General features: G+C 58.8%; 109 protein-coding genes and 1 riboswitch (2 of these 110 cut by a window edge). Of the genes, 83 read left to right on the top strand and 26 right to left on the bottom strand.

Annotation, left to right across the window (positions count from 1 at the left end):
* The 27 genes from rplC to rplQ all read left to right on the top strand — a co-directional run.
* Positions 1-471, top strand: partial view of a 50S ribosomal protein L3 gene (rplC, locus tag MD273_RS16950; protein WP_239038979.1) — the 3' portion only. Its footprint begins 168 nt before the window's first position; the window shows 471 of its 639 coding nt (coding positions 169-639); its start codon lies off the left edge, out of view; it ends in the stop codon at positions 469-471.
* Between the two features lie 11 nt (positions 472-482).
* Positions 483-1088: a 50S ribosomal protein L4 gene (rplD, locus tag MD273_RS16945; RefSeq protein WP_092005415.1), complete on the top strand. Its 606-nt coding sequence runs from the start codon at positions 483-485 to the stop codon at positions 1086-1088.
* Entirely contained in the window at positions 1085-1378 is a 294-nt protein-coding gene (gene rplW, locus MD273_RS16940) for a 50S ribosomal protein L23 (protein ID WP_008174862.1), read from the top strand. The genes rplD and rplW overlap by 4 nt, the downstream gene beginning before the upstream one ends.
* A 17-nt stretch (positions 1379-1395) precedes the next feature.
* Positions 1396-2223: a 50S ribosomal protein L2 gene (rplB, locus tag MD273_RS16935; protein WP_239038978.1), complete on the top strand. Its 828-nt coding sequence runs from the start codon at positions 1396-1398 to the stop codon at positions 2221-2223.
* A gap of 24 nt (positions 2224-2247) precedes the next feature.
* Positions 2248-2523 (top strand): 30S ribosomal protein S19, encoded by a 276-nt coding sequence (rpsS, locus tag MD273_RS16930; RefSeq protein ID WP_007154011.1) that lies wholly within the window; start codon positions 2248-2250, stop codon positions 2521-2523.
* Positions 2524-2539: 16 nt separating this feature from the next.
* Entirely contained in the window at positions 2540-2872 is a 333-nt protein-coding gene (rplV, locus tag MD273_RS16925; protein WP_008940674.1) for a 50S ribosomal protein L22, read from the top strand.
* An 11-nt stretch (positions 2873-2883) separates the two neighbouring features.
* Entirely contained in the window at positions 2884-3567 is a 684-nt protein-coding gene (gene rpsC / locus MD273_RS16920; RefSeq protein ID WP_008174872.1) for a 30S ribosomal protein S3, read from the top strand.
* 12 nt (positions 3568-3579) lie between these two features.
* Entirely contained in the window at positions 3580-3993 is a 414-nt protein-coding gene (gene rplP, locus MD273_RS16915; protein WP_008940676.1) for a 50S ribosomal protein L16, read from the top strand.
* The gene (gene rpmC, locus MD273_RS16910; protein ID WP_091706143.1) at positions 3993-4184 is read left to right on the top strand and encodes a 50S ribosomal protein L29; all 192 of its coding nucleotides are present in this window, start codon (positions 3993-3995) and stop codon (positions 4182-4184) included. The genes rplP and rpmC overlap by 1 nt, the downstream gene beginning before the upstream one ends.
* A 1-nt stretch (position 4185) precedes the next feature.
* Positions 4186-4452: a 30S ribosomal protein S17 gene (gene rpsQ / locus MD273_RS16905; protein ID WP_092005427.1), complete on the top strand. Its 267-nt coding sequence runs from the start codon at positions 4186-4188 to the stop codon at positions 4450-4452.
* Positions 4453-4470: 18 nt separating this feature from the next.
* Positions 4471-4839 carry a 50S ribosomal protein L14 gene (gene rplN, locus MD273_RS16900; protein WP_008940679.1) on the top strand — a complete coding sequence of 123 codons (369 nt, stop codon included), beginning with the start codon at positions 4471-4473 and terminating at the stop codon, positions 4837-4839.
* Between the two features lie 17 nt (positions 4840-4856).
* Positions 4857-5177 carry a 50S ribosomal protein L24 gene (rplX, locus tag MD273_RS16895; protein WP_239038977.1) on the top strand — a complete coding sequence of 107 codons (321 nt, stop codon included), beginning with the start codon at positions 4857-4859 and terminating at the stop codon, positions 5175-5177.
* A 15-nt stretch (positions 5178-5192) separates the two neighbouring features.
* Positions 5193-5732 (top strand): 50S ribosomal protein L5, encoded by a 540-nt coding sequence (rplE, locus tag MD273_RS16890; RefSeq protein WP_239038976.1) that lies wholly within the window; start codon positions 5193-5195, stop codon positions 5730-5732.
* 12 nt (positions 5733-5744) lie between these two features.
* On the top strand, positions 5745-6050 hold the full coding sequence (gene rpsN / locus MD273_RS16885) for a 30S ribosomal protein S14 (protein WP_092005436.1): 306 nt from the start codon (positions 5745-5747) through the stop codon (positions 6048-6050).
* Between the two features lie 88 nt (positions 6051-6138).
* Positions 6139-6531, top strand: coding sequence for a 30S ribosomal protein S8 (gene rpsH, locus MD273_RS16880; RefSeq protein ID WP_008940683.1), 393 nt, complete (start codon positions 6139-6141; stop codon positions 6529-6531).
* Between the two features lie 9 nt (positions 6532-6540).
* Positions 6541-7074, top strand: coding sequence for a 50S ribosomal protein L6 (gene rplF / locus MD273_RS16875; protein WP_239038975.1), 534 nt, complete (start codon positions 6541-6543; stop codon positions 7072-7074).
* Between the two features lie 9 nt (positions 7075-7083).
* The gene (gene rplR / locus MD273_RS16870) at positions 7084-7431 is read left to right on the top strand and encodes a 50S ribosomal protein L18 (protein ID WP_113864163.1); all 348 of its coding nucleotides are present in this window, start codon (positions 7084-7086) and stop codon (positions 7429-7431) included.
* A gap of 12 nt (positions 7432-7443) precedes the next feature.
* On the top strand, positions 7444-7944 hold the full coding sequence (gene rpsE, locus MD273_RS16865; protein ID WP_023010932.1) for a 30S ribosomal protein S5: 501 nt from the start codon (positions 7444-7446) through the stop codon (positions 7942-7944).
* Positions 7945-7948: 4 nt separating this feature from the next.
* Positions 7949-8137 carry a 50S ribosomal protein L30 gene (gene rpmD / locus MD273_RS16860; RefSeq protein WP_008940687.1) on the top strand — a complete coding sequence of 63 codons (189 nt, stop codon included), beginning with the start codon at positions 7949-7951 and terminating at the stop codon, positions 8135-8137.
* Position 8138: 1 nt separating this feature from the next.
* Positions 8139-8573, top strand: a complete 435-nt coding sequence (gene rplO / locus MD273_RS16855) for a 50S ribosomal protein L15 (RefSeq protein WP_239038974.1) — start codon at positions 8139-8141, stop codon at positions 8571-8573.
* A 17-nt stretch (positions 8574-8590) separates the two neighbouring features.
* Positions 8591-9913, top strand: coding sequence for a preprotein translocase subunit SecY (gene secY / locus MD273_RS16850; protein WP_239038973.1), 1323 nt, complete (start codon positions 8591-8593; stop codon positions 9911-9913).
* A gap of 30 nt (positions 9914-9943) precedes the next feature.
* Positions 9944-10057 carry a 50S ribosomal protein L36 gene (gene rpmJ, locus MD273_RS16845; protein ID WP_004580765.1) on the top strand — a complete coding sequence of 38 codons (114 nt, stop codon included), beginning with the start codon at positions 9944-9946 and terminating at the stop codon, positions 10055-10057.
* A 143-nt stretch (positions 10058-10200) separates the two neighbouring features.
* Positions 10201-10557, top strand: a complete 357-nt coding sequence (rpsM, locus tag MD273_RS16840) for a 30S ribosomal protein S13 (protein WP_239038972.1) — start codon at positions 10201-10203, stop codon at positions 10555-10557.
* Between the two features lie 13 nt (positions 10558-10570).
* On the top strand, positions 10571-10960 hold the full coding sequence (gene rpsK / locus MD273_RS16835) for a 30S ribosomal protein S11 (RefSeq protein ID WP_007153992.1): 390 nt from the start codon (positions 10571-10573) through the stop codon (positions 10958-10960).
* A gap of 18 nt (positions 10961-10978) precedes the next feature.
* Positions 10979-11599 carry a 30S ribosomal protein S4 gene (gene rpsD, locus MD273_RS16830; protein ID WP_239038971.1) on the top strand — a complete coding sequence of 207 codons (621 nt, stop codon included), beginning with the start codon at positions 10979-10981 and terminating at the stop codon, positions 11597-11599.
* 35 nt (positions 11600-11634) lie between these two features.
* On the top strand, positions 11635-12639 hold the full coding sequence (locus MD273_RS16825) for a DNA-directed RNA polymerase subunit alpha (protein WP_092005462.1): 1005 nt from the start codon (positions 11635-11637) through the stop codon (positions 12637-12639).
* A gap of 33 nt (positions 12640-12672) precedes the next feature.
* Positions 12673-13071, top strand: a complete 399-nt coding sequence (gene rplQ / locus MD273_RS16820; RefSeq protein WP_092005465.1) for a 50S ribosomal protein L17 — start codon at positions 12673-12675, stop codon at positions 13069-13071.
* A gap of 207 nt (positions 13072-13278) precedes the next feature.
* Here the strand turns inward: rplQ and uvrA are convergent, their stop codons facing one another.
* Positions 13279-16104, bottom strand: a complete 2826-nt coding sequence (gene uvrA / locus MD273_RS16815; protein ID WP_239038970.1) for an excinuclease ABC subunit UvrA — start codon at positions 16102-16104, stop codon at positions 13279-13281.
* A 187-nt stretch (positions 16105-16291) separates the two neighbouring features.
* Here uvrA and MD273_RS16810 point away from each other — a divergent pair, with 187 nt between their 5' ends.
* The 19 genes from MD273_RS16810 to MD273_RS16720 all read left to right on the top strand — a co-directional run bounded on the left by MD273_RS16810 (position 16292) and on the right by MD273_RS16720 (position 34580).
* On the top strand, positions 16292-17662 hold the full coding sequence (locus MD273_RS16810; RefSeq protein WP_239038969.1) for an MFS transporter: 1371 nt from the start codon (positions 16292-16294) through the stop codon (positions 17660-17662).
* A gap of 57 nt (positions 17663-17719) precedes the next feature.
* Positions 17720-18247 (top strand): single-stranded DNA-binding protein, encoded by a 528-nt coding sequence (gene ssb / locus MD273_RS16805; protein ID WP_239038968.1) that lies wholly within the window; start codon positions 17720-17722, stop codon positions 18245-18247.
* A 281-nt stretch (positions 18248-18528) separates the two neighbouring features.
* The gene (locus MD273_RS16800) at positions 18529-19401 is read left to right on the top strand and encodes a biogenesis protein MshI (RefSeq protein WP_239038967.1); all 873 of its coding nucleotides are present in this window, start codon (positions 18529-18531) and stop codon (positions 19399-19401) included.
* Positions 19398-20006, top strand: a complete 609-nt coding sequence (locus tag MD273_RS16795; protein ID WP_239038966.1) for a PilN domain-containing protein — start codon at positions 19398-19400, stop codon at positions 20004-20006. The genes MD273_RS16800 and MD273_RS16795 overlap by 4 nt, the downstream gene beginning before the upstream one ends.
* Complete coding sequence (locus tag MD273_RS16790) at positions 20003-20698, top strand: MSHA biogenesis protein MshJ (protein ID WP_239038965.1); 696 nt, start codon at positions 20003-20005, stop codon at positions 20696-20698. Before MD273_RS16795 ends, MD273_RS16790 begins: the two co-directional genes overlap by 4 nt.
* Position 20699: 1 nt before the next feature.
* Positions 20700-21023 carry a hypothetical protein gene (locus MD273_RS16785; protein ID WP_239038964.1) on the top strand — a complete coding sequence of 108 codons (324 nt, stop codon included), beginning with the start codon at positions 20700-20702 and terminating at the stop codon, positions 21021-21023.
* Positions 21020-22741, top strand: coding sequence for a pilus (MSHA type) biogenesis protein MshL (gene mshL, locus MD273_RS16780; RefSeq protein WP_239038963.1), 1722 nt, complete (start codon positions 21020-21022; stop codon positions 22739-22741). Before MD273_RS16785 ends, mshL begins: the two co-directional genes overlap by 4 nt.
* A gap of 1 nt (position 22742) precedes the next feature.
* A complete protein-coding gene (locus MD273_RS16775) occupies positions 22743-23582 on the top strand; it encodes an ExeA family protein (RefSeq protein ID WP_239038962.1) in 840 nt (279 codons plus the stop codon).
* Positions 23579-24709, top strand: a complete 1131-nt coding sequence (locus tag MD273_RS16770; protein ID WP_239038961.1) for a tetratricopeptide repeat protein — start codon at positions 23579-23581, stop codon at positions 24707-24709. The genes MD273_RS16775 and MD273_RS16770 overlap by 4 nt, the downstream gene beginning before the upstream one ends.
* A complete protein-coding gene (locus MD273_RS16765) occupies positions 24710-26479 on the top strand; it encodes a GspE/PulE family protein (protein WP_239038960.1) in 1770 nt (589 codons plus the stop codon).
* Positions 26479-27708 carry a type II secretion system F family protein gene (locus tag MD273_RS16760; RefSeq protein ID WP_239038959.1) on the top strand — a complete coding sequence of 410 codons (1230 nt, stop codon included), beginning with the start codon at positions 26479-26481 and terminating at the stop codon, positions 27706-27708. Before MD273_RS16765 ends, MD273_RS16760 begins: the two co-directional genes overlap by 1 nt.
* Position 27709: 1 nt before the next feature.
* Positions 27710-28207 (top strand): hypothetical protein, encoded by a 498-nt coding sequence (locus tag MD273_RS16755; RefSeq protein WP_239038958.1) that lies wholly within the window; start codon positions 27710-27712, stop codon positions 28205-28207.
* A gap of 71 nt (positions 28208-28278) precedes the next feature.
* A complete protein-coding gene (locus tag MD273_RS16750) occupies positions 28279-28824 on the top strand; it encodes a prepilin-type N-terminal cleavage/methylation domain-containing protein (protein WP_239038957.1) in 546 nt (181 codons plus the stop codon).
* A 46-nt stretch (positions 28825-28870) separates the two neighbouring features.
* Positions 28871-29353, top strand: a complete 483-nt coding sequence (locus MD273_RS16745) for a type II secretion system protein (RefSeq protein ID WP_239038956.1) — start codon at positions 28871-28873, stop codon at positions 29351-29353.
* A gap of 57 nt (positions 29354-29410) precedes the next feature.
* Complete coding sequence (locus MD273_RS16740) at positions 29411-29890, top strand: prepilin-type N-terminal cleavage/methylation domain-containing protein (protein WP_239038955.1); 480 nt, start codon at positions 29411-29413, stop codon at positions 29888-29890.
* Entirely contained in the window at positions 29887-30384 is a 498-nt protein-coding gene (locus MD273_RS16735) for a type IV pilus modification PilV family protein (RefSeq protein WP_239038954.1), read from the top strand. The genes MD273_RS16740 and MD273_RS16735 overlap by 4 nt, the downstream gene beginning before the upstream one ends.
* Positions 30384-31166, top strand: coding sequence for a PulJ/GspJ family protein (locus MD273_RS16730; RefSeq protein WP_239038953.1), 783 nt, complete (start codon positions 30384-30386; stop codon positions 31164-31166). Before MD273_RS16735 ends, MD273_RS16730 begins: the two co-directional genes overlap by 1 nt.
* Positions 31156-31587 carry a pilus assembly PilX family protein gene (locus MD273_RS16725; RefSeq protein WP_239038952.1) on the top strand — a complete coding sequence of 144 codons (432 nt, stop codon included), beginning with the start codon at positions 31156-31158 and terminating at the stop codon, positions 31585-31587. The genes MD273_RS16730 and MD273_RS16725 overlap by 11 nt, the downstream gene beginning before the upstream one ends.
* The gene (locus MD273_RS16720) at positions 31584-34580 is read left to right on the top strand and encodes a DUF6701 domain-containing protein (RefSeq protein WP_239038951.1); all 2997 of its coding nucleotides are present in this window, start codon (positions 31584-31586) and stop codon (positions 34578-34580) included. The genes MD273_RS16725 and MD273_RS16720 overlap by 4 nt, the downstream gene beginning before the upstream one ends.
* Before the next feature lie 157 nt (positions 34581-34737).
* Here MD273_RS16720 and glnG read toward each other — a convergent pair whose 3' ends face one another.
* From glnG to glnA, 4 genes are all read right to left on the bottom strand, one after another.
* Complete coding sequence (gene glnG / locus MD273_RS16715) at positions 34738-36171, bottom strand: nitrogen regulation protein NR(I) (protein WP_239038950.1); 1434 nt, start codon at positions 36169-36171, stop codon at positions 34738-34740.
* The gene (gene glnL / locus MD273_RS16710; protein WP_239038949.1) at positions 36168-37262 is read right to left on the bottom strand and encodes a nitrogen regulation protein NR(II); all 1095 of its coding nucleotides are present in this window, start codon (positions 37260-37262) and stop codon (positions 36168-36170) included. The genes glnG and glnL overlap by 4 nt, the downstream gene beginning before the upstream one ends.
* A 250-nt stretch (positions 37263-37512) precedes the next feature.
* Positions 37513-38037, bottom strand: coding sequence for a DUF4124 domain-containing protein (locus MD273_RS16705; RefSeq protein ID WP_239038948.1), 525 nt, complete (start codon positions 38035-38037; stop codon positions 37513-37515).
* Positions 38038-38209: 172 nt separating this feature from the next.
* Positions 38210-39613: a glutamate--ammonia ligase gene (glnA, locus tag MD273_RS16700; protein ID WP_239038947.1), complete on the bottom strand. Its 1404-nt coding sequence runs from the start codon at positions 39611-39613 to the stop codon at positions 38210-38212.
* 415 nt (positions 39614-40028) lie between these two features.
* Here glnA and typA point away from each other — a divergent pair, with 415 nt between their 5' ends.
* The 5 genes from typA to MD273_RS16675 all read left to right on the top strand — a co-directional run bounded on the left by typA (position 40029) and on the right by MD273_RS16675 (position 46016).
* Complete coding sequence (gene typA / locus MD273_RS16695; RefSeq protein WP_239038946.1) at positions 40029-41843, top strand: translational GTPase TypA; 1815 nt, start codon at positions 40029-40031, stop codon at positions 41841-41843.
* Positions 41844-42081: 238 nt separating this feature from the next.
* Complete coding sequence (pip, locus tag MD273_RS16690) at positions 42082-43044, top strand: prolyl aminopeptidase (RefSeq protein ID WP_239038945.1); 963 nt, start codon at positions 42082-42084, stop codon at positions 43042-43044.
* Positions 43045-43127: 83 nt separating this feature from the next.
* Positions 43128-43583, top strand: a complete 456-nt coding sequence (gene dtd, locus MD273_RS16685) for a D-aminoacyl-tRNA deacylase (protein ID WP_239038944.1) — start codon at positions 43128-43130, stop codon at positions 43581-43583.
* 502 nt (positions 43584-44085) lie between these two features.
* The gene (locus MD273_RS16680; RefSeq protein WP_239038943.1) at positions 44086-45066 is read left to right on the top strand and encodes a porin; all 981 of its coding nucleotides are present in this window, start codon (positions 44086-44088) and stop codon (positions 45064-45066) included.
* A 95-nt stretch (positions 45067-45161) separates the two neighbouring features.
* Positions 45162-46016 (top strand): CYTH domain-containing protein, encoded by an 855-nt coding sequence (locus MD273_RS16675; RefSeq protein WP_239038942.1) that lies wholly within the window; start codon positions 45162-45164, stop codon positions 46014-46016.
* 9 nt (positions 46017-46025) lie between these two features.
* On the opposite strand, the gene MD273_RS16670 is transcribed toward MD273_RS16675, so the two are convergent.
* Positions 46026-47186 (bottom strand): potassium channel family protein, encoded by a 1161-nt coding sequence (locus MD273_RS16670; RefSeq protein ID WP_239038941.1) that lies wholly within the window; start codon positions 47184-47186, stop codon positions 46026-46028.
* An 80-nt stretch (positions 47187-47266) separates the two neighbouring features.
* Between MD273_RS16670 and glnE the strand changes: the two genes are divergently transcribed.
* The 3 genes from glnE (at position 47267) to MD273_RS16655 (ending at position 51670) form a co-directional block, all read left to right on the top strand.
* Entirely contained in the window at positions 47267-50170 is a 2904-nt protein-coding gene (gene glnE / locus MD273_RS16665) for a bifunctional [glutamate--ammonia ligase]-adenylyl-L-tyrosine phosphorylase/[glutamate--ammonia-ligase] adenylyltransferase (RefSeq protein ID WP_239038940.1), read from the top strand.
* 79 nt (positions 50171-50249) lie between these two features.
* Positions 50250-51176, top strand: coding sequence for a branched-chain amino acid transaminase (locus MD273_RS16660; protein WP_239038939.1), 927 nt, complete (start codon positions 50250-50252; stop codon positions 51174-51176).
* A gap of 89 nt (positions 51177-51265) precedes the next feature.
* Entirely contained in the window at positions 51266-51670 is a 405-nt protein-coding gene (locus MD273_RS16655; protein ID WP_239038938.1) for a DUF6165 family protein, read from the top strand.
* A gap of 61 nt (positions 51671-51731) precedes the next feature.
* Here the strand turns inward: MD273_RS16655 and MD273_RS16650 are convergent, their stop codons facing one another.
* Entirely contained in the window at positions 51732-52811 is a 1080-nt protein-coding gene (locus tag MD273_RS16650) for a glycosyltransferase family 9 protein (RefSeq protein WP_239038937.1), read from the bottom strand.
* Between the two features lie 156 nt (positions 52812-52967).
* Between MD273_RS16650 and MD273_RS16645 the strand changes: the two genes are divergently transcribed.
* The 4 genes from MD273_RS16645 to MD273_RS16630 are packed head-to-tail and all read left to right on the top strand — an operon-like array spanning position 52968 to position 56862.
* Entirely contained in the window at positions 52968-53684 is a 717-nt protein-coding gene (locus tag MD273_RS16645) for a 3-deoxy-D-manno-octulosonic acid kinase (protein ID WP_239038936.1), read from the top strand.
* Positions 53681-54802: a glycosyltransferase family 4 protein gene (locus MD273_RS16640; protein WP_239038935.1), complete on the top strand. Its 1122-nt coding sequence runs from the start codon at positions 53681-53683 to the stop codon at positions 54800-54802. Before MD273_RS16645 ends, MD273_RS16640 begins: the two co-directional genes overlap by 4 nt.
* Entirely contained in the window at positions 54803-55876 is a 1074-nt protein-coding gene (locus MD273_RS16635) for a CDP-glycerol glycerophosphotransferase family protein (protein WP_239038934.1), read from the top strand.
* Entirely contained in the window at positions 55873-56862 is a 990-nt protein-coding gene (locus MD273_RS16630) for a polysialyltransferase family glycosyltransferase (RefSeq protein WP_239038933.1), read from the top strand. Before MD273_RS16635 ends, MD273_RS16630 begins: the two co-directional genes overlap by 4 nt.
* Before the next feature lie 27 nt (positions 56863-56889).
* On the opposite strand, the gene MD273_RS16625 is transcribed toward MD273_RS16630, so the two are convergent.
* From MD273_RS16625 to MD273_RS16615, 3 genes are all read right to left on the bottom strand, one after another.
* Positions 56890-58908, bottom strand: coding sequence for an O-antigen ligase family protein (locus MD273_RS16625; RefSeq protein ID WP_239038932.1), 2019 nt, complete (start codon positions 58906-58908; stop codon positions 56890-56892).
* Between the two features lie 109 nt (positions 58909-59017).
* Positions 59018-59923, bottom strand: coding sequence for a lysophospholipid acyltransferase family protein (locus MD273_RS16620; protein WP_239038931.1), 906 nt, complete (start codon positions 59921-59923; stop codon positions 59018-59020).
* Positions 59920-61341, bottom strand: coding sequence for a mannose-1-phosphate guanylyltransferase/mannose-6-phosphate isomerase (locus MD273_RS16615; protein ID WP_239038930.1), 1422 nt, complete (start codon positions 61339-61341; stop codon positions 59920-59922). The genes MD273_RS16620 and MD273_RS16615 overlap by 4 nt, the downstream gene beginning before the upstream one ends.
* Before the next feature lie 126 nt (positions 61342-61467).
* Here MD273_RS16615 and MD273_RS16610 point away from each other — a divergent pair, with 126 nt between their 5' ends.
* Positions 61468-62292: a glycosyltransferase family 2 protein gene (locus MD273_RS16610; RefSeq protein WP_239038929.1), complete on the top strand. Its 825-nt coding sequence runs from the start codon at positions 61468-61470 to the stop codon at positions 62290-62292.
* On the opposite strand, the gene MD273_RS16605 is transcribed toward MD273_RS16610, so the two are convergent.
* From MD273_RS16605 to lpxL, 4 genes are read right to left on the bottom strand one after another with little or no spacing between them, the layout of a single operon-like run.
* Entirely contained in the window at positions 62265-63299 is a 1035-nt protein-coding gene (locus MD273_RS16605) for a glycosyltransferase family 4 protein (RefSeq protein WP_239038928.1), read from the bottom strand. The genes MD273_RS16610 and MD273_RS16605 overlap by 28 nt on opposite strands.
* On the bottom strand, positions 63296-64408 hold the full coding sequence (locus MD273_RS16600; protein ID WP_239038927.1) for a glycosyltransferase family 4 protein: 1113 nt from the start codon (positions 64406-64408) through the stop codon (positions 63296-63298). Before MD273_RS16600 ends, MD273_RS16605 begins: the two co-directional genes overlap by 4 nt.
* Positions 64405-65382, bottom strand: coding sequence for a mitochondrial fission ELM1 family protein (locus MD273_RS16595; RefSeq protein WP_502846070.1), 978 nt, complete (start codon positions 65380-65382; stop codon positions 64405-64407). The genes MD273_RS16600 and MD273_RS16595 overlap by 4 nt, the downstream gene beginning before the upstream one ends.
* The gene (lpxL, locus tag MD273_RS16590) at positions 65383-66336 is read right to left on the bottom strand and encodes an LpxL/LpxP family Kdo(2)-lipid IV(A) lauroyl/palmitoleoyl acyltransferase (protein ID WP_239038925.1); all 954 of its coding nucleotides are present in this window, start codon (positions 66334-66336) and stop codon (positions 65383-65385) included.
* A 102-nt stretch (positions 66337-66438) separates the two neighbouring features.
* On the opposite strand from lpxL, the gene waaA reads away from it, so the two are divergent.
* Positions 66439-67692 carry a lipid IV(A) 3-deoxy-D-manno-octulosonic acid transferase gene (gene waaA, locus MD273_RS16585; protein ID WP_239038924.1) on the top strand — a complete coding sequence of 418 codons (1254 nt, stop codon included), beginning with the start codon at positions 66439-66441 and terminating at the stop codon, positions 67690-67692.
* Between the two features lie 47 nt (positions 67693-67739).
* Here the strand turns inward: waaA and MD273_RS16580 are convergent, their stop codons facing one another.
* Positions 67740-69098 (bottom strand): TolC family outer membrane protein, encoded by a 1359-nt coding sequence (locus MD273_RS16580; RefSeq protein ID WP_239038923.1) that lies wholly within the window; start codon positions 69096-69098, stop codon positions 67740-67742.
* Between the two features lie 184 nt (positions 69099-69282).
* Positions 69283-69398, top strand: a riboswitch (TPP riboswitch).
* 89 nt (positions 69399-69487) lie between these two features.
* Between MD273_RS16580 and thiC the strand changes: the two genes are divergently transcribed.
* The 4 genes from thiC to cpdA all read left to right on the top strand — a co-directional run bounded on the left by thiC (position 69488) and on the right by cpdA (position 73737).
* The gene (gene thiC, locus MD273_RS16575; protein ID WP_239038982.1) at positions 69488-71365 is read left to right on the top strand and encodes a phosphomethylpyrimidine synthase ThiC; all 1878 of its coding nucleotides are present in this window, start codon (positions 69488-69490) and stop codon (positions 71363-71365) included.
* 301 nt (positions 71366-71666) lie between these two features.
* A complete protein-coding gene (locus MD273_RS16570) occupies positions 71667-72284 on the top strand; it encodes an NUDIX domain-containing protein (protein WP_239038922.1) in 618 nt (205 codons plus the stop codon).
* Positions 72284-72769 (top strand): DUF1249 domain-containing protein, encoded by a 486-nt coding sequence (locus MD273_RS16565; RefSeq protein WP_239038921.1) that lies wholly within the window; start codon positions 72284-72286, stop codon positions 72767-72769. The genes MD273_RS16570 and MD273_RS16565 overlap by 1 nt, the downstream gene beginning before the upstream one ends.
* A 161-nt stretch (positions 72770-72930) precedes the next feature.
* Positions 72931-73737 carry a 3',5'-cyclic-AMP phosphodiesterase gene (gene cpdA, locus MD273_RS16560; RefSeq protein ID WP_239038920.1) on the top strand — a complete coding sequence of 269 codons (807 nt, stop codon included), beginning with the start codon at positions 72931-72933 and terminating at the stop codon, positions 73735-73737.
* Here the strand turns inward: cpdA and metE are convergent.
* Positions 73731-76043, bottom strand: a complete 2313-nt coding sequence (gene metE / locus MD273_RS16555) for a 5-methyltetrahydropteroyltriglutamate--homocysteine S-methyltransferase (protein ID WP_239038919.1) — start codon at positions 76041-76043, stop codon at positions 73731-73733. The two genes, cpdA and metE, sit on opposite strands and share 7 nt — an antisense overlap.
* 129 nt (positions 76044-76172) lie before the next feature.
* Here metE and MD273_RS16550 point away from each other — a divergent pair, with 129 nt between their 5' ends.
* The 3 genes from MD273_RS16550 to MD273_RS16540 all read left to right on the top strand — a co-directional run bounded on the left by MD273_RS16550 (position 76173) and on the right by MD273_RS16540 (position 79052).
* Positions 76173-77063, top strand: coding sequence for a LysR family transcriptional regulator (locus MD273_RS16550; RefSeq protein WP_239038918.1), 891 nt, complete (start codon positions 76173-76175; stop codon positions 77061-77063).
* A 45-nt stretch (positions 77064-77108) separates the two neighbouring features.
* Entirely contained in the window at positions 77109-77501 is a 393-nt protein-coding gene (gene gcvH, locus MD273_RS16545) for a glycine cleavage system protein GcvH (RefSeq protein ID WP_239038917.1), read from the top strand.
* Between the two features lie 354 nt (positions 77502-77855).
* On the top strand, positions 77856-79052 hold the full coding sequence (locus MD273_RS16540) for a class I SAM-dependent rRNA methyltransferase (RefSeq protein WP_239038916.1): 1197 nt from the start codon (positions 77856-77858) through the stop codon (positions 79050-79052).
* Between the two features lie 186 nt (positions 79053-79238).
* On the opposite strand, the gene MD273_RS16535 is transcribed toward MD273_RS16540, so the two are convergent.
* Complete coding sequence (locus tag MD273_RS16535; protein ID WP_239038915.1) at positions 79239-79895, bottom strand: histidinol-phosphatase; 657 nt, start codon at positions 79893-79895, stop codon at positions 79239-79241.
* Positions 79896-80066: 171 nt separating this feature from the next.
* Between MD273_RS16535 and MD273_RS16530 the strand changes: the two genes are divergently transcribed.
* The 3 genes from MD273_RS16530 (at position 80067) to MD273_RS16520 (ending at position 84264) form a co-directional block, all read left to right on the top strand.
* Positions 80067-80597 (top strand): RNA pyrophosphohydrolase, encoded by a 531-nt coding sequence (locus tag MD273_RS16530; protein WP_239038914.1) that lies wholly within the window; start codon positions 80067-80069, stop codon positions 80595-80597.
* A 15-nt stretch (positions 80598-80612) separates the two neighbouring features.
* Entirely contained in the window at positions 80613-82919 is a 2307-nt protein-coding gene (gene ptsP, locus MD273_RS16525) for a phosphoenolpyruvate--protein phosphotransferase (protein ID WP_239038913.1), read from the top strand.
* A gap of 103 nt (positions 82920-83022) precedes the next feature.
* Positions 83023-84264, top strand: a complete 1242-nt coding sequence (locus tag MD273_RS16520; protein ID WP_239038912.1) for a patatin-like phospholipase family protein — start codon at positions 83023-83025, stop codon at positions 84262-84264.
* 116 nt (positions 84265-84380) lie between these two features.
* On the opposite strand, the gene hslU is transcribed toward MD273_RS16520, so the two are convergent.
* The 6 genes from hslU to MD273_RS16490 form a co-directional block, all read right to left on the bottom strand.
* Entirely contained in the window at positions 84381-85712 is a 1332-nt protein-coding gene (hslU, locus tag MD273_RS16515; RefSeq protein ID WP_239038911.1) for an ATP-dependent protease ATPase subunit HslU, read from the bottom strand.
* Between the two features lie 12 nt (positions 85713-85724).
* Positions 85725-86255: an ATP-dependent protease subunit HslV gene (gene hslV / locus MD273_RS16510; protein ID WP_239038910.1), complete on the bottom strand. Its 531-nt coding sequence runs from the start codon at positions 86253-86255 to the stop codon at positions 85725-85727.
* A gap of 244 nt (positions 86256-86499) precedes the next feature.
* Complete coding sequence (locus MD273_RS16505; protein WP_239038909.1) at positions 86500-87129, bottom strand: SPOR domain-containing protein; 630 nt, start codon at positions 87127-87129, stop codon at positions 86500-86502.
* A 9-nt stretch (positions 87130-87138) separates the two neighbouring features.
* On the bottom strand, positions 87139-88824 hold the full coding sequence (gene argS, locus MD273_RS16500) for an arginine--tRNA ligase (RefSeq protein WP_239038908.1): 1686 nt from the start codon (positions 88822-88824) through the stop codon (positions 87139-87141).
* A 131-nt stretch (positions 88825-88955) separates the two neighbouring features.
* Positions 88956-90503 carry an Ig-like domain-containing protein gene (locus MD273_RS16495; protein ID WP_239038907.1) on the bottom strand — a complete coding sequence of 516 codons (1548 nt, stop codon included), beginning with the start codon at positions 90501-90503 and terminating at the stop codon, positions 88956-88958.
* Positions 90504-90701: 198 nt separating this feature from the next.
* Positions 90702-92882: a primosomal protein N' gene (locus tag MD273_RS16490; protein ID WP_251068338.1), complete on the bottom strand. Its 2181-nt coding sequence runs from the start codon at positions 92880-92882 to the stop codon at positions 90702-90704.
* A 245-nt stretch (positions 92883-93127) separates the two neighbouring features.
* Between MD273_RS16490 and rpmE the strand changes: the two genes are divergently transcribed.
* Together rpmE and MD273_RS16480 are read left to right on the top strand one after the other, a co-directional pair.
* A complete protein-coding gene (gene rpmE, locus MD273_RS16485) occupies positions 93128-93349 on the top strand; it encodes a 50S ribosomal protein L31 (RefSeq protein ID WP_239038905.1) in 222 nt (73 codons plus the stop codon).
* Between the two features lie 219 nt (positions 93350-93568).
* Positions 93569-94834, top strand: a complete 1266-nt coding sequence (locus tag MD273_RS16480; RefSeq protein ID WP_239038904.1) for a malic enzyme-like NAD(P)-binding protein — start codon at positions 93569-93571, stop codon at positions 94832-94834.
* A 91-nt stretch (positions 94835-94925) separates the two neighbouring features.
* On the opposite strand, the gene MD273_RS16475 is transcribed toward MD273_RS16480, so the two are convergent.
* Positions 94926-97451, bottom strand: a complete 2526-nt coding sequence (locus MD273_RS16475) for a penicillin-binding protein 1A (protein ID WP_239038903.1) — start codon at positions 97449-97451, stop codon at positions 94926-94928.
* 195 nt (positions 97452-97646) lie between these two features.
* On the opposite strand from MD273_RS16475, the gene MD273_RS16470 reads away from it, so the two are divergent.
* From MD273_RS16470 to MD273_RS16420, 11 genes are all read left to right on the top strand, one after another.
* On the top strand, positions 97647-98711 hold the full coding sequence (locus MD273_RS16470) for a pilus assembly protein PilM (RefSeq protein ID WP_239038902.1): 1065 nt from the start codon (positions 97647-97649) through the stop codon (positions 98709-98711).
* Entirely contained in the window at positions 98711-99274 is a 564-nt protein-coding gene (locus MD273_RS16465; RefSeq protein WP_239038901.1) for a PilN domain-containing protein, read from the top strand. The genes MD273_RS16470 and MD273_RS16465 overlap by 1 nt, the downstream gene beginning before the upstream one ends.
* The gene (locus tag MD273_RS16460; protein WP_239038900.1) at positions 99274-99885 is read left to right on the top strand and encodes a type IV pilus inner membrane component PilO; all 612 of its coding nucleotides are present in this window, start codon (positions 99274-99276) and stop codon (positions 99883-99885) included. The genes MD273_RS16465 and MD273_RS16460 overlap by 1 nt, the downstream gene beginning before the upstream one ends.
* A gap of 2 nt (positions 99886-99887) precedes the next feature.
* Positions 99888-100436 carry a pilus assembly protein PilP gene (locus MD273_RS16455; RefSeq protein ID WP_239038899.1) on the top strand — a complete coding sequence of 183 codons (549 nt, stop codon included), beginning with the start codon at positions 99888-99890 and terminating at the stop codon, positions 100434-100436.
* A gap of 65 nt (positions 100437-100501) precedes the next feature.
* Complete coding sequence (locus MD273_RS16450) at positions 100502-102562, top strand: type IV pilus secretin PilQ (RefSeq protein ID WP_239038898.1); 2061 nt, start codon at positions 100502-100504, stop codon at positions 102560-102562.
* 89 nt (positions 102563-102651) lie between these two features.
* A complete protein-coding gene (aroK, locus tag MD273_RS16445; RefSeq protein WP_239038897.1) occupies positions 102652-103218 on the top strand; it encodes a shikimate kinase AroK in 567 nt (188 codons plus the stop codon).
* Positions 103211-104299, top strand: coding sequence for a 3-dehydroquinate synthase (gene aroB, locus MD273_RS16440; RefSeq protein ID WP_239038896.1), 1089 nt, complete (start codon positions 103211-103213; stop codon positions 104297-104299). The genes aroK and aroB overlap by 8 nt, the downstream gene beginning before the upstream one ends.
* Before the next feature lie 229 nt (positions 104300-104528).
* The gene (gene gltB, locus MD273_RS16435; protein ID WP_239038895.1) at positions 104529-108977 is read left to right on the top strand and encodes a glutamate synthase large subunit; all 4449 of its coding nucleotides are present in this window, start codon (positions 104529-104531) and stop codon (positions 108975-108977) included.
* Positions 108978-109055: 78 nt separating this feature from the next.
* Entirely contained in the window at positions 109056-110474 is a 1419-nt protein-coding gene (locus MD273_RS16430) for a glutamate synthase small subunit GltD family protein (protein WP_239038981.1), read from the top strand.
* 228 nt (positions 110475-110702) lie between these two features.
* Entirely contained in the window at positions 110703-111767 is a 1065-nt protein-coding gene (gene hemE, locus MD273_RS16425; protein ID WP_239038894.1) for a uroporphyrinogen decarboxylase, read from the top strand.
* A 148-nt stretch (positions 111768-111915) separates the two neighbouring features.
* Positions 111916-112287 (top strand): PilZ domain-containing protein, encoded by a 372-nt coding sequence (locus MD273_RS16420; protein ID WP_239038893.1) that lies wholly within the window; start codon positions 111916-111918, stop codon positions 112285-112287.
* Between the two features lie 147 nt (positions 112288-112434).
* Here MD273_RS16420 and radA read toward each other — a convergent pair whose 3' ends face one another.
* Positions 112435-113811, bottom strand: coding sequence for a DNA repair protein RadA (gene radA, locus MD273_RS16415; RefSeq protein ID WP_239038892.1), 1377 nt, complete (start codon positions 113809-113811; stop codon positions 112435-112437).
* A 141-nt stretch (positions 113812-113952) separates the two neighbouring features.
* Positions 113953-115343, bottom strand: the 3' portion of a protein-coding gene (gene ettA / locus MD273_RS16410) for an energy-dependent translational throttle protein EttA (RefSeq protein ID WP_239038891.1). 271 nt of this gene lie beyond the right edge of the window; only the last 1391 of its 1662 coding nucleotides appear in the window; the start codon falls outside the window, past its right edge; the stop codon is at positions 113953-113955.

The raw sequence follows: 115343 nt of genomic DNA, 5'->3' as shown, positions 1-115343 counted from the left end.
CGTTCCTCTCGTGTAACCAAGGCGGAAGCAGGTCACTTTGCCAAGGCGGGTGTTGAAGCCGGTCGTGGCGTGTGGGAATTCCGTCTGGCGGATGGTGAAGGTGAAGATCTGGCTGCTGGCAGCGAGATCACTGCCTCTGTCTTTGAAGATGGCCAGATGGTTGATGCCACCGGTCAGTCCAAGGGTAAGGGCTTCCAGGGTGGTGTTAAGCGCTGGAACTTCTCCATGCAAGACGCGACTCACGGTAACTCCCTGTCCCACCGTGCACCGGGTTCCATCGGTCAGAACCAGACCCCGGGCAAGGTATTCAAGGGCAAGAAGATGGCGGGCCAGATGGGTAACGCACAGGTCACCGTGCAGAACCTGAAGATCGTCCGTGTCGACGCCGAGCGCAACCTGCTGCTGGTAAGTGGTGCCGTCCCCGGCGCAACTGGCGGCGACGTTGTCATCAAGCCTGCAGTCAAAGCCTGAGGAGCGGTGCGATGGAATTGACAATTACTGGTAGCGGCAAGGGGATCTCTGTTTCCGACGCTACGTTCGCCAAAGATTTCAACGAGTCCCTGGTTCACCAGGTGGTCACTGCCTACATGGCGGCTGGCCGTCAGGGTACCAAGGCTCAGAAGACACGTTCCGAAGTCAGTGGTGGTGGCAAGAAGCCCTGGCGTCAGAAGGGCACCGGTCGTGCCCGTGCGGGCACCATTCGTAGCCCGATCTGGCGTTCTGGTGGTGTGACTTTTGCTGCCAAGCCCCGCGACTTTGAGCAGAAGGTCAACCGTAAGATGTACCGTGCGGCCATGCGCTCCATTTTCTCGGAGCTGGTGCGCCAGGAGCGTCTGGTGGTGGTTGACGACATGAACGTCGAAAGCCCGAAGACCAAGGCCTTCAATGCCAAGCTGAAGGACATCGGTGTGTCCAACGCGCTGATTCTGTCAGACAACGTCGAGCAGAACCTGCACCTGGCTTCCCGCAATATCCCCCATGTGGATGTTCGTGATGTTGCAGGCCTGGATCCGGTCAGCCTGGTTGCCTTCGAGAAAGTCGTGGTGACTGTTCCCGCTCTGAAGAAGATCGAGGAGATGCTGGGATGAATCAGGAACGTATTTACAAGGTCCTGCTGGGACCTCACGTATCAGAGAAAGCGTCTCTGGCGGCAGAGCGTGGTCAGGTGGTTTTTCGTGTAGCGCCTGATGCAACCAAGCCGGAGATCAAGAAAGCCGTTGAGCAGCTGTTCAACGTCACCGTAGAAGGTGTTCAGGTTCTGAACCGCAAGGGTAAGCTCAAGCGCACTATCCGCGGATTCGGCAAGCGTAATGACATTCGTAAGGCTTACGTAAAGCTGGCAGAAGGTCAGGACATCGATTTTCTGGATGTGGAATAAGGTAAAGGGGTCGTAATATGCCGATCGTCAAAACCAAACCAACATCTGCCGGACGCCGCCACGTTGTAAAGCTTTACAACCCGGATCTGCACAAGGGGCGCCCCTACGAGCCGTTGGTAGAAACTCTGAGCAAATCGGGTGGTCGTAACCATTTCGGTCGCATCACCACCCGCCACATTGGTGGTGGCCACAAGAAGCACTACCGTGTAATCGATTTCAAGCGGACCAAAGATGGTATCCCGGCGGTCATTGAGCGCCTGGAATACGATCCGAACCGCTCTGCGCACATCGCACTGCTGAAGTACGCCGATGGCGAGCGTCGTTACATCATCGCTCCCAAGGGCATGCGGATTGGTGACCCGGTGCGCTCCGGTATCGACGCGCCGATCAAAGTGGGTTCCACTCTGCCGCTCCGGAACATTCCGGTCGGTTCCGTGATCCACTGCGTCGAACTCAAGCCTGGCAAAGGTGCCCAGCTGGCTCGCTCCGCGGGCGCATCCGTACAGCTGGTTGCTCGGGAAGGTGCGTATGCCACCATCCGCCTGCGCTCAGGTGAAATGCGAAAGGTGCTTGTAGACTGCCGTGCCACGCTGGGAGAAGTCTCCAACAGCGAGCACAGCCTCAAGCAACTTGGTAAAGCGGGTGCATCACGTTGGCGCGGCAAACGGCCAACAGTACGTGGTGTTGCTATGAACCCAGTTGACCACCCGCATGGTGGTGGTGAAGGGCGTACCTCTGGCGGACGTCACCCGGTTACTCCGTGGGGTGTTCCGACCAAAGGGCATAAGACTCGTAAGAACAAGCGTACTGACAAGATGATAGTACGTCGTCGTTCGGCCAAGTAAACGACTACATAGAGGTAATTTGCTGTGCCACGTTCTTTGAAGAAAGGTCCTTTTATAGACCTGCATCTGTTGAAGAAGGTCGAGGCAGCTCTGGAAGCTAACGACAAGCGGCCCATTAAAACCTGGTCCCGCCGGTCAACAGTCTTTCCGGAGATGGTAGGCCTGACCATTGCAGTCCACAACGGCAAGCAGCACGTGCCGGTTTATGTCACCGAAGATATGGTGGGTCATAAGCTGGGTGAGTTCGCGGCAACGCGTACTTATCGTGGTCATGCGGCCGACAAGAAAGCTAAACGCTGATTCTGAGGTAATAGAAATGGAAGTAGCAGCCAAGTACAAGGGCGCTCGCCTCTCAGCTCAAAAAGCGCGTCTTGTCGCTGACCAGGTACGCGGCAAGGCTGTTGAGGACGCCCTGAACATTCTGACTTTCAGCCCGAAGAAGGCAGCGGTCGTGATCAAGAAAGCTCTTGAGTCCGCCATTGCCAACGCTGAGCACAACGAAGGTCTGGACGTAGATGATCTGCGGGTTTCCACTGTGATGGTGGATGAGGGCCCGACGCTCAAGCGAATCAAAGCTCGAGCCAAGGGGCGCGCTGACCGTATTTTCAAGCGCACCTGTCATATCACCGTCAAGGTCGCCGACAAGTAGGAGATGCTCAGATGGGTCATAAAGTAAATCCGACCGGCATTCGCCTGGGTGTGATCAAAGAGCACAACTCAGTCTGGTATGCCGACAAGAAGGAATACTCCAAGAACCTCCTGAATGATATTCAGGTTCGCGAGTTCCTGGACAAGCGTCTGGTTAAGGCGTCTGTCAGCAAGATTGTGATCGAGCGCCCGGCTCAGAACGCCCGGATCACGATCCATACAGCCCGCCCCGGTATTGTTATCGGCAAGAAGGGCGAAGATGTTGACCGTCTGCGTCGCGAAGTGAGCGACATGATGGGTGTGCCGGTGCACATCAACATCGAGGAAGTCCGCAAGCCGGACCTGGATGCCCGCCTGGTAGCGCAGAACGTTGCCGGTCAGCTCGAGCGTCGTGTGATGTTCCGTCGCGCCATGAAGCGCGCCGTTCAGAACGCCATGCGTCAGGGCGCCAAGGGTATCAAGATCCAGGTTGGCGGTCGTCTTGGGGGTGCTGAAATCGCACGTTCCGAGTGGTATCGCGAAGGTCGTGTACCTCTGCACACACTGCGTGCAGACATTGATTACGCAACCTACGAAGCGCATACCACCTACGGCGTAATCGGCGTCAAGGTATGGATCTTCAAAGGTGAGATTCTTGGTGGTATGGAGCAGGTCCGTGCTGACAAGAAAGCCTCTGGGAAGAAAGGTTCTAAGTAAAGGGGCACTCTTATGCTGCAACCAAAACGCACCAAATTCCGCAAGGTAATGAAAGGCCGTAACACCGGTCTTGCTCACCGCGCCAACAAGGTGAGCTTCGGTGAATACGGATTGAAGGCGACCAGCCGTGGGCGTATAACTGCGCGCCAGATTGAGGCAGCGCGTCGTACCATGACTCGTCGTATCAAGCGGGGCGGTAAGATCTGGATCCGGGTATTCCCGGACAAGCCGATCTCAAGCAAGCCGCTTGAAGTTCGAATGGGTAAAGGTAAGGGTTCTGTCGAGTATTGGGTGGCTGAAATCCAGCCAGGCCGCATGCTCTACGAGATGGAAGGTGTTGCTGAAGACGTAGCACGCGAAGCCTTCACTCTCGCTGCGGCCAAACTGCCGGTACAGACCACCTTTGTAACGAGGACGGTGATGTGATGAAAGCAACAGAGCTGCGTGAAAAGTCAGTCGAGGAGCTGAACCAAGAGCTGATCGACCTCCTGAAGGAGCAGTTCAACCTGCGCATGCGTAAGGCGACAGGTCAGCTGAATCAGTCTCACCTTCTCGGCAAGGTGAAGCGCGACATCGCTCGCGTGAAAACAGTATTGAACGAAAAGGCAGGACAGTGACATGACCGAAGCTACCCAAACTGCCAGAACTCTGAGCGGGAAGGTCGTGAGCAACAAGATGGACAAGTCCATCGTGGTTCTGGTCGAGCGTCAGGTGAAGCACCCGCTGTACGGCAAGTACATGAAGCGCTCTACCAAGATCCACGCTCACGATGAGAGTAATCAGTGCAACATCGGTGACACTGTAACGATCCAGGAAACCCGTCCGGTCTCCAAGACCAAGAGCTGGGCTCTGGTGGAAGTTACCGAACGTGCATCCAAGGTGTAATTCGCCCGGAGAACAACCATGATTCAGACTCAAACAATGCTTGAAGTCGCGGACAACAGTGGTGCACGTCAGGTTCAGTGCATCAAGGTCCTGGGCGGTTCACATCGGCGTTATGCCAGCGTTGGGGATATCATCAAGGTGACCGTCAAGGAAGCCATTCCCCGCGGTAAGGTGAAAAAAGGCCAGGTCCTGAAAGCTGTGGTCGTGCGCACCCGCAAGGGTGTACGTCGTCCAGACGGATCCCTGATCCGCTTCGACGGTAACGCGGCGGTACTTCTGAACAATCAGGACGCACCGATTGGTACCCGTATCTTCGGACCGGTTACCCGTGAACTGCGTAATGAGAAGTTCATGAAAATTATCTCACTGGCACCCGAAGTACTTTAAAGGACCAGAGGCCGGTTATGAAAAAGATTAAACGAGATGACGAAGTAATCGTCACCACGGGCAAAGACAAAGGCAAACGTGGTAAAGTCCTGAAGGTTCAGGATGATGGCCGAGTGCTTGTTTCTGGCATCAACATGATCAAGAAGCACACTAAGCCGAACCCGATGCTGGGCACCCCGGGTGGCATCGTCGAGAAAGAAGCACCTATCCAGGTTTCAAACGTGGCTATCTTTAATCCGCAGACCGGCAAAGCCGATCGTGTCGGCTTTCAGGTGAAGGAAGACGGCAGCAAAGTGCGGATCTTCAAGTCCACGAACGAAGCTGTCGATAACCAGTAAGCGGTGGTGGTTACGATGCTAAACAGTAAAGAGCAATACAGTCAGGAAGTGGTACCCGCCCTGCAGAAAGAGTTCGGCTACAAGAACGTGATGCAGGTCCCGCGTATCGAAAAGATCACCCTGAACATGGGTGTCGGTGAAGCGGTTGGTGACAAGAAGCTGATTGAGAATGCCGTGGCGGATCTTGAGCGCCTGGCAGGTCAGAAGCCGGTTGTCACCAAGGCGCGTAAGTCCGTTGCGGGTTTCAAAATCCGTGAAGGCTGGCCTATCGGCTGCAAGGTTACCCTGCGCGGCGAGCGTATGTGGGACTTCTTTGATCGTCTGGTTCACATTGCGGTTCCCCGCATTCGTGACTTCCGCGGTCTGAACCCCAAGTCCTTCGACGGGCGCGGTAACTACAGCATGGGTGTGCGTGAGCAGATCATTTTCCCTGAGATCGAGTACGACAAGGTCGACAAGATCCGCGGTCTGGATATCACCATCACCACCACTGCCGGTACCGATGATGAAGGTCGCGAACTGCTGAAAGCCTTCGGCTTTCCGTTCAAGAAATAAGGAACGAGAGACATGGCTAAGGTTTCCATGAAACAGCGTGAGCTCAAGCGCGAAAAGACGGTTGCCAAATACGCAGCCAAGCGTGCCGAGCTCAAGGCGATTATCAAGAACCCGAATACCAGCGACGACGAGCGTTGGGATGCGCAGATGAAGCTGCAACAGCTTCCTCGCGATGCGTCTCCTTCGCGTCTTCGTAATCGTTGCCAGGTGACTGGTCGTCCCCACGGCGTTCTGCGCAAGTTCGAGCTTTCACGGATCAAACTCCGTGAATACGGCATGCGCGGTGACGTTCCGGGCCTGACCAAGGCAAGCTGGTAAGATAGGCAGCCTGACTTCGGTCAGGTGCCTGTTGGTAAGCGGTGCGGCAAGCCGCTGCACAACTAAAAAGATCAGGAGCCTCATACCAATGAGTATGCAAGACACGCTTGCGGATATGTTTACCCGTATCCGTAATGCCCAGATGGCATCCAAAGCAGACGTTACGATGCCGTCTTCAAAAATGAAGGTCTCCGTGGCCCAGGTCCTGAAGGACGAAGGCTACGTTGAGGATTTCTCTGTTTCAGCTGACGCGAAGCCCGAGCTGACCATCACTCTGAAGTATTTCGGCGGCAAGCCGGTTATCGAAGAGATCAAGCGGGTCAGCCGTCCGAGTCTGCGCCAGTACAAAGGCGCTGGGGAACTGCCGAAAGTATCCGGTGGTCTGGGAGTCGCGATTGTCTCAACGTCCAAGGGCGTTATGACAGACCGCGCCGCACGTGCTGCAGGCGTGGGTGGCGAAGTCATCTGCACCGTATTCTAGGAGATACACATGTCCAGGGTTGCCAATAATCCTGTCGTGCTGCCTTCCGGTGTTGAGGTTAAGCTGAACGGACAGGAAATTAACGTGAAGGGCTCCAAGGGAGCGCTTCAAATCACCATTCACCAGGCGGTTGAAGTAAAGCAGGAAGAAAACGTTCTTCGCTTTGAAGCCCGCAATGGTGCCAAACAGTCCCGTGCTCTTGCTGGTACGACCCGTGCTCTGGTTAACAACATGGTCACCGGCGTTTCTACAGGTTGGGAGCGCAGGCTTATGCTGACGGGCGTAGGTTACCGTGCCCAGGCGCAAGGTAAGAAGCTCAACCTGACACTGGGTTTTTCTCACCCGGTCGAGTACGAGCTGCCCGAGGGTGTTACCGCCGAGACTCCGTCCAACACGGAAGTCGTGATTCGCGGTATCGACAAGCAACAGGTTGGCCAGGTCGCTGCGGAAATCCGCGCGTTCCGTCCGCCCGAGCCTTATAAGGGCAAGGGTGTTCGTTATGCGGATGAGCAGGTCAGACGCAAAGAAGCCAAGAAGAAATAAGGCGGGACTATGAGCGCGAATAACGAAAGATTGCGTCGCGCACGCAAAGTGCGCATGAAGATCCGTGAACTGGGTACCGATCGTCTGTGCGTTCACCGCACTCCGCGTCATATGTACGCCCAGGTCACTACCGCAGACGGCAGCAAAGTGCTGGCCTCTGCCTCCACGTTGGATAAGGAACTGCGCCAGGGCGCTACCGGTAACGTGGATGCTGCCAAGAAGGTTGGTCAGCTGATCGCTGAGCGTGCCAAGGCAGCTGGCGTTGAGAAGGTAGCGTTTGACCGTTCCGGTTACCGTTATCACGGTCGCGTCCAGGCTCTGGCCGACGCAGCCCGTGAAGCTGGCTTGCAATTCTAAGAGGTGGAGAAGATGAGCGTTAACGAACAGAAGGCGCCTGAGCTCCAGGAGAAGCTGGTTCAGGTCAACCGTGTCGCCAAGGTTGTAAAGGGCGGCCGTATTTTCGCCTTCACCGCACTGACCGTAGTGGGTGATGGTAAAGGTCGCGTTGGCTTCGGCCGTGGTAAGGCCCGGGAAGTTCCGGTAGCCATCCAGAAGGCCATGGAAGCTGCACGTAAAAACATGGTGGATGTGGCGCTTGACGGCACCACTCTTCAGTACCCGGTCCGGGCGCAGCATGGTGGCTCCAAGGTCTACATGCAGCCTGCCTCCGAAGGTACCGGAATCATCGCCGGTGGTGCGATGCGTGCGGTCCTGGAAGTCGCGGGTGTGCAGAACGTACTGTCCAAGTGTTACGGGTCTACCAACCCGGTGAACGTGGTACGTTCCACTATCAAGGGTCTCCAGGCCATGAAGGCGCCTGAGGACGTTGCAGCCAAGCGCGGTAAATCCGTGGAAGATATTCTGGGTTGAAGTCATGGCGAACGCGAAAACAATCAAAGTTACACTGACCCGCAGCCCTATCAGCTGCCAGCCCAAGCACAAGCTGTGCGTGAAGGGCCTGGGTCTTCGTAAAATCGGTCAGACCGTGGAACTGGAGGACACTCCTTCCATCCGCGGCATGATCAACCGGGTGAATTACCTGGTACGGGTTGAGGAGAACTAAGATGCGTCTGAACGAACTTGCTCCAGAACCCGGTTCACGTCCCGACGGCAAACGCGTTGGTCGTGGTATCGGTAGCGGTCTCGGCAAAACCGGCGGCCGTGGTCACAAGGGTCTGAAGTCCCGTTCCGGTGGTTCCGTAGCTCCCGGTTTCGAGGGCGGTCAGCAGCCTCTGGCCCGTCGTCTGCCGAAGTTTGGTTTCACTTCCCGTCAGCAGCGTTATGTTGCCGAAATTCGTCTGAATGAACTGGCGAAGGTTGAAGGCGACGTGGTTGATCTGGAAGCCCTGAAAAAGGCTGATGTGATCCGTGAAGAGATCCGTGAAGCCAAGGTTATCCTGTCTGGCGAGCTGAGCCGGGCGGTAACTGTGAAGGGCCTGCGGGTCACCAAAGGCGCACGCGAGGCAATTGCTGCAGCGGGCGGTAAAGTCGAGGACTAAGGCGAGTCGAGGACTAAATGGCCAAGACAGCATCATTGCCTACGGGCGCGGGTAAAGGACTTGCAGAGCTGCGTTCGCGGCTCTGGTTCGTCTTCCTGGCATTGCTGGTGTACCGGATCGGTGCCCATATTCCGGTGCCGGGTATCAACCCCGACCGTCTGGCGGCACTGTTCGAGCAGAATCAGGGCACGATCCTGAGTATGTTCAACATGTTTTCCGGTGGTGCGCTTGAGCGCATGAGTATCTTCGCACTCGGCATCATGCCGTACATCTCGGCCTCCATTATCATGCAGCTCATGACTGCGGTCAGTCCGCAGCTTGAGCAGCTGAAGAAGGAAGGCGAAGCGGGTCGTCGCAAGATCAGTCAGTACACAAGGTACGGGACTGTGATCCTGGCCCTGGTGCAGGGCGCTGGTATTTCTGTGGGGCTGGCATCCCAGGGTGTCACCTTTAACGATAGCTTCAGCTTCCACTTTGTGGCGGTGGTCTCGTTCGTGAGCGGTGCCGTGTTCATGATGTGGCTGGGTGAGCAGATCACCGAGCGCGGCGTCGGCAACGGCATATCGCTGTTGATCTTTGCCGGTATCGTGGCTGGATTGCCGGGTGCAATCGGTCAGACACTTGAGCAGGCACGTAACGGCGAGATGAGCCTTCTGGTGGTTCTCGGGATCGGCATCCTGGCTGTAGCGGTTATCGGCTTTGTGGTGTTCATGGAGCGTGGCCAGCGTCGTCTGACCATCAACTATGCCAAGCGGCAGCAGGGGCGTCGGGTGTTTGCCCAGCAGTCCAGCCATTTGCCGCTGAAGGTGAATATGGCGGGTGTGATTCCGCCCATCTTTGCCTCTTCCATCCTGCTGTTCCCGGCATCGATCGGGCAGTGGTTTGGCCAGGGTGAAGGCATGGAGTGGTTGAGCGACGTTTCGCAGGCTCTGGCACCGAGTCAGCCTCTGTACATTATCCTGTTCGCAGCAGCAGTGGTATTCTTCTGCTTCTTCTACACAGCGCTGATGTACAACCCGAAAGAAGTCGCGGATAACCTCAAGCGCTCAGGAGCGTTTATTCCGGGCATCCGTCCGGGCGAGCAGACCGCCAAGTATATTGACGGTGTGCTGACCCGTTTGACGCTGTTCGGCGCAATGTACATTGCGGCAGTGTCCCTGTTCCCTCAGTTCCTGATGGTGGCAGGGAATGTACCCTTCTATCTGGGCGGTACGTCACTGCTGATTGTGGTAGTCGTGGTGATGGATTTCATGGCGCAGGTACAGTCGCACCTGATGTCCCATCAGTATGAATCACTGATGAAGAAGTCCAATCTCAAGGGCTATGGACGGAACGGGTAATACCGTTCCCCTTGAAAACTGGAGTCGACAATGAAAGTACGCGCTTCGGTAAAGAAAATTTGCCGTAACTGCAAAGTAATTCGTCGCAATGGCTCGGTCCGAGTCATTTGCACGGAGCCTCGTCACAAGCAGCGCCAGGGCTGATTCCCAAGGGAACCACTCCTGACATTGCAAAAGGGGTTCGGAATGATGGCGCTTGACTCGGAAGCGGGTCAGGCGCTATTATTTCGCGCCCTTTTTGTGGCGGAAAATTCACACAGCAAAGCTTTGAACGCGGAGTAATTTGGATGGCACGTATAGCCGGTGTCAATATACCCGATAACAAACATGCTGTTATCTCGCTGACCTACATCTTCGGTGTTGGCAAGACAACAGCCCAGAAGCTTTGCGACGCAACCGGTGTCAAGCCGGACCTTAAGGTCAAGGACCTGAGCGACGAGCAGCTTGAAGCACTTCGTACTGAAGTGGGCAAGTTCACCGTCGAAGGCGACCTGCGTCGTGAAGTACAGATGAACATCAAGCGTTTGAAGGATCTCGGTTGCTTCCGTGGTCTGCGTCACCGTCATGGCCTTCCGGTCCGTGGCCAGCGCACCAAGACCAACGCCCGCACCCGTAAAGGTCCTCGCAAACCTATTCGCAAGTAACAGGTAGGCAAACATGGCAAAGCCAGGTACACGTACCCGTAAAAAGGTGAAAAAGACGGTTGTTGATGGCGTCGCGCACATTCACGCGTCCTTCAACAACACTATCGTGACCATTTCGGACCGTCAGGGCAACGTCCTGTCCTGGGCCACCTCCGGTGGTTCCGGTTTCCGCGGCTCACGTAAGAGTACACCTTTTGCTGCGCAGGTAGCAGCTGAAAGAGCCGGTAATGCGGCTGCTGAATACGGCCTTAAAAACCTGGACGTAGAGGTTAAGGGTCCTGGGCCCGGACGTGAATCTGCAGTTCGCGCGCTGAACGCGTGTGGCTACAAGATCACCAACATCACTGATGTGACGCCGATTCCCCATAACGGCTGCCGTCCGCCCAAGAAGCGCCGCGTCTAACACAGGAGACAGTGAAATATGGCTCGTTATATAGGCCCGAAGTGCAAGCTGTCTCGTCGTGAAGGGACAGATCTTTTTCTGAAGAGCGGCGTTCGCGCGCTCGATTCCAAGTGCAACATCGAGACTCCGCCGGGTATGCACGGCGCGCGTCGCGGTCGTCTGTCCGAGTACGGCGTACAGCTTCGTGAGAAACAGAAAGTCCGTCGTATCTACGGCGTGCTTGAGAAGCAGTTCCGCAACTACTACAAAGAGGCTGCCCGTCTGAAGGGTGCAACCGGTGAAAACCTGCTGCAACTTCTGGAAGGTCGCCTGGACAACGTTGTATATCGCATGGGCTTTGGTTCTACCCGTGCAGAAGCCCGTCAGCTCGTCTCTCACAAGGCGATCCTGGTCAACGACAAGTCGGTAAACATTCCGTCTTATCAGGTCAAGCCGGGTGACGTTGTGAGCGTGCGTGAAAAGGCCAAGAACCAGCTGCGCGTCAAAGGCGCTCTGGATCTGTCTGCCAGCCGCGCACCGGTAAGCTGGGTAGAGGTTGACGCCAACAAGATGTCCGGCGTTTACAAGTCAGTGCCTGAGCGTACTGAACTGCCGGCCGACATCAACGAGAACCTCATCGTCGAGCTTTACTCCAAGTAAAGCCCAGTAAGCAACGATAGCAGATAGGGGCGTCTATGCAGCGTTCAGTACATGAGTTATTGACACCTCGTACCATTGACGTGAAAGAATCCAGCGCCACGCGCGCCAAGGTGACCCTGGAGCCGCTCGAGCGGGGCTTCGGTCATACCCTGGGTAGCGCATTGCGCCGTATTCTCTTGTCTTCGATGCCGGGCTGCGCCATTACTGAAGCGCAGATCGACGGTGTCCTGCACGAGTACAGCGCCATTGAGGGTGTCCAGGAAGACGTCATCGAGATTCTTCTGAATCTCAAAGGCGTCGCCGTGAAAATGAACGGCCGGGACGAAGCTGAGTTGACCCTCAGCAAGAAAGGCCCGGGCGTTGTGACAGCCGGTGACATCAAGCTGGATCACGATGTCGAGATCGCCAACCCGGACCATGTGATCTGTCACCTGAGTGAAAACGGTGAATTGAACATGCGTCTGCGTGTTGCCCGCGGTCGTGGCTATGAGCCGGCCGACCAGCGTGGTCTGGACGAGGACGAAACTCGCGCCATCGGACGCCTGCAGCTGGATGCAACCTTCAGCCCGGTTCGCCGCGTGGCTTACGCCGTTGAAAGCGCACGGGTTGAGCAGCGTACTGATCTGGACAAGCTGGTAATTGATCTGGAGACCAATGGCACCATCGACCCGGAAGAAGCGATTCGCCGGGCGGCAACCATCCTCCAGCAGCAATTGGCAGTGTTCGTTGATTTCGATCACGAGAAAGAGCCGGAGCGTGTCGAGGAAGAGGAAGAAATCGATCCGATTCTGCTGCGTCCGGTAGATGATCTGGAATTGACAGTGCGTTCAGCTAACTGCTTGAAGGCTGAGAACATTTACTATATCGGCGATCTGATTCAGCGCACCGAAGTTGAGCTGCTGAAGACGCCTAACCTTGGCAAGAAGTCGCTGACCGAGATCAAGGACGTCCTGGCGTCCCGTGGTTTGTCTCTGGGCATGCGTCTTGATAACTGGCCGCCGGCTAGCCTTCGTGGCGACGACCGGGTTCTGGGCGGTTAATCGCCGATTAGTTTAAGGTAAGGAATCAGAGCAATGCGTCATCGTAAGAGTGGTCGTAAGTTCAGCAGGACCAGTGCGCATCGCAAGGCCATGTTCCGTAACATGACTGCGTCACTGGTTGAACACGAGCTGATCAAAACAACGCTGCCGAAAGCCAAAGAGCTTCGTCGGGTAGCCGAGCCTTTGATCACGCTCTCCAAGAATGATTCGGTTGCAAACCGTCGCCTGGCGTTCTCTCGCCTGCGCAACGATGCAGCAGTAGCCAAGCTCTTTGACGAGCTGGGCCCGCGCTACAGCGACCGTCCGGGTGGATACCTTCGTATCCTGAAGTGTGGCTTCCGTGCTGGTGACAATGCCCCGATGGCATTTGTCGAGCTGGTAGGTCGCCCGCTGGATATCGAAGCGGAAGAAGTGGACGACGACGAAGAGTAAGTTCTTCGCAGTGGTTCAGAAAAAACCGGGGGTGGAAACGCTTCCGGTTTTTTTGTGGCCGGAATTAAAGCGGGGGTCAGAAGAAGGCGTTCTTCTGACCCCGGGTTTACCCCTGGCCCCAGAAGGGTGTCCATAAAAAAGGGGTCAGATGAAAGCGTTCATCTGACCCCAGGTTCACGTCGGGCTCCGAAGGATGCCGTCGTCGTCTCAGCTCTTCGCCAGCATCGGTTTCAGATACCGCCCGGTATGAGACACCGGATTTTCTGCTACCTCTTCCGGCGTTCCCTCGGCGATGATTTGCCCACCTCCGGAGCCGCCCTCCGGTCCCAGGTCGACAATCCAGTCGGCGGTCTTGATTACGTCCAGATTGTGCTCGATGACCACAATAGTATTGCCATGGTCGCGCAGCCGCTCGAGAACGTTCAGCAGCTGCTGGATATCGTAGAAATGCAGGCCGGTGGTCGGTTCGTCCAGGATGTACAGCGTCTTGCCGGTATCCCGCTTGGACAGTTCCTTGGCCAGCTTGACCCGCTGGGCTTCCCCGCCGGACAGGGTGACGGCGCTCTGGCCCAGGCGGATGTAGGAGAGTCCTACGTCCATCAGGGTCTGTAGCTTGCGCGCCAGGAACGGAACGGCATCGAAGAATTCGCGGCCCTCCTCCACGGTCATTTCGAGGACTTCGTGGATGTTCCTGCCTTTATACCGGACCTCCAGGGTTTCCCGGTTATAGCGCTTGCCCTTGCATACGTCGCAGGGCACGTAGATGTCGGGGAGAAAGTGCATTTCTACCTTGATGACACCGTCACCCTGGCAGGCCTCGCAGCGACCACCCTTGACGTTGAAGGAGAAGCGGCCTGGTTTGTAGCCCCGCGAACGCGCTTCCTGGGTGCCGGCAAACAACTCCCTGATCGGCGTGAACAGCCCGGTATAGGTGGCCGGATTGGAGCGGGGTGTACGGCCAATCGGGCTCTGGTCGATGTCGATTACCTTGTCCAGATGATCCAGGCCCTTGAGCTTCTGGTAGGGCGAGTGGTTCAGGCTGGTTGCCTTGTTCAGCTTGGCGGCCGCCACCGGGTACAGGGTGCTGTTGATCAGCGTGGACTTGCCGGAGCCGGATACGCCGGTAACGCAAGTCATGACGCCCAGGGGGAGGTTCAGGGTCACATCGCGAAGGTTATTGCCGCTGGCGCCGGTGAGGGTCAGCTGCTTGCCGGAGCCTTTGTTACGCTTGGCAGGTACTGCGATTTCCTTCTGGCCACTGAGATACTGCCCGGTCAGGGAGCGTTCATTGGAAATGATATCCCGGGGCGTGCCTTGGGCAACCACATGCCCTCCGTGAACACCGGCACCGGGCCCGATGTCGATAACGAAATCGGCGGCGCGAATGGCGTCTTCATCGTGTTCCACCACGATCACGGTATTCCCAAGGTCCCGCAGGTGGGTCAGGGTGGCGAGCAGGCGGTCGTTGTCCCGTTGGTGCAGGCCGATGGAGGGTTCGTCCAGAATGTACATGACGCCCACCAGCCCGGCGCCGATCTGGCTGGCCAGCCGGATGCGCTGCGCCTCGCCCCCGGAGAGGGTGTCGGCACTGCGTTCGAGGGTCAGGTATTCGAGCCCGACATTCACCAGGAACTGGAGCCGTTCCCGCACCTCCTTGAGGATCTTTTCCGCGATCTCGCCTTTCCGGCCCGGAAGGGCCAGTTGGTGAAAATAGTTGTGGGCTTCACCCACCGGCAGGTGGGTGACATCCGCCAGATTCCGCTCCTCGATGAACACATGCCGCGCACTACGGCGCAGCCGTGAGCCACCGCACTCCTTACACGGCTGGGTGCTCAGGTTCCGGGCGAGTTCTTCCCGCATGCTCTGGGAATCGGTTTCCCGGTATCGACGCTCCAGGTTCGGCAGGATGCCCTCGAAGGGATGCGCCTTTTCCATGATGTGTCCACGGGAGTTTACATAACGGAACGGGATGTCCTCGGTGCCCGAGCCGTAAAGCAAGACCTGCTGAAAGGAATCGGGAAGGTCAACCCAGGGCGTCTCGAGGTCCATGCCGTAATGCTCGGCAACGCTCGCCAGCATCTGGAAGTAGTAGACTGCCCGTCGGTCCCAACCCTTGATCGCACCCTCTGCCAGGGTGGCTTCGGGGTGCTGGATGATCTTTTCAGGATCAAAGAACTGCTTTACCCCCAGCCCGTCACAGGTAGGGCAGGCGCCGGCGGGGTTATTGAAGGAAAACAGCCGGGGTTCCAGCTCGCTCAGGGAATACCCGCATTGCGTGCAGGCGTAGCGGGCGGAGAAGGTGTGTTCCTCGCCCTGGCCGGTCATGGGTGCGACCAGCGCGATGCCGTCGGCCAGCTCAAGGGCGGTTTCAAAGCTCTCGGCCAGCCGCTGTTCCAGTCCCTCTTTGACCTTGAAGCGGTCGACGACCACGTCGATCTGGTGTTTGCGTTTTTTGTCCAGTGCAGGCACGTCGTCGATGTCGTAGACCGTCCCGTCCACCCGCAGTCGGATAAAGCCCTGGCTGCGCATGTTGTCGATCACATGAAGGTGCTCGCCTTTACGGTCACGGATGACCGGGGCCAGGATCATCAGCTTGCTGCCCTCGGGCATGGCCAGGACCTGATCCACCATCTGGCTGACGGTCTGGGCCTCCAGGGGCTGGCCATGATCCGGACAGCGGGGCTCTCCGGCACGGGCGAACAACAACCGAAGGTAATCGTAGATTTCGGTGATGGTGCCGACCGTAGACCGGGGATTGTGAGAGGTGGACTTCTGTTCGATGGAAATCGCCGGCGACAGGCCCTCGATGTGATCGACATCGGGCTTTTCCATCATGGACAGGAACTGTCGGGCGTAGGTGGAGAGGGATTCCACGTATCGACGCTGCCCCTCTGCGTACAGAGTGTCGAAAGCCAGCGACGATTTCCCGGAACCGGACAGGCCCGTGATCACGATCAGCTTGTCCCTCGGCATATCCAGGTCGATGTTCTTCAGGTTGTGAGTGCGAGCACCCTTGATCTGGATATGGTCCATAACACCTCTCAGTCTGGAAAAACGAGAATTATACCGTGTTGCCGTAAGGACGGTGAAACCGGTGTTGACCGAGACGGTTCCGGGAGTCCCTCGGTCCGGTCGGTTCTGATACAATGCGCCGCCTGCGGGAGGTATCTGGCCTCCCGGTGACATGCTTTCAACCCCCCCGGCTGAGGTGAACACCGCGATGAACGCGCTGGAAAAACGCTCCGTAGCAGCCCTGGCATCGGTCTATGCCATGCGAATGCTGGGGCTGTTCATGGTCATGCCGGTGTTCATGCTGCTCGGCGAAGATCTCAGGGGTGCCACGCCTGCGTTGCTTGGTCTTGCCATTGGTGCCTATGGCCTGAGCCAGGCCCTGCTGCAAATTCCTTTCGGTCTTCTGTCCGACCGGGTCGGCCGCAAGCGAATGATCTATCTCGGGTTGATTCTCTTTGCCTCCGGCAGTCTGCTCGCCGCTGCGACTGACTCCATATACGTTGTAATCGCCGGTCGGATTCTCCAGGGCGCCGGGGCCATCGCCAGCGTGTTGATGGCACTGCTCAGTGATCTGACCCGGGAAGAGGAGCGCACCAAGGCGATGGCAACAGTGGGCATCTCCATCGGGTTGTCGTTTTCCGTGTCCCTGGTGTTGGGGCCCTTGCTGGGCGCCGTCTGGGGGCTCCAGGGTATTTTCTATGCCACCGCGGCCCTGGCGGTAATCGCCCTGGTTGTGGTGAACCGGGTAGTGCCGACCCCGCATCAGCACAAGATCAGCGCCGATACCCATCCGGCAAAAGACATGCTCGGCCGGGTGCTCATGGATGGCCGTCTGGTACGGCTGGACTTTGGCATCTTCGCCCTGCATCTGGTACTGACCGCGCTGTTCCTGGTGTTCCCGTCAGTGCTTGAGGGGCAACTGGGGCTGGCGGCCAGTTCCCACTGGTGGTTCTATCTGACGGTCATGGTGACCTCTTTCTTCGCCATGGTGCCGTTCATCATCATCGGCGAGAAAAAACGCAAGATGAAGCCCGTGCTCTGCGGCGCCATAGCGCTGCTGACGCTGGCGACCGCCGGTCTGGCCGGATTGGGGGCGAGCCTGATGCTGGCGTGGGTCGTGTTGTTCTTCTTTTTTATGGCGTTCAACTTGCTGGAAGCCAGCTTGCCGTCGCTGATCAGCAAGGAGGCGCCGGCAGCAAGCAAGGGCACAGCGATGGGGGTGTATTCCACCTCCCAGTTCCTCGGTGCGTTTCTCGGTGGTGCCCTGGGAGGGGTCCTGTTGGAAGCCGCCGGGGTGGAAGGCGTGGTCTGGCTGATGGTGGCGGTACTGGCGCTCTGGTTGCTGGTCGCGCTCACCATGCCGGCGCCGGGTTACACCACCAGTTTCGTGGTACAGTTGCAGCAGGCGGTCAGCCAGACTTACGACGATATCGATGATCGCCTGCGGCGCCTGCCCGGGGTTCAGGATGTGGTTATCGTCGAAGATGCCGCAACCGCCTATCTCAAGGTGGACAAGCAGAAGTTTGATGAAGGGTTACTTGCGGACCTGGCGTTTGTCCGGCAGGGTAACGGTTATTGAAATCTGGAGAGTCGCAGGGAGTGCGGCCTCCCTTGAAAACATTCTCAGGAGTTAACGATGGCACGAGGCGTAAACAAGGTCATTCTTATTGGCAATCTGGGGCAGGACCCGGATACACGCTACACCCCGAATGGTAACGCGGTGGTGAACCTGAATCTGGCAACAGATGAGAGCTACAAGGATCGTCAGACCGGCCAGCTGGTGCCAAAAACCGAGTGGCACCGCGTGGTGTTGTTTGGCAAGGTGGCCGAGGTTGCCGGCCAGTATCTGCGTAAAGGCTCCAAAGTCTACATCGAAGGCAAGCTGCAGACCCGGAAATGGCAGGGGCAGGATGGCCAGGACCGTTACACCACCGAAGTGGTGGTGGATATCAATGGCCAGATGCAGATGCTCGACAGCCGAGGCGGTGAAGGTGGTATGAGCCAGGGTGCTCCGGCAGGCCGCCCGCAGCAGTCAAACTACAATGCTCCGGCGGGACAGCAGAATGCACCGGCCCAGGGTCAGCAGTCAGGCGGCTACAGCCAGCCCTCTCAGGGGAGTATGCCTGAGCCGGTTGACGATTTTGATGACGATATCCCCTTCTGATCTCCGTATCAGACCTGGCATTAGAGCCAAAAGCCCCGGATTGCAAGCGCGCCCGGGGCTTTTTGTTACGCCAACGCAAAAGAACGTGAAATGGCTCAAAAAAACATGGAAGTGCGCTCACTTTTTGACCTATCATTGCGGGTCAGAAGGAACTTCGTCTGTAATTCAGGCGCATAATGATAAAAGGGCCTTGCGAGTGGCCCTACTTCCAGCGCTGGTTCATGATTCAAACACCCTTATTAGAAAAGATCACCGCACTTTTTAAGCCCGGCGGTTCTACTGTGCGCGTATCCCTGGAGGTACGACCGGACGGCATTGCCTGGGCTGTTGCGGGTTCTTCACTGGCGCAACCTGTGGGATTCGCCGAATGTCGGCCGGCCCACAGGGTTGAGGTGCTCCGTTCTCTGGCCGATCAAAAGGGCTGGGGCAATGCGGTAACGGATCTTGTCTTGCCCATGGAGCAGTACCAGGTCTTCCAGATGGAACGCCCCACGGGCATCGAGGACTCCGAACTGGCCGACGCCCTCAAGTGGAAACTCAGGGATCTGCTCGAATTCAGCCCTTCCGATGCCATATCCGATGTTTTCCCGTTTCCAGCCGATGCTGCCCGAGGTCGGGGGGAGCTGGTGAATGTCGTCGCCGCTCGTAAGTCGCTTCTCAAGGATCTGGTCGAACTGCTGCAGGCGTCCGGGCTCAAGCCCGGTCGTATCGATATTGCGGATCTGGCCCTGCGCAACCTGGTCGCGAGACTGGACCCGGAAAACAAGGGGGCGGCCCTGGTTCACCTTCGGGAGAATTACGGCCAGATGGTCATTTGCCGTGGCCAGACTCTTTATCTTTCCCGACGTCTGGATGTGTCTGCCTCAGGCCTGCGAGATGCCGCCCGGCAAGAGGGCGTCGTGCAGGCGTTGGCACTGGAACTGCAGCGATCCCTGGATTATTACGAAAGCCAGATGGGGCAGGTGCCACCGGCCACGATCCGGCTGGTGGCCAGCGACAGTGTGTTACCCCTGGCCTCGATGTTGTCTTCCTATCTGGCCGTGGGTGTCAGTGACCTGGACTGGACCGCAGTGGGGCTCGAGAGTGCCGTCGATAGCCGCTGCCTGACCGCCTGGAGTGCCGGCTTGCCGCTGGCCGGGGAGGCGGGCAAATGATTCAGCAGGTCAACCTGTACACACATGAATTGCGTCCGCGCGAACAACGTTTGTCGGCGGGTAGGGCCGTCGGAATTACCGTGGTGTTGATGCTGGTGATGGTCGGGTATGGCCTCTGGCTCCAGTATCAGCAGGGACAGCTGACACAGCGAGTGGTTGGTCTGGAGCAGCAGAACGCCCGGCTAGGAGAGGCGGTGGCCGAGTTGTCTGATGCGGTAGAGCGTCGGCAGCCGGATCCCGAGCTGGAAGCGGCCCTCAGACGGATCAGTGACACCCTGGCCCGGCGCCAGCGCCTGCTTGAACGGGTGCAGGGGCTGGTGGTGAAGCCCGGCAGCGGCTTTTCCCCACAGATGGCGGCCCTGGCGAGGCAGATCCCGGAGAATGTCTGGCTCACGGGCATTGTCCTGGAGGCGCAGCCTCAGAGAGTCCAGCTTGAAGGGCGCACCCGGGCCTCGGAACAGGTGCCCGTGTACCTGGAACAGCTGGGTCGGGCACCCGCCTTTACCGGCCGGACTTTCAGTGTGTTTCGGCTTGACCGCCCTGAAGAGGGCGATTGGGTGGAATTCTTTGTGGCCAGTGAATCTGGCGTCGGGGAGGAATCATGAGTGACGCCCGACAGAATGGCCTGGCAAAGCTCGGGCAGTGGTTCAATGATCGTCCCTCCCGAGAGCGACTGTTATTGCTGCTGACCCTGTTGGTGGTCGTCGTCTTTGCCGGGTGGGAGTTCGCACTGGCTCCTCTTGCCCGCGATGTTCGCAGTCTGGAGAGCCGCCAGGCGCTGGCGGAGATGCGTCAGACTGATCTGCTCGCCCGGCAACAGGAACTGGAGCAGGTATTGGCTCAGGATCCCTCGGCGGAGCTCAGGCAGCGCCTGCAGCAGCGCCAGCGCCGGCTGGAGCAGCTGGATCAGCAGGTCACCGAGACGGCTGGTCAGCTGATCGCACCACGGGCGATGGTGGCATTGCTGCGAGAGATTCTGGTGGTCCAGGAAGGTTTGACCCTTCAGGAAATGGAATTGAAAACGCCGGAACCGATCTACGCAGAGTCCGGAACATCCGGCTCCGGAACAGATGGTGCGGCAGAGGCGCAGCCTGAACCGTTGCTGTTTGCGCACACCGTGGAACTGCGGGTTCAGGGCGGGTACCTTGAGGTGCTCGCCTATCTGGAGCGCCTCGAGGCAATGGACGACCGGCTCGGCTGGGTGCGCCTGAAATATGATGCGACTACCTGGCCTGCCGGTGAAGCGGTGATCGAGGTCCGGACATTGAGTCTGGACAAAGCCTGGCTGGGGGTATGACATGAGACTGGCAGGATCGGTAATCGCCATCATCACTCTGCTCGGCAGCATGCCCGTGGTTGCCCTCCAGGATCCCACCAGGCCACCGGGCCTTCATGATGCTGCGGTCAGGAGCCTCCCGTTGAGGTCTTTGTCCCTGGACTCGATTGTCTATGGCGAGGATCGCAAGGTGGCCGTGATCGAAGGGGAAGCTCTGAGGGAAGGTCAGGGCGCCAATGGTATCCGCGTGAGAAAAATTCATCAGGACCGGGTCGAGGTGCTGGACCGGGGCAGGCCCCGGATTCTCTACCTGGACAAGCTTCCGCAAGTGCGGGGAACCCAATGACGGACATTCAGGCAACCATGATTTCCATAAAAAGACTTGCGCTGGTCGTTGCTGCGGGGGTGGCCCTGAGCGCCTGCAGCAACAATCCGCTGATGCGCACGGGGGCGGCAACTTCCACGGATGCAGCGGATGACATCGTCCGGACCCTTGAGCAGGCCGAGGCCGGGGCAGAGTCGAAGAACGAATCCCGCCAGCCGGCCGCTTCTGCCATGCCTGCCGACATTAGCGCCCAGCTTCTGCCGCCTCTGTCAGCTGACAACGATCTGGAAGAGCGCTTTGATGTCAATGCCCGTGGTGTGGCCGCAAACAGCTTTTTCCAGTCGCTGGTGGCGGGCACCCGTTTCAACGCAGTGGTGCACCCGGAAGTGAATACCACCATCGATCTCCGGCTCCGGGACGTTACAGTGCCAGAGGTCATGGACATTGTCGCCGATCTGTACCGCCTGGATATCCAGCGCAAGGGGCGTCTCTTCCAGGTCAATGCCGATCGCATACAGACCCGGATCTTCCCCATCGACTACCTGCATTTCAAACGCAGGGGTGGCTCCGAGACCCGGGTGAGTTCCGGCCAGGTAACCAGTTCCCGTAACAACGCGAGTAATGGCGATGCCAGCAGTGGAGAAACCCGAAGCCTGATCGGCACGGCCATCTCCACAGAGACCGAATCGGATTTCTGGCAGGATCTGCGCACGTCTGTGGAGATGATTGTCAGTTCGGGCGAGAGTGGCCAGGTGATCGTGAATCCCGGCTCCGGCCTGATCATGGTGCGCGGCGGCTCCGAGCAGCTGCGACTGGTGGAGGATTACCTGCGCCGTACCGAACTGATCATGCAGCGCCAGGTGGTGCTGGAGGCCAAGATTCTGGAAGTGGCGCTCAACGAGGGCTACCAGCAGGGCATCAACTGGTCTGATCTGCAGAGCGCTTCGTCTGTGACGGCGTCTGACGGCCTGCCGGCAGACTTCACCGCCCAGAGCCTGGCCGGGCAGACCATTCGTACCTCCGATATCGGTGGCCTGTTCTCCGCCACCTTCCGGGAAGGCAGCTTTACAGCACTGATCGAACTGCTTGGCACCCAGGGTAACGTGCAGATTCTCTCCAGCCCACGGATTTCCACGGTGAATAACCAGAAGGCGGTGATCAAGGTGGGCACGGACGAATTCTTCGTCACCGATATCGACTTTGATGACGAGAACTCCACCGTGACCGGTTCGGACAGTACCTCCACGTCGGTGGAGCTGACACCGTTCTTCTCGGGCATCTCCCTGGACGTGACGCCGCAGATTGGCGAGGACGGTAACATTACTCTGCATGTGCATCCGTCCGTCAGTGAAGTGAATGATCAGGAAAAGGTGATCACCATTGGAGAGCGGGATGTGACCTTGCCTCTGGCGGCCAGTAAGGTGCGGGAGACGGACAGCGTGATCCGGGCCGAAAGCGGTCAGATCGTGGTGATTGGCGGCCTGATTCAGAATACCAGTGAGGATTCCAATTCCTCGGTCCCCTTCTTCAGTGAAATCCCCCTGGTCGGTGAGCTGTTCAAGCAGCGCCGGTTTGAATCCCGCAAGAGCGAGCTTGTCATCCTGTTGCGGCCCGTGGTGGCCCAGCCGTCAACCATGAACGCGGATGTTGCCGCCAGTCGGGAGCGTATGGAAGTACTGCGGGAGCTGCTGCAGTCCTCGCGGTCAGTCACTCCGGAACCGGAGAAAGCGCCACGCTGATATGTACGAGAGCCATTTCGGACTGCAGGAAGCACCCTTTGCATTGACGCCGAATACCCGCTATTTCCTGCGGGCGCCCAGCCATGCCGATGCGCTGGAGCTGCTGCTGGTGGCGCTGCAGGAGCGGGAGGGCTTCATCAAGATCACTGGTGAGGTGGGCACCGGCAAAACGCTGCTGTGCCGGTTGTTGCTCAACAAACTGGAGGGCAGGGCGAGCACGGCCTATATCCCCAACCCGCACCTGCCGCCTGAGACTCTGTACGAGGCCGTGGCAGAGGAGCTCGGGGTGGATGTGACCCGCTGCGCGAATACCCACCAGGTACTCAAGGCCCTGAATCAGAAGCTGATCGATCTGGCGCTGGACGGGCAGCCGGTGGTGCTTGTGATTGATGAGGCCCAGGCCATGCCGGAGCCCACTATCGAGGCACTGCGGCTGCTCACGAATCTGGAGACCGAGAGCACCAAACTGTTGCAGGTGGTGCTGTTCGGTCAGCCGGAACTGGATGCGGTGCTTGGCAAGGAGAGCCTTCGCCAGCTGCGCCAGCGCATTACCTTCCAATACCGGCTGAGGGCGCTCGACCGACAGGCGGTTGGCCAGTACCTGCGCCATCGGCTGACTCAGGCCGGGTATAACGGTGGCGAGCTGTTCGCCCCACCGGCTCTGAAGCTCATCACCCGGGCATCCGGCGGTGTTCCGAGGCTGGTGAATGTCCTGGCGCACAAGTCCATGCTGGCGGCGTGGGGGCAGGGTGCCTGGCAGGTGAATCGGGCCCACGCGCTCAGTGCCATCAGGGATACCGAAAGTGCCAGACAGCCCGGTCTGTTGGCGAGGTGGTTATGAGCCTTCTGAACGACGCACTGCGGGCAGCGGAGAAACGCCAGCAGAAGCCGGAAGCACCTGCTGCCTATACCGGCCAGGGTTACACCGTGCCGACCGGGAAGAACCGGCTGGTGCCGGTGCTGCTGATGCTGGTGGTCGTCTTGGCGGCGGTCTCAGGTTACGCCCTGATGGGCGGCAACCAGGGTGTCCCGGAAACGGCAGAGGCACCGGAATCTCTGCCGCCGGTCTCGGTGCAATCTGCGGACAATGCCACGGAGTCCCCGGTCCATCAGGAGCAAGAGGATCGGGATGCGGAGGTTGCGGCCGAAAAGCCAGCCGCCGAACCGGTAAACGTCAGAGAACCGGAGCCGATCACCGCGAAGGTGGCTGAAGAAGCGCCGGAATCCGCACCCGGAAATGCGCCAGCGCCCGCCCCCGAGCCAAAGAGCGATCCGGCGCCGGCCCCGGAAAAACAGGTCGCTCAGAAAAAACGGTCGGAGCCCGAGAAGGCAGCGGTCAGCCAGGCGCAACCGGTTGAACCGGAAACCGAACCGGCACAGGTTAAAGAGGCGCGGGAAACCCCGGAGAGTATTGATCGTCGTGTGAGTCGAGAGCTGGCTTCCCTGCTCAGGCAAGGCCGCTCCCGGGATGCGGCGGAAAGGTTGCGGTCGTTGCTGGCGGAACAGCCGGCGCCGGTGAGCCGCGCGACCCTGGCCAGGGCCCTGCTGGTGGAGGGCCAGCCGGAAATCGCGCTGGCGTGGTTGCCGGCATCAGAGGTGATGACCGTACCCGAATTGCGCTTGCTCCGGGCCCGGGCCCTGCTGGCCACCGGCGAGCTTGACGGCGCAGTAACCGTCTTGCGCAGTCAGATTCCGCCACTGCAGGGGCACATCGAATACCGGGTAACTCTGGCAACCCTGCTCCAACAGGCCGGCGAGAGTGGGGAGGCGGCTGAACAATGGACTGCACTGCTGACCACAGATGACAGTCGGGCCGCCTGGTGGGTGGGCCTCGGTATCTCGCTGGAATCGCAGGGCAAGGCTGCCAGCGCCCAGCGGGCCTATGCCCAGGCTGCAGCTTTACCCGGTTTGTCCCCCTCGCTGGCGGACTATGTTCGTGAACGTTTGAAACAGTTACAGGCAGGCTGAATGGCAACGGAACCAAAGAAAAAGCTCCGTCTTGGCGACCTGCTGGTGCAGAACGACGTCATTACCGAGGAGCAGCTGAAAACCGCGCTGCGCGAGCAGAAAAACAGCGGGCGCAAGCTGGGCAAGACCCTGGTGGACCTCGGTTATGTCGATGAAGACACCATTCTCAACATGCTCTCGCGACAGCTGGACCTGCCTTTCGTGCAGCTGCGTCATTTCCGTTTTAACGAGCAGTTGGTGCGCCGGCTCCCGGAAGCCATGGCCCGTCGTTTCCGTGCGCTGGTATTGAACGAGCAAAACGGCGAGTTGCTGGTGGGTATGGCTGACCCCCTGGATATCTTTGCCTACGACGAGCTGGTGCGCGTGCTGAAGCAGCCGATCCGTCAGGCCGTGGTGCGGGAAAGTGAGCTGCTCTCCACGCTCGATCTCGTCTATCGTCGCACGGAAGAAATTGCCTCCCTGGCCGAAGAGCTCGAGGATGAGCTTTCGGACGATGCCTTTGACCTGGCCAGCATGTCGGCCGAACCGGAAAGTGAAGACGCGCCGGTGGTCCGACTGCTCAAGACCCTGTTCGAAGATGCGGTTCAGGCCCGCAGCTCCGATATCCATATCGAGCCGGATGAGACCATAGTCCGAATCCGTCAGCGGGTGGATGGTGTGCTGCAAGAGCATGTGATGAAGGAAAAGCGGGTCAACGCCGCGCTGGTCCTGCGCCTGAAACTGATGGCCGGCCTGAATATTTCCGAAAAACGGCTGCCTCAGGATGGGCGGTTCAATGTGCGGGTCAAGGGCCGCAGTATCGATGTCCGGATTTCCACCATGCCGGTGCAGTACGGTGAATCCGTGGTGATGCGTCTGCTGGACCAGAGTCAGGGGCTGCTGGATCTCGACAGCATCGGCATGCCCGAAGAACTCCTCCAGCGTTTCCGGCGCATGATCCGAAAGCCCCATGGCATGATACTGGTGACCGGACCGACCGGTAGCGGGAAAACCACTACGCTGTATGGTGCGCTGAGCGAGCTGAATCGCCCGGAAGTGAAGATCATTACTGCCGAAGACCCGGTGGAATACCGGCTGCCCCGTATTACCCAGGTGCAGGTCCACCCCCGGATCGGCCTGGAGTTTGCCGATGTCCTCCGCGCCGGCCTGCGCCAGGATCCCGACATCATGCTGGTGGGTGAGATGCGGGACCGCGAGACTGTTGAAATCGGTCTGCGCGCGGCCATGACCGGTCACCTGGTGTTATCTACATTGCACACCAACGACTCCATCAGCAGTGCCATGCGGCTGATCGATATGGGGGCAGAGCCCTTCCTGGTGTCCAGTTCCCTGCTCGGCGTCGTCGCTCAACGCCTGGTGCGCCGGGTGTGTGAGAACTGCTCCGTACCCTATGAGCCCACGGAACAGGAGAGCGTGTGGCTGGAGACCTTCGACCTCGATCCGCTCGACCGGGAAGCCGGATTTGTCCACGGGCGCGGCTGCTATCAATGCAGCAACACCGGCTACAAAGGGCGGATCGGCGTTTACGAAATGCTCGAGATGAACGAACCGATGCTCGATGCCCTGCGCCAGAAGGACGTTTCCGCCTTCAGCCGGGCAGCGAGACAGAGTCGCCTGTATCGGCCGCTGGGTCGGTGTGCCATGGACTATGCCTTGCGGGGCGTGACCACCCTGGAAGAAGTAGCCCGTGTGGCGGCCACCTCGGAGGGCGACTTCTCGCCCGAAGACGAATTTCCGGGGCCGGATGAACCTCTGGGTGGAGGTGCCTGATGCAATTCTCCTACCGGGGTAAGGATGCCAATGGCAGCCTCAAGCAAGGTTCCCTGATTGCGGGCAATGCCGATGCGGCCGCCGCAGAGTTGATGCGCCGGGGCATCACGCCACTGACCATCCGGGAGCAGGCCGAGTCCCGATCCTTGTCCGACCGGGTTAACCGGCTCGTGGTATTCCGGGGCAACGTCACCCTGGATGAACTGATCGTCTTCTGTCGGCAGATGCACTCGTTGACCCGGGCTGGCATCCCCCTGATCCGTACCATGCGCGGGCTGGCGGAGACCTCCCGTTCGCCGGTACTGGCGGAAGTGCTGGATGATGTGACGGCGCGGCTTGAAGGCGGCACCGCCATGGCCGTGGCCATGCAGGCCCATCCGGATGTTTTCTCCGACATGTTCGTGGCCATGATCCACGTAGGCGAGAATACAGGCCGGCTGGACGATGCCTTCAAACGGCTTGCCGAGATCCTGGAACTGGAGCGGGACACCAAACGTCGTCTGAAACAGGCCATGCGCTACCCGACGTTCGTGGTGGTGGCACTGCTGGCGGCCCTGATGGTGGTGAACTTCCTGGTGATTCCGAAGTTCGCTGCGGTGTTCAACAAGCTTGGTGCGGATCTGCCGTTCCTGACGCAGGTGCTGGTCGGTACCTCCAATTTCCTGCTCGGGTACTGGTATGTGGTGCTGTTCGCGCTCGCCGCCGGCGGACTCTTGCTGCGGCAGTGGAAGCAGACCGAGCAAGGCAGGCTCACGTGGGACCGGTACAAATTGAGGCTCCCGGTGATAGGCAACCTGCTGGAGCTGATCACCCTGAGCCGGTTCTCCCGGAATCTGGCTTCCATGCTCGCGGCTGGTATGCCGGTCAACCATGCGTTGACCGTGACCGGAGAGGCCACCGATAACGCCTGGATCGCCATGCACATCCGGGATATGCGTGCCGGGATCGAGCGGGGTGAGAGCCTGCTGCGAACGGCACGGCAATCTGACATGTTTACGCCCCTGATCCTGCAGATGATTGCGGTCGGGGAGGAAACCGGTGCGGTGGACGAAATGCTCACCAGCGTGGCGGATTTCTACGACGAGGATATCGATTACGGCCTCAAACGGCTGGCGGAATCCATCGAGCCGATCCTGATTGTTGCCATGGGCATACTGGTGCTGATCCTGGCGCTGGGTGTCTTCCTGCCGATCTGGGATCTCGGCTCGGCAGCCATGGGGCGGGGTTGAATTGGCTGCGGTCAACGCCGTGGGCTATGTGGGGGCGGACAACCACCGCCGGTTTCAGTGCCTGGTGGCAATTTGCCTGCTGGGCGTGGCGGTATGGGTGCTGTTGTTTTCCGTGGAACGGACAGCGACCAGGGCTGAGCAGCAGGGCATGCAGCTGATGCTGAATCAGCTGCGCAGCGCGCTGGTCGTGAAAGGGGCCGAGGTAATGCTGGCGTCCGGAGAAAGCCTCGAGCAGTGGTCTGGCACTAATCCGGTCAGCCTGTTGCGGGAAACACCCCGAAACTGGGGCGGAGCCTGCTCCGAAGGTGGGCCGCAACCGGGCACCTGGTGCTTTTCGGAGAGCTCGGGCCTGTTGCTGTACCAGCCGCGTTGGCTGGATTCCGTTGCCGAGGGCGAGTCCCTGCAATGGCGGGTTGTCACGGAGTTTGTGGAATCCGGTGAGAGCGGAGCCCGAAGGGCCGTTGGATTATCGTTAAATCGTGTAAAAAATGGTCAGTAAAGCCACATGAATCATGGGGAAAAGGGCTGACTGTGAGACAATTGTTCGATAAGTCGAAGAGGGGGCGTGCAATGGGCGTGGATAAACAAAACCGGGGTTTCACCCTGATTGAACTGGTGGTGGTCATCGCCATCCTGGCGATTCTGGCGGCTTTTGCCTTGCCGAGGTTTGCCCAGCTTTCTGAGGAGGCGCACCGGTCGAGCGTCAAGGCGACCACCGGTGCCGTTGCCGCAGGCGTGGCGCTTGCCAAGGCCCAGAACGTGACCAATGGCGCAACCGGTGCCACGGTGAACGTTGCTGGCTTTGGTAATGGCCAGGTGGATGTGGGGCCCAACGGGTGGCCGGTCTCTGTTGCCAGTGACAGCGGCAGCGCCGCCATGGATGCAGGCCGCTGCATCGAGGTCTGGAACGGCGTGCTGCAGGCCAATGCGCCCGCGGTTGCCGCTGCGGCCGCAGCCGGTGTGGATTATGTTGTTGCTGCTGTCGCGGATGGTGATGCCGGCGAAGGCGCGGACTGCGAGTTCACATACCAGTTGGATGGCCTGGCCGGGACTGCCGACGAGAAACTTATTGTGTACGATGCCGATACCGGTGAAGTGACCACGAATGTAAACTGAGCGATTAGCCAGTCATAAAAAAACGATTGTAATGCGGAGTAGAGAAATGAAAGACATGATTCCAGGCAGAAAAGAAAAAGGCTTCACCCTCATCGAACTGGTGATGGTGATTGTGATTCTGGGCATCCTGGCGGCGTTTGCTCTGCCGCGGTTTGCGGATTTGAGTGGTGATGCTGAGTTGGCTACCGTTGAAGGTGCCCGCGGAAGCGTCAAATCAGCTATGGGTATCGTTCGCTCTAAGGCTCTCGCAAGTGGTGATAGCACTACTACAGGAGCCGCTTCATTCAATTTAGAGGGCAATCCGGTTACTCTGCAGAACGGTTATTTGGATCAGAGCTCCCTTACCGTGGCTGCTCAGCTTGGCGACTTCACTGTCGAACCTGCTGGTGAAGACGCTTATGTCACAGTGGGCTCTCCTGCAGACAATAGCCCATGTTTTACATTCACTGGCTCAACAGGAGCGGATACTCCTCCCAGCGTCTCCGTTGTAACTAACACTTGGGATAGCACAAATTCGGTTTGTAATTAAGGGTTACAGCTCAGAGGCGGTGACGGTAGTTAGTAGGGCTAAGCGGAGTTTGGTGATATGAGCAAAAGTATCGCCTCACTAGCCCGAGGCTTCACGTTGGTGGAGTTGGTGATGGTGATAATCTTGATTGCTGTCGTGTCCATGCTTGGCATAGGTTTATTCGCCAACCGATCCGCCTTCTCCCCACTGCTGGCCACCCAGCAACTCTCCTCCGCCACGCTGCTTGCCCAGCAGGCAGCGCTGGCGGGGAATCCTTCCAAAAGCGTAGTCATTCGCCAGTTATCCGACGAGCTCCAATTCGATGCCGGCGGTGAAACCTTCACCCTGGCCCGTGAGGGCTCTTCGCTGAGTTACCGGCTCAGTGGCGGCGCTTTTTCGGCCATTCCGGCAACAGGGCTGACCGTATCATTCGACGGAACCGGGCGGGTTGCCGCTCCGGTACCCCGTCAGGATATTGATTTCCGCGTTACCGGTTCCAGCCAGTTTGATCTGTGCCTGAGCTCTCTCGGTGCGGTCTACCAGGGAGCCTGCCAGTGAAACGGCAGTCGGGCGTTACCCTGGTTGAGCTGATCATTACCATCGTGGTGCTCGGCGTTGCCATCGCCGGCGTGGTCGGAGCGTTTGCCGTGATCAGTGGCCGTAGCGCGGATCCGCTGAACGAGACCCGCGCCATATCCCTTTCCCAGCTGTACATGGACGAGATCCTTGCCCGCTACTATGACGAATCCACCCCGGTGGGTGGCGGCAAGGTGGCGTCGGGGGATGTGGATTGCGCCTCGGCCGGCCCGGATGGCGAGACCCGGTCAACCTTTGATGACGCCGATGATTACCATGGGCTCTCGGACTCCCCGCCGAAGGACAGTTCGGGAAATGATCTATCAGGCTATGGTGGCTTTTCGGTTGCTGTCACCGTTGTATGTGCGGGCTCCGAAGTGGCTGTTGCCAACGAGGATGCCAAGCGGGTTGACGTGACCGTCACCGATCCCTCCGGCCAGGATTGGCTGTTCACCGCCTATCGGGCCAACTTCTGATGCGACGGTCGGCTGGTTTTACCCTCGTGGAACTGGTGATGGTGATCGTGCTTCTCGCCATCATTGCCACCATTTCTGTCCAGTTTGTCACCCTATCTACCCGGGGCGCGCTGGATACCGGTTCCCGACAACAGCGGGCCCTTCAGGGTGTGGTGGTCAGCGAACAGGTATCCCGTGAGCTGCGGCAGGCGTTTCCGATTTCAGTCCGCACCTCAGGGTCCTGTATCGAGTGGTTGCCGGTACTCTCGGCCACCAGCTATATTCGGCTGACCCGGGGGCCTGGCTTCGACGAGATTGAGATCGCCCCTTTTGCCAGTGTGCCGTCGCTGGGGGGTGCCCGCGCGCTGATCTATGGCTATGGCTCAACCACGACCAGTGATCTTTACGATACCAGCAATCCGGGACCTGTCAGTCCGCTGATCAGCAGCGTCGACAACGGCGCTTCCCCGGCCGTGATCAATCTGTCCGCGGCCCACCGGTTCAGTCAGCGTTCTCCCGAGCGTCGGTTGTTTGTCGTGGGAGCACCGGTAAGTTATTGCCAGAGTGGCCGTTTTCTCTATCGTTATAGCGATTACGGGGCGAACCCCTCCCAGCCGACACCTCCGGCTGGCGGAACCCGCGAGGTACTGGCTGCCAATCTGACCGGAGCCGTGGATTTCTCCTTCAGTCCGCCAACGCTCCAGCGAGGGGCTCTGGTAAGTTTCTCCTTCAGCCTCGAAGATCCCCGTAGCGGGGAATCAACACCCGTGAGCCAGGAGGTACAGATCCGTAATGTTCCCTGACTTCCGTTCACACGCATCTCTGTCGATCCGCCATCAGCAAGGCATTGGGCTCCCGATCGCTTTGTTCGTGATCACCGTACTGGCGCTTCTGGTAACGGGCATGGCCCAGCTTCAGCAGGCTACCGCTCGCTCCGTAAGCCTGCAGATCCAGTCCCAGCGGGCTTTTCACGCCGCTGAAAGCGGAGCGCAGCTGGCAGTGGCGGAGGTGTTGGATGGTGCGGATTGCGCGACTGTCACGACGTCGGTGGATTTCTCTGCTGGCGGGCTGAAAGAGTGCGGCGCAGAAATCCAGTGCAGTGTAACCGCACCGCTTTCAATCCCCGGAGGCGGGGGGAACCGCGTGTACACGCTGGTAAGTAGCGGAGAGTGTGGTAGTGGAAATGAGCTGGCCCGTCGGGCAGTGGAGGTTCGGCTCAGATGAGGCTATTGCCGGGTTATTCCAGCTTCTTCAAGGGAACATCATGGGCGGTGATCCGTGGTTTCCTGGGCTTCGCATTCGGTCTTTTATTCAGCCATGGAGTATGGGCGGCTTGTTCTGCGCAATACAAAGGCCTGGCAACGATTAACGAAGTTCACCAGCTGTCCCAGGGGAATGAAAATGACCGCCTCGTTGAGGTGAAAATCCTGTCTTCCCTGATAACCCGGGACGATTACGATGATTGGACCGTGCAGGTTTGTCGCCCTGTCCTTGATAAGGACGGTAATGTCGTTGAAAACCTTTGTACCGGTGAAATCCAGCTGTCCTCATTCAATGATCTGACATACCCATGGCTCGTGGCTGATGATTCCCTCATAACGTCAGAGGACTACATCAGTTTCAGCCAGATGGATATTATCCTCAAAGCGGCCAATGGTCAGACGATCGACTACCTGCAGGTCGGGGAATACGACTACCAGCAGGATGCCACCTGTACTCCAGCGTATGACTGGCAAGCCCCTGCCTCAAACACCAAAACGCTGGCTCGTATGCCGGATGGCACTGGCGACTGGGGTTTCAGCTCTGGCAACTCCGGGGATATCACTGAAGGGACGACAAATGATGGTGGCGAGGACGGGCCAGCGGTCAGTATTGATAATGTGACCGTGGCCCAGGGCCAGCCGGCAGTGTTTACGGTGTCGCTCGTGACGCCGGCGGTTACGGATCTGTTGGTGGATTTTGAGACCCGCAGCGATACCGCGATAGCGGGCATTGATTTCACCGGGACGACCGGAACGCTGACGATTCCTGCCGGAGAGAGCAGCGGGACGATTACTGTACCGACATTGGTCTCGGGAAAGACGGTGGAGACCCGCTTCAACGTCAACCTGAGTAATGCCAGGGATTCGACCGGCTCGCCCTATGGGCAGATATCGAGTCAGCTGGGGGTAGGGACCATCCTCCCGGCCCCGCCCCTGGGTGGTTTCGACGTTGATGTGCCGGAGGTCGCGAGCGTCTGCGGCACTGCACTGGTAACTGTGAGAGTGGTTAACAGCGCTGGCGATACTCTGTCAGCCTATGATGGCACCATTTCTTTACGGACCAGCTCAGGAAGGGGTAACTGGAGCCTGGGATCCGGGTCCGGAAATCTGACCCCCAGTGCGGATACCGATAATGACGGTTTTGCCAGCTACCAGTTCGCTCCCGGTGATGAGGGTGTAGTCGAGTTCAGGCTGGCAAATGCGAGCGCTGATGAGCTGAGCGTCAATGTCAGTGACAGCTCCGGGAGTCCCTTCGTCGTTTCGAGCCCGATCCAGTTTCTGGAGAACGCATTTGTCATTGGTATCACTGATTCCGCTGGGGCCGATTTTGTAGCCCAGCGTGACCACAATCTGCAGGTGCAGGCTGTACGCCAGGATTCTGATGGCGGCGAGTGCGGGGTGATCCCTGATTATGAGGGCAGTGTCGCTCTTAAGGCCTGGCTGTCACGAAGTGCTGATGACCCCGCCGGAGAGGCACCTGTAGCGTTGGGCGTTACCTCCCCGGATCTGCCCGATTCCCAACCCGGTACCCCCAACCTGACGTTGTCTTTCTCCAACGGCAGTGCTCCCCTCAGCTGGCGTACGACGGATGTCGGGCAGTACCGTCTGAACCTGGTGGATGATAACTCCGGGTTTGTTGTCGATGTAAATGGCCAGCCGATTCCGGTTGTCGGTGTCAGCGATCTGTGGACGGTGAGGCCAGATCGGTTTGACGTCTCGGTAGCCGGCAACCCGGCAGCTGCAGATGCTGATGGTCCTGTTTTTGAAACCAGCGGCTCCCCGTTCGAGGTTACCGTCACGGCACTGGGGGCGGCGGGCAACCCGACCATCAGTTATGGACAGGAAGGCCTTCCGCAGGGAGCAATCATCACCCACACGCTGGAAGCTCCGTCCGGAGGAAGCGACGGGGCGCTTTCAGGCACGCTGAGTATTCCCGGGGGGAGCTTTGAGGGTGGCATGGCCAGCGTTGCTGATCTGGCATGGAGCGAGGTTGGCATCATCAAACTACAGGCTGAAAATCCGGGTTATCTGGGGGTGGCGCCGGCGGTCAATGGGGAATCGGTGAACGTCGGACGATTTATTCCAGCCTATTTTGGGCTGGCTGTTGACGCAGGCCAACTGGGCGCGGCCTGTAACGCGGGAGCACCGTATTCCTATACCGGCCAGTCAATGGGATGGTCCCTGATTCCCGGTTTGTTTATAACACCTTATAACTCGCAGGATATCGAGACTCGTAACTATACCCTCGGTGGGTTCCGGAAGTTGGTCGCGACCGATGTGGTTCGACTGGTGCCGGTGTCTGATGAGACCGCCCGCACGACTTCCGGTGCGCCTTATCCCGTATCGTCATCTCTTGAACCCGGATCACTCGGGAACGCAGCTGCGGGCTCCGGCGAAATGATCTATCAGTTTTCGAGCGATGACCGGGTGACTTATGAAAAGAGTCTCGCTACGCGGGTAATGCCCTTCGAACCTGACTTGCGAATTGGCCTCGAGAGCGTCGCAGATAGCGATGGTGTGACTGCATCGACATTGCCTGACATCCGGCCAGATGCCCCCTTTCAAATACGTTACGGCCGCCTGCAAATGGAAAACGTCTACGGCCCCGAAACCGTGGATGAGTTATTTATGCCGTTTTCCGCGGAGTATTGGACGGGTTCGGGGTTTGTAACGAACACCGGCGATAGCTGCACGCCCTGGAACACATCGAACATTACGGATCCGGAGACCTATCATTCTTTGGTGGCCGATTCCGCAACGCTGGCGGGCGGGGTTGGCGGACCATTGGTGCTGGAGCCTAATGGTGATCGTGGTACGGATACTCTGACCTGGAGTGTCCCCGTCTGGCTCGAGGGCGACTGGAATCAGGATGGTGCTCTGGAGGACCCGTCGGCGACGGCGACGTTTGGGGTGTTCCGGGGAAATGACCGTATTGTCTACTGGCGGGAGCGGTAAAAGTGGGGTCAGAAGAAGGCTTTCTTCTGACCCCGGGTCAGGTTGTGCTGCAGAGATTGGGGTGAAAGTGGGGTCAGATGAAGGATTTCATCTGACCCCGGCCCGGTGTTCGGGACTGAACCCCGGGCTTGCGCCAGGCTATGACGAGAGCGCTGCCTCAATCCTCTTCGCCCTCCGGATGATCCAGTCCCAGTTCGTTGATCTTCCTCGTCAGTGTATTCCGGCCCCAGCCCAGCAGAATTGAGGCATCCCGGCGCCGGCCGCCGGTGTGTTTCAACGCGGTTTCGATCATGATCTTTTCGAACTCGGGTATGGCGGTGTCGAGGATGCCTTTCTTGCCTCGTTTGAGTTCCTGCTCGGCCCAGTTACGCAAACCTTCCTGCCAGGTCTGGCCGGTGGCGGTGGTTTCGGATTCGGCCTGGTGCAGCAATTCGGGTGGCAGGTCGTCGATATGGATTTCGCGGCCACTGGCCATGACAGTCAGCCAGCGACAGGTGTTCTCGAGCTGGCGGACGTTGCCGGGCCAGGGCAGGGTGGTGAGGTATTCCTCGGCGTCCGGGCGCAGGATCTTCGGCTCGACGGCCAGCTCTTTGGCAGCTCGTTTGAGGAAGTGCTGCATGAGCCGGGGGATGTCTTCCCGTCGCTCCGCGAGTTTGGGCAGGTGCACCCGGATCACGTTCAACCGGTGGAACAGGTCTTCCCGGAAGCTGCCGCCCTGGACCAGCTTTTCCAGGTCCTGATGCGTGGCGGCGATGATGCGCACGTCGACCTTGATCGGCGTGGTGCCGCCAACCCGGTAGAACTCACCGTCTGCCAGAACCCGCAGCAGCCGGGTCTGGGTATCCGCGGGCATGTCCCCGATCTCATCCAGAAACAGGGTGCCGCCGTTGGCCTGTTCAAAACGACCCTGTCGGGCCGCACCGGCACCGGTGAAAGCGCCTTTTTCGTGACCGAACAGCTCGGATTCGATCAGGTCCTTGGGAATAGCTGCCATATTCAGGGCAATAAACGGGTGCTTGGCCCTGGGGCTGTGATTGTGCAGGGCCTGGGCAACCAATTCCTTGCCCGTGCCGCTCTCGCCATTAATCAGTACGGTGATGTTGGAATGGGAAAGCCGGCCGATGGCCCGGAAAACTTCCTGCATCGCCGGCGCCTCGCCGATGATCTCGGTATTACGCTGGACGCTCTCGGTTTGTGGTTCGGCCTTGGCGCGCTGTTCATGGCTATGAGCAACGGCGCGCTTGACCAGTGCCACAGCATCGTCCACATCGAAGGGCTTGGGCAGATATTCGAAGGCGCCTGTCTGATAGCTGGTAACGGCACTTTCCAGGTCCGAGTGAGCGGTCATGATGATAACCGGCACGTCGTGGTGGGCTTCCACGATCTGGGAGAGCAGGGTGATGCCGTCCACGCCCGGCATCCGGATATCACTGATGATGGCGTCAGGGTGTTCGTGTTCCAGGCGGGTCATGATGCTTTCGCCGCTTTCAAAGACCCGGGGGTGCATGCCGGCCTGGTTCAGGGCGCGCTCCAGCACCCAGCGAATACTGCGGTCGTCGTCTATGATCCAGACGTTCGCCGGTTGGCTCATGGGTTTTCCTCCAGGGGCAGGAAGATGATGAAGTCCGTTTTCCCGGGCTCGCTTTCACATTCCACGAGCCCGTGATGCTGACCGATGATGCTCTGGGTTATCGAAAGGCCCAGGCCGGTGCCACTGGCACGGCCACTGATCATCGGATAAAAAATGTTCTGCAACAGATCCGGCGGGATTCCCGGGCCGTTGTCGATGACGTCCACACGGCAGACCAGCCGGTACCGCTTGTGGCCAATGGTGAATTGCCGCAGGGCCCGGGTCCGGAACATGATGGTCGGCGGTTCCTCGTTGCTCGCGCCTGTCTGGTTCTCGAATGCGGCCTCCATGGCATTGCGGGCGATGTTGAGGAACGCCTGGATCAACTGCTCCTTGTCGGCCCATAGTTCTGGCAGGCTCGGATCGTAGTCGCGCCGGAAGGTGACCCGACCTTTGCTTTCAGCCTCAAGCAGGGTGCGTACCCGTTCCAGGACCTCATGGATATTGGCGGGAGCGAACTTGAGTGCCTTGTTCGGTCCCAGCATACGGTCCACAAGGCTGCGCAGGCGATCGGCCTCGTCGATGATAACCCGGGTGTATTCCCGCTGGTCTTCGTCGTTCAACTCCCGATCCAGTAACTGCGCTGCCCCGCGTATGCCTCCCAGAGGGTTCTTTATCTCATGGGCCATGCCGCGCACAAGAATGCGGGTGGTTTCCTGCTGCGAGATCAGGTCCTCTTCCCGGCTGATACGAAGCAGCCGGTCCCGTGGCTGGATCTCGATGAGCAATTCCGTCGGCTCCAGGGAAATGGGGGTGACGGAATAGTCGACTGTCAGCCTCGCCCCGCTGGTCAGCATGAACTCCGCCTCCCGGCGGGTATAGGATTGGCCGTTCCTAAGCGCAGCGTACAGGGTGTTGAGGGCATCCTCGGACGCGGCAAGGATCTCGCGGAACGGATGCCCCAGGCTGCGAGTGAGGCTGGTCTCGAACAGGCTCTCGGCGGCGGGGTTCAGGTAACGGATTTTCAGGTTGTCTTCAAGTACGAGGACGGCCGTGCTCAGGCTGTCCAGAATGCTCTTGTATCCGTCATTTAGGGCCGGGGCGAATGCCATGGGCAATTCCTGTCGTGTCGTTTCAAAGATGACGGGGTAGGAATTGCAAGAACCGAACCAGTTTGACCGCTGTGCCTCTAAAGATGGGCAAAGGCAGGGCCCGTGCCCGAAATGGCACGCCACGAGTGCAGTACGCTGGTGCACTGTGTTTGGTGCTGAGTGATCAGCCGGGCAATTCCGCCCTGTTGCTGATCAGAGTATGGCCTTTTTGTGGTGCGTATGCACCAGTATGGGGCGAAACGATGTAGAGTCAGTTTTGGACGGAAGGGCGGTGGACGGTGAAGCTGACGGGCGAACCGGTTTTCACTTGTACGCCGTTTTCGTCCACGATATGGACGCCGGCCTGATGGGTGCCGCGGTAGATGTTGTTCACGACCACCGAGCCCGAGGAGGTCTGGGCGACGGGCTGGCCATCGAGGGTGACTTCGTATTTGTGGCCGGACTGCAGTCCCGGAGTACTGGTGACCTCAAAGCGGACATCTCCGCTGCCGCTGTGGAAGGCCTGGTCATTTTGCGGGTGAACGAAGGAAACGCTGTCATAGACGGCACCTTCCCGTTTCACTTCCTCCCGCAACTTCTCGGTCTCGCGAACTGTCTGCGGCTTGGGCAGGGTGACGGTGGTAACCGGTTTGACATCAACCGTTTCGCCGCCCTCGATCGGTTCGTCGGAGTAGGTGACGTTTCCCTGGGCGTCGACGTGCCGGTATACCTCGCCGACGGCCGGTGCCGAGAGCAAAATCAGAAAACCTGCCACCAATCCGTACTTCGCGTTCATAACCCTGACCTGCAATGTTGGTTTGGTTTGATTATCAACGGCCTGTGAGGCCTTTTCAACGCCCCGGCCGGTCCTTGTTGGTTACATATCGTTAAGGGCGTGAGAGTGTGAGTCTGCGCACAAAAAAAGCCCCGCACAGGGCGGGGCTTCTTTCAATCCGGGTTGGATCGGATCAGCAGGAGTAGTACAGGTCGAACTCAACCGGGTGAGTGGTCATGTTCAGACGCTCTACCTCACCGCGCTTCAGGTCGATGTAACCCTGGATCATATCCTCGGTGAAGACACCGCCACGGGTCAGGAACTCGTGGTCCTGCTCCAGGCAGTCCAGAGCTTCCTGGAAGGTTTCTGCCACAGTCGGAATGTTCAGTGCTTCTTCCTTCGGCAGGTCGTACAGGTCCTTGTCCATGGCATCGCCCGGGTGGATCTTGTTCTGGATGCCGTCGAGGCCGGCCATCATCAGGGCTGCAAACGCCAGGTACGGGTTGGCAGACGGATCCGGGAAGCGAACTTCGATACGGCGCGCTTTCGGGCTGTTGACGTACGGGATCCGGATGGAAGCGGAACGGTTACGGGCGGAGTAGGCCAGCATAACCGGCGCCTCGAAGCCCGGCACCAGACGCTTGTAGCTGTTGGTGGAGCTGTTGGCGAAGGCGTTGATAGCCTTGGCATGCTTGATAACGCCGCCGATGTAGTACAGGGCCATCTCGCTCAGACCGGCGTAGCCGTCGCCTGCGAACAGGTTCTTGCCGTCCTTGTTCAGGGACATGTGCACGTGCATGCCAGAACCGTTGTCACCAACCACCGGCTTGGGCATGAAAGTGGCGGTCTTGCCATAGGCGTGAGCCACATTGTGGACGCAGTACTTCAGGATCTGAACTTCGTCAGCCTTGCGGGTCAGGGTGTTCGCGCCAACGCCGATTTCGCACTGGCCTGCGGTACCAACCTCGTGGTGGTGAACCTCAATTTCCAGACCCATGGATTCCATGGCCGCACACATGGCGCCACGCAGGTCATGCAGGCTGTCTACCGGCGGAACCGGGAAGTAGCCACCTTTTACGCCCGGACGGTGACCAATGTTGTTGCGATCGAAATCTTCACCGGAAACCCAGGCGGCTTCTTCGGAGTGGATCTCGTACATGGCCCCTTTCATGTCGACGTTCCACTTGACGGAATCGAACACGAAGAACTCCGGCTCCGGGCCGAACAGGGCGCCATCGGCGATGCCGGTGGACTTCAGGTACTCTTCGGCGCGCTTGGCAACGGAGCGGGGATCACGCTCGTAGCCCTGCATGGTGGAAGGCTCGACGATGTCGCAGGTGATGTTGATAGTGGTTTCTTCGGTGAACGGATCCAGGACGGAGGTCTCGTCGTCCGGCATCAGGATCATGTCGGATTCGTTGATGCCCTTCCAGCCAGCGATGGAGGAGCCGTCGAACATCTTGCCGTCGGTGAAGAAATCCTCATCAACTTCAGTGGCCGGCAGAGTAACGTGCTGCTCTTTACCGCGGCTGTCTGTGAAGCGCAGGTCAACCCACTTGACTTCGTGTTCTTTGATCAAATCAATCGTCTTGGACATTGTGCATGCTCCGTAAGTTATCCCGCAGCGCGGGCGTATTTCATGTTCGTGATGCCGGATCGATCAGGGATTCGGAGATCCGATCTGTTCTTCGGGTTCGGGCAGCTTACCAAAAGCGTGCATCCCTTACCTGATAATTTTCGGCTGACTTACCATAAGCAATCGGCTTGCCAGTTTTTCGTGCTTGCGCCAGAAAGGCGCAGCCATGCGGGTCTGGGGCCGTTATGGCGCGACCAGGCAGGCTCTTCCATGGCAAAATGCACCAAATGAGTGCACTAATATGGTGCGCTTGGCGTTTTGGTGCGCCATATGAGTGCGAGATCGCTGGTTAAAGAATAGGCATTAATCTTCATATTAACGACATCGACTTTTCGATATACTGCGCGCCGCTCATTTTTTCCTCAGGAAACCCGTTGTGATTGAAAAGCTCAGAAATGTCGCCATTATTGCCCACGTAGACCACGGTAAGACCACCCTGGTTGACCAGTTGCTGCGCCAGTCCGGCACGCTGGACCGTAAGGAGCTCGAAAACGAGCGCGTTATGGATTCCAACGACCAGGAAAAAGAGCGTGGCATCACCATTCTGGCCAAGAACACCGCGCTGAAATGGAAAGACTACGATATCAACATCGTGGACACTCCGGGGCACGCTGACTTCGGCGGCGAAGTTGAGCGGGTCATGAGCATGGTTGACAGTGTGCTGCTGGTGGTGGATTCCATCGACGGCCCCATGCCGCAAACCCGTTTTGTCACCCAGAAGGCGTTCGCAGCAGGCCTGCGCCCGATTGTGGTGGTGAACAAGATCGACCGTCCCGGCGCCCGTCCGGACTGGGTCGTGGATCAGGTGTTTGACCTGTTCGATAACCTTGGGGCCACCGACGAACAGCTGGACTTCCCGATTGTCTACGCCAGTGCCCTGAATGGCATTGCCGGGATGGAGCACGAAAGCCTCGATGACAATATGGATGCCGTGTTTCAGGCGATTGTCGACCACGTGCCCGCGCCTGCGGTCGATCGGGACGGCCCGTTCCAGATGCAGATCTCCCAGCTGGATTACAACAGCTTCCTGGGTGTCATCGGCATCGGCCGCATCATGCGCGGCTCGGTCAAGACCAACACCCCGGTTACTGCCATTGGGGCCGACGGCAAGAAGCGTAATGGCCGTATCCTCAAGATCATGGGGCACTCCGGCCTGCAGCGTGTCGAAGTTGATGAGGCCCAGGCTGGTGACATCGTGTGCATCAGTGGTCTGGACCCGCTTTACATATCCGACACCCTGTGTGACCAGAACAACGTGGAGGCTCTGCCGCCACTGACCGTAGACGAGCCCACCGTCTCCATGACTTTCCAGGTGAACGATTCCCCGTTCGCCGGTAAGGAAGGCAAGTACGTCACCAGCCGCAACATCAAGGAGCGTCTGGAAAAGGAATTGCTGCACAACGTGGCTCTGCGTGTGGAAGAGGGCGACTCTGCCGACAAGTTCAAGGTGTCTGGCCGGGGTGAACTGCATCTTTCGGTTCTCATCGAGAACATGCGCCGCGAGAACTTCGAACTGGCCGTTGGCCGGCCGGAAGTGGTTATCCGGGAAATCGACGGTGTGAAACAGGAACCGTATGAGAACGTGATCGTGGATATCGAAGAGCAGCACCAGGGACCGGTGATGGAGCAGCTCGGCCTGCGCAAGGGCGAGATGACCAACATGATTCCGGACGGCAAAGGCCGCATGCGGGTGGAATACCTCATCCCGGCCCGTGGCCTGATCGGCTTCCGAAACGCCTTCCTGACCATGACTTCCGGTACCGGTATTCTGACGTCGACATTCAGCCACTACGGACCTTTGAAAGAAGGTGCCATGGCTGGTCGTCAGAACGGGGTACTGATCTCCATGGCGAAAGGTACAGCGATGACTTATTCGCTGGAGACCCTGCAAAGTCGTGGCAAGCTTTTCCTGGCACCGGGTGACGAGATTTACGAGGGCCAGCTGTGTGGTATTCACAGTCGTGAAAACGACATCGTGATCAACCCCACCAAGGCCAAGAAACTGGATAACATGCGTGCCTCCGGTAAAGACGAAGTGATCGGCCTGGTGCCGCCCATCAAGCACACTCTGGAGCAGGCGCTGGAGTTCATCGATGACGATGAACTGGTCGAAGTAACACCCAAGTCCATTCGCCTGCGCAAGAAACTGCTGACCGAGAACGAGCGCAAGCGCGCCGGCAAGAAGTCATAGCTGTCTCGGGCGAGAAAATGGGGTCAGAAGAACGCTTTCTTCTGACCCCGGCTTTGCTCCCCAATCTCGACGCCAGCCCCGGGGTCAGATGAAAGCCTTCATCTGACCCCTTTTTTATTCCTGGGTTAAGCTCTGCTCCCGGGCTCAAAACAATGCTTTCTTCAGACCCCTGTTTCCCTTTCATCTGACCCCATGTTCAGCCAAACTCCGATTAAACGATTACGCCGGAGTTCTGCCGATGCTAACCCTCTACCCTGAAATCCTCCCCAACACCCATCACCGCCTGGCGGTAGACCCTCCCCACGAACTCTATATAGAAGAAAGCGGCAACCCGGACGGCATTCCCGTTCTGGTGGTGCATGGAGGGCCAGGGGGTGGTTGTGAGGATTACCATCGGCGCTTCTTTGATGCCGAGCGCTTCCGGATCATTCTCATGGACCAGCGCGGTGCGGGCCGATCCACACCGTTGGCGGAGCTGGAAGGAAACAGCACCGACAAGCTGGTGGAGGATATGGAAACGGTTCGCAAGTTTCTGGGCATTGATCGCTGGCTGCTGTTTGGCGGCAGCTGGGGTTCAACACTGAGTCTCGTATACGCACAGACACATCCTGACCGGGTGTCGGGGCTGGTCCTGCGAGGTGTCTTCCTGTGCCGGCCGCGGGATATTCACTGGTTCTACCAGGAGGGCGCCAGCCGGGTGTTTCCGGATTACTGGGAGGACTTTGAGGCGCAGATCCCCGAGTCAGAGCGTGCTGATATGGTTTCTGCCTATTACCGGCGGCTGACCAGCTCCAACGAGCTGGAGCAGATCCAGGCCGCCAAGGCCTGGTCGATCTGGGAAGGACGGTGCGCCACTCTGAACCCCAATCCCCGGGTGGTCGAGCATTTCGCCCATCCCCATGTGGCGATTGCTCTGGCAAGGATCGAGTGCCACTACTTCATGAACAATGCCTTCCTGGAACCTGATCAGATTGTCCGCGACGCCTACAAGCTTGCGGACATTCCCGGGATCATCGTTCACGGCCGCTATGACATGGTCTGCCCGCTGGATAACGCATTGGCGCTGAGCAATGCGTGGCCGGAAGCCGACCTGCGGATCATTCGGGATGCCGGTCATTCTGCTTCCGAGCCTGCCATTGTCGATGCCCTGATACGAGGCGTGGAGGAAGTGGTGGCGAAAACCGAGAAGCCTGTCGGATAAAAACCCTTTGGCCGGGTTGCGGTCTTCGGGGAGCAGGGATACACTCTTGCCGATTCGTAATTTCGCCGTCTGTCAGGAAGCGAATGAAAGGGCTTATCCAGAGAGTATCGGAAGCCAGTGTCACGGTTGATGGCCAGTCAGTTGGCGCGATCGGCCGTGGAGTTTTACTCCTGCTCGGGATTGAGCGGGATGACGGGCCAGCAGAGGCAAAGGAACTGTGCCGAAAGATTCTTTCCTATCGTATCTTCCCTGACGAGCAGGGCCGTATGAACCGAAGTCTGCAGGACATCGGTGGCGGCTTGCTTGTCGTGCCCCAGTTTACCCTTGCAGCCGATACCCGCTCGGGAACCCGTCCGGGCTTTTCGCTGGCCGCAAAGCCGGAAGCCGCCAATGAGCTATACCGCGAGTTTGTGCAGGAGGCAACCGGGTGCCTGGGGGCTGAGCTCGTCGCGGAGGGGCGTTTTGGGGCGAATATGCAAGTACAGCTGGTTAATGATGGCCCGGTAACGTTCATGTTGGAAGTGAACGGGGTGTCATAAAAGAATGTGTGCACCACCAGGGGGCGCTGCATGCCTCCGTGTTTGCAGCTGGTGCACCGTGGGAAGGGATTGAGTGTCTGTTCAGTTCGGCTCCAGGATTGATGTTCTTTAGGTCGCTGAATTGGAAGAGAAAAAAAGTGGTTGGCCTCGTATTTGTAGTGTATTGGACACAAAACTGAACAGAGCGCCTGGCTATAAAGGGTTGCCTTTCTGGTGCCAAACAAGCTAAAAATGCGCTGTTTAAAATTTGCAAATGCAGGTTCTTTGTATTAAAACAGATTCATTACTTGCCGCTTTAAGAAAGTGCTGTAAGTAACTGAGCTATAAAGACCTGTAGTTCTGCAGGTTTTCAAAAGAAGAAGAAAAGTTATCTCGATGTAATAAAAATGACATGGAGATAATCGAGAATCCGGCACATCCAGCCTGACTGGTGATGCCTTAAAAAAATCGGGATCAGTACCCGTCGCTAAAACCTGAGTTAACTCAAAAAGGAAGACGCAACATGAAAAAAACGCTCATCGCATCTGCTATTGCAGCAGCTACTTTCTCTGGCGCTGTCGCTGCCCAGGAAAGCAACATGCCGACCGTTTACGGTAACATCCAGTACGTGGTTTACCACGCTGACGTGAAGGGCGGCGAGAATGGCCTGGAGCACGCAGACAACGGTTCCACTCTGGGTGTCAAACACGACCACGAGATCGCTCCGGGCATCACCGGGTTCTTCAAGCTGGAGCTTGAAGGGCTGGCAGCTGACGACAAGGACCGTGAGACCGGTCTGGAAGACGTTGATGAAGCTTACATCGGTGTGAAGGGCGACAGCTTCGGCCAGGTATGGGTCGGCTCTGATGACTCCACCTATGAGAGCGCCATCGACAAGATCGCCAACTTCTACGAGTTCGCTGCCTACAACTTCGGCGGTGGCTACGAGACTGGCGAAGGTGATCTTGTTCAGTACATGACTCCGTCCTTCGGCGGCCTGACCCTGGGCGCCGCTGTACAGATCAACGGTGACCTTGACGACGCCACTCTCCCGGACAAGAGCGGTGAGAAGTCCTACCCGTACCAGTTGGCCGCCACCTACGCGGTTGACAACCTGGAGCTGGCCGTGGCCATGGACTCCAACGACGGTGCTGGCGGTCCGAACAACGAAAACACCTACGGTGTGCGTGCCACTTTTGACATGGACGCTCTGAGCCTGACCGGTCAGTACCAGACCCGTAAGGACGTCGGTGACCGTTACGGTGTACACGCTGTTTACGCCATGGGCGCTAACCAGTTCGCCGCTTCCTACGAGCTGGACGTTGCTGACGACGCAAACGATACCGAGCGTGACACTCTGACTCTGCAGGCCCTGCATAACCTGTCTGACCACATGTACGTGTATGTTGAAGGCTACCTGGGCAATGGTGACGACGGTGTATACGGCGTTGCCAACGAAAGCGAGCGTTCTGCTGTAGCCGTTGGTGGTGTCTACTACTTCTGATCAGCTAAACAGCTAATCAAGTAGTCCAAAACCGGTGACCTTCGGGTCGCCGGTTTTTTTGTATGCTCAGTCAAAACACCGACAGGAGGCCGGAAATGGCGGAAGAGCTCGAGATCAAACTGACAATTGCAGAGCCTGAACTGGAAAAGGTCCGGGAGTGGTTATCGCGAGATGCATCCGCGGACTATGCCGGAGAAAAGACTCTGATCAACCGCTATTTCGACACGCCAGCGGCTGATCTGAATCGTCAGAAAGCGGCACTGAGAGTCCGTCAGGCCGGTGACAGGTACATCCAGACCCTCAAGACACGAGGGGAGTTTATAAACGGTGCCCACCGCCGGCAGGAGTGGGAATGGCCGTTGCCGGGGCCCGAGTTGAGGCTGGGGCTGCTTGCGGATACGCCATTGGGTGAAAACGTCAATCTCGCCGAATTGGAAGTGGTGTTTGAAACCAACTTTCGGCGCCAGGTCTGGATGATCAGGCGGGATGACGCCGTGGTGGAGGTTGCGCTGGATTCCGGAACCGTCGCCAGCGGCGATCGCACGGAGCCGTTGAATGAAGTGGAGTTTGAGCTCAAGTCCGGCGAGCCTGCCATTCTGATGTCGCTGGCCCGTGAGCTGGCACAGGAGGTGTCTGTGTTCCTGAACCTGGTCAGCAAGGCGGAGCAGGGGTATTACCTGGCGGGGCTATACAAGCCGAGGGTGGACCCTGAGGCCGGTGCGTTGTCGGTAACGGCATTCCTGTATCAGTTGAGCTTGGCATGGCTGCAGGAACGAGGCTGGCAGGCCGGAGGTAGCGATCTGTCCGAGGTTGAAGAAGCTGCCCACACGGCCGGCGCCGGGGCGGTCTTCAAGCAGGTGATTGAGGCACTTGAGCGAGGAGCGGGCGTTCGGGAATTGGCTGGCGACCTGAAACTGGGGCAATTACAGCTCCAGCTCGCCTCGGCCTGACGAGTCGCGTCAGGCCGGCCTGGAGTTTTCTCCGGCTTTGTCGTCATGCTTCTCATGCCAGCTGGCCAGGAATTTCCGGTACCGGTCCAGCGCTTCTTCCACCACCTCCACGCCCGGTGTGTCCGTGGATTTCACCAGGACGATCAGCCCCTTGCCTTCGACTTCTTCATTGGTTGGTGGGTGGCAGATTACTTCGTTGTCGTGGTCAATATAAGCCAGCGCAGTGCCAATGCCATGGCGCACCAGTGCGCTGACGATGTCCGCCCAGGACAGATCGTCCAGTTCGAGTTCGTAACGGTGGGGGTGATCCCGCTCGTAGTTGAACAGATCTTCCAGCACCTTTTCGGAGCCGGGGGCAACCACCGCCCGTACCATGATTTCGGGGTAGGTCCGAACCGGACGGATAATGGTCCGGATTCCGAGGGCCTTGAACCGTTCCCGGTTGCGGTCACTCACGCACTCCAGCGTTGTTCGTCCGGCAAGGTTGGCTTCCGTCAGCCGATGAGCGATATCGAAGGTGAGGCTGTCGGAGCTGGGATCGGCCTCATCCGCCGCGAGGACAATGATGTGTCGAGCGCTCCCCGTGTGCACGGCCTTGAGGGCTTCAGGATCGCTGCCCGAACCATGGAAGTGCACGACCCCGCAATCAGACAGTTCTGTCGGCAGACCCTCGGGAAATTGGCGCGTGAGCAGCATGATCGGGATGGTTTCATAACCCGGTACGGCACGCACCTGTGAGGCAAAGCGCATGAAATACTGGGCGCCGCCACTGCGAGGAGTGTTTATGATGACGATGTGGTCTTTCATTTTGTAGATCCAGCGTCCGGTGATAATGCGTTCCCGGCGGTAGAACCGGTATTCGATAAAGTCACTGACGATCAACGTCAGCAGGGTGATCGCTCCCACGAACATGATCAGTATGGTGCTGATCCGCCCGATGTAGGTCTTGGGTGCGAAGTCTCCATAACCGACGGTTGAGACAGTGGTCATGGTGATCCAGATCGATTCAAAGAAACTGAGGTCTTCCACCGCCCAGATCACCAGGACCTGAGCGGACATCAGGATGACCAGAATCAGGAACAGGCGTTTCATCCTGTGCCGGATCAGTCCCCCCATTGGCAGGTGGGTTTGTGCGTGTTCCGGGTTCAGGGGACGGCGATTTCGCTGCATCCGGGTGTGAGGCCTGTTCAGTCATGGGTGAGTAGGGTATACAGTACCGAAAATATAACAGAGAGACAGGGGTTTGCATTATGTCCGCGCCATGGAGTGCCTTGCCGTCACTGATCGCCGAGGACGTTGCCGAATGCTGGGAGTCGGTTTTTCCGGAGGGGCTCCCTGACTGGCTGGCTGAGGATCAGGCCGTCTCGGCGTCGTTGGTTGCCGACGCCATTGGTCGCAGTCTGTTCCTTCGTCAGACTCTGGAGCGGCACCCGGACCAGGTCAGGCAGGCGGTTGGGTCCCGTCTTCTCTCTGAGCCGACAACGCCGGACTATCTGGTAAAACGCTGGCAGGAGTATCTTGGAGAGGTGGATGGCGAACCGGCTCTCCACTCAGCCTTGCGTCGGTTCCGGCGGGAAATCCAGTTTCGCATCATCTGGCGTGATCTGCTTCGGTGGGCCGATCTGGCCGAAACCATTGCCGCGGCCAGCGCATTCGCGGACACCTGTATCGACGGCGCCCTGGGCTGGCTTTATGACGATGCTTGTGAGCAGTTCGGAACGCCCTACGGCCCGGATCCCGTGACCGGTGAGGAGGTTGCTCAGCCCCTGGTGGTGATTGGCATGGGCAAGCTTGGAGGGCGGGAGCTCAATGTCTCTTCGGACATTGACCTGATCTTTGCGTTTCCAGGCAAGGGTGAGACCCGTGGCGGCCGGCGCTCACTGGATAACCAGCAATTCTTCACTCGGCTGGGGCAGCGGCTGATCCAGGCCCTTGACCAGATAACGGCCGACGGCTTTGTCTTTCGCGTCGATATGCGGTTGCGGCCCTATGGGCAGAGCGGGGCCCTCGCGCTGAGCTTTGCCGCCCTGGAAACCTACTACCAGGACCAGGGTCGGGATTGGGAACGCTATGCCATGGTCAAGTCCCGTGTTGTCGCCGGCGATCAGGGGGCGGGGCAGGTGTTGATGGACAGTCTGCGCCCATTCGTCTATCGCAAGTACATCGACTTCAGTGCCTTTGAATCCCTGCGCAGTATGAAGGCGATGATCAGCCGGGAAGTGCGTCGCAAGGGCTTGGAAAACAATATAAAACTGGGTAGTGGCGGTATCCGGGAAATCGAGTTCGTGGTCCAGGCGTTCCAGTTGATACGGGGCGGCCGTGACCGGGAGTTGCAGCAGAGGGAGCTGCTGGTCATCCTCAAAGAGCTGGAGGCCCTGGAGCTGTTACCACCGGACGTAGTCGACGAGTTGCGCGAGGCCTACGTATTTCTCAGGAATCTCGAGCATGCCTTGCAGGGCATCGAGGACAAACAGACACAAACCTTGCCGGACGACGACCTGAACCGTGCGCGCGTTGCCCGGATTATGGGATTCGATGCCTGGGAGGAATGCCAGAGGGTTCTGGACGAGCACCGTGAACGGGTTGCCACCCATTTTGCCAATATCATTGCCACGGAAGAGGAAGAAGAGGCCGGGGAATCCGAGCTGGCGGAGGAGTGGCAGGAAATCTGGCTGGCTGAAATGGATGATGAAAGTGCCCGGAACTGGCTTCAGGAACAGGGCTTTGAGAATCCGGAGGAGAGTTGCCGTGAGCTCACAGAGCTTCGGGATAGCCGGACCGTCCAGACCCTCCAGACTCAGGGCCGGAAACGGCTCAATCAGTTCATGCCGGTGCTGCTCGATGCCCTGACCGAAGTGGAGAATCCGTCTGAGACTCTGTCCCGGGTCTTGCAGCTGGTCAGTGCGATCCTGAGGCGAACCGCGTACATGGTCCTGCTGCTGGAAAACCCCGGGGCTCGGACCCAGCTGGTGCGCTTGTGCAGCGAAAGTCCCTGGGTGGCACAGCAGCTGGCTGAGACGCCATTGCTGCTGGACGAGTTGCTCAACGCCGAGAGTCTGTATACCCCGCCGGCCAAGGAAGAGCTTCAGGATGACCTGCGCCAGCAGATGCTGCGGATCCCCTTTGAGGATCTGGAAGAGCAGATGGAGTCCCTGCGCCATTTCAAGAAGGCGCATATCCTCCGGGTGGCTGCTTCAGAGCTCAAGGGTACCCTGCCGCTGATGAAGGTGAGCGATTACCTGACCTGGATCGCCGAGGTGGTTCTGGACCACGTGGTGGATGTGGCCTTCGCCAACCTGGTCAGCCGCCATGGGTATCCGCGGCGGTCAGACGGTTCCAGCTGTGAGACCGATTTCGCGATCATCGGCTACGGCAAGCTGGGGGGAATCGAACTTGGCTACACGTCAGACCTGGACCTGGTGTTCGTGCACAAAGCGGATCCGGAGCTGTCCACCGATGGCGATAAACCCATCGATAACGCAGTGTTCTTTACCCGCCTTGGCCAGAGAATAGTGCACATCCTCAGTACCCAGACCCCCTCAGGCCAGCTCTACGAGGTGGATATGCGGCTTCGGCCCTCCGGCAACTCCGGGCTTCTGGTGACGACCTTGAGCGCCTTCGAGAAGTACCAGCGCAACGATGCCTGGACCTGGGAGCATCAGGCCCTGGCCCGGGCCCGGGGGGTGGCCGGCTGTGCCGAGACCCTCGAGGGCTTCGAGGCAATCCGGCACGAGATACTCTGCCAGCCGCGTGACCGGTCAAAGCTCCGGGATGAGGTGGTGGAGATGCGGGAGAAAATGCGCGCGAGCCTCGGAACACCGGAAAACAGGCGCTCCGAAGTCTTTCATATCAAACACGACACCGGCGGCATTGTCGATATCGAATTCATGGTGCAGTTCCTGATGCTGGCCTGGTGTTCAGACCACCCGGAGCTGACCCGGTGGTCTGATAATATCCGCCAGATGGAAGAGCTGGGTCGAGCAGGAGTGCTGCCGGTGGAAGATACCGAGAAGCTGAGGGAAGCTTTTATTACCCTGCGCTCAACCATCCACCGGAGGGCGTTGCAGAACCTGAACAGCCAGGTTGAGGGAGATGCGTTCACGGAGGAGCGCGACTACATCAAAAGTATGTGGAAAAAAGTGATGCTTGATTAGTAAGCTAAATTTATTTTCCCTGAGTTTTCCTGCTAGAATGCCGACTCCCCGAAAACGGCTTTTTTAGGAGCAGAATACAATGTCGATGGCTGATCGCGATGGCCTTATCTGGCTCGACGGTGAAATGGTTCCCTGGCGGGAAGCCAAAACCCACGTCCTGACTCACACCCTGCATTACGGCCTTGGCTGTTTTGAAGGTGTGCGAGCCTACAACACCGCGAACGGTCCGGCGATTTTCCGCCTGAAAGAGCACACCGACCGCCTGTTCCGCTCAGCCCACATCCTGAACATGAAAATGCCGTTCACCAAGGATGAGGTCAATGAGGCCCAGCGCGCGGCGGTGCGTGAGAACAACCTGGACGAAGCCTATCTGCGCCCGATGGTGTTCCTGGGGTCCGAGGGCATGGGGCTGCGTGCTGACAACCTGAAAGTCCATATCATGGTTGCTGCCTGGAGCTGGCCGTCCTACATGTCTCCGGAAGCCAAGGAGATCGGCATCAAGGTGCGCACCTCCTCCTATACCCGGCACCACGTTAACATCACCATGTGTAAGGCCAAGGCAAACGGTAACTACATCAACTCCATGCTGGCACTGAATGAGGCCATCTCCGGCGGTGCCGAGGAAGCCCTGTTGCTGGACAATGAGGGGTATGTGGCGGAAGGCTCCGGGGAGAATATCTTCATCGTTCGTGATGGCGTCCTGCACACCCCCGAGCTGACTTCCTGCCTGGAAGGTATCACGCGTGCGACCATCATGGATTTCGCGAGGGACATGGGGCTGCAGGTGAAGGAGCGTCGTATCACCCGGGACGAAGTGTATGTGGCCGAGGAGGCGTTCTTCACAGGCACCGCCGCCGAGGTTCTGCCCATCCGTGAACTGGACGGTCGCACCATCGGTGAAGGCAAGCGCGGCCCGGTGACCGAGAAGCTGCAGACACGCTACTTTGATGCGGTGAAGGGCAAGCTGCCCGAGCACAGCGACTGGCTGACTCTGGTTAAAGGCTGATCTACCAGAAGAACCGACAGCCGCCGGGACTGTGAATCAGCCGGCGGCTTTCTTGTATATTCAGAATCACTTTCTTTCAGGACGAGCAAATGGCAGATGTAATCAAGGTACCCGTATCCTTCGGTGAGGTGCTGGACAAAATCACCATCCTCGAAATCAAGTCCGAGCGGATCAAGGATGAGGCGAAACTGAAAAATGTGCGTCTCGAGCTGGACGAGCTGACCGAGACCTGGAACGAGGCAGTGAAGGACCAAAGCGTTATCGAAGAGCTTCGCAAGCAGCTCAAAGCCGTTAACGAGGAGCTTTGGGTGATCGAGGACGATATCCGGGACCAGGAAGCCGCCCAGGATTTTGGCCCCCGCTTTATCGAGCTTGCCCGCGCCGTTTACGTAACCAACGACAAGCGCGCGGCGATCAAGAAAGAGGTCAACCTGGCATTGGGTTCCCGTTTTGTGGAAGAGAAGTCCTACCAGGACTACACCGCTCGGAAGTGAAGTGAACCCCGGGGTCAGAAGAACGCTTTCTTCTGACCCCATGTTCAGATTCGGGGCCAGGTCAGGAAGACGGGGTCAGTTGAACGCTTTCATCTGACCCCCTGTTCAATCCCGAATTCTCTCTGACCCACCGGTCCAGCATTTCGACAACATCCTCGACAGTCACCAGCTCCATGGCCCCCTCAAACTCTGCCTTGGTGCCCCACCGGGCCTCTTCGACCGTCTTGCCGGTGAATTTTTCCAGTGCTTCCGGGTACCGGTTCACACACCATTGCAGCGAGTTGTAGGGCCCTGACCGGTTGGGGTTGCTGGCCGCAAACAGCCCGATGACGTCGGTGCCGACGGCGCTGGCGATGTGGGCCGGGCCGGTGTCCGGCGCGATGACCAGGTCGGCCTCGGCCATAAGCGCCGTCAGTTGTTTCAGGGTGTCCTTGCCGCAGATGTTATGGGCTGTCTCTTGCATGGCCGACTCGATGGCGGCGCAATATTCGAGTTCGAACGGAGCTGGACTGCCCACCAGGATTACCTTCATCCCGTGCTGCCGGATCGCATAGTCCGCAATCTGTGCGTAACGCTCGGTGGGCCAGTTCCTCAGTCGATGGCTGGCACACGGACTGATGACCAGGTTCCGCCGGTCTCCGGCCAGATGCGTTCTGGCAAACTCCCGGTCCGATTCGCTCCGGGGAATGGTCCAGCGGGGAGGTGCTGCCTGGAGTCCCAAGGGCTCCAGGAAGCTCGCCAGGCAGTCCCGGACGTGTTGCTGTGCCGCGGGTGCGATGCGCCGGTTGATGAAGAGACTATGGAGATCCTTGCTCCGGGCCCTGTCGTAACCGACCCGGATTTTCGCCGGGATACAAGCAGAGGCCAGGTTGGCCCGGAACGCGACCTGCATGTGCAGCAAGGCATCGAACCTGCGCCCCTTCATTTGTCTGCGCAGATCCGCGTAGCCTGCCCGTCCCGCTTTCTTGTCAAAGATGATGAACTCAACCCCGGGCAGATCCCCGATCAGCTTGGCTTCGATCTTTCCGATCACCCAGGTGATTTTTACGTCCGGCAGTTGTTCCTGGAGGCTGAGCACCACTGGAATTACATGGGTGACATCGCCAATAGCAGACAGTCGGAGAATGCAGATAGACTTCATCAGATAACAATCCGTTAAGGGTTCAGGCAGCGGGTTTGTGGAGCTTTGCCGGCAATCATTGGTAAACTGGCCGCCATTCTATCGTACTCGCCGGCGAAGGTCCCGAAAGGCGCCCGGGCCGGGTATTGTCGTGTCTGTTCTTGTGTCCGGGTGACCATGGTTGAATCCGAAATCTGTTTGCGGGAAGAAGGCTCCGTGCTGCTGGTCCATCCCGACTATGAGGGCCAGGTAACTGTTGACTGGTTCCGTCCTGAGTTCTGGGGGGCAAAGGCGCAGCCGGTTAGCAGTGGAGGGCGCGGCGGAGCCTGGTTCATCGATACCGGGGCGGGGCGCGTCGTGCTTCGGGAATACCGCCGTGGCGGTCTCGTCGCCCGGATTTCCGAGCAGAATTACGTCTTCTCCCGCGAACAGGATGTCCGTTCTGTGGCCGAGTTTCGTCTGCTGAATCAGCTCGTCAACATGGGGCTGCCGGTCCCGAGACCGGTTGCTGCATGGTACCGCAAGGTCCCGACGTTCCAGTACCGGGCCGCAATCATTATTGAACGCCTGGACGGTACAACGCCATTGGCCGAGTTGATTCCGATCCTTGATCCCTCTGACTGGCAAGTGATTGGGAGAACCGTCCGTCGCTTTCATGATGCCGGCGTGCGCCACGCGGACCTGAACTGTTTCAATGTTCTGGTGAGAGACGGTACCTGCTTCCTGATTGATTTTGACAAGGGGCGTATCATGCCGCGCCAGGCGCCAGAAAAGTGGAAGGCGAGCAACCTCGAACGCTTTGCCCGTTCGATCCGGAAGGTGGCGGGCGAGTCGGCCCTGGCGAGGGTATGGGATTCATTTTTGAACGGATATAACGGGAGCCAGAACTCTTGAGCGATCAGCAGCAAAAACGTGCTCTGCCAGCCATTCTTTGTCTGACAGATGCCTGTGACCGCCCTGAAACCGAGTTGTTTATCGGTTTGAGAAACGCCGGGTTTGATGTGGATGTCATGTGTAACCCCAAGGGGCGAAACTATCAGCGGCTGGTGGATGAGGGGCTGGTTGCCCGGCCCATGGCGTTGCAAAACCGCTTTGACAAAGAGGGTACGGCGGCTATCCGGGAGCAGTTGGCTCTGAAGCACTACGAGGTTATTCATGCCTTCAACCCCAGGTCGCTTGCCTGTGGGCTGCGGGCTTCCAAGGGTACCGATATCCGGATTGTGGCCTATCGGGGGGTGATCGGGAATATCAGTTTCCTTAACCCCGAGTCCTGGATAACCTTCCTGCATCCAAGGGTCAGCAAGATCGTGTGCGTGGCAGATGCCATCAAGGACCACCTTGCTGATGAGGTCCGTTTTCTCTGGATGCGCATTCCGGAAAGGAAGCTTCAGCGAATCTACAAAGGCCATGATCTGCAATGGTATCAGGACCCGCCCACCGACCTGAGCCAGTTCGGGGTGCCAGAGAACGCCTTCGTAGTCTGCTGCACCGGGCGGGACCGGCCCCGGAAAGGCTTTGATGTGCTTGTCCGTGCGATTGATGAGTTGCCTGATGATGTCGAGGTGCACCTGCTTCTGGTTGGTGACGTGATCAACAATGAAGAGCTCAAATCCCAGATCGCCGGAACCAGGCACCCGGAGCGGATCCATTTCACCGGTTATCGACAGGATGCGCCGGGCATCGCAGCAGCAAGTAATGTTTTTGTGTTGCCATCCATTGAACGGGAGGGTTTGCCCAGGGCGGTCATAGAAGCCATGGCATACGCTGTTCCACCTGTGGTCACCCGGGTAGGCGGAATGCCCGAGTTGGTCGAAAACGGTGTCAGCGGCCTGGTAGTGCCGCAAAAAGACGCCTCTGCACTGTCGGCGGCCATTGAGAGGCTGTATCGGGATCGTGACCTGCAGGAACGGATGGGGGCAGCCGCAAAAGAGCGGATCGCAACTCGGTTCCACACCTCACAAACCGTTCGCGAGACCGGTGAGCTTTATAAATCCTTGACCGGCAGAGACTGAATGCGTCGATTTCTTTTTTTCGTCAATCAGCCCTATTCCTACTCGATTCTCCGACCACTGCAGGAGGAGATTCGACGTCGTGGGCATGAAGCGGCCTGGTTTGTCGCAGGGTGTACTACCGATCCCCTCAGGCCCGATGAGCGCCGCCTGAAAACGGTGCGGGAGGTGATGGAGTACAAGGCGGATGCCACCTTCGTGCCCGGTGACTGGGTGCCGTACTTTTTTCCCGGAATCAAGGTTGAGGTCTTCCATGGAATGGCGAGGAACAAACGGGGACACAGCAGTGAGGACGAGAGCGATCATTACCGGATACGTGGCTGGTTTGACCTTTACTGCACCCATGCGGAAAAGGATACCGCTAAGTTCCGGGAGCTGGCGGGAGAGTATGGGCACTTTGCGGTAGCACACACTGGCTGGCCAAAACTCGACCCCCTGCTGTCCCGGTCGGTCCAGGGGGCCCGGGAGCGACAACCGGGTGAGCTGCCGGTTGTTTTTTACGCGTCAACCTTCAGCCGCTCCGTGACTTCAGCGCCCGATCTGGTCGAAAAGATCGGCGAGCTGTCGCGCAGTGGCCGCTGGCGGTTTATTGTGACTCTGCACCCGAAAATGGATCCGGCAGTGGTGGAGCGTTATCGGCAGCTGGCAGGCGAAAACCTGAGATTTGTGGAAAGTGATGAAGATCTGCTGCCGATATTGCCGGAGGCGGACGTCATGCTTTGCGATACTTCTTCCATCATGTTCGAGTTCATGTTCCTCGACCGCCCGGTCGTTACCTTCAGGACGAAAATGCCCGGTCCCTACCTGATCGACGTGGATCGGATTGACGACGTTGAGCCTGCACTGGCAAGGGCGTTGGAGTATCCCGAAGACCTGATGGCAGCCACCCGGTCGCTCTGCGAGGACCTGCACAGTTACCGAGATGGTAAATCCAGCGTTCGTGTGCTGGATGCCGTCGAGAACTTTCTGGTAAACCAGCAGGCAGACTTGCGACCCAAGCCAATGAACCTGTTGCGAAAGCTCAAAGTCAGGCGTCGGTTGCGCAAAGAACTTACGAAAATGCGTAGTTCGAGATGACTCTGAACGTCTTTGTAGCCAGTACGCCCCTGCAGCTGATCAGCTGCGCTGAAGCCCGTGGCCATTATAGGTGCCCCGATGAGTCCTGCCTGCTGGTTATTGCCCGGCCGGATAACAGGGTAACCGAAACACAGGTAGCATTCCTGCTTGAGCAGCTGGGGTTGCAGGGGGTGCAAACCATCTATCTGCGCAAGAGCACTTTCTATTTGCGCCTGAGTTCCGTATTTCGGCAGTTGTCAGGTCGTCAGATCGACCGTCTTTTTATTGGCAACCAGTCCAGCTGGATTCATGAGGTATTCTATCTCGGGTTGTCCTGGAAACAGTTGGTGTTCGTTGATGATGGGCTCGCAACCGTCAAATATTACCACGCAATCCACAGCGAAGGTCTTGCCTCCAGGGTTACCGCCGATAAACGGAGGCTGTTGGGCAGGCTGGGTATCCATTTGCACCGGGTTGTTCCGGATCGCGTCAGCTTCTTTACCTGCTTTCCCCTGGAGAGCTCTGACAAGGTGGATGTTGCGACTCATGACTTTCCGGTGTTTCGTCAGACGTTTCAGCCCGAACACGAAGGAAGGCAGGGGGCTCCCCTTGTGGGTTTTATTGGCCAGCCGTTTGGTGGTGAAGACCGCCTGACGCAGATGCAATCCCAGGTGCGTCATGTAGTTGAACGGCATCCGGGAGCGAAGATTGTCTACTTCATGCACCGCAAAGAACGGCGTCGCGAGCTGAAGCAGGCTTTGCTGGGCCTCCCCATTGAGCTGCGCTCTTCACCCCGCTGGCCCATTGAAGTTGAAGTGGCGCTTTCCCGTGAACCCTATGTGGCGTTCTACAGTTTTACCTCAACGGCGCTGTTTACCCTGAAGAAGATTTTTCCGGAACTTCCCGTCTACCAGATTGATGACGCCATCCTTGCCGCAAAACTCCCGTTTTATGACGAGATCCAAAGTATGTTCCGGGGCATCGGCGTGGAGACAACCCGGCTCTGACGAGGGGGCTCACACGCCAGCGCTGAGCTAGCTTCCGGTTCCCTTGTCTTGCGACGGGCGACCGAGGGTCCACAAGCCGGCGTATTTGTTGAAGGTCACCTGGGCGTAGGTGACAGCCGTGAGATACCCCACCGCCCCGTCGAGAAAACCGAACCGGATGAAATAGACCTGGATAAAGGTCATCAATCCCCGCAGGGTTGGATAGATCATGGTGCGGGTTTTCTTTCCTCTTCGATGCTTTTCCAGCGAGCCGAGCCAGGCATATTTCGCGCTCTTCTCGAGTGAATGGCCAAAGTCCCTGTGGGTGTAGTGGGTAAGCCGCCCCCTCAGGGTTCTGATCTTGCGCCCCTCTGGAATCAGGATTCGCTCGTGCACCAGGGCATCGGAGAAGCGCACGCCCTCGCGACGGAACAGGCGCAACGGGGCTCGCCCGCTGCGGCCGAAATCCAGGCGTTTGCCGTAAATGGTGACCGCCCAGGGAAGCTTGTAGGCGTCGGCGTCGGGATCCGCCAGATGATGGTTGATCTCCCGGGCAAGCTCTGGCGTGATGCGCTCGTCAGCATCCAGGGAAAGGACCCAGTCTCCTGTCGCTTTGTCCAGCGCCCGCTGTTTCTGGATGCCGAAACCGGGCCAGTCGGTGACTTCGACAACGTCGGCATACTGCCTTGCGATTTCAACAGTCCGGTCAGAACTGCCGCTGTCCAGGACAATGATCTCATCGGCGACCAGTCGGGCGGACCGCAGGCAATCGGCAATATGGTCTTCCTCGTTCATGGTGATGATGGTGGCAGACACCTTGGCGGTGCGTTGCCGGTAACAGGAGGCGCGCAGCTCGGTAAACAGGGCCGAGGCGAGGCCGGCGGTTGCCAGCAGGTAGAACGTCAGGAACAGGCTTCGGTCGAATGTGGCCTCCGTAAGCCCGAACATCAGATACCCGGTCGACACCATGGTTCCTGCAACGGCAATGTGGGCTGTCGGGGCATGCTGATTGAACAGATTGCGGGCAAAGACGGCCATGGGTATGAAGATCAGGAAAGCCCAGCTCAATATTCCCGGCAAACCGCTCATGGCGGCGTTGTTCAGCAGGTCATTGTGGGCATGACCGGTGCAACACTCTCCCACTCTTTGGCTCAATTCACCCGATGCCACGGCCGCTTCGGCTCCCCGGGTAAAGCCCCCCATTCCGGCACCGGTGAAAGGATCCTCGAGGAACATGTCCCAGGCCAGTCCCCAGAGCTCGAGTCGAATTTCCAGGGATTTGTCCAGTTGCTCACTGCCCATGAGCTGATCGAACGAGCGCGATAGCCTGTCACTGCTGACGGTCGTCGTGATTACAAGGACGGCAACGACGACAGCACCGGCGATGCGCCACTTTTTGGCCAGCAGTGGCAGCAGCAAGAGCAGGAGGAAGGGCAACGCCACGAGGTTGCTACGGGTTTCCGAAAGCATGGAGACGATCACCGCGCCCAGGCCGAGCAAGAACGCCAGTATGGCCGGAGCATATCGTTTTGTGCGCGCGAAGAAAAAACCGCCCGTCAGGGTGAGCATGCCACCGAGCAAGGCAATATTGCCGAAACTGATCGGATTGATGCCTGCGCCAAATCGGATACTCAGCAGTTTCTCCAGGGCACCGTTGCGGTCGGCCAGGGCAAGAAGGAACATGGCGATCACCGAGAGCGACACCAGCGCCAGGGCAAGAAAGGTGCTCCGGGCCCTGACGCCCGCATAGGTGAGCGCAACGACCAATGGCCAGAACAGGATAAGGCGGGCATGGGTGCCGAGATTTTTGCCGCCTTCGTAACTGAAACCTTCCAGGGCCCAGGAACAGAAGCTCACCAGCGCAAAGAACCAGAAGGCAAAGTGAAGCAGTCTCAGCTCCTTTGGGACTTCCCAGCCTGATCGATACAGGGACTTCCGCACTGTCAGCGCGATCCCTGCAATCGCCAGCAGCGCTGTGGCGCCGGCGAGGATGCTGGAGGAAACCAGGGCTCCACCGAGGCCTGTCATGAGCAGCGCGGGCAAGACGATTTGTGGTAGGCGTGTCATCTGGGCTTCCATCGGTCCTGGTTAAAACTGGTGAGCTTTTAAAGTATCTTGATCATCCGCGAAGCAAGGCTCATGTATTGATGAGTGCCCTGACGGTCATGAATGCGGTTCAGCACACCCGGTTCGGGTTGTAGGGATTGATCTCTCCCGGCGGACGGTGTCGCATCCGTTTGTATTCCCACTGGTATTGCTCGGGAGACAGGCGCACGACTTTTTCGACCGATTGATTCAGTGCCGTGGCTGCGACAACCGGGTCGGCATCGCTCATACGAGGCTCGGCTTCGGTCACCACGATGCGGAAGCCCTGTCCCTGCGGGAGGCGTTCGGCATAGGTCACAAGTGCCTGTGCGCCGGTTTTCTGGATGAGCTTTCCTACCAGGGTCATGGTTTTTACTTCCATGCCGAAAAACGGAGCAAATGCATTGGTTTTGCCCCGCGGGGACTGGTCGGGAAGAATACCGGCTACGCCACCCTGTTTGAGAATCACCATCAGGCGCGTGAGGCCGCGCCGGTCGCCGCGTACCAGCTCAGAGCCCAGCCGTCCACGTACCCGAATCATGTAATCCTCGAATTCCGGCAGGTGAGGTGGGCTGTAAAGGGCGGCCATTCTGTAGCGTGAGGAGAAATACAGCCCTGCCAGCTCCCAGTTGCCCAGGTGAGGTGCGAGCAAAACGAGGCCCCTGCCGGAAGCCAGCGCCTGATCCACGAGCTCCAGGCCTCGGGTTTCCCTGACCAGTCCCAGACACTTGTCCACCGGCCACTCCCACATCAATGGGATCTCCATCAGTGTCATGCCGGTATGGGCCATCGAGTCTTTTGACAGCCGACGCTGCTCGGCGGCAGAGAGCCCGGGCAGGCAAATGGCAATGTTGGTATCGGTCACCTTCCGGGACTTGGTCGGAAGAATCCAGGCGATCAGGCCAACGACCTTGCCAAGCCTTTGCGCCATGCCCAGCGGCATGGCGCCAATGATGCGGAGCAGGCCGGCAATCAGAAAGTACTTCAGCTTACTCATGTTCTGCCGTACAGGTCCTCTAGTCGAACAATATCGTCCTCGCCCAGATAGGAGCCGGACTGGACCTCGATCAGTTCAAGGTCAATGACGCCTGGGTTCTCCAGTGAGTGAACCTGGCCGACAGGAATGTAGGTGGACTGGTTTTCGGTGACCAGATAGGTTTTATCACCGTTGGTTACCTGGGCCGTGCCGCTTACCACAATCCAGTGTTCTGCGCGGTGGTGGTGCATCTGTACCGACAGTTTGGCGCCTGGCTTCACGGTAATCCGCTTGACCTGGTAACGCTTGCCATTATCGATGGAATCGTAGACACCCCAGGGGCGATATACTTCCCGGTGATTCATGTGTTCGTGCCGGCCATCGTTGCGAATTGCCTCTACCACCTTCTTGACGTCCTGTACCCGGTCCTTGTGAGCAACCAGCAACGCATCCTTGGTTTCGATGATGACCAGGTCTTCCACACCAACGGTGGCTACCAGACGGCTGTCTGCGCGCACGAGAGTGTTGCTGGTTTCATGGGCGATAACATCCCCGCTGAAACTGTTGCCGCGCTCATCTTTGTCGCTGACTTCCCACAAGGCCGACCAGGAACCGATATCGCTCCACCCGGCATCCAGCGACACCACGGCCGCATCCCGGGTTTTCTCCATCACCGCATAGTCAATGGAATCTTCGGGGCAGTCGGCGAAGACACCTGCATTGATCCGGGTGAAGTGGAGGTCCTGGCTGGCATCTTCGATGGCTGACCGGCAGATGGCGAGGATGTCAGGACGGTGTTTTTCCAGCTCCCGGAGGTAGCGGCGGGCGCCAAACAGGAACATGCCGCTGTTCCAGAGGTAGTCCCCGGACGCCAGGTAGGATCTGGCGGTATCCAGATCTGGCTTTTCCACGAAGCGATCGACCGCAAAACAGTCGGGGGCCAGTTCCGAGCTGCGATGGATATAGCCGTATCCGGTTTCCGGGTGCCCGGGTACAATGCCGAATGTTACCAATCGGCCTTGCTCCGCCAGGGGCGTGGCCTTGGAAATGCCTGCCTGGAATGCAGCAACATCCTGGATCAGGTGATCTGCGGCCAGCACCAGCATGAGGGGATCGTCCGCATCGTCCCCGGCATCCTTGACCATCTGCAGTGCCGCCAGGGCAATGGCAGGAGCGGTGTTGCGACCGCAGGGCTCCAGAATGATCCGGGCATCTTCAAAGCCGGACTGGCGCATTTGTTCCGCTGCGAGAAACCGATGTTCCTCGTTGCAGATAAGCAACGGATCCGCCGCTGCCATGCCGTCCAGTCTGGCCACCGTCATTTGCAGCATGGACAGCCGCTCATCCGTCAGCTTCAGGAACTGTTTGGGATTCAGCTGTCTTGAAAGAGGCCAGAGGCGGGAGCCGGTGCCTCCGGCCATAATGACGGGGTGTATCATGGGTTTGCTCCGGGGATTGGGTTGGTCCAGCATCAGTCTAGTCAGTGGCCACGGATTCTATCACAGGCACTGTGCTTCGGCAGGCCAGGTGTTGCTCTCTTGTTAAGCGTATGGCTGTTTTGAACTATGAAATTACCGTTATCTGTCTACTACATCACCCAAAACGAGGAAAAACGGCTTCCCGAGTCCCTTGAACGGGTCTGTGACTGGGTGGATGAAGTTATTGTTGTGGACTCGGGCAGTACCGACAACACGCTAGCGATAGCGGAATCGTTCGGTGCGAGAGTTGTTCACCGGCCCTGGGAAGGTTTTGCGTGTCAGAAGGCCTACGCAGCCAGCCTGTGTCGAAATGAATGGGTTCTCGACCTTGACGCCGATGAAGTCCTGTCGGAGCAGCTTGTGGCCAATATCAAGGCGCTTTTTTCTGCACCGCTTCCTGAAGACGTCGCAGGCTATCGGATGCGCTGGGTATTGTGCCCACCCAATCCCGGGCATCCGTTCCGTCACGATAAGACCAAGAAAATTCTGCGCCTCTACAATCGCTCAAAAGCCGCTATCCAGCCGGAAAAAGGCAGCAATGACGACCGTCCAAAGGTAGTTTCGGGCAGGGTTCTTGATTTGAAAGGAGACGTGCTGCACCGCACGCTTGTCTCTCTGGAGCAGATGGAGCGGAAATACTGCCAGTTGTCTTCAGAGCAGGCGAGGTATCTGGCCGCCAAGGGGCGGAAGATCTCTTCGCCCCGGTTATTCGTGGAATTTCCGCTCAAGTTCCTGAAGTACTATCTGATTCACCGGCAGATTCTTAACGGCTGGTTCGGGCTGAGTGTGTCGATTACAGCTGCCAATCGCAATTTCATGCGTCTGGCCAAGGCCAGAGAAATACAGATGCTGGCAGAGCTGGAGACACCGAAGGCTTCCGGTGCTCAGGTGCGGGGTACGCCATCCCGATAGACCTCAAGGGTGGCTTTCGCCATGGCCGTCAGGGTCAGGTGTTCCCGGGCATAGTCGAAGGCCGGCTGTTCCAGCTGTCGCAATTCCTCAATCGCGCTCAAGGCCTTGATAAGGAGTGCCGATATGGCCGCGCGGCTGTGATCCGCGGCAATGGCCTCTTTGGGCAGGATTTCGGTGCAGCCCGCCACCGGGGTTGATACAACCGGACAGCCTGACATCAGTGCCTCCACCAGGATGTAGGGAAAACCCTCCCGATCGGAGCTGATTACCAGCAGATCCGCCTGCTCGAGAGGCGGCATCAGATTGGTCAGATAACCCGGAAGAGAAATGTACTCGCCGCAATCCAGTTGGTGGATCTGCTCAATAAGCGAAGCTCTCTGGCTGCCATCACCGAAAATGGTGAGGTGAGCAGACGGGAAGCGCTCCACCACCTCTGGCCAGCTCGAGACAAGGCGGTGGAATCCTTTTACAGACTCGAGTCGACCAGCTGCTACCACGTTGATGGCGGATGGAAGCCGGTACGCGTCAGCCCGTGATGACGTGTTATCGCGTGGCTTCACGTCGATCCCGTTATAGACAAGGAATTTCCGGGGGTGGGTGAGGCTCTGATAGACCGGTGTACTTACGGCTATGACCTTGTCCAGTGGCAGGAACGGCTTTTCGGTCGATTTGCTGCCGTGAACGGTTCCTGCTTTCTGGCAGCCGGGCGGCAATTTCAAACGGCTCACCAGGGTGGCAGCCTTGCTCCCCTGGGCGTGGACGACTTCCGGATGTAGCGTGCCGACTATCCGGCGTATCCGGTACCTGAGCCAGGGGTTTCGCCTGCCCATGTGCATAGGGCAGGGGTGGAAGGACGATCGTCCACTGAAATGTGTCTGGTACGACGGGTGGGCCAGAACATGGACGTCGTGGCCGAGCGCCGTGAGGGCGCCGGCGAGATCGGCCGTGTGTTTTTCCATGCCGCCCCATCCGGTGCCCGGCGTGGCCAGAACCATCGCGATAATCATGGGCGATGGTGCTGCTCGAGAACTTGTCGGTAGATCTTGAGCGTCCTCTCCGTTTGCGCCTCCAGTCGGAACCGGTCCGGAATCACAATGTCATGCTCCGGGATCTCAAGAACCTTCTGAACCGTGTTGGCGAAGGCTTTGGTATCGTCCGGAGCGACCAGGCCCTCCCGGAAGCAGGCCTGAAGTGTTTCGGCCGCACCGCCCCGGTTGTAGGCGACGACCGGGGTGCCCGAAGCAAGGGCCTCGGTGACGGTCCGGCCGAAGGGCTCGGGTTTGGTGGACATATGGCAGACGACGTCAGCGAAGAGGTACAGGCTGTTCATGTCATTGCGCTGGCCCAGGAAGGTCACCTTGTCGGTGAGGCTCAGGCGACTGCGCTCCCGTTCCAGTTCCTCCAGAAAACGCTCCTTACCCGGTTCGGCGCCCCCGACGATGATGCCATGACAGTCCGAGCGCTGGCGGACCAGCTGGTTCATCATGGCGAGGAAGTCCAGCTGGCCCTTCCAGCGGGAAATACGGCCGGGCATCATGACTATTTTCTTGCCGGCCAGCTGGGGGTAACGCGATAAAAAGTGATCCAGCCACTGTTGGCTCAGAGCGCGGTTATGAAATGCACCCACATTCACTCCCCGCTGGATCACCGTCAGCTTGTCTGCAGGTACGTGGAAGTTTTTTATCACGTAATCCTGCACACAGTGGGAAACCGCGATGACATGATCCGCCCTGGTCATGATGGCGCTGTAAGGGTTCACTGAGTACATGCCGTGAAAGGTGGAGATCACGGCCGGGCGCTCCTCCTCGGGCAGGCTTTTCAGGGCCAGGTGGATAATCCAGGCGGGCATGCGGGAGCGAACGTGAATGATGTCCGGTTTCAGATCCTGAATCAGCTTGCGCATGGGCAGAATCTGCCCGAGCGAAGCCAGCGATTTCCGGTGGATCGGCATGTGTATATGGATGGAACCCTGCCCGCGCACCTGTTCCGCCATCGGGCCACCATTGGAAACAACGTAGGACTCGTGCCCACGCCGAACCAACTCGGCCGCCAGATCGACAGTGCCTCGTTCAACGCCACCGCTGTATAGTGCTGGCAGTGCCTGGAGAATTCTCACGCTGACTTTCCTTTGTCCGATGTTGGTTTGCCGGTCAGGAACCGTTCCAGAACCCATCTGGCCGCCCTGTCGGCCTCCCAGAGTTGACGAGCCGAAACCGTGTGTCTCGCCATGACGCTGCGGTGGTCGCTCCAGTGGGCGACAAGCCCTGACCGGGCAAGTCGGTTGACGCCTTTGGCAACCCGACTGTCTGGTCGTGCAGGCAGGTCCAGAAGGCCGGTGGGAACACCGGAGGTGGCCGCCTCGCACACCATGGACATGCTGTCCGGGGTTGTCCATACCGCCCGTGACGCGGACAACTGATGGCGGAGCCAGTTTTCGTGGGTGGATTCAGAGCTCAGGACTGTGACCCTGGGCGCCGCCAGCTGCTGCAGTCGCTGTCGGGTCGCCTCCGGTGTGCGCCGGGAATCGCTGATGGTCCATCGCCAATCCGCGTAGCGGGCGATCAGGTCACCTATCTGGGCCAGAATGGCGTCGTCGTCCCAGTCAAAATGCGGTGAAGGTCCGCCAACAAGGATCAGGGCCTCTCGGTTGGCGGTCAGTCTGGCCAATGGAGTGATGGTATTCATCACGCCCTCTGTGACCAGAACTCTGGAAGACGGTTTGATGTCATCGTGTGCCGGAACAATTGCGCCGTCCACCCAGGAGAGCGGGAAACCGGGTTTCATGATGACCAGGGTTCTGGCGTTGCCCAGGCGTCTGAGTGAGAGTAATAGTGGGTGGGTGCCGGTGCCGGCAGCTACGATCAGGTCCGGTTCCGGCAGGTCGGAGGGCAGGGCCGGTGCCATTCCGAACAAGGCACGCCAAAGCGGTACCCGGAAACCGGTTGCTTCCAGCCAATACAAGCCTGCGCCGGTGTGCGCGCGCAATCGGTTGCCCAGGCCTTTCAGCTGGTTTCTGTGGCCTGGCTTGCCATCGGTTACCAGCCAGATGACCGGGGTGGCTTTTTCAGAATCGATGCTCAAAGGCCGCACCTAGTTCCGTTTCCGGCCATAGAAGCCCGGATCAGCCGGGTCCGGGCGGGTCTTGAAGCGCCGGTGCATCCAGAGGTACTGGTCCGGCGCCTTGCGGATTTCCTGTTCGATGATCCGGTTGATCCGGGTGGCATCCTCGAGATCATCCGCGCCGGGGAAGTCCTCCAGTGCCGGGTGGAAATAGATGTCATAACCGGGCTTGTCTTCACGTCGGAAGTGACTGAATGGCACGATCCTGCATTGGCTGCGCTCGGCAATCCGTGAGGTGGCCGTGATTGTCCCGGCGGGAATGCCGAAGAACGGGGCAAAAACGATATCCTTGCGACCGTAGTCCTGGTCGGTCGCGTACCACACCGCCCGGTTTTTCTTCAGGCTACGGAACAGGCCGCGAAGATCCTTGGCGCCCAGAACGGTCCCGTAACGCCGGCCACGGGCGCGGGTCATGACCGCATTCATCAGCGGATTGTTGTGATCCCGCTGCATGACATCGGCCTCGATGTACTCGGTCACGAGGCTGCCACCGAGGTCCAGAGTGCTGTAATGGCCACCCAGCAGCAATACTCCATGGCCGGCTTCCAGCGCTTCTTCGAAATGTTCAATGCCATGGATGCGGGTAATGCCGGTAAGTTTTGCCGGATCCCGGAACCAGGCAATGCCCAGTTCCAGCAGACCAATGCCATTGGCGATGAACGCTTTGCGTACCAAAGCTGCCTGCTGTTGTGCCGTCAGTTCGGGAAAACAGAGCCGGATATTCACCTCGGTTATGTGACGACGGCTTCGGGCGAGCTTCCACGCTGCCAACCCGGCCAGTTTTCCCAGCCACCACTGAAACCGGATCGGTAGCTGGGCGACCAGCCACATCAAGCCGATAGCCAACCAGGTGGGCCACCAGCGTGGATGCCGGTAGGCGGAGTAGTCCGTGTTGCGTGGCAGTTTGCGGTACTTCTTCTTCAAAACAGGGAACCTTGCATCGACAATGGGTGTATCCGGGGGCAGTATGCGGCCCCTTGACGATTTTTGCGCTATGATAACGCACTGTTTTGCCGGGAGTCCTGCGTGTTTCAATTTCTCTATTCCCAGCTCATTCGTCTGATCCTGCCGTTTGTCCTGCTGCGACTCTGGTGGCAGGGGAGGAAAGCGCCAGCCCTGCGTCAGGATCTTGGTCATCGTATCGGACTGGTTCCCAGAATTCCCGGGACCGTGGTCTGGGTCCATGCGGTCTCCGTGGGTGAGACCATAGCCGCGGCTCCGATGGTTCGGCGCCTGCTGGTGCGGGACCCGGACATCACTATCCTGATGACAGCCATGACCGACACCGGCCTTGCCCAGGCTCGCAAGATGTTCGGCGACCGGGTTCGTTATGCCTACGCCCCCTACGACACCCCCGGTTCTATCCGTCGGTTTCTCAACCGTTCCCGGCCCCGGATTCTGGTAATCATGGAAACCGAGATCTGGCCCAACATGATCCGTCAGACCCGGGCACGGGGCGTTCCGGTTTTCCTGATCAATGCCCGGTTGTCAGAACGTTCGGCACGTGGCTATGAACGGATTCGGAGCCTGGCGCTGCCGATTATGCAAAGCATCAGCTGGGTGGCTGCACAGGCCGAAAAAGACGCCGAGCGTTTCCGGCGTATCGGCGTCGTGCCGGATAAGGTGGAGGTGACCGGCAGCGTCAAGTTTGACGTGGATATTCCCCCGGATGTCCGGCAGGCAGCCAGGGATCTTCGGGGCCGCCTGGCAGGGCGGCCGATCTGGATCGCAGGCAGTACCCACGGTGGAGAGGATGTCCAGTTGCTGACCGCTCACCAGGAGTTGCTGGTTGCTCATCCGGATGCGCTTCTGATTCTGGTGCCGAGGCATCCCGAAAGGTTTGATTCGGTGGCCAACAAGGCGGTTTCCCGCGGACTGACGGTCGCCAGGCGATCCCGGGGTGAGGATCCGGCAAGCGCTCAGGTTTATCTGGGGGATACCATGGGCGAGCTGATGATGCTGTATGGCGTCAGCGACATTGCGTTTGTGGGCGGCTCCCTGATTGAGCGGGGCGGCCACAATCCTCTGGAACCTGCCGCATGGGGAATTCCAGTCTTTTCCGGCCCCCACGTGTTCAATTTCGAAACCATCTATCAACGCTTGCTGGACGACACGGGCGTCCGAATCGTGGCCAATGCCGAGGAGTTGGCAAGCTTCCTGATTTCCCTGTTCAGTCACTCCGCCGAGCGAGAGGCCATCGGCCGGCGCGCATTGTCAGTAGTGAACAAGAATCGGGGGGCGTTGGAAAAAGTGGTCGAGGGAATTATTGAGAGGGTCTGAGGAACGCGGCGGGCAGCGTGGCTGCCCACCATCACCGGACGAACCCCTTACCGGGTAGGATCGTCCAGGGTCTGTTCCTCGTTGGCCAGGGCTTCGATGCCCGGAGCTGTCTCGCTCAGCCAGTTGTTCAGGTCTGCCAGATCCTGTGGGCTGAGGGTGCCGGCGGCCTGCTTCAGTTGCAGCGTATTGATTACGTAGTCATACCGCGCATTGGCGTAGTCACGCAGCGCCACGTAGTAAGCACGTTCCGCATCCAGCACCTCCACGATATTCCGCGTACCGACTTCATAGCCGGCCCGCGTGGCGTCCAGTGCGCTGCGGCGGGAAATGATGGTCTGGGACAGGGCCGAGGCAGTTTCAACATTGTTGTTCACGGTCAGGAACAGGCTGCGGGTGCTGACCCGGACGTCCCGGCGAACGGTGTTGAGCTGTTCCTCGGCTACGGTAACCAGCGAACGCTGCTGGCGCACGCCCGCCTGGGTGCCGCCACCGGTATACAGCGGTATGTTCAGCTCCAGGCCGATCACCCCCTGTGTTCCTTCGAACTGGTTGGGGCTGCCACCGTCAATTTCGTTATCGCCGTAGGAGGCCGTCAGGTCCAGGGTCGGATAGTGCCCTGACTTGGCCACTTTCAGATTGGCCTCGCTGGCATTCAGATCGTACAGCGCCGACTGGATTGACCAGTTCTGCTCCAACGCCGTGGTTTCCCAGGCCGAGGGGTCCATCGGCTCGGGACGACCGAGCGGGAAGTTCCGGCGCAGGTTCTCCAGATCCTCCGGGTACTCCCCGGTCAACCGTGCCAATTGTTCCTTGGCGACATTGAGCTGATTCTCCGCAGCAATTCGCTGGCTTTTGGCGTCATCGTAGCTGGCGCGAGCCTCATACACTTCGGTGATCGCAATCAGGCCAACGTCAAACCGCTCCTGCGCCTGCTCGTACTGGCGCTGGATCGCAGCCTCGGTGGCCAGTGCCGTTGTCACGGTATCCTGTGCCCGGAGCACGTTGAAGTAGGCTGTCGCCACATCCAGGATCAGCTGTTGCTGTGCCAGATTGTACTGTGCTCGCGCGGATTCGGTCTGGAACTGGCTGGCGTCGTACCGGAACCAGGAGTCGGCGCGGAAAAGGGGCTGCGTCAGCTGGACGCCGTAGCTGGTGGCCTTGTAGCTCTCGTCCTGGATCTCGCCATCCAGGTCGGTATGGTTGGCCTCGCCGAACGCGCCCGCCTGTGGCAGAAGTGCACTCTTGCTGACATCGCTTGCGGCCTGTTGGGCCTCGAAACTCGCTTGGGCAGCAGCGATACCGGAATCGTAGGAGAGGGCTTTTTCATAAGTGTCGATCAGGTCGATGGCGAATCCCGGTTGGGCTGCCATAACGCCAATCAGTCCGGAAAGCAGTCGTTTTTTCATTCGTTCTCCTGAATACCTGTGCACGTGGGCGTCAGTCCGGGACGCCCGGTAACCGGTCGCACAGCGCTGTCAAACCCCAGTTTGTGCATCCGGCGGGCTTATGGTCGGCCATTATGGACAATAAATCCCTTGGCCTCTACACTTGCAAACGTCACACATTTTGTGTGCTGAACCGAATTTCAATCGCGTCTTGACGGGGTGCTGGCTTGCTCGACTATCGGGTGGCCGGCTGAGATTGCAACGCAGAACCCGCGACCTGATCCGGATAATACCGGCGTAGGGATTAAGACCAGATGACCCGAAAGCAGTCCTGTCCACGTGGCCACGACTGCCCATGCAGGCTCCGTCATACGCGACCCGAAACCCAGTCCATCTACCGGGAGCGAATGATGACCGACCTGCCATCCTACCTCAGCGACTCCGCCAGAGTTGATTCCGCTGCGATCAAACCGTTACCAAGCTCACGAAAAATCTACGTGAAGGGTAGTCGATCCGATCTTCGGGTGCCTATGCGGGAAATTACTGTGCAGGACACACCGACCGAAATGGGCGGTGAAAAAAACCCTCCGGTGGTCGTTTACGACACCTCCGGTCCCTACACCGACCCGGACGCCAACATTGACCTGCGCAAGGGCCTCGAGCCGATCCGCGCCGGCTGGATCGCCGAACGGGGCGACGTCGAGCAGTTGGACGACTACACCTCCGAATTTACCCGCCGGCGCATGAAAGACCCGCAGCTGGACCCGCTCCGTTTCATGGATGAGCGCAAACCCCTGCGGGCCAAGCCGGGCCGGAACGTTTCCCAGATGCACTATGCCCGCCAGGGCATCATCACTCCGGAAATGGAATACATCGCAATCCGGGAGAACATGAAGCTCCAGGAAGCTCGTGACCAGGGCCTGCTGGACCAGCAACACCCGGGCCAGTCCTTTGGCGCCAACCTGCCGGCGGAAATCACCCCGGAATTCGTCCGCAACGAAGTCGCCCGCGGTCGCGCCATCATCCCTGCCAACATCAACCACCCGGAAATCGAGCCGATGATCATCGGTCGCAACTTCCTGGTGAAGATCAACGGCAATATCGGCAACTCGGCCGTGACCTCGTCCATCGAAGAGGAGGTGGAAAAGCTCACCTGGGGCATCCGCTGGGGCGCCGACACCATCATGGACCTGTCCACCGGCAAAAACATCCACGAAACCCGGGAATGGATCATCCGCAACTCCCCGGTCCCCATCGGCACCGTGCCGATTTACCAGGCTCTGGAAAAAGTCGGTGGCGTGGCCGAAGACCTGACCTGGGAAATCTTCCGGGACACTCTGATCGAGCAGGCCGAGCAGGGCGTGGACTACTTCACCATCCACGCTGGCGTGCGCCTGCATCACGTCCCGCTCACTGCCAACCGGGTTACGGGCATCGTCTCCCGTGGTGGTTCCATCATGGCCAAGTGGTGCCTGGCCCACCACAAGGAAAGTTTCCTGTACGAGCACTTCGAAGATATCTGCGAAATCATGAAGGCCTATGACGTCTCCTTCAGCCTCGGCGACGGTCTGCGCCCCGGTTCCATCGCCGATGCCAACGATGCCGCCCAGTTCGGCGAGCTTGAAACCCTGGGCGAACTCACCAAGATCGCCTGGAAGCACGATGTCCAGTGCATGATCGAAGGCCCCGGCCATGTGCCCATGCATCTGGTGAAGGAAAACATGGACAAGCAGCTGGAGTGCTGCGACGAAGCACCGTTCTACACCCTCGGCCCGCTGATCACCGATATCGCCCCGGGCTATGACCACATCACCTCCGGCATCGGCGCGGCGATGATCGGCTGGTACGGTTGTGCCATGCTCTGCTATGTGACCCCCAAGGAGCATCTGGGGCTGCCCAACAAGGACGATGTGAAGACCGGCATCATCACGTACAAGATCGCCGCCCACGCTGCTGACCTGGCCAAGGGGCACCCGGGCGCCCAGATTCGCGATAACGCCCTCTCCAAGGCCCGTTTCGAGTTCCGCTGGGAAGACCAGTTCAACCTCGGCCTCGATCCGGACACCGCCCGGGCCTACCACGACGAAACCCTGCCCAAGGACTCAGCCAAGGTAGCGCACTTCTGTTCCATGTGTGGTCCCAAGTTCTGCTCCATGAAAATCTCCCAGGAGGTCCGGGATTACGCGGCAGAAAACGGGCTGGACGAGGTTTCGGCAATCGATGCCGGGATGCAGGAGAAGTCCCGGGAGTTCGTGGAGTCTGGTGGGAAAATCTATGACAAGGTCTAACAGTAGTGATTTTTATCTCCCAAACTGGTAGTTCCGGAGTGTGAACCGGGGACGAGGTCCCGTTCAGAAAACGACTGGAGACGTCCCTGTGCGTCTCGGGCTCCGCCATCCATGGCGGAGCTCAAGCGCCACAGGGACGTGCCGCCAGGAGCGTGTTTTGGAGAACCTGCCGCAATGGCTGCCTTCCCCCGGAACTTGAAGGCTTGGGGCGGAACAAGAGGACCCGAGTCGAAGCAATAGACTTGCACTGAAGTAAACCCAGAGGCTATCGTTCAAAGTCGATTACCAACCGGGGTGAACGATGACCGAACCGTTCCAGTTCAAAGACAGCGACGTCAGAATCGAAAAACGCGAAACCGTCTTCCAGGGCTTCTTCCGCATGGACAAACTGTGGTTGACCCACCCGCGTTTTGACGGCCGTGACATGCCGGTCTTTACCCGGGAACTCTTCATCCGTGGTGACGCCACATGCGTGCTGCCCTACGACTGCGAACGGGACGAAGTTGTCCTGCTCGAACAGTTTCGCCTGGGCGCCCTCGGGCGTAGCCAGTCACCGTGGTTGCTGGAGCTTGTCGCCGGCATGAACGAAGAGGGGGAGTCCCCGGAAGATGTTGCCCAACGCGAAGGTCAGGAAGAGGCCGGGCTGACCTTCAGCCGGCTCGACAAGATCTGTGACTATCTGGTGTCCCCGGGCGGCAGCACCGAAATGATTCACCTGTACTGTGGACACATCAGCACCCGGGATGCTGGCGGCCTGTATGGCATGGAGCACGAACACGAAGATATTCAGGCCCACGTGTTTCCTGCGGAGGAGGCCATAGCCATGATCCACGATGGCAGTATCAACAACGCCGCCGCTATCATCGCGCTGCAATGGCTTGAACTGAACCGTTCAAGGCTCCGTGAAGGAAAGCAGTGATGACCGAGTGGACCATGAAACCCAAGCGCTACGTGCCGGATCTCCGGCAGCTGGGTGCCCTGTGCGACGGCAACTACCAGCGCCTGCACAAATTGCGTCGGCTGGAGGCTGATGGCAAACCTGTTTGCGAGTTTGAGTTGCACCGGGAGAACCAGTACCTGGGCCGGGTCCGGATCAAGGTCTTGCAGACCGCCAGGTTTACCGAAACCCTGCTGCTGGAACAGGTCCATAATTCAGGTCGTTGGCTGAACAATCCCCAGATGACCGTGCGGGTCTATCATGACGCCGCCATGGCCGAGGTGATCAGCTGTTACCGGGACCGGCAGATTGCCGCGGTCAACGACTATCCCAACCGTTTTATGCATCACCCGGACGAGAAGGTCCAGGTGAATGGCTTCCTTGCTGACTGGCTGGATTACTGCTTGCGTTTCGGCCATCTGCCTATGGAGCACGCCGCCTGGCCGGCCGGTGAGGGCGTGGACTGACGCTCTGGTGCGGATGTGTCATAGTTGTCAAAAATAGCAATATGTTGACGACGACTGGCGGGAATGTGACTCCGGTTGCAAATGCCGGTGCCCTTTTTTGAAGCGTTCGTCGTACACTTGTCCCTGTTTCAAGTGGTTGCATCAGGCTAAACAGGTTCGCCATGACCAGACCGGAAGAGGCCCGTCCCTTGCGGGTACTCCAGATAACAGACCCCCATCTGATGGCCCGCGAAGACGGCGCCTTGCTGGGCGTGAACACGCGGGACAGTCTCTCGGCCGTGGTCCAAGAGGTGTTGCGGACGCATGGGCAACCGGACCTGATCCTGGCCACCGGTGATCTGGCTCAGGACGCATCCGAACGGGCCTACCGCGTCTTTGGCGACAGCCTTTCCTCCTTTCACTGTGGGTCAGCCTGGCTGGCCGGCAATCACGACGACTCAGGCACGCTCAGCCGCATTGCCAGGGAGTACCAGGCCGACCGCCGACAGGTGCTTCAGGGCGGCTGGCATTTTGTTCTGCTGGATTCCTCTGTGCATGGCAAGGTTTACGGCGAGCTGGCGGACAGTGAGCTGGAATTTCTTGAGGGGGCTCTCACTGAATATCCCGACACTCCGACCCTGGTGGCCCTGCATCATCACCCGGTGGATATCGGTGCTGACTGGATGGAGAAGATCGGGCTGCGCAACCGGGAGGCTCTCTGGGCGGTTTTGGAGCGTCATCCCCAGGTTCGGATCGTCCTGTGGGGCCATGTCCACCAGGAGCATGAGGAAATCCGCAACGGGGTGCAGCTGCTCGCCACACCCTCCACCTGCATCCAGTTCACCTCCGGTGCCAGGGATTTTTCCGTGGAGCCACTGGCACCGGGTTACCGCTGGTTGGAGCTCGAATCTGATGGGCATTTCAGGACCGAGGTCCACCGTGCAGTGGCCTTCGAATTCGAGCTTGATCAGAAAAGCGCCGGCTACTGAGTTGCCCGTTCGCCACGCTCTGCCGGCAACTGCAGGCTGCTCCTGAGTTCCCGGGCTGCTGAGACCATGGCCTCCAGAGCCGGTCGTACCTCTTCCCATTGTCGGGTTTTCAGGCCGCAGTCAGGATTGACCCACAACCGTTCAGCCGGAATCCTTTCTGCCGCCTTTTCCATCAGCGCAATGATCCCGGCCTGATCCGGTACGTTGGGTGAGTGAATGTCATACACACCGGGACCGATCTCGTTGGGATACTCAAAGTTCCGGAAGGCATCGAGAAGCTCCATGTCGGAACGGGATGTCTCGATGGTGATGACATCGGCGTCCATCCGCGCAATGGATTCGATAATGTCTTTGAACTCCGAATAGCACATATGGGTGTGGATCTGGGTTTCATCATTGACGCCGTTCGCAGCCAGGCGGAAGGCGTCTATGGCCCAGTCCAGGTAGTCCTGCCAGTCTGACCTGCGCAGGGGCAGGCCTTCCCGCAGGGCAGCTTCGTCAATCTGGATGATCCGGATGCCGGCACGCTCCAGATCCTGCACCTCCTCACGGATGGCCAGAGCCAGTTGCCAGCAGGTTTCCGCCCGGGGCTGGTCGTCCCGGACAAAGGACCAGTTGAGCATGGTAACCGGCCCGGTCAGCATGCCCTTCACGGGCTTGTCCGTCAGCGACTGGGCGTAGCGGATCCAGTCCACGGTCATTGCCCTGGGACGGGTGATGTCGCCAAACAGGATCGGCGGTTTCACGCACCTCGAACCGTAGGACTGTACCCAGCCGAATCGGCTGAAGGCATAGCCGTCGAGCTGTTCCCCGAAATATTCCACCATGTCGTTCCGCTCGGCTTCACCATGGACCAGGACATCCAGGCCCAGTCCTTCCTGTTCACGAATACAGTCGGCAATTTCCTGCCTGATGCGGGCCAGGTAGTCTCCCGTGCCCAGTTTTCCGGTCCGGTACTGTTGTCGTACCTGTCGGATGTCTCCGGTTTGTGGAAAAGAGCCGATGGTGGTGGTCGGGAACAGGGGCAGCTTCAGGGCTTTGCTTTGGCACTGCCGACGTGCCTCGAAAGCACTGTTTCTCCGACCCAGCTGGGGGGTAACTCGAGATATGGCCTCCCGGACTGCCGGATTGCGGGTTCTTGGTGACTGCCTGCGAGAGTCAACCGCAATGCGGTTGTCCCTCAGCTCTTCGTAAACGCTGTTCCGACCCTCGTTCAGGGCTTTGGCCAGTGTGGTCAATTCCCGGAGCTTCTGCCGCGCGAACGAAAGCCATTGCTGGATTTCCGGGTCAAGTGCGTCTTCACGCTCCAGGTCGACCGGAACGTGCAGCAGTGAACACGAGGGAGCCAGCCAGAGCCGGTTGCCGAGTCGCGCGTGCAGGGGTTCCAGCCAGTCCAGCGTGGCGCTGAGGTCGGTTTTCCAGATGTTCCGGCCGTTGATGACACCGAGCGACAGCACCTTGTGGGGCGCCAGCCAGTCTGCCAGCCGGTCGGCTTCCGGATGGGCGGAAACCGCGTCCAGGTGCAGACCGGCCACCGGCAGTTCGCAGGCGAGCTGGAGGTTTTCCCGAAGCTGTCCGAAATAGGTGGTCAGCAACAGCTTGGGGCGGGCCGCCTTGAGTTGATGGTAGGCAAAGGCGAACGCGTGGCACCAGCGATCGTCCAGTTCGGTGACCAGGGCGGGTTCATCCACCTGGACCCAGTCCGCGCCAGCCTCGGCGAGTTGATCGAGCAAGTCGCCATACACGGGCAGGAGTCGCTCGAGCAGTGCCAGGGAATCGCTGCCGTCCTTGGACTTGCCGAGCCGGAGATAGGTGACCGGGCCGAGAATCACCGGCTTGGCACGGTGTCCCAGTTTATGCGCCTCATTGAGTTGAGCCAGTATCCGGCTGCTGTCGAGCCGGAATTCCGTATCCCGGTAAAACTCCGGGACAATGTAGTGGTAGTTGGTGTCGAACCACTTGGTCATTTCGCCGGCCTGGGTTCCGCAGCAGGGATCGTCATTGGCCCCGCGACCCCGGGCCGCCCGAAAATACCGGTCGAGTCTGTGCCCGCCTGGCTGGCCTGTTCGTTCAGGCAGGTTTCCGAGGGTTTCGCTCATGTCCAGCACCTGGTCGTACAGGGAAAAATCGCCTGCCGGGACAAGATCAAGCTCTTGCTGGTCCTGCCAATGGCGCCGTCGCAGGTCGCGGGCGGTAATCTCCAGTTCCTCTGCGGTCAGTCGGCCTTGCCAGTGGGCCTCCAGCGCGAATTTCAGTTCCCGTTGGGCGCCGATGCGCGGGTAGCCCAGTGAGTGAGTGGTAACCATCGTGTTCTCCTGACGTCTGTCTGATTGGTGCTTCGAGTAAGAGTCGGTCAGGGTAGGTGGGCGACTGCATGAATAAAAATGGTATTATTTCACTATTCAATGAATTTAATTCACGAATAGGGGCGGCCCATGATTGACCGAAATCATCTTGAGATTCTGCGTGCCGTCGATCGCGACGGTTCCCTGACGGCGGCGGCAGAATCCCTGCATCTCACGCAGTCGGCACTGAGTCACTCCATTCGCAAGCTGGAGCGTTATCTGGGCACGCCTCTTTGGCTGCGGGACGGTCGTCAGTTACGCCTGACTCAGGCGGGAGTGTATTTGCTGTCACTGGCCAATCGGCTGTTACCCCAACTCGAGCACGCGGAAGAGGTTGTCGGCCAGTTCGCCAGGGGCCAGCGCGGGACGCTCCGGATCGGAATGGAGTGCCACCCCTGTTACCAGTGGTTGTTGAAGGTGGTAGGCCCCTATCTGGAGCGCTGGCCCGATGTTGATGTTGATGTAAAGCAGAAGTTCCAGTTTGGCGGGATTGGAGCCCTGTTTGGCCACGACATCGATATGCTGGTGACACCGGATCCGCTGCACCGCCCCGGCCTGGTGTTCGAGCCGGTATTCGATTACGAGCAGGTGCTGGTGGTCGGCCGGGACCATCACCTGGCCAGCCGGGATTGGGTTTGCCCCGGGGATCTTGAGCGGGAAACCCTGATCACCTATCCGGTTGAGGTGGAGCGCCTGGATATCTATACCCGGTTTTTCCTGCCGGCTCATGCCAGTCCGGCCAGGCACAAGACCATCGAGACCACGGACATCATGCTGCAGATGGTCGCCGCCGGGCGGGGCGTGTCGGCACTGCCGAAATGGCTGGTTGCCGAGTACAGTGACAAACTGCCAGTGACTCCGGTTCGTCTGGGGAAGGAAGGGCTGCCGAAGCAGATCTTTCTGGGCCTTCGTGAACGGGACTGTGAGGTTGATTACCTGAATTCGTTCATGAACCTGGCCCGGGAGGTTCGCTGGGGCTAGGCTCTTGCGGTAAACTGCGCGAAAAATTCAACAGGAAGCACAACCATGAGTGAGATCCCCGCAGACCTGAAATACATTGAGACCCACCAGTGGGTGCGGGTGGCGGATGACGGCACCGCTACCGTAGGTATTACCGATTTTGCCCAGGAACAACTCGGCGATGTGGTATACATCGGTGTGCCGGACGTCGGCGTGACGGTCAATGGTGGTGAAGAGGCCGGTGTGGCCGAATCGGTGAAGTCGGCCTCGGATGTCTTCAGTCCGGTGACCGGTGAGGTGATTGCGGTCAATGAGAACCTTGAAGATGAGCCGGAGCTGGTCAACGAGGATCCGTATGGTGACGGCTGGATGTTCAAGGTGAAGCTGGAGGATGCCGGCGAGCTGGACGGGCTGATGGATGCCACCGCTTACGCAGAGCATGTGGCTGCCGAGGAGTAACCGACTCAGGAGCATGCGCGTTTCAGGGTGGGCCTGCCGAAACACGCTCAAGCCCAGCTCTGGGACGCTTGGCGCCATACTCCGTGCAAGAGCAGTCGGGCAGGGCTTCCGAAAACACGCTCCTTGCGGCACCCCTGCGGGGTCCAGCCTGCAATCGCAGATTGCAGTCGTTCGGCTGGCGTATGAAGCTTCGCTTCATCAACACTTGGCCTCACCCATGTGACGCTTGAGCTCCGCCATCCATGGCTCCGCACAGTTTTCGAAAGCCCTGCCCGACTGCTCCCATGTCTGGTTGCAGTGGCTAATTGGCTATAATCTCGCATCCTTTGATTCCTTGTTTGGCTGGTGTATCTGATGAATTTCCCGATTTTGTATCTCCGAAAAGGCGCCGAGCGCCGCCTTCGTGCTGGTCATTTGTGGGTTTACAGCAATGAGGTCGATACCCGCCGTACGCCGCTAACGGAATTTCAGCCGGGCGACCAGGCCGAGCTGCGGGCATCCAATGACAAACCGTTGGGCACGGTGTTTGTGAATCCCCATGCGTTGATTTGTGGCCGGTTGATCAGCCGGAATCCGTCCCAGGGTATGACGCCCCAGCGACTGACCGAGCGGATGGAGCTTGCGCTGTCGGTGCGGGAGCGGTTGTTCGACAAGCCTTTCTACCGCTGGGTGTTTGGTGACAGTGACGGGCTGTCCGGGCTGGTGGTTGACCGTTTTGATGACACCGTGGTGGTGCAGATTTCCACGGCGGGCATGGAGCTGATGAAGGAGGCGATTGTTCGTGCCATCCAGCGTCTGGTACATGCCAAAGCGATCATCCTGAAAAACGACGGCAAGATGCGGAAGGTTGAAGGCCTCGAGGCCTATGTCGAGCAGGCCCATGGGCCGGAGGCGGATCTTCTGCAGGTTGAGGAAAATGGCGTTCGCTTCGAGGTGCCGTTGGCTGGTGGTCAGAAAACCGGGTGGTTCTATGACCACCGTATGAACCGTCAGCGTCTGCAGGCCTACGCACCGGGCAAGCGGGTGCTGGATGTGTTCAGTTACGTTGGTGGCTGGGGGCTGCAGGCGGCCTGTGCCGGCGCCACCGAGGTTACCTGTATCGATGCTTCTGCGACGGCAATTGATGCCGTGCATCATAATGCGAGGGTCAACGGGCTCGACAATGTCGAGACCATCGAGAGCGATGCATTCGACGCGCTCAAGGCACTGGCGGACGAGAAAGAGAAATACGACATCGTGGTGTTGGATCCGCCGGCCCTGATTCCCCGGCGGCGGGACCAGAAGGCCGGTGAGCAGGCCTATGCCCGCCTGAACCAACTGGGACTGCGGCTGTTGGAGCGGGATGGGGTGCTGGTTTCGGCGTCCTGCTCCATGCATCTGTCCCAGGAAAAGCTGATCGACATCATCCGCAGTAGCGGCCGGAAGATTGACCGGTTCGTGCAGTTGCTGGAGCAGGGTCATCAGGCCCCGGATCACCCGGTGATTCCAGGGATTCCGGAGACGGATTACATCAAATCCTGCTTTGTGCGGTCGTTGACTGGCTTCATGTGAGGTCTTGAATCTGGGGTCAGATGAAAGCGTTCATCTGACCCCTGCTTTTGATGCCGGCTCCACGCCTCCGGTCGAACCCGGGGTCGGATGAAGGCTTTCATCCGACCCCTGCTGTGGATCCAGGCTCCAAAACTCCGCTCAAACTCGGGGTCAGAAGAAAGCCTTCTTCTGACCCCACTTTTACCCTCATCCCCGCAACGAAATCACCGGCCACCCGGCTTCCTTCGCCAGCGCTTCCAGTTTCGGATCCGGATCCACCGCCACCGGGTTCGCTACCTGCTTCAGAAGTGGCACATCATTATGGGAGTCACTATAGAACCAGGCGCCTTCGAGGGTCCGGCCGTGGTGTTCCAGCCAGTCGTTCAGCCGGGTGACCTTGCCGTCCTGGAAGCTTGGTGTTCCCGCGACTTCCCCGGTGTAGCGGCCATTGACCAGCTCTGGTTCGGTGGCGATCAGATGCTCCACGCCCAGCAGATCCGCAATGGGTTCGGTCACAAAACGGTTGGTGGCCGTGATGATCATCAGTGTGTGGCCCTGCTGACGATGCCGGTCCAGCAGTTCCGCGGCCTTGCCCTGCATCATCGGGCGCACTTTCTTTTCCAGAAAGGCGTCCCGCCAGGCCAGGAGTTCCTCCATGTCATGCCGGGCCAATGGCTGCAGGGCGAAGCGGAGGTAATGGAAGATGTCCAGCTCGCCGTTCAGATATTCCTGGTAGAAGCGGTCGTTGGCCTTGCGGTATTCCTCGGCATCGACCAGGCCTTCCTCGACCAGAAATTCGCCCCAGGCATGGTCGCTGTCGCCAGCCAGCAGGGTGTTGTCCAGATCAAAAAGTGCGAGCGTCAAAGGGTGTCCTCCGCTGTTACAAGGGCTTTCAGGAAGGCCCACAGTCTACCACGACCTGTCGGCATCGGCTCCGTTTGCCGAACCCTTGGGATTCTGTAAGAATGAGAGCAACTTGGACAATTCTCGCCGGTCAGAATTTAACCGGCGGCCGACTTTTGCGAGGACTGTGCCGTGATCGATTCAGACGGTTTCAGACCCAATGTCGGAATCATTCTGGCCAACCACAGGGGCGAGGTTCTCTGGGCAAGGCGAATAGGTCAGGACTCCTGGCAGTTTCCCCAGGGTGGTATCAAGCACGACGAATCACCGGAGGATGCGCTGTACCGGGAGCTTGGAGAGGAAATCGGCCTCACAGCCAGCGATGTGGAAATCATCAGCTGTACCCGGGGCTGGCTGAGGTACCGTCTTCCAAGGAGGATGGTGCGCCATAACTCACACCCGGTGTGTGTGGGCCAAAAACAGAAATGGTTCCTGCTGAGGATGTTATCGCCGGACGCGCAAGTGCGTGTGGACGGCACGGATTCACCGGAATTCGACGGGTGGCAGTGGGTTAGCTACTGGTATCCGCTGGGCCAGGTGGTTTCATTCAAACGAGAAGTATACAGGCGTGCGCTGCGGGAGCTGGCTCCGCGACTGTTTTACAACATGGAACAGTGGCGGAAAGCCGAGCAGAACCGGCGCCTGAAGGATCACTCAAGATGATGGACTGACCCTGCCATGCTGAGCATACTGCGAAGTCTTGTACAAGAGGTAAACAGCGCCCGCGATCTGCAGGAGGCGCTGGATATCATTGTATCGCGGGTGCAAAAGGCCATGAACACCGAGGTCTGCTCCGTTTATCTGCTCGATCCCGCCACCAATCGTTATATCCTGATGGCCACCGAGGGTCTCTACCGCAAGGCGGTGGGTCAGGTGAGCCTGGGCTATTCGGAGGGCCTGGTTGGCCTGGTGGGCTCCCGGGAAGAGCCCATCAATCTGGAAGACGCCCCTTCCCATCCCCGTTACCGCTATTTCCCCGAAACCGGTGAGGAACGTTTCCGATCCTTCCTCGGCGTTCCGATCATCCACCATCGCCGGGTGCTTGGAGTGCTCGTGGTTCAGCAGCGGGAGAGCTCCCGCTGCTTCGACGAAGGTGAAGAAGCCTTCCTGGTGACGGTTTCTGCACAGCTGGCCGGGGTGATTGCCCACAGTGAGGCCACAGGCGCGATCAGCGGCCTCTCCCTGACTGGCGAGGAGGCCCGGGACGTCAGCTTCAACGGTGTGCCGGGTGCGCCCGGTGTTGCCATTGGCGACGGTGTTGTGGTGTATCCGGCGGCGGACCTTGATGTCGTCCCCGAGAAGCCGACCGACGATGTCGAGGGTGAGCTGAAGCTGTTCAAGGCTGCGGTCAAGGCGGTGAGGGAAGATATTGAGCGAGTGGCGAAACGTCTGGCCAGCCAGCTTCGGCCGGAAGAGCAGGCGTTGTTTGACGTCTACCTGCGTATGCTGGGGGATGATGCACTGCCCGGTGAGGTTGCCAACAAGATAGCGGATGGCATCTGGGCTCAGGGGGCGCTGAAGCAGGTGGTCCAGCAGTATGTCCGTCACTTCGAGATGATGGACGATCACTACCTGCAGGAGCGGGCCGTGGACATCCGCGATCTCGGCCGGCGGCTGTTGTCCCATCTTCAGGAAGGCGAGCAGAAGCACCTGGTCTACCCGGAGAGGACGGTGCTGGTCAGCGAGGAACTGACGCCCGCCATGCTCGGGGAGGTGCCCAAGGGCCAGCTGGTGGGCCTGGTGTCCGTCAAGGGCTCCAGCAACTCCCACGTGGCGATCCTGGCCCGGGCCATGGGCGTGCCCACAGTCATGGGCCTCGTGGATATTCCGGTCAATCAGCTGGACGGCAAGGAGCTGATTGTTGACGGTTTTGAGGGGCAGATTTTCGCGTCCCCGTCTCAGGACCTCCGTGCCTTCTATCAGGCCATCTGTGACGAAGAGGATGAGCTCATCCGGGGCCTCGAGGCGCTCCGGGACAAACCCTGCGAAACCACCGACGGCCACCGTGTGTCGTTGCTGGTCAATACAGGGCTTATGACCGACGTGGTGCGTTCTCTCTCCCACGGTGCCGAGGGTATTGGTCTGTACCGCACGGAAGTGCCGTTCATGATCAAGGACCGCTTCCCGTCGGAACAGGAGCAAAGAGAATACTACCGGGAACAGTTGGAAGCGTTCGCCCCCAACCCCGTCACCATGCGCACCCTGGATATCGGTGGGGACAAGGCGCTGACCTATTTCCCCATCAACGAGGAAAACCCGTTCCTGGGCTGGCGCGGCATCCGCGTAACCCTGGACCATCCGGAAATCTTCCTGGTCCAGGTCCGGGCTATGCTGAAGGCCAGTGAGGGGCTCAACAATCTGCAGATCATGCTGCCGATGATCAGCAATATCTCGGAAGTCGAGGAATCGCTGCACCTGATCTACCGTGTCTACCACGAGGTGAGGGAAGAGGGTTACGACATCCATATGCCGAAAGTCGGCGTTATGGTGGAGATTCCGGCGGCTGTCTATCAGATCCGTGAACTGGCCGACCGGGTGGATTTCCTGTCCGTAGGCTCCAATGACCTGACCCAGTATCTGTTGGCTGTGGACCGGAACAACCCCCGGGTTGCACAGCTATATCACTCCTATCATCCGGCGGTGCTTCAGGCCCTGGTTCGGATCGCCCATGATGCCCACTCTGTCGGTAAACCGGTGGGGATTTGCGGTGAACTGGCCGGCGATCCCGGAGGGGCGTTGTTGCTGATGGCCATGGGCTACGATTCCCTGTCCATGAACGCGGCCAGCCTGCCGAAGGTGAAATCGGTCATTCGCAGCATCAACCGGGAGTGGGCCATGCAGCTGCTGGAAGATATTCTGCTGCTCGATTCTCCCCATGTGATCAAGAGTTGCGTGGATCTGGCATTGCGGAACGCCGGCTTTGGCCGTTACCTGCGTCCCGGAAGAACCTCCTCCATGGCTCTGTCTGAACAGGCCGTTTCCTGACAACCTGCTCCTTCCCGGCATTATAGGGTGTGTTTTCTAAATTCGACTGTTATGTTGTTGCCAAAGGATACCGACAACGACACAGTCCGGAGACTGACTGACTATGAGCGCCTCAACAGAACTCGAACGGAAACCCCGGATCGGCCTCGCCCTTGGCGGCGGCGGCCCGCTGGGCGGTATCTACGAGATCGGCGCGCTGAGGGCGCTGGACGAGGCACTCGACGGTCTGGACTTCAACAACATCGACGTCTATGTGGGCGTCAATGCCGGTTCCTTCGTTGCCGCCAATCTGGCGAACCAGATGACCACAGCACAGTTGTGCCGGATTTTTGTACGGAACGAGGCGGAGGTGCACCCGTTTCATCCGGAGGTATTCTATCGCCCCGCTTTCCGGGAGATAGGCAGCCGTTTGCTGGCGGTTCCGGGTCTTATGTCCACGGCCGTCAGCCGGTTCGTCAATAACCCCTACGATCAGAGTTTGCTCGAGGCACTGACGATCCTCGCCCAGGCGGCTCCGGCCGGTCTGTTCGATAACGAGGGTCTGCACGACTACCTCAAACGTGCCTTCACCATGCTCGGACGTACCAATGATTTCCGCGAACTGAAGCGCAGCCTCTATGTGGTGGCTGCGGATGTGGAAAGTACCGAAGCGGTCTGCTTCGGGGCGCCGGGGTTTGACCATGTACCGATTTCCAGGGCCATCCAGGCCAGTACGTCATCTCCCGGACTTTATGTGCCGGTGGAAATCGACGGTCGTTACTATGTTGACGGGACCTTGCGCAAGGGGTTGCACGCCTCGGTTGCCTTCGAGGACGGTGCCGACCTCGTGTTTGCCGTGAATCCCCAGGTCCCCATCGATGCCAGCGCCGCCGTGCGCGCGGGTTCCATGAAACCGGGCGAACTCACCCGCTCCGGCATGCCCAATCTGTTGTCCCAGACCTTCCGGACCATGGTTTATTCCCGCATGCAATCCGGTATTGCCCAGTATGCCCGGGATTATCCGGACCGGGAGATTCTTCTGTTTGAGCCGACACGGGACGATGCCAAGCTGTTCTTCTCGAACGTGTTCAGCTTCCAGAGTCGCCGGATGGTGTGTGAGCACGCCTACCAGATGACTCGCCGCGACCTGCTCAATCGGGCAGATGAACTGGAGCCAAGACTGGCCCGGTACGGTATCAAACTGCGTCGGGATCGCCTCGAGGACGAACAGAGGACCATCAGTACCAGTCTGTATGGGGAAATGTTGCCGTTGTATGTGGCGAAAGGTCGGAAGAAGCAGGCTGAGAAGGGTCGTCTGGCAGCGGGCCTGGAGAACGTCACGCACCTGTTTTCCAAGGCCCAGTGACTGAAAAGAAGGGGTCAGATGAACGCTTTCATCTGACCCCGCGGTTTCGATCTGACTCGGTGTTGGAGTCTTAAGTCGGGGTCAGAAGAAAGCTTTCTTCTGACCCCACCTTCACCTCAGAGAATATACCGGCTCAGATCCTCATCTTCCGACAATTCCCCAAGCTTCTCGTCTACATACTCTGCCGTGACCTCAAAGCTCTCGGTCACCTGATCGCCGGCATCGTACGAAAGGCTCTCCAGCAGTCGCTCCAGCACCGTATGCAGACGGCGGGCGCCAATGTTCTCGGTGGTTTCGTTGACCTTCCAGGCCACCTCGGCAATCCGGGCGATAGCATCTTCGCTAAAGGTCAGTTGTACTCCTTCCGTAGCCATCAGCGCTTCATACTGCTGAACCAGTGACGCATCCGGCTCGGTCAGGATCCGCTTGAAGTCATCGGGCGTTAGTGCCTGCAGCTCAACCCGGATGGGCAGGCGACCCTGAAGCTCCGGAATCAGGTCCGACGGCTTGGACAGGTGGAAGGCGCCGGAGGCGATGAACAGGATGTGATCGGTGCGCACCGAGCCGTACTTGGTGCTCACGGTGCTGCCTTCGATCAAAGGCAACAGGTCCCGCTGCACACCCTCGCGGGAAACGTCGGAGGAGGTGTTTTCCGATCGCTTGGCCACCTTGTCGATCTCATCCAGAAACACGATGCCGTTCTGTTCGACTGCCTGAATCGCTTTCTGCTTGATCTCCTCCTCGTTGACCAGCTTGGCGGCTTCCTCGTCCTTGACCTGTTTCAGAGCATCGGCGACCTTCATCTTCCGGGTCTTGCGCTTGTCCGAGGACAGGTTGGAGAACATGCTCTGCAGCTGGTTCGTCATTTCCTCCATGCCCGGCGGCGCCATGATCTCCACACCGGCACCGGTGCTGCTAAGATCGACTTCGATTTCCTTGTCATCAAGTTCACCCTCGCGCAGTTTCTTGCGGAACAGCTGGCGGGTGGATGAGTCATTGCCGGCCCGCTGGCTTTCCTCATTGAAATCCCGGGGCGGCGGCAGCAGGGCGTCCAGAATCCGCTCTTCAGCGGCATCGAGGGCGCGGCTTTCGTGGCGCTTCATTTCCTTCTCGCGCAGCAACTTCACTGCCATGTCTGCCAGATCGCGGATGATGGATTCGACATCCCGTCCGACATAACCCACTTCGGTGAACTTGGTGGCCTCGACCTTGAGGAAGGGCGCATCGGCCAGTTTGGCCAGCCGACGGGCAATTTCCGTTTTGCCGACACCGGTCGGGCCGATCATCAGGATGTTCTTCGGACTAATCTCGTCCCGCAGGCTGCTGTCCAACTGCATCCGGCGCCAGCGATTACGTAGTGCGATGGCGACTGCGCGTTTGGCCTCTTGCTGGCCCACGATGTGTTTATTGAGTTCGTGGACAATCTCTCTGGGAGTCATTGCTGACATGGTCGCTCCGGATCAATCTTTGGTGGGTAGCACTTCAACGGTGCGATTGTGGTTGGTGTAAATACAGATGTCGGCCGCAATATCCAGGCCTTTTTCCACAATCTCATGGGCGGAAAGTTCGGTGTTTTCCAGTAGGGCACGGGCCGAAGCCTGTGCGAAGGGGCCGCCTGAACCGATAGCGATCAGGCCCTGCTCGGGCTCGATGACATCGCCATTACCGGTAATGATCAGCGAGGCAGTCTTGTCTGCCACGGCCAGCAGGGCTTCGAGTCTCCTGAGTGCCCGGTCCGTTCGCCAGTCTTTCGCCAGTTCGACCGCGGCCCGGGTCAGGTTGCCCTGATGTTTCTCCAGCTGTGCCTCGAATCGCTCGAACAGGGTGAAGGCGTCTGCGGTGCCTCCGGCAAAGCCGGCCACGACCTTGCCGTTATACAGACGGCGTACCTTGCGGGCGTTGCCTTTCATCACGGTGTTGCCGAGGGAAACCTGGCCGTCGCCGCCCATGGCGACTTCGTCGTCTCGCCGGACAGAGAGAATGGTAGTCATTGGGGCTCCAATTGCCTGTTTGAAATTGGTATTCAGCAGTTATGGAGGCTTATGGTGGGAATTCAAGAGGTTTGGCTTTGGCAGTAGACCGGGTTTGGAGATCGTTCTCCAAAACACGCTCCTTGCGGCACGTCCCTGTGACGCTTGGGCTCCGCCATCCATGGCGCAGCGGAGCGTACAGGGATGTATTCACAGCGTGTTTCGGAACAACATCCCCGAAAGGTGCTTCCACCACTAGACGACGTCAGCTCTCTTTGGGAATCTTCCGAATCAAAGGCTGGATGTTCAGTGAAACCAGCTTGTCGATGGCTGAGTTCATCTGGCTGCGCGAGGTAAACGGCCCGACATTTACCCGGTACCAGACCGAGCCGTTGTCCAGGTCGATGCGCTGTACGCTGGCCCGTAGTCCCTGGAAGGCAATCTGGGCCCGCTGGCGCTCGGCGTCTTCACGGCTGCGAAAGGAGCCGGACTGGACCAGGTAATCGAAGTTCTGTTTGTTCGGGGAGGGGCTGTATTCCTCCACCTTGGGAGGCACCACCTCGGACTCAGGCAGCATTTCGTAGAAGCGGAAGTTCTGCTTTTTTTCTTCCCTGGTGGCAGTTTCCGGTGCCTTCTGGACTGGTTTTGGGTCTTGCGCCGCAGCTTTCGGTGGTTGTCCGGTGGTGGGCAGGGAGTTGAGGTACACGATAAACCCGATAAAGCCACCCACTGCCGCCAGAGACAGAATCCATTTCAATGACAGGCCTCCTTGTTGCCGGTGCGCAGGTGCTGCGGGCCGGGCACGCTGTTTCGAGCGTGCAGGCTTTGCAGGCGCCTTCTTTGGCGTGGCGGAAGACCGGCTGGGCCGGTCTTTGCGGGCGTAGTCTCGGGCCATTGTGTTGTCTTACATCTCTTCCGGTGCACTCACGCCCAGCAGGTTCAGGCCGTTTTCAATCACCTGGCGCACCGCCAGGTACAGGCTGACGCGGGCATCGCGCAGGGCGGTGTCTTCAATCAATACCTTGTGGGCGTTGTAGTAGGTGTGGAACAGGCCGGCCAGTTCGCGCAGGTAATGGGCCACGTGGTGTGGTTCCCGCTGCGCGGCGGCGTTGGCAACCAGCTCGGGGTACTTGGCCAGCTGGTTGGCGATTTCCTTTTCCTCGTCCAGTTTCAGGATCGACAAGTCGCCTTTGCAATCGTGGAAGCCGCGAGTCGTGCCTTCTTCGGCCAATTTGCGCACCACACTGCAGATGCGGGCGTGGGCGTACTGAATGTAGTACACCGGGTTTTCGTTGGTTTGTGAACGGGCCAGGTCGATGTCGAAGGTCAGCTGGCTGTCCACCCGGCGGGCGGCCAGGAAGTAGCGGGTGGCGTCGCGGCCTACCTCGTCAATCAGATCGCGCACGGTGACGTAGCTGCCGGCCCGTTTGGAGATTTTCACTTCCTCGCCGGAGCGGGTCACCATCACCATCTGGTGCAGTACGTAGTCGGGCCAGCCTTGGGGAATATCGGCTTTCAGGGCCTGCAAGCCGGCGCGCACGCGGGTGACGGTGGAGTGATGGTCGGCACCCTGTTCGTTGATAACGGTGGTGAAGCCGCGCTGCCATTTGTCGAGGTGGTAGGCCACATCCGGCAGGAAGTAGGTATAGCCGCCGTCTTTCTTGCGCATCACCCGGTCTTTATCGTCGCCGAATTCGGTGGTTTTCAGCCACATGGCGCCGTCTTGCTCGTAGGTGTAGCCGTTTTCCTGGAGGCGTTTGACGGTGGCTTCCACTTTGCCGTCTTCATAGAGCGACGATTCCAGGAAGTAGACGTCGAACTTCACGCCAAAGGCCTGCAGGTCCAGATCCTGCTCGCGGCGCAGGTAGGCGACGGCGAACTGGCGAATGGCGTCCAGGTCCCCGGGATCACCCTTCGCGGCAACAGCCCGATCGTCGGCGATTACGGTGTCGCCGGCCAGGTAGGCCTTGGCCACATCGGTAATGTAATCGCCACGGTAACCATCTGCCGGCCAGCTCTCATCTTCGGGGGTCAAACCCTTCACCCGGGCCTGGACAGACAGGGCCAAGTTGTTGATCTGGGCGCCGGCATCGTTGTAATAGAACTCGCGGGTAACGTTGTAGCCATTGGCTTCCAGCAGTCGGCACAGGCTGTCACCGATGGCTGCACCACGACCATGTCCTACGTGCAGGGGGCCGGTGGGGTTGGCAGAGACAAACTCCACCTGGACCTTCTCTCCTTTACCACTGTCGTTGCGACCAAACTGGTCTGCCTGGTTCAGGATTGTCTCGACAATCTCGAAGGCGCTGGCCGTGCTCATGAAGAAGTTGATGAAACCGGGCCCGGCAATCTCCACCTTGGCCACCGCGTTGCTCTCCGGCAAACGGTCGACCAGCGCCTCCGCCAGCTGGCGCGGCGGGCAGCCTGCAGCCTTGGATGCAACCAGGGCAATGTTGCAGGCGTAATCGCCGTGGGCCTTGTCCTTGGTGTTACCTACTTGCGGGGTAAACGTCTGATCCGCGGGCAGGGTACCTTCAGATTGCAGCGCCGCCAGTGCAGACTGGAGCAGCTCGGAAACGGTCTCTTTCATGCTGTCAGATGACTCGGTTTTCAGGAGAATGGGTGTCAGGGCAGGGAGCCCGATGGAAATAGAAGGCGGGTATTATCGCGGAAAGTTTGGATGTAAGCAAAAAGCCCGGCACAGAGGCCGGGCGTTCAGGTTCAAAGCAATGAAATGAACTCTTCCACTGGGTCGCCATCGGGTGGAGTGATGACAACATTAAGACGGGGTGGCTCAGTATAAGTCGCGTCGGCCGCAGCATTCACGCAGGTCGTGTACTGCGGCTCTGGCACCAGGTCTGGATCGTCATTGATTGTCTTGGATGCCTGGGTCTCGTTCAGGATGGAGCCTGCAGTCGCGGTGAACTCGATGGTTGTTCCTGCTGGCGGGGCGACTGAAACTCCGCCGCCGACGAAGACGAAGGTAGAAACACAGTATTCGTTACCTGCGGGGTTGGTCAAAAGCGCTTCGACTCCATCCGAACTCGACTGAACGATCGCCCCCAATTCGTCGATCGTCGCGGGCTCGTAGGTGCAGTTGCTCGTCGGGAGATAACAGTCCGTTCCGGACACCAGGCGCTCGCCTTGTGTGTAGGCATAGATTTTCGGCCTTGCTTCCCTGGTTGCCAGGCTGGACCAGATGACAGTGCATTTTCCCGTATCATCAAGCACGCAGTCCGGAGTGATCGAACCGTTGGAAGTCGTGAAGTTGACGATGGTGTTGCCGCGAATGGCATCTCCATAGCGGTCTGCTGCAGAGATCATGACTTCGGTTTCCACACCGTCGATGCCCATGGCGTTGAGGATATGCCTGCTGAAGCTCATGGAAAAATTGGCATCGGTAGGGATATAAGAGTTGACTGCAATCGGTGCCGAGGTGGTGGAGATCGCCGCTCCCGATGCGCTTGTGGTGCTCGCCACCACTCTGACAATTTCGTTGGTTGTTCCGGCCTCGACAGTCGCCACGACCTGCCCGGCATCGTTTGTGGTTGCGCTGGTTTCAATCAGAGAGACATTGGTTGTGGAAGGGAATAGTGTGAAAGTGACCTGGCTTCCGGGTACGCCATTCTCATCCGCGTCTTCAAGGGTGAACGTCACCTTGGACAGGCTCTTTCTGCTCTCAGTTGCCCGCCCCTTCGGCGCAATGGAGTTCGGCGTTGGCGCGGACGCTATCAGGTCGACGGCTTCTGCCGCTGCAATATTCAGAAGAACACTGGCTTCAGCCGCAGCCCCGTTGACCGTTGCGGTAACCACGTCCTGAGTACACCCCTTGGCAGTGTATGTGGTTCTGGCTATGCCTGAGCTGATCGTTACGGGGTTCGCAGAGAGTGATGCTTTTTGTGTGTCCAGGCAGCCGGAGCTAAAGCTCACGTCCATGCTTTCGCCGGTCACAGGGCTGTTGCCATCGGACGCATTAACTACCGTGACTTCAAGGTAAGCGTCACCGCCTGACCCCAATGAGGTGGTGGATGCAGAAATTTCCCCTTCAATGAAGGAGCTGCCTGAGCTTGATCCAAGGGCAAGGGATCGAGTCGTTTCACCGCTGGGCGCCCCGGAATCGCCAGTGCTGTTGTCGGTTGTATCTGTCGAGGTCTGCGGGGTGTCAGTGTTTACATTGACGATAGGGGTGGAGGCTTCGTCACCTCCGCAAGCCGTAAGCATGATAGCGAAAGACAGTGCTGACGCACGCGCAAGGAATTTCCCTGACATACCAATCTCCATAGGTTCCATTTGGTTTTAGGCTGTCCATACAGCGAATTCCCTGCCGGAATATCGCGTATATGATTTTTGCAATTAAAATTCTTTTAATAGAACGCCGGGATATTAGCACAGGGGTGCGTTGGCCAAATTCCATTTGCCGTCAGGTTTGCAAAAGATCGTTAAATTTCAGTGATGTGTGACGTTGGCCTACCCAATCTCCAGCGGATCGACATCCACCATCCATTTCACCTTGGGGGGCAGCCTTTGCTGGTCCAGGTGTTGGCAAATGCCGGAAAGAACCGCATTGAGCCGGCCTCGATGACTGCTGAGCAGCACCAACTGGGCGCGGTGGCGATCGGCGCGCCGGGCAATCAGGGCGGGCAGAGGGCCCCAGGTTTCGATGCCGGGGCCAGTTGCCGAGGGTTTGATGGCATCCAGCAGTTCCAGGCTGTTCTGCATGGTGTCAGCTTCGGCCCGGAAGATGGCCATGTGCCGGAACGGCGGGAACTGGCCCTGTTCCCGCTCTGACATCAGCTGGTCGGCGATGCTCAGGTAATCCTCGCTGCACAGGGATTTCAGCAATGGATGGTCGCTGTGGCAGGTCTGGATCAGCACTTTGCCCGCCTTGTTGCCGCGGCCGGCTCGCCCGCTGACCTGGAGCAGGGTCTGGATAAGTTGCTCGGGCGCGCGGAAATCCACGCTGAACAGCCCACCGTCAGCATTCACAACCACTACGAGAGTCACATTCGGGAAGTCGTGGCCCTTGGCGAGCATCTGGGTTCCCACCAATACGCAGGGAGCGCCGCTGTTGACCTTGTCGAGAATGGCCTGGATGCTGCCTTTTCTTTGGGTGCTGTCCCGGTCGACCCGCACCACCGGTACCGACGGGAAAGCTTCGGATAGCGTGTCCTCGGTTCGTTCGGTGCCCTGGCCAACCGGTTTGAAGGCCTCGCTCTGGCACTTCGGGCAGTGGCTGGTCGCTGCCGCCTGGTAGTCGCAGTGGTGGCAGCGCATGGCGCGATCCCGGCGATGATACGTCAGCCGGGTATCGCAGCGGGGACATTCGACCATGTGGCCGCAGTCAAAGCACATCATGACCGGGGCGTAACCGCGGCGGTTAACGAACACCAGTGCCTGTTCACCCCTGCCGAGTGTTTCCCGGATGGCATTCAACGCAGGGCGGGAAAGGCCCCCTTCCAGCGGACGGCTGCGGATATCGAGCAGGCTCAGGGTAGGCGGTACCGCTTTCTTCGCCCGCTCTTCCAGTCGCACCAGTCGGTACTTGCCCTGGCGGGCATTGTGGTAGGACTCCAGGGATGGGGTGGCGGAGCCCAGTATGATCGGACATTGGTTCAGGTGGGCCCGGTAAACCGCCAGGTCCCGGCCGGAATAACGGAAACCTTCACCCTGCTTGTAGGAGCTGTCATGTTCCTCATCGACGATGAGTGTTTCGAGGCTGGTGAAAGGCAGGAGGACCGCAGAGCGGGTGCCGATCAGGATGACTGGTTGGCCGCGTCGTACTTTGAGCCAGGTGTTGAGTCGGTCGCTGTCATTCAGTGCCGAATGCCAGACTACGATACGTTCGCCAAAGTAATGCCGGAAACGGGCAACGGTTTGAGGTGTCAGGTTGATTTCTGGTACCAGAACCAGTGCCTGGCCCTTGTCGGTCAGGCATTCCTTGAGATAGTGCAGATAGATTTCAGTTTTTCCACTGCCGGTGATCCCATACAGCAGGGTGGCATCGAAACCTTTCGGGCCGGTGGGAAGCTCGCTTGCGGCACACTCTTGCGCCGGTGTCAGGGACGGTCGAAGGCCTTGGGCTTGGGGGGCGGTTACCGGGTTATCGTCTTGCTCTGTTCTCTCAATCAGCCGCTTTTCCGCCAGGCCATTGATCTGGGCGCGGGTAAATCCGGCCTTGATAATGCTGCTGGCACTGGCGGGCGCCGGTTGTTGGCAAAGCCACTGGAGCAGGGCTTTCTGGCGATGGGCGTTGGCCGGTAATTCGCTACCCGAGCTTGTTGCTGTCCAGCTATCGTCCTCTTTTTCCCGGGCGGGACGGCCCCGCCGAAGGGCGGGCGGTAGCGCAGTGAACAGGCATTCTCCGAGCGGGTGCTGATAGTAGGTGCTGGCCCAGCTCAGAAGTTCGAAGGTTTCCGCTGGCAGTGCCGGCCAGTCTTCAAGAGCATGACTGATGGTTTTCAGGCTGATCCCGCTGGGTGGCTCGACATCCGTTTCCACCACCAATCCTGTCAGCTGTTGGCGCCCGAAAGGTATCTGGACCCTTTGTCCGCGGGTAACCTGCATGCCTTCAGGCACAAGGTAGTCAAAGAGTCTCCGTAATGGCCGGTTCAGAGCGATTCGTGCGGTTCTGGGCACTCGGGACTCCATTTGTGGTGGCGTTGTGATTTTCACTTAGGGGCCGGACCCGGCAATGTGGCCGGGTCGCGACTGTATGGAAAGGGTGGGGCGCCCGTAAGGCTTGCCTGTCACAGGGATTGCAAGTATGATTCGCGGTCTGTTTTCGGCTGGGCATGATTGTGCCTCGCCTTTCACTTTGATTCAAACATGCGGTGCCAGGCGCCAGGGATGCATTCCCCGTGACCGGGTAGCGGCATGACCGAAAGAGGTTCGCCATGAAAGAAGGTATTCACCCGAAGTACGAAGAGATCACCGCCACCTGTTCCTGCGGTAACGTGATCAAGACCCGCTCCACCGTGGCCCAGGATCTGCAGCTGGACGTATGTTCACAGTGCCACCCGTTCTACACCGGTAAGCAGAAGGTTATGGACACCGGTGGTCGTATCGATCGCTTCAACAAGCGTTTCGGTGGCCGTATCGGCGGCAAGAAAGCCTGATATCGACCTCTGCACGCAAAAAAGCGCCTACGGGCGCTTTTTTTGTGGCCGATTTAACACATGTCGCGTTCAGCGATATACGCAATTAGCCCTATTGACTGATCACAAAATGCGCTGTTGCCACTTGTCGTTTCGGGACGGGCGGGCCATAATGGCGCGCTCCGCTGGGGCAGACCCGGTGGATTATTACCTTTAAACGTGACAAACGGAACAGTGGCAATGTCTCAAGATCTGAAAGAAGCAGCCCTTGAATATCACGCCAAGCCGCGGCCTGGTAAGCTGAGTGTTGAAATCACCAAGCCGACCCAGACCTCCCGCGACCTTTCGCTGGCGTATAGCCCCGGGGTTGCCGAACCGGTCCGCGAGATCGCAAAGGACCCGGAGAATGCATACAAATACACCGCCAAGGGCAACCTGGTGGCTGTAATCTCTGATGGTTCCGCGATTCTTGGTCTGGGTAACCTGGGTCCGCTGGCAAGCAAGCCGGTAATGGAAGGCAAGGGCGTACTGTTCAAGCGCTTTGCCGGAATTGATGTGTTCGACATCGAGGTCAATTCCGAAAGCCCGCAGGCGTTTATTGAGACGGTCGAGCGTATCGCCGATACCTTTGGCGGTATCAACCTCGAAGACATCAAGGCACCGGAATGCTTCGAAGTCGAGCGTGCGCTGATCGAGAAATGTAACGTGCCTATCTTCCACGATGACCAGCACGGTACGGCAATCGTGACTGCAGCCGGCATGATCAATGCCCTTGAGCTGCAGGGCAAGAAGATTGAGGAGGCCAAGGTGGTGTGCCTGGGTGCCGGTGCGGCCGCCATTGCCTGCATGAAGCTGTTGATCAGCTGCGGTATTCGCTCTGAAAACATCTTCATGCTCGATCGAAAGGGTGTGATCCACTCTGGTCGTGACGATCTGAACCAGTACAAGGCGATGTTCGCCAACGAGACCGACAAGCGTACTCTCGACGATGCCATTGATGGCGCGGACGTGTTCCTGGGTCTGTCAGGCCCGGATCTGCTGTCGGCAGACCAGCTCGAGAAAATGGCTCCGAACCCCATCGTGTTTGCGTGCTCCAACCCGGATCCGGAAATCAGCCCGGAAGTGGCGCTGGCTACCCGTGATGACCTGATCATGGCGACCGGCCGCTCCGACTATCCGAACCAGGTGAACAACGTGCTGGGCTTCCCGTTCATCTTCCGGGGCGCACTGGACGTTCGTGCCACTGCCATCAACGAGGAGATGAAGGTAGCGGCTGTCAACGCCATCCGTGAACTGGCTAAGGAGCCGGTGCCGCAGGAGATCTGCGAAGCCTATGGCGTAGACAAGTTCGAGTTTGGCAAGGAATACATCATTCCGAAGCCGATGGATGTTCGTTTGCTGGAAGTGGTTCCGGCTGCGGTGGCTCGTGCAGCAGTGGATTCCGGTGTTGCCCGGAACCCGTACCCGGCTCACTATCCGCTCAAGTCCATGGACGATATTATCTGATTGTCCTCGGCGTATAAAAAAACCGGCGGTGATCCCGCCGGTTTTTTTGTGCGTGAAGGGGAGGGGCGTTTTCCGGTGCCTCCCTTTGCTGTCAGAAGAGTTGGCGCGAGAGGTCGTTGCCTCCGCCGTCACCACTGCCTCCATTATCGTCTTCAGCTGTCATCAAGGGTGGAGCTTCTTCCTCCTTGAACAGCTCGAATATTCCTTCTTCACCGGGTCTCGCCCGCTCACCGGTTTCCGGGTTGATGCGGACGTTCACGATGCCGTTCGGGCGGGGCATGACGGCTGGCGGTGCATCCTTGAGCGCAACTTGCATGTAATCGATCCAGACCGGCAGGGCGGTGCTGGCGCCATACTCTCCGCGGCCCAGTGGCGCCGGCTGATCGAAGCCGACCCACACGGTCGTCGCGATCTTGTGGTTGAAGCCGGCAAACCATGTGTCCCGCTGCTCGTTGGTGGTGCCGGTTTTTCCTGCAATATCACTTCGGCCCAGTGCCTGGGCGCGGCGGCCGGTGCCCCGACGGATCACGTCCTGCATCATCGAATGCAGAATATAGACCGAGCGCTCGTCGGCAAGCCGTTTCATGATGCGTACCGACGTCTCATCGCGGGTGTCAGTCAGGCCCTCGCTGGTCAGATCCTGCGGGTTGGTGCCGCTGTCGATTTCGGCTTCTTCGCTGAGCTCTTCCTCTGCAATCAGTTCGTCGCAATTGTTGTCGCAAAGGATGGTCTCCGGAGCCTCGTAGATGACCTCACCGTTCATGTCGCGAATTTCCTCGATGAGGTAGGGCTCTACATCAAAGCCACCGTTGGCGATGACGGCCTGGGCGCGGGCCAGTTGCATAGGGGTGATCAGGCCGCTGCCGAGAGCCAGGGACAGGTTGTCCGGCATGTTGTCGATAGGAATGCGGAGTTGCTTCAGGTTGTCGAGCGTGGTCCGGATGCCGACATCGCGCAGCAGACGAACCGAAACGAGGTTCTTGGAGCGGTAAAGGGCCTCACGCAGCCGCGTCGGGCCACCGAACCGGCCGGAAGAGTTCTCCGGGCGCCAGGCGGTTTCGAGTTCCGAGTCCTCGAAGACAATGGGGGCGTCGTTATAGATGGTCGCGGGGGTCATCCCGTTCTCAAGTGCGGTCAGATACAGGAATGGCTTGAAGGTTGAGCCGGGTTGACGACCAGCCTGAGTGGCCCGGTTGTATTTGCTCTGGTTGAAGCTGTAGCCGCCGGCGAGGGCGTCGATGGCGCCGGTGTCGGCCTCCAGGGAGATCAACGCGCCTTCCACTTTGGGTACCTGGCTCAGGGCGACTTTGACCGGCGTATTCCGGGGCTCGTCGTCCTCGCCGCTTTCCGGATTGATCGCGGCTGCGGCTTGCGGTTTGGCGTAGACCACGTCACCGACAGCAAGCACATCCGACGGTTTTTTCGGCGCGGGCCCGGTCAGGTCCTCGGTTTTGTAGCGTTTGGCCCAGGTCATGGTTTCAAAGGGCATGATGGCTTCGCCGATACCTCTGGCGTGGACGAGGACCTGCTGACCGTCGTCGTTGACGGAGGTGACGATCGCGGGCAGAAGGGACTCGACGCGGGGATAGTTCCTGGCCAGGTCGGAAAGTTTCTGGTCTTCAAGCTCCGACGGGTCCAGCTGGCCGATGGGGCCGCGGAAGCCGTGGCGCTTGTCATAAGCCTCCAGGCCGGCGCGCAGGGCATCGGTTGCCGCCTGCTGTTTATCGCTTTCTACGGTCAGGGTGACCGAGTAACCGTCGGTATAGGCGTCCTCCCCGAACCGGCGCACCATCTCGGCCCGCGCCATTTCCGCGACATAATCCGCGTCGACTTCTGCTTCTGTAGCATTGTAGCTGGCGGTCAGCGGGGCATTCACTGCCAGATCGTAAGCGTCGGCGGTGATGTAGCCCAGCTCCTGCATGCGTCCGAGGATCCAGTTCCGGCGGATCAGGGCCCGTTCCGCGTTGGCAAGCGGGTTATACGCGGATGGGGCTTTGGGTAAGCCTGCCAGCATGGCCATTTGCGCCAGTGTCAGCTCATTCACCGGCTTGTCATAGTAAACCTGTGCGGCAGCGGCTATACCGTAGGCCCGATTGCCCAGATAGATCTTGTTCAGGTACAGCTCGAATATACGATTCTTGTCGAGCTCACGTTCGATCTGAAGAGCCAGAAGTATCTCGTTGAACTTTCGTATAAAGGTGCGGTCCCGTGACAAAAAGTAATTTTTTGCAACCTGCATCGTTATGGTGCTGCCGCCGGACTGGATTTCGCCGGTGGAAACCAATTGCACTGCAGCCCGCATGAGGCCTTTGATGTCGACCCCGAAATGCTCGTAGAAGCGGGCATCTTCAGCCGCCATGAAGGCTTGTAACTGAATTGTAGGGATCTGTTCGATTGTGATTGGTGCCCTTCTCTTTTCACCGAATTCTGCTATTAATCTGTTGTCCTTGCTGTAGACCCTCAGTGGTGTCTGAAGCTGGATGTCCAGCAGCTGCTCGACCGGTGGCAGCCCGGGGCGAAGGTAAAGGTAGAAGCCTGATGCTGTAATAACGGCGACACTCAGGCCAGTTAGAAACAACCAGGCAAAAAGACGAGATGTACGCAACAAATGGGACATTTTTTTCTGACAACTGTTGGATATAGGTCTATCATTTGAGAAATTGCTTTAGGAAGAGTAACTCACTTCGCTGTTAAGCAATGCATCTCAAGAAGAAGAACAGGCATTGTAGACGGAAAACTGAAGAAATTCTCTTACATAAAAAACACATAAGTTATTTAACCGGGTGCATGTAACCAGGTATAGGGTGAGCGCGTGTTCGGATTGTTTGGAAAGAAATCCAGTGCAGTGCTGGGCGTGGATGTAAGTTCCAGCTCGGTCAAACTTCTGGAGCTGTCGAAGCAGGGCGGCCGATACAAGGTAGAAAGCTACGCTGTGGAGCCGTTGCCAGCGAATGCCGTGGTTGAAAAGAACATCACGGATGTGGAAGCAGTCGGCGAAGTTCTCAAGCGGGTAGCGTCCAAGTCACGTACCAGTCTGAAGCAGGTTGCGGTAGCCGTTTCAGGCTCTGCCGTGATAACCAAGCTGATCCAGATGGATGGCGGTCTCAATGAGTTCGAGATGGAAGATCAGATCGCTCTGGAGGCTGACCAGTACATTCCCTATCCCCTGGATGAAGTTGCCATCGACTTTGAAGTCCAGGGTCCGTCCGAGACCAATCCCGACCAGGTTGACGTGCTGCTGGCAGCCTGCCGCAAGGAAAACGTCGATATCCGGGAAGATGCGCTGGAGATTGCGGGCCTCACCACAAAGATCGTGGACGTGGAAGCCTATGCGCTTGAGCGTGCATACGCCCTGATCGAGCCGCAGCTGGATTCCCAGGGTGAGGAGCTGGTGGTCGCCATCGTCGATATCGGCGCGACCATGACCACGCTCAGCGTGCTTGCAGGCGGCGTCACCGTATACACCCGCGAACAGATCTTTGGCGGCAAACAGCTGACAGAAGAAATCCAGCGCCGCTACGGGTTGTCGCTGGAAGAGGCGGGTCTGGCCAAGAAACAGGGCGGCCTGCCTGATGATTATGAATCCGAGGTGCTGACGCCTTTCCGTGAAGCGGTGGTTCAGCAGGTTGCCCGGGCGCTCCAGTTCTTCTTCGGAGCCAGCCAGTATAACGCTGTGGATTACGTGGTTCTTGCCGGTGGTACTGCGTCGATTCAGGGTCTGATTGAAATGGTGGAGGAAAAGACCGGCACACCAGCATTGGTGGCGAACCCGTTTGCTGATATGGCCGTGGGGTCCCGGGTGAACGCATCTGCACTCAGTAATGATGCACCTTCACTGATGATTGCATGTGGCCTGGCAATGAGGAGCTTCGACTGATGGCAAAGATTAACCTCAGACCCTGGCGGGAAGAACTGCGCGCCGAGAAGCAAAAGCAGTTTGTGGCCATGATCCTGTTGGCTGCCATTATTGGCGCAGGTAGTGTGTTTCTCTGGAAAACCGATATGGACAACCGGATTGCCTACCAGCAGTCCCGCAACGCATACATAGAGACAGCCTCGAAAAAGCTCGATGCCCAGATCAAGGAGATCGAGAACCTGAAGCGCAAGCGTGACGAGTTGCTGGCGCGGATGCAGGTCATCCAGGACCTGCAGGGCAAGCGTCCGGTGATTGTCCGCGTATTCGATGAGCTGGTAAAAACCCTGCCGGACGGCCTGTTCTACACCGACCTGAAGAAAACCGGGGACAATATCCAGATCGTGGGGATGGCCGAGTCCAACAGCCGCATTTCCACCCTGATGCGTGACTTCGAGAAGTCTGACTGGTTCGCCGATCCCAACCTCTCCAATGTCGCAGCCGCCGACCAGCGCCGCGCCGGATACAGCCAGTTCAACCTGTCTGTGAAACAGAAAACCCCCGAGCCCGAAGGGGAGGATAAGTAATGAGCCTCGCGGACTCTCTCAAAAGCCTCAATGAATTTGATGTCAATGATCTGGACCTCAACAATGCCGGCATCTGGCCGACACCCGTCAAGGTCATTGTTGCCCTGATTGTATTCGGACTGATCGTCGGTGGCGGTTACTGGTTTTTCGTCAAGGATCAGTATGCCCAGCTCGAGCGGGTTCAGAAAACCGAGCAGGAGCTGCGCAAGAAATACGAGGAAAAGGCCTATCAGGTGGCCAACCTCGATGTGTTCAAGGCACAGATGGCGGAAATGGAGGAAACCTTTGGTGCGCTGGTACGTCAGTTGCCCAGTGAAACCGAGGTGCCCGGTCTGCTCGAGGATATTACCAATACCGCGCTTGGCAGCGGACTGGCGTTGCAGGAAATCAAACTGCAGCCGGAACAACAGCGTGATTTCTATGCCGAGTTGCCTATCAATATCCGGGTATCCGGCACCTATCACGAGTTGGCGTCATTTGTGAGCAGTGTCGCGAGTCTTCCGCGGATCGTGACCCTGCACGATCTAACCATCAAACCAACAGGCGGAGATGGAGAACAGCTTGATATGCAGGTTGTCGCTCGTACTTACCGCTACCGGGCTGGAGAGTGAGCATGGCAGCAAAGCATGCAGGTAAGGCCTGGCTGGGAGTGTGTCTGGTGTCCTTGTTGACAGCCTGCACCCAGGACAGCGGTTTTTCGGATCTGGATCAGTTCATGGCAGAAACCCGGGCCAAGCCCCGGGGGCACGTGGAGCCTCTGCCCGAATTCAAAGCGTATGAGGCGTTTACCTATTCGGCGGCAGATCGCCGTGCGCCTTTTGAGCCGCCGGTGGATGTCCAGCTGACCATGGTGGACGACCAGCCTGTCAGTGATGTCGAGCCGGATCTGGATCGGCCGCGCGAGGTTCTGGAGAACTTTGATCTGAAAGAGCTCAGTATGGTGGGTACCCTCCAGGGCCCGACCGGAAACCTGTTCGCGCTGATCCGGGATAGCTCCGGCGGTATTCACCGTGTTCGCGCTGGCAATTACATGGGTCGGAACTACGGCCGGATTGTGGGGGTCAGCGAAACACGCCTGGAACTGATCGAAATCGTTCCGAATGGCTCGGGCGGATGGGTCGAGCGTCCTCGTTCCCTGTCTCTGGATGAGGAACAAGGCTGAGGGGCGGCACAATGAAATTTGAAAGAAACATGCACGAACAAAAAGGTTTGGGGTCGAGGCTAGCGATGTTCAAAAAACTCAATGTATACGTTGGCGTGATTGCTTTGGGGTTGTTATCCGGCCTGGCCAATGCGGTCACGCTGGAAGACGTGTCGTTTTCCTCGCTGCCGGGAGAACGCCTGGAAGTTACTCTCCAGTTTGACGGGCAGCCGCCCGAGCCCTCCGGCTACACCATTGAGCGCCCGGCTCGTATTGCGGTGGATCTGCGGGGTACCACCAGCGGTCTGGACAGTCGCAGCATCCCTCTGGGAGGAGGCAATGCCCAGAGCATGACGGTCGTGGAGACGCCCGACCGCACGCGCCTGATTTTCAACCTGGTTGAGCTGGTGCCTTACGACACGGTTCGCCGCGATAATGCCCTGGTCATGACGATTGGGGGCGAGGGTTCGGTTCAGGCATCTGCGGGCAGCAGTACTGCCGCTCAGGCCACTTCCTCGCGCACCGCTCCCAATACCCTGGCAGGTGTGGACTTCCGCCGGGGCAAAGACGGTGAAGGCCGTGTCATTATCGATCTTGGTTCCAGCAGCACTCCGGTGGATCTGTCCGAACTCGGCGGCCGAATCCGTCTCACCATGCCAGAGCTGTCGGTTCCGGAGAACCTGCGCCGTCGACTGGACGTTACCGATTTCGCGACCCCGGTAACCCGCATCGACACCTACACCGAAGACGGCAACGCCGTGGTCGAGATCCGCCCCGAGGGTAATTACGACTACATCGCTTACCAGTCCGGCAGCGAGTTCACCGTAAGTGTGGAGAAACTGACCGAGCAGGAAGCGGAAGCGCGCCGGGAAGAGAAATTCCCGTACACCGGCGAAAAACTGTCCCTGAACTTCCAGGACATTGAAGTTCGTTCGGTGCTGCAGCTGATCGCCGACTTCACCGGCCTGAACCTGGTTGCCAGTGATACCGTGAGCGGCAGCATTACCCTGCGCCTGCAGAATGTTCCCTGGGACCAGGCCCTGGATCTGATTCTCAAGACCAAGGGGCTGGACAAGCGTCAGATCGGTAACGTGCTGCTGGTTGCTCCTGCCGACGAAATTGCGGCCCGGGAGAAGCTGGAGCTTGAAACCACCAAACAGATCGCCGAGCTGGCGCCGGTTCGCCTCGACATCATCCAGGTCAACTACGCCAAGGCGGGTGACATCGTCGAGCTGATCAAGGCCGACGAAGAGCTGATCTCGGATCGCGGCTTCGTGTCCTCGGATGTGCGCACCAATACCATCAGCGTGCGTGAGACCTCCGAGAAGCTCGAGGAGATCCGCCGGTTGGTGTCTACGTGGGATGTGCCGGTGCGTCAGGTGTCCATTGAAGCGCGCATCGTCCGTGCCCAGACCAACGTCGCGGAGAACCTCGGCATTCGCTGGGGTGGTGCAGCCTACGATGTGAGTGGCGACAATGTGTTCACCATCGGTGGTTCCCAGGGAACCCTGCAGGAGGCCCGGGATGCTGCATCCGGCACCGACAGCACGATCACGTTCCCGGGAGCGCTGGCCGTGGACCTGGGCGTGACTGGCGAGGGCGCTTCCTCGTTCGCTATAGGCTGGGGCAGTGACGACTTCCTGGTAGATTTGGAGCTGTCCGCCCTGGAAAGCGATGGTCAGGCCGAGGTGGTTTCCCAGCCGCGCGTTGTGACGGCAGACCGTCAGACCGCGTCCATCAAATCCGGTGAGGAAATCCCTTACCAGGAGGCCTCCTCCAGTGGCGCCACCTCGGTATCTTTCAAGGAGGCGGTGCTGTCCCTGGAGGTAACGCCGCAGATCACTCCGGATGACAAGATCATAATGGATCTGGTGGTGAATCAGGATTCCCGTGGCGAGGTCACTGCCGGTATTCCGTCCATCAACACCAATGAGGTAACGACTCAGGTGCTGGTAGGCAACGGTGAAACGGTTGTTCTCGGCGGCATCTTCCAGTCCGAGGTTGCCACCCAGGTCACCAAGACGCCGTTCCTTGGAGATATTCCCTACCTGGGCCGGCTGTTCAAGCGGACCGAGCACATCGACGAGCGCAGTGAATTGCTGATTTTCATCACACCGAAAATCATCAAGAGCGATCTGCTCCGGTAACCGTCCTGCCGAAGTCAAAAGCCGCCGCGTAAAACCGGCGGCTTTTTTTGTGATATTCTCACCCGCCTGAAACCTGTTGAGCGGAAGTTATGTCTTTGCCCAAACGCATTGTTCTGGTTGGCCCGATGGGCGCCGGGAAAAGTACCATCGGTCGCATGCTGGCCCGGGAGCTGGGCTACCGTTTTCTTGATACCGACCGGATTATCGAAGAGCGGTGCGGCGCCAATATCCCGTGGATTTTTGATGTTGAGGGCGAAGATGGGTTCCGGCAGCGGGAGACCGCCATGCTCCGGGAACTTTCTGCTGAGCCTCAAACCGTACTTGCTACCGGTGGTGGCGCAGTAATGCGCCCCGAAAACCATCCGTTGCTGAAGCGGGACTCGATCGTGATTTACCTCAAGACCTCGATCGACCAGCAGGTTGAGCGTACCCGCAAAGACAGGAACCGGCCGCTTCTGCAGAATGACGATCCCGAAGGGGTTTTGCGTCGACTGTTTGAAATCCGGGACCCGATTTACCGGCAGCTGGCAGACGTTGTGATGCATACGGACCGTAAGAGTCCACGGCTTGTTGTCCGGCAGCTGATCAATCGCATTAACCCCAGAACGCCACGGCATCGGCGCCAGGTGCGTAAGGAAGGTCGCAACCATGTCTGAGATATTCCGGGAGCTCACCGTTGATCTTGGTGAGCGCAGCTATCCGATCCGTATCGGTTCAGGGTTGTTGGGTGAGGCTGATCTTTCCCCTTACGTGGTTGGTTCCCAGGTCATGATCGTGACCAACGATACGGTCGCTCCCCTGTACCTGGATAAAGTCCGGGGCTGTTTTCCGGGCAAGCAGGTCGATACGGTCGTGCTTCCCGACGGGGAAAAGTTCAAGGACTGGCAGACACTCAACCGGATTTTCGATGCATTGCTGGAGCATCGGCACAGTCGCAAGACGACGCTGGTGGCTCTCGGTGGTGGCGTAGTGGGTGATATGGCCGGGTTTGCCGCAGCCTGCTACCAGAGAGGGGTTCCGTTTATCCAGGTGCCGACGACACTGCTGTCCCAGGTTGACTCCTCTGTCGGCGGCAAGACCGGGATCAATCACCCGCTTGGCAAGAACATGATCGGGGCATTTCACCAGCCTCAGATTGTTCTGATTGATACGGATACGCTGCAAACCCTGCCGCCACGGGAAGTGTCCGCGGGGCTGGCAGAGGTGATCAAATACGGACTGATCCGGGATAAAGAGTTTCTGGGCTGGCTCGAAGGAAATATGGAGGCTCTTGTCGGGCTGGAGGCGGGTGCGCTCGCGGAGGCGATCTACCGCTCCTGTGCCTGCAAGGCGGAAGTTGTGGCACTTGATGAAAGAGAGGGTGGGCTGCGAGCCATTCTCAACCTTGGTCATACCTTTGGCCACGCGATTGAAACCTTCTCTGGCTACGGAAACTGGCTCCATGGCGAGGCCGTGGGAACTGGCATGATCATGGCGGCTGATCTCTCGGCGCGGGAGGGGATGATATCCAGTGAAGACTATCGTCGGACGCTTGGTATTATCCTGAGTGCCGGGCTTCCCGAAATGCCTCCGGAAGGAATGACGCCCGAGGATTTCATGCGTCTGATGGCGGTCGACAAGAAAAACGTGGATGGCAATCTCCGTCTGGTCTTGCTGCGCAGTATCGGAGACGCCTTTGTGACCGCCGATACCCGAAAAGATAACCTCTTAGCGACCCTCGACGCATTCTGCCAGTGATCCTGTTTCGCCAGGGTCCGCTTATACTGGAGCTTTAAATCGGGCATTTTACATAAATCTATCTGCGCTATTGCAATGCCCTTGCTCTCCCCTAAACTTTAGGCTGGTTTGAATACGTAGTTCTACGTGTGTAAAATAGCCGGCCCCTTTTTTCAGTGTCAGTACGTTTATGCACCAAATCGGTGCGCATGTTTCTGATTGAAAAGCATTTCTACGCGAGAGAACGCTTATGATGACAGGTTTGTATCATCCCGATGAATTCAGGGACAACTGTGGATTCGGTCTCATTGCCCACATGAAGGGCGAGGCCAGTCACAAGTTGTTGCAAACTGCCATCGAGTCGCTGACCTGCATGACCCACCGCGGTGGTATCGCTGCAGACGGAAAGACAGGCGATGGTTGTGGCCTCCTGATCCAGAGCCCGGATGCATTTCTCAAGAAAGCCGCCAAGGCTGCCTTCGGCAAGGAGCCAGGGGACTTGTTTGCGGTAGGGCAGGTGTTCCTGAACCCGGATGAAAACAAGGCTGCTGCCGGTCGTGCAGCGCTTGAAAAGCGTCTCACAGAGCAAGGCCTTGAGGTTATGGGCTGGCGTGAAGTGCCGGTCGATGACAGCTGCCTGGGGCCAATGGCATTGGATTGTCTGCCCAGAATCGAGCAGGTTTTTGTGGTGCCGGCCGGAAAAGCCGAGAAAGAATTCTCGATCAGCCTGTTCATTGGCCGCCGTCACGCCGAACGAGACATGGCAGATGATTCCGAGTTCTACATCTGCAGTCTGTCCCACCGCACGCTGGCCTACAAAGGCCTGATGATGCCGGCGGATCTGGCTAACTTCTACAAGGATCTGGGTGATCCGGACCTGCAAACCGCTATTTGCGTTTTCCACCAGCGGTTCTCCACCAACACGATGCCCAAGTGGCCGCTGGCCCAGCCGTTCCGTTACCTGGCCCACAATGGTGAGATAAACACCATTGACGGCAACCGGAACTGGGCCATTGCCCGCGCTGCGAAGTTCAGCTCACCGGACCTGCCGGATCTCCAGACCCTGCAGCCATTGGTCAACCTGACCGGTTCAGACTCGTCCAGCATGGACAACATGCTCGAGGTGCTGTTGGCCGGTGGCGTCGACCTGTTCCGCGCCGTGCGTATGATGATTCCGCCCGCCTGGCAGAACGTTGATACCATGGACTCCGAGCTGCGTGCCTTCTACGAGTACAACTCCATGCACATGGAGCCGTGGGACGGACCGGCCGGGCTGGTAATGTCGGATGGCCGCTATGCCTTGTGCATGCTCGATCGCAACGGCCTTCGTCCGGCCCGTTGGGTCATTACCAAGGATGATTTCATCACTCTGGCTTCCGAGATTGGCACCTACGGCTATGAGCCGGATGATGTCGTCGCTAAAGGGCGTGTCGGCCCGGGGCAGATGCTGGCGATCGATACCGAATCCGGTGAGGTCCTGCATACCAGTGACATTGACCAGCGCCTGAAAACCGCACAGCCGTACAAGCGCTGGCTGCGTGAAAATGCCCTGCGCGTGGAAACCACCCTGAACCAGGACACCCCGGAATTCAAACTGATGGATTCCGACGAGCTCCTGGTGCACCAGAAGATGTTCAACATCTCCTTCGAAGAGCGTGATCAGGTGCTCCGTCCGCTGGCTGAAAACGGTCAGGAGGCCGTGGGCTCCATGGGTGACGACACGCCCATGGCCGTGCTGTCCAGCAAGGTGCGTCATGTGGCGGACTATTTCCGCCAGAAGTTCGCCCAGGTGACCAACCCGCCGATTGACCCGCTGCGTGAGGCCATCGTTATGTCCCTCGAGACCTGTCTCGGGGCGGAGCGAAATGTTTTCGAGGAAACGGCTGACCATGCTGACCGGATCATCCTGACCACACCGGTGCTTTCACCGGCCAAGTTCCTCCGTATCAGCAATAATGACCGGCCGGGTTTCGAGGTGGCACGGATTCCCATGAGCTACCGTCCGGAGCTGGGGCTGGAGCAGGCCGTTCGCGACGTGTGCGATCGTGCCGAGCAGGCGGTACGTGACGGTAAAGTGCTGCTGATCCTGACCGACAAGGACCTGAAAGAGGGTGAGCTTCCGGTGAATGCCCTGATGGCAACCGGTGCTGTTCATCACCACCTGGTCAACAAGGGCTTGCGCTGTGACTCCAACATCATCGTTGAAACCGGCTGGGCGCGGGATCCGCACCACTTTGCTGTGCTCTTTGGTTTTGGCGCCACGGCAGTCTATCCGTACCTGTCCTACCAGGTTCTGAATGACCTGATCCGCACCGGGGAAGTGCTGATTGACCCGATCGACGCCAAGAACAACTATCGCAAAGGCATCAACAAGGGGCTGTTGAAGATCCTGTCCAAGATGGGCATCTCCACCATCACCTCCTACCGTGGCGCCCAGCTGTTCGAGGCTATCGGTCTGGCCGATGAGGTCGTGGATCTTTGCTTCAAGGGTGTACCGAGCCGAATTCAGGGGGCGGGCTTCATCGACTTCCAGGAAGACCAGGAAAAACTGGCATCTGTTGCCTGGAAGGCGCGAAAGCCACTGTCCCAGGGTGGTCTGCTCAAGTACGTTCACGGCCAGGAATACCATGCCTTTAACCCGGACGTCGTGGGTAAGTTGCAGGAGGCCGTGACCAGTGGCGAATACGGTCACTACAAGGAGTACGCCGGCCTGGTCAACGAGCGCCCGGTGGCAACCCTCCGGGACCTGCTCACGTTCCGTAGCGACCTCGAGCCGGTCGATATTTCCGAGGTCGAGCCGGTCGAGAACATCTTCCCCCGCTTCGACTCCGCGGCGATGTCCCTCGGGGCCCTTTCTCCGGAGGCCCATGAAGCCCTGGCGGTGGCCATGAACACCCTTGGCGGGCGTTCTAACTCCGGTGAGGGTGGTGAGGACCCGGTCCGGTACGGCACTGAAAAGCGTTCGAAGATCAAGCAGGTGGCGTCCGGTCGTTTTGGCGTAACTGCCGAGTACCTGCGTAGCGCCGATGTCATGCAGATCAAGGTGGCTCAGGGTGCCAAGCCGGGTGAGGGTGGCCAGCTGCCGGGTGGCAAGGTCAACGACCTGATTGCGCGCCTGCGGTATTCCGTGCCCGGCGTCACGCTGATTTCTCCGCCGCCGCACCACGATATTTACTCCATCGAGGATCTGGCACAGCTGATTTTCGACCTCAAGCAGGTCAACCCGGAAGCGCTGGTTTCCGTTAAGCTGGTCTCCGAGCCTGGTGTCGGTACCATTGCGGCCGGTGTTGCCAAGGCCTATGCCGATCTGATCACGGTGTCCGGCTACGACGGCGGCACCGCGGCCAGTCCGCTGACTTCCATCCGTTACGCCGGCTCCCCCTGGGAGCTGGGCCTGACGGAAACCCAGCAGGCGCTGCGCGCCAACGACCTGCGCGGCAAGATCCGGCTGCAGACCGACGGCGGCATCAAGACCGGCCTGGATGTGGTCAAGGGTGCCATCCTCGGTGCCGAGAGCTTCGGCTTCGGTACCACACCGATGGTGGCACTGGGCTGTAAGTACCTGCGGATCTGCCATCTGAACAACTGCGCCACCGGTGTCGCAACCCAGAATGATCACCTCCGGGAAGAGCACTTCAAGGGCACGGTGGAAATGGCCATGAACTTCTTCCGCTTCGTGGCGGAGGAAACCCGCGAGTGGATGGCCCGGCTGGGTGTGCGTAGCCTGGAAGAGCTGGTCGGTCGTGTCGATCTGCTGGAGCGTCTGCCGGGTGACACGGAACGGCAGAAGAAGCTGGATCTAACCCGCCTGCTGGAGAATGACAGCATCCCTGCGGACAAGCCCCAGACTTGCCAGGTGGACCGGAACCATCCGTTTGACCGTGGCGTGCTGGCTGAACAGATGGTGAAGGACACCGCCGCCGCCATCGAGAACAAGTCCGGTGGCGCCTGGTCCTACCGGGTGACCAACTGCGACCGGTCGATCGGTGCCCGACTGTCCGGCGAGATTGCCGAGCGGCATGGCAACCAGGGTATGGTTGATGCCCCGATCACGCTGGACCTGACCGGTACCGCCGGCCAGAGCTTCGGTGTCTGGAACGTGGGCGGTCTTAACCTGATCCTCGAAGGCGATGCCAACGATTACGTGGGCAAGGGCATGACCGGTGGCAAGCTGGTGATCAAGCCGCCCCGTAACAGTGGGTTCAAGAGCCAGGAAACCTCCATCATGGGCAATACCTGCCTGTACGGTGCAACCGGAGGCAAGCTGTTTGCCGCTGGTACCGCCGGTGAGCGTTTCGCGGTCCGTAACTCCGGTGCCCATGCCGTGGTAGAGGGTGCGGGTGATCACTGCTGTGAATACATGACCGGCGGGCTGGTAACCGTGTTGGGTAACACCGGGCACAACTTCGGTGCCGGTATGACCGGCGGATTTGCCTACGTACTGGATCAGCACAATACCTTCGTGGACAAATACAACCACGAGCTGGTAGAGATTCAGCGTATTTCCAGCGAGGACATGGAGTCCTACCGCAACCACCTGCGTGGTGTCATCCGTGAACATATCTCGGAAACCGGCAGTGAGTGGGCGGAGCACATTCTTGAGAATTTTGACGACTACATCGGCCGTTTCTGGCTGGTAAAGCCCAAGGCGGCGAACCTGCGCAGCCTGCTGGCCAGTACCCGGGCGCGCCCGGAGTAACCGCCCGGTTCGAAGAGGTTTAGGGGTGCGCGGCGGGTCCGGCGCCCCGGTCGAAATTGAGCTGATGAGAGCATCATGATGAAAGAACGACTGAGTAACGACTTCCAGTTTGTCGAAGTTGGGCGGATCGACCCCAAGAAGGTTCCGGCCAAGAAACGGAAGAAAGAGTTTGGTGAAATCTACCACCCGTTCACGGCGGACAATGCCGCAACCCAGGCCCATCGATGCCTTGAGTGCGGCAACCCGTACTGCGAGTGGAAGTGCCCGGTACACAACTATATCCCCAACTGGCTGAAGCTGGTCTCTGAGGGCAACATCATGAAGGCGGTGGAGCTGTGTCATCAGACCAACTCCCTGCCGGAAGTCTGTGGCCGGGTGTGCCCGCAGGACCGTCTGTGCGAGGGGGCCTGTACCCTGAATGACGGTTTCGGAGCGGTCACCATCGGTTCCGTTGAGAAGTACATTACCGATACCGCCTTTGCCCTGGGCTGGAAGCCCGATATGTCCCGGGTGAAGTGGACCGACAGGAAGGTTGCAGTGATCGGGGCGGGCCCCGCCGGCCTGGGGTGTGCCGATATTCTCGTGCGTAACGGCGTCAAGCCGGTGGTATTCGATCGGTACCCGGAGATCGGCGGCCTGCTGACCTTCGGTATCCCCGAGTTCAAGCTGGAAAAGTCCGTGATGTCCCGTCGCCGGGAAGTCTTCGAGGAGATGGGCGTGGAATTCCGTCTGTCCACCGAAGTCGGTAAGGATGTCCAGCTCAAGGACATCATCGATGAATACGATGCGGTCTTCATGGGTATGGGCACCTATACCTACATGAAGGGCGGATTCCCGGGTGAGAACCTGCCGGGCGTTTATGATGCCCTGCCGTTCCTGGTGTCCAACGTCAACCGTCGCCTGGGTTTCGAGAAGGATCCGGCAGATTTTATCGACATGAAGGGCAAGCGGGTCGTGGTACTTGGTGGTGGTGACACCGCCATGGACTGTAACCGCACCTCCATCCGTCAGCAGGCTGAGAGCGTGACCTGTGCCTATCGCCGGGACGAGGCCAACATGCCGGGTTCCCGCCGTGAGGTGGCCAATGCCAAGGAAGAAGGGGTGAAGTTCCTGTTCAACCGTCAGCCGATCGCGATCATTGGTGAAGACCGTGTCGAAGGCGTGAAAGTGGTCCAGACCCAGCTTGGTGAACCCGACGAGAATGGCCGCCGGCGCCCGGAAGTGGTGCCCGGTAGTGAGGAAGTGATTCCGGCCGACGCCGTTCTGGTCGCCTTTGGTTTCCGCCCGAGTCCGGCGGACTGGTTCGATGAGCAGAAGATTGATACCGACGATTCCGGCCGTGTGACCGCGCCGGAGGAAGCGGATTTTGCCTTCCAGACCAGCAACCCGAAGATCTTCGCCGGCGGCGACATGGTCCGGGGTTCCGACCTGGTGGTCACTGCCATCTGGGAAGGTCGCCAGGCCGCCGAAGGTATCCTCGACTACCTGGATGTCTGAGGCGCTTGCTCGGGGTGGCAAACACGGGGTCATATGAAGGATTTCATCTGCCCCCGCCTTCACCCCTCAGGGGTCTGAAGAAAACCTTCTTCTGACCCCAAGTTAGCGACATTCTCCAAGAGGGGGCGGAAGAACGCGTTCTTCCGCCCCTTTTTCATGCCTTCCCAATTCCCCCAAACCGCGTATCATTGCACCCCAGAAAATTCGATACCCAGGCCAGGAGTTCCCATGACCGAGCTGAAAAATGACCGTTTCCTGCGTGCCCTGATGCGCCAGCCCGTAGACCGTACCCCGGTATGGATGATGCGCCAGGCCGGCCGTTATCTGCCGGAGTACCGTGCCACCCGGGCCAAGGCCGGTGATTTTCTCAGTCTGTGCAAGAATACCGAGCTGGCCTGCGAGGTGACACTGCAGCCCCTGGAGCGTTACCCCCTGGACGCCGCAATCCTGTTCTCCGATATCCTGACCATTCCGGATGCGCTCGGACTGGGGCTGTATTTCGAGACCGGGGAAGGGCCCAAGTTCAAGCACACCATCCGTTCGGCGGCGGATGTCGATGCGCTGCCGGCGATGAACCCGGAAGTGGACCTCGACTACGTCATGAACGCCGTGTCCACAATCCGCTCCGCGCTGGGCGGCCGTGTTCCGCTGATTGGTTTCTCTGGTAGCCCCTGGACCCTGGCGACTTACATGATCGAGGGGGGTTCCTCCAAGGATTTCCGCGAGGCGAAAAAGCTGATGTATGGCCAGCCGGAGGTGATGCATCGCCTGCTGGATCATCTGGCGAACGCGGTGATTGACTACCTGAACGGCCAGATCAAGGCCGGCGCCCAGGCCGTGCAGATCTTCGATACCTGGGGTGGTGTGCTGAGCAGCTGGGCCTACGAGGAATTCTCGCTCCGTTACATGAAGAAGATTGTCGACGGTTTGATTCGCGAGAGTGACGGCCGGCGGGTTCCGGTGATCCTGTTTACCAAGAACGGTGGCCAATGGCTCGAGACCATTGCCGATTCCGGTTGTGATGCCGTCGGTCTGGACTGGACTACCGATATTGGCAACGCCAGGGCCCGGATTGGTGACCGCGTTGCTCTGCAGGGCAATATGGACCCGGCCATGCTGTATGCCCCCAAAGAACGGATCCGTCAGGAAGTCGCGGACATTCTGCGCCGCTATGGTTCCGGAGCCGGCCATATCTTCAACCTCGGCCATGGCATCACCCCGGATGTGGATCCGGAGCATGCCGGAGCCTTTATCGAGGCGGTTGTCGAGCTGAGCCCTCAATACCACCAGTAACGTGTTTGCATGCCGGCTCTCGCGGTTAGCCGGTGAACATGGGGTCAGATGAAAGCTTTCATCTGACCCCATGTTCGTCTTTCACGGCTGGCGGGATCACCGTGTCGGGACTATGGTCATATAAAAAACCGATAACAGGAGTAACCGCTTGTCCGCGCACGCCCCCGACAAACGCCGATTCCAGCGAATAGAATTCGACGCCCCCTGCGAACTGCACTGGCAGGACAACGTCTGGCGCACCGAGGTACTTGATATCTCCATGAAGGGTGTGCTGGTCAGGCGGCCAGGGGACTGGTCAGCGCCGCTCAGGCAGCCTTGTGAAGTGGTGATCCACCTGGACGATCACTCGACAGCGATTGTCATGGCGGTGGAATTGCGGCACGTGGATGAGCAGCGGCTGGGGTTCAGTTGCCAGTACATTGACCTGGAGAGTGCTACCCATCTCAAGCGACTGGTGGAATTGAATCTGGGGGACCCGACTCTGTTGCAACGGGAGTTTGCAAGATTGGTCGGTAATTGAAAACGAGGTCGGACGTAATTCAGGCGGCCTGACGTAACTCAGGGGTCTGATGTAAACCTTCATCTGACCCCATGCTCCAACCACCCCAGGCTCTGAAAGTTAGCTCCGGGGTCAGATGAAAGCTTTCATCTGACCCCTCCTTCAGACCTAAAACTCCTCCAACGCCGCCAGCGCATCACTCAGCTTCGCCACCGGCACCACCTTCATCCCCTCAACCGGCTTTCGCGGCACATTGGCCTTGGGCACCAGGGCCCGGGTAAAGCCATGCTTGGCCGCCTCGTAGATCCGTTCCTGCCCGCTGGGCACCGGGCGAATTTCGCCGGACAGGCCCACCTCCCCGAAGATCACCAGATCCTGGGGCAGGGCACGGTCACGGAAAGAAGACACAATGGCGGCCAGCAGAGCCAGATCGGCACTGGTCTCGTTGACCTTGACGCCGCCCACCACGTTGACGAAAACATCCTGATCCGACACATGCATGCCGCCATGACGATGCAGCACGGCCAGCAGCATGGCCAGCCGGTTCTGGTCCAGACCGACGGCAACACGCCTCGGATAACCACCCTGGGCCATGTCGACCAGGGCCTGGATTTCAACCAGCATCGGCCGGGTGCCTTCCCAGACCACCATGACAACACTCCCGGGCGCAGCCTCCTCTCCCCGGTTCAGGAAGATGGCGCTGGGGTTCTTCACCTCTTTAAGGCCTTGCTCCAACATGGCGAACACGCCCAGCTCGTTGACAGCACCAAAGCGGTTCTTGATGCCTCGCAGGGTGCGGTAACGACTGTCGCTGGAACCCTCCAGCAGGATCGAGCAGTCGATCATGTGCTCCAGTACCTTCGGCCCCGCCAGGCTGCCGTCCTTGGTGACGTGACCGACCAGGAACAGGATGGTGCCGGTCTGTTTGGCAAAGCGGGTGAGGAACGCGGCACTCTCCCGGACCTGTGATACCGAGCCCGGAGCGGATTCGATATCCGCCACATGCATCACCTGGATACTGTCTACCACCAGGATTTTCGGCTTCTCGGCCTCGGCGACCTGCATGACCCGCTCCACGCTGGTTTCAGACAGCATCTTCAGATCCCGGGTAGGCAGGCCAAGGCGTTTTGCGCGCATGGCCACCTGCTGCAGCGATTCCTCACCGGTGACATAGAGTGCCGGAACGCTTTCGGCCAGATGGCAGACCGCCTGAAGCAGCAGGGTACTCTTGCCCGCCCCCGGGTGGCCGCCCATCAACACCGCTGAGCCCTCCACCAGGCCACCGCCGAGTACCCGGTCGAACTCCTGCATGCCGGAGCTGATACGCGGCTGCTCGGCCAGACTGACATCGTCCAGGCTCTGGACTGCGGACAGACTGCCGGCAAAGCCCTCGAAGCGAGCGCCGCGGGCACCTTTGGCATTGTTGCTGATGCCGCGCACCTCGCTGACGGTGTTCCAGGCCTGGCAGGCAGTGCACTGGCCTTGCCACTTGGAGTAATCGGCGCCGCACTCGGTGCAGACAAAGGCGGTTTTTGCTTTGGCCATGGGGGATTCCTGGAAGAAAGGGAGGGTGATCGGTAAAGACGGGGTCAGATGAAAGCTTTCATCTGACCCCATTTTCACGCTGGCCTTCGATATCTCCGGGGTCTGAAGAAAGCCTTCTTCAGACCCCACCTTCACTCACCCTCAGGCCAGCTTCTTATACTTCATCCGCTTCGGCTGCATCGCAGAATCGCCCTTGCGCTTCTTGAAGTCCTCGTCGTACTCGGTGAAGTTACCGTCGAAGTAGACCACTTCACCATCATCCTCGAACGCCAGGATGTGCGTGGCCACCCGGTCCAGGAACCAGCGGTCGTGCGAGATGACCAGCGCGGAGCCCGGGAAATTCAGCAGGGCTTCTTCCAGGGCGCGGAGGGTTTCCACGTCCAGGTCGTTGGTGGGTTCGTCCAGAAGCAGAACGTTGCCGCCCTGTTTCAGCAGCTTGGCCAGGTGCAGGCGGTTACGCTCACCGCCGGACAGATCGCCAACCCGCTTCTGCTGGTCGCTGCCCTTGAAGTTGAAGCGGCCCACGTAGGCCCGTGACGGCGTCTCGTAGTTGCCGACCTTGATAATGTCCTGGCCATCGGAGAGTTCTTCCCACACGGTCTTGCTGCCGTCCAGATCACGCATCTGGTCGACATAGGCGATATCCACCGTCTCACCGATGGTGATGTTGCCGGAATCGGGCTGGTCGTAGCCGGCCAGCATTTTGAACAGGGTGGATTTACCGGCACCGTTACCACCGATGATGCCCACGATGGCGCCCGGCGGTACGCTGAAGGAGACGTCTTCGTACAGCAGACGGTCATCGAAGGACTTGCTGATGCCGTCCACTTCAATGACCTTGTTACCCAGCCGCGGTCCGGGCGGGATATACAGCTCGTTGGTCTCGTTGCGCTTCTGGAACTCCTGGGAGCTCATCTCCTCGAAGCGGGCCAGACGGGCCTTGCTCTTGGACTGGCGGCCCTTGGCGTTACTGCGAACCCACTCCAGTTCCTGCTTGATGGCCTTCTGGTGGGACGCCTCCTGCTTGGCCTCCATCTCCAGGCGCTTCTCCTTGTTCTCCAGCCACTGGCTGTAGTTGCCTTCGAACGGGATGCCGTGGCCACGGTCCAGTTCGAGGATCCAGCCGGCGACGTTGTCCAGGAAGTAGCGGTCGTGGGTAATGGCAACCACGGTGCCTTCGTAGTCGTGCAGGAAGCGCTCGAGCCAGGCTACGGATTCGGCATCCAGGTGGTTGGTGGGCTCGTCGAGCAGCAGCATATCCGGGCCGGACAGCAGCAGGCGGCACAGCGCGACGCGGCGGCGTTCACCACCGGACAGCACGTTCACTTTCTGGTCCCAGGGCGGGAGGCGCAACGCATCGGCGGCGACTTCCATCTTGCGTTCGATGTCGTGGCCATCGGTGGCCTGGATGTAGGCTTCCAGTTCACCCTGTTTCTTGGCCAGGGCGTCGAAGTCGGCGTCCGGCTCGGCGTAGGCGGCGTAGACCTGGTCCAGTTCTGCCAGGGCGTCATGGACGCCGGCGACCGCCTCAT

The sequence above is a fragment of the Marinobacter sp. C7 genome, from assembly GCF_022343555.1.
Lineage (GTDB): Bacteria > Pseudomonadota > Gammaproteobacteria > Pseudomonadales > Oleiphilaceae > Marinobacter.
Note: the sequence above shows the minus strand (reverse complement) of the source record. Positions and strands in the feature narration are given on the sequence as shown.

Bases quoted from the DNA above. Each gene is read 5' to 3' on its own strand.
- MD273_RS16810 (WP_239038969.1), top strand. From the start codon at position 16,292: ATGAACGCGCTGGAAAAACGCTCCGTAGCAGCCCTGGCATCGGTCTAT.
- gcvH (WP_239038917.1), top strand. From the start codon at position 77,109: ATGAGTGAGATCCCCGCAGACCTGAAATACATTGAGACCCACCAGTGG.
- uvrA (WP_239038970.1), bottom strand. From the start codon at position 16,104: ATGGACCATATCCAGATCAAGGGTGCTCGCACTCACAACCTGAAGAAC.
- rplV (WP_008940674.1), top strand. From the start codon at position 2,540: ATGGAAGTAGCAGCCAAGTACAAGGGCGCTCGCCTCTCAGCTCAAAAA.
- MD273_RS16705 (WP_239038948.1), bottom strand. From the start codon at position 38,037: ATGAACGCGAAGTACGGATTGGTGGCAGGTTTTCTGATTTTGCTCTCG.
- MD273_RS16630 (WP_239038933.1), top strand. From the start codon at position 55,873: ATGACTCTGAACGTCTTTGTAGCCAGTACGCCCCTGCAGCTGATCAGC.
- rpsE (WP_023010932.1), top strand. From the start codon at position 7,444: ATGAGCGTTAACGAACAGAAGGCGCCTGAGCTCCAGGAGAAGCTGGTT.
- rplW (WP_008174862.1), top strand. From the start codon at position 1,085: ATGAATCAGGAACGTATTTACAAGGTCCTGCTGGGACCTCACGTATCA.
- MD273_RS16580 (WP_239038923.1), bottom strand. From the start codon at position 69,098: ATGAAAAAACGACTGCTTTCCGGACTGATTGGCGTTATGGCAGCCCAA.
- rplF (WP_239038975.1), top strand. From the start codon at position 6,541: ATGTCCAGGGTTGCCAATAATCCTGTCGTGCTGCCTTCCGGTGTTGAG.
- MD273_RS16495 (WP_239038907.1), bottom strand. From the start codon at position 90,503: ATGTCAGGGAAATTCCTTGCGCGTGCGTCAGCACTGTCTTTCGCTATC.
- MD273_RS16655 (WP_239038938.1), top strand. From the start codon at position 51,266: ATGGCAGATGTAATCAAGGTACCCGTATCCTTCGGTGAGGTGCTGGAC.
- MD273_RS16765 (WP_239038960.1), top strand. From the start codon at position 24,710: ATGGCAACGGAACCAAAGAAAAAGCTCCGTCTTGGCGACCTGCTGGTG.
- MD273_RS16570 (WP_239038922.1), top strand. From the start codon at position 71,667: ATGACCGAACCGTTCCAGTTCAAAGACAGCGACGTCAGAATCGAAAAA.
- rplQ (WP_092005465.1), top strand. From the start codon at position 12,673: ATGCGTCATCGTAAGAGTGGTCGTAAGTTCAGCAGGACCAGTGCGCAT.
- MD273_RS16660 (WP_239038939.1), top strand. From the start codon at position 50,250: ATGTCGATGGCTGATCGCGATGGCCTTATCTGGCTCGACGGTGAAATG.
- rplO (WP_239038974.1), top strand. From the start codon at position 8,139: ATGCGTCTGAACGAACTTGCTCCAGAACCCGGTTCACGTCCCGACGGC.
- rpmC (WP_091706143.1), top strand. From the start codon at position 3,993: ATGAAAGCAACAGAGCTGCGTGAAAAGTCAGTCGAGGAGCTGAACCAA.
- MD273_RS16475 (WP_239038903.1), bottom strand. From the start codon at position 97,451: ATGTCCCATTTGTTGCGTACATCTCGTCTTTTTGCCTGGTTGTTTCTA.
- hslU (WP_239038911.1), bottom strand. From the start codon at position 85,712: ATGTCAGCAATGACTCCCAGAGAGATTGTCCACGAACTCAATAAACAC.
- MD273_RS16650 (WP_239038937.1), bottom strand. From the start codon at position 52,811: ATGAAGTCTATCTGCATTCTCCGACTGTCTGCTATTGGCGATGTCACC.
- MD273_RS16465 (WP_239038901.1), top strand. From the start codon at position 98,711: ATGGCAAAGATTAACCTCAGACCCTGGCGGGAAGAACTGCGCGCCGAG.
- MD273_RS16725 (WP_239038952.1), top strand. From the start codon at position 31,156: ATGTTCCCTGACTTCCGTTCACACGCATCTCTGTCGATCCGCCATCAG.
- MD273_RS16675 (WP_239038942.1), top strand. From the start codon at position 45,162: ATGGCGGAAGAGCTCGAGATCAAACTGACAATTGCAGAGCCTGAACTG.
- MD273_RS16790 (WP_239038965.1), top strand. From the start codon at position 20,003: ATGAGTGACGCCCGACAGAATGGCCTGGCAAAGCTCGGGCAGTGGTTC.
- rplR (WP_113864163.1), top strand. From the start codon at position 7,084: ATGAGCGCGAATAACGAAAGATTGCGTCGCGCACGCAAAGTGCGCATG.
- MD273_RS16610 (WP_239038929.1), top strand. From the start codon at position 61,468: ATGAAATTACCGTTATCTGTCTACTACATCACCCAAAACGAGGAAAAA.
- pip (WP_239038945.1), top strand. From the start codon at position 42,082: ATGCTAACCCTCTACCCTGAAATCCTCCCCAACACCCATCACCGCCTG.
- rplN (WP_008940679.1), top strand. From the start codon at position 4,471: ATGATTCAGACTCAAACAATGCTTGAAGTCGCGGACAACAGTGGTGCA.
- rplE (WP_239038976.1), top strand. From the start codon at position 5,193: ATGCTAAACAGTAAAGAGCAATACAGTCAGGAAGTGGTACCCGCCCTG.
- MD273_RS16505 (WP_239038909.1), bottom strand. From the start codon at position 87,129: ATGGCCCGAGACTACGCCCGCAAAGACCGGCCCAGCCGGTCTTCCGCC.
- MD273_RS16460 (WP_239038900.1), top strand. From the start codon at position 99,274: ATGAGCCTCGCGGACTCTCTCAAAAGCCTCAATGAATTTGATGTCAAT.
- MD273_RS16450 (WP_239038898.1), top strand. From the start codon at position 100,502: ATGTTCAAAAAACTCAATGTATACGTTGGCGTGATTGCTTTGGGGTTG.
- rplP (WP_008940676.1), top strand. From the start codon at position 3,580: ATGCTGCAACCAAAACGCACCAAATTCCGCAAGGTAATGAAAGGCCGT.
- hslV (WP_239038910.1), bottom strand. From the start codon at position 86,255: ATGACTACCATTCTCTCTGTCCGGCGAGACGACGAAGTCGCCATGGGC.
- hemE (WP_239038894.1), top strand. From the start codon at position 110,703: ATGACCGAGCTGAAAAATGACCGTTTCCTGCGTGCCCTGATGCGCCAG.
- rpmE (WP_239038905.1), top strand. From the start codon at position 93,128: ATGAAAGAAGGTATTCACCCGAAGTACGAAGAGATCACCGCCACCTGT.
- MD273_RS16745 (WP_239038956.1), top strand. From the start codon at position 28,871: ATGAAAGACATGATTCCAGGCAGAAAAGAAAAAGGCTTCACCCTCATC.
- secY (WP_239038973.1), top strand. From the start codon at position 8,591: ATGGCCAAGACAGCATCATTGCCTACGGGCGCGGGTAAAGGACTTGCA.
- argS (WP_239038908.1), bottom strand. From the start codon at position 88,824: ATGAAAGAGACCGTTTCCGAGCTGCTCCAGTCTGCACTGGCGGCGCTG.
- rplB (WP_239038978.1), top strand. From the start codon at position 1,396: ATGCCGATCGTCAAAACCAAACCAACATCTGCCGGACGCCGCCACGTT.
- MD273_RS16455 (WP_239038899.1), top strand. From the start codon at position 99,888: ATGGCAGCAAAGCATGCAGGTAAGGCCTGGCTGGGAGTGTGTCTGGTG.
- MD273_RS16490 (WP_251068338.1), bottom strand. From the start codon at position 92,882: ATGGAGTCCCGAGTGCCCAGAACCGCACGAATCGCTCTGAACCGGCCA.
- MD273_RS16565 (WP_239038921.1), top strand. From the start codon at position 72,284: ATGACCGAGTGGACCATGAAACCCAAGCGCTACGTGCCGGATCTCCGG.
- glnL (WP_239038949.1), bottom strand. From the start codon at position 37,262: ATGGCATTCGCCCCGGCCCTAAATGACGGATACAAGAGCATTCTGGAC.
- glnE (WP_239038940.1), top strand. From the start codon at position 47,267: ATGTCCGCGCCATGGAGTGCCTTGCCGTCACTGATCGCCGAGGACGTT.
- dtd (WP_239038944.1), top strand. From the start codon at position 43,128: ATGAAAGGGCTTATCCAGAGAGTATCGGAAGCCAGTGTCACGGTTGAT.
- MD273_RS16775 (WP_239038962.1), top strand. From the start codon at position 22,743: ATGTACGAGAGCCATTTCGGACTGCAGGAAGCACCCTTTGCATTGACG.
- MD273_RS16540 (WP_239038916.1), top strand. From the start codon at position 77,856: ATGAATTTCCCGATTTTGTATCTCCGAAAAGGCGCCGAGCGCCGCCTT.
- MD273_RS16720 (WP_239038951.1), top strand. From the start codon at position 31,584: ATGAGGCTATTGCCGGGTTATTCCAGCTTCTTCAAGGGAACATCATGG.
- MD273_RS16770 (WP_239038961.1), top strand. From the start codon at position 23,579: ATGAGCCTTCTGAACGACGCACTGCGGGCAGCGGAGAAACGCCAGCAG.
- MD273_RS16520 (WP_239038912.1), top strand. From the start codon at position 83,023: ATGAGCGCCTCAACAGAACTCGAACGGAAACCCCGGATCGGCCTCGCC.
- rpsD (WP_239038971.1), top strand. From the start codon at position 10,979: ATGGCTCGTTATATAGGCCCGAAGTGCAAGCTGTCTCGTCGTGAAGGG.
- rplD (WP_092005415.1), top strand. From the start codon at position 483: ATGGAATTGACAATTACTGGTAGCGGCAAGGGGATCTCTGTTTCCGAC.
- MD273_RS16615 (WP_239038930.1), bottom strand. From the start codon at position 61,341: ATGATACACCCCGTCATTATGGCCGGAGGCACCGGCTCCCGCCTCTGG.
- MD273_RS16750 (WP_239038957.1), top strand. From the start codon at position 28,279: ATGGGCGTGGATAAACAAAACCGGGGTTTCACCCTGATTGAACTGGTG.
- rpsQ (WP_092005427.1), top strand. From the start codon at position 4,186: ATGACCGAAGCTACCCAAACTGCCAGAACTCTGAGCGGGAAGGTCGTG.
- ptsP (WP_239038913.1), top strand. From the start codon at position 80,613: ATGCTGAGCATACTGCGAAGTCTTGTACAAGAGGTAAACAGCGCCCGC.
- MD273_RS16605 (WP_239038928.1), bottom strand. From the start codon at position 63,299: ATGATTATCGCGATGGTTCTGGCCACGCCGGGCACCGGATGGGGCGGC.
- thiC (WP_239038982.1), top strand. From the start codon at position 69,488: ATGACCGACCTGCCATCCTACCTCAGCGACTCCGCCAGAGTTGATTCC.
- rpsK (WP_007153992.1), top strand. From the start codon at position 10,571: ATGGCAAAGCCAGGTACACGTACCCGTAAAAAGGTGAAAAAGACGGTT.
- radA (WP_239038892.1), bottom strand. From the start codon at position 113,811: ATGGCCAAAGCAAAAACCGCCTTTGTCTGCACCGAGTGCGGCGCCGAT.
- rpmD (WP_008940687.1), top strand. From the start codon at position 7,949: ATGGCGAACGCGAAAACAATCAAAGTTACACTGACCCGCAGCCCTATC.
- metE (WP_239038919.1), bottom strand. From the start codon at position 76,043: ATGGTTACCACTCACTCACTGGGCTACCCGCGCATCGGCGCCCAACGG.
- aroK (WP_239038897.1), top strand. From the start codon at position 102,652: ATGTCTTTGCCCAAACGCATTGTTCTGGTTGGCCCGATGGGCGCCGGG.
- MD273_RS16740 (WP_239038955.1), top strand. From the start codon at position 29,411: ATGAGCAAAAGTATCGCCTCACTAGCCCGAGGCTTCACGTTGGTGGAG.
- rpsC (WP_008174872.1), top strand. From the start codon at position 2,884: ATGGGTCATAAAGTAAATCCGACCGGCATTCGCCTGGGTGTGATCAAA.
- mshL (WP_239038963.1), top strand. From the start codon at position 21,020: ATGACGGACATTCAGGCAACCATGATTTCCATAAAAAGACTTGCGCTG.
- rplX (WP_239038977.1), top strand. From the start codon at position 4,857: ATGAAAAAGATTAAACGAGATGACGAAGTAATCGTCACCACGGGCAAA.
- rpsM (WP_239038972.1), top strand. From the start codon at position 10,201: ATGGCACGTATAGCCGGTGTCAATATACCCGATAACAAACATGCTGTT.
- glnG (WP_239038950.1), bottom strand. From the start codon at position 36,171: ATGAGCCAACCGGCGAACGTCTGGATCATAGACGACGACCGCAGTATT.
- MD273_RS16730 (WP_239038953.1), top strand. From the start codon at position 30,384: ATGCGACGGTCGGCTGGTTTTACCCTCGTGGAACTGGTGATGGTGATC.
- MD273_RS16480 (WP_239038904.1), top strand. From the start codon at position 93,569: ATGTCTCAAGATCTGAAAGAAGCAGCCCTTGAATATCACGCCAAGCCG.
- MD273_RS16785 (WP_239038964.1), top strand. From the start codon at position 20,700: ATGAGACTGGCAGGATCGGTAATCGCCATCATCACTCTGCTCGGCAGC.
- MD273_RS16645 (WP_239038936.1), top strand. From the start codon at position 52,968: ATGGTTGAATCCGAAATCTGTTTGCGGGAAGAAGGCTCCGTGCTGCTG.
- aroB (WP_239038896.1), top strand. From the start codon at position 103,211: ATGTCTGAGATATTCCGGGAGCTCACCGTTGATCTTGGTGAGCGCAGC.
- MD273_RS16550 (WP_239038918.1), top strand. From the start codon at position 76,173: ATGATTGACCGAAATCATCTTGAGATTCTGCGTGCCGTCGATCGCGAC.
- MD273_RS16625 (WP_239038932.1), bottom strand. From the start codon at position 58,908: ATGACACGCCTACCACAAATCGTCTTGCCCGCGCTGCTCATGACAGGC.
- rpsH (WP_008940683.1), top strand. From the start codon at position 6,139: ATGAGTATGCAAGACACGCTTGCGGATATGTTTACCCGTATCCGTAAT.
- rpsN (WP_092005436.1), top strand. From the start codon at position 5,745: ATGGCTAAGGTTTCCATGAAACAGCGTGAGCTCAAGCGCGAAAAGACG.
- MD273_RS16795 (WP_239038966.1), top strand. From the start codon at position 19,398: ATGATTCAGCAGGTCAACCTGTACACACATGAATTGCGTCCGCGCGAA.
- rpmJ (WP_004580765.1), top strand. From the start codon at position 9,944: ATGAAAGTACGCGCTTCGGTAAAGAAAATTTGCCGTAACTGCAAAGTA.
- MD273_RS16620 (WP_239038931.1), bottom strand. From the start codon at position 59,923: ATGAGTAAGCTGAAGTACTTTCTGATTGCCGGCCTGCTCCGCATCATT.
- MD273_RS16670 (WP_239038941.1), bottom strand. From the start codon at position 47,186: ATGCAGCGAAATCGCCGTCCCCTGAACCCGGAACACGCACAAACCCAC.
- glnA (WP_239038947.1), bottom strand. From the start codon at position 39,613: ATGTCCAAGACGATTGATTTGATCAAAGAACACGAAGTCAAGTGGGTT.
- cpdA (WP_239038920.1), top strand. From the start codon at position 72,931: ATGACCAGACCGGAAGAGGCCCGTCCCTTGCGGGTACTCCAGATAACA.
- MD273_RS16635 (WP_239038934.1), top strand. From the start codon at position 54,803: ATGCGTCGATTTCTTTTTTTCGTCAATCAGCCCTATTCCTACTCGATT.
- ssb (WP_239038968.1), top strand. From the start codon at position 17,720: ATGGCACGAGGCGTAAACAAGGTCATTCTTATTGGCAATCTGGGGCAG.
- MD273_RS16760 (WP_239038959.1), top strand. From the start codon at position 26,479: ATGCAATTCTCCTACCGGGGTAAGGATGCCAATGGCAGCCTCAAGCAA.
- MD273_RS16430 (WP_239038981.1), top strand. From the start codon at position 109,056: ATGAAAGAACGACTGAGTAACGACTTCCAGTTTGTCGAAGTTGGGCGG.
- gltB (WP_239038895.1), top strand. From the start codon at position 104,529: ATGATGACAGGTTTGTATCATCCCGATGAATTCAGGGACAACTGTGGA.
- MD273_RS16680 (WP_239038943.1), top strand. From the start codon at position 44,086: ATGAAAAAAACGCTCATCGCATCTGCTATTGCAGCAGCTACTTTCTCT.
- MD273_RS16825 (WP_092005462.1), top strand. From the start codon at position 11,635: ATGCAGCGTTCAGTACATGAGTTATTGACACCTCGTACCATTGACGTG.